We start from the raw sequence: 115,343 nt of genomic DNA, 5'->3' as shown, positions 1-115,343 counted from the left end.
GGGAAATCCGCTGTTCATCGCGCAGCTCGCGGGCACGCTCCACCAGGAAGGGCTGATCCGCTTCTCGACCACCGCCCGAGCGTTCCGGTGGGATCTCGAGAAGATCCGGGCGAAGAGGTGCTCGGACGACGTCGCCGAGATCATCGCCGCGAACCTCCGCAGCCTCGACGCGGGCACGCAGGACGCCTTGCGGCGGTTCGCCCTGTTCGGCGACGCCGCGGATCTGACGACGCTGGCGCTCCTCCTCGGCTGCCCGGAAGACGCCGTCATCAAGCGCCTGCAGGCGGCCTTCGCCCTGCGGCTCATCGTCCGGATCGACCGCGAGATCCGCTTCCTGCACGACCGCATCCATCAGGTCGCCTACGAGCTCACCCCCGCCGAGCAGCGGCCCGAGGCGCACCTCGCCGCCGCGCGCGCCCTGCTCGACGGCTTCCCGCCCGACCGCGTCGAGGCCCAGCTCTTCGAGATCGTGCGCCAGATCACGCGCGGCGCGCCGCGGATCACGTCCCCGGAGGAGCGGACGCGGGCCGCCGAGCTCAACTTGCGCGCGGGCCGGAAGGCCCAGGCCGCGACCCACCACGCCGCGGCCATCGGGTTCTTCCTGCTGGGCGCCGAGCTGCTCGCGGGCGCGCGCGGGGAGGCGGCGCGCGCCGGGCTCGCGTTCGAGCTCGACTTCGCGCTGGCCCAGTGCCGGTTCGCGACCGGCGAGCTCGCGGCCGCGGAGCGCATCTGCGCGTCGCTGTGCGAGCGCGCCTCCGGGCGGTGCGTGGCCGCGACCGTGTACGCCCTGCTCGCCGAGATCCAGGTCGCGCAAGGCGCGATGGACGCCGCCGTCGAGAGCTGCGTCGCGGGCTTCGGCAACTGCGGGCTCCCCCTGCCGCGCCACCCGGAGGCCGCCGCGGTGGACGCCGCCGTCGCGGCGGTCCTGGGTCGCCTCGAGGGCGGCGCCCTCGCCATCGCCGCCCTCCCGGACCTGCCGCCCATGACCGACCCGCGCGCCCGGGCCGTCTGCGATCTCGCCGCCACGCTGTACCAGCCCGCTTACCACGCGAGCTGGGACGTCATGGCGGCCGCCGCCAGCGCCGCGGTGGAGCTCTCGCTGACGCACGGGAACACGAGCAGCTCCGCGGCGGCCTACGCGACCTTCGGGCTCGTCCTTGCCGAGCGGCGCGGGCGCCCCGCGGACGCGTTCGCCTTCGGCGAGGCGGGCTATCGGCTCGCCCAGCGCGAGGAGCACTCGCCCTACAGGCCCAGGGCGAGCTTCACGTTCATCGTCTTGCTCGGCTACCTGAAGATGCCTGTCCGACGCTGTCTGGAGCTCGCGCGGCGCGAGCTGGACGCGGCGCTCTCCGCCGGCAACTACCCCTTCTCGTGCTACTTCGGCCACCAGCTCATCGCGTTTCAGCTGTTCGTCGGCGACTCCCTCGACGACGTCGCCGAGGAGGCTTCGCGGCGCCTCGCGCTCGCCGAGCGCACCTGCGGCCCGGTGGACCAGGACATCTTCCGCGATCAGCTGCGGCTGCTCGCGCGGCTGCGCGACCCATCCGCGCCCGGCCGCCCTCCGGAGCGCTCCGCGGACGAGCTCGCGCGGAGGGCGCCGATCAGGGCCTTCTATGGCCATCTCCTCGACCTGCAGACGCGCGTGCTCCTCGGCGATCTGGGCGAGGCCGCCGGAGCGGCGGAGCGCGCGGGCGCCTTGCTGCACGCCGCGCGCCGCTTCCTCGGGGCCGCCCAGCATCACTTCTACGCGGCGCTCGCGCGCTCCGCCAGCCACGCTCGCGCGCCCCCGCCAGCCTGCCTCGAGGCCGTGCGCGCGCACCTCGCCCACCTGGCGGCGCTGGCGGACGCGTCCCCGGAGAACTTCGCACACCAGGTGGCCCTGGTCTCGGCCGAGCTCGCGCGCCTCTCGGGCGATGAGCTCGCCGCGGAGCGCGCGTACGAGCAGGCCCTCAAGGCCGCCCGCGCGGGCGGGTTCGTCGAGGTCGAGGCGCTCGCCAGCGAGCTCTGCGCGCGCTTCTACGAGCAGCGCGGGCTCGACACGGCGGCGAGCGCCTACCTCGCGCGCGCCCGCGACAGCTACGAGGCCTGGGGCGCGCGGGCAAAGGTCTGCGCCCTGCTCCAGCGGCACCCCGAGCTCGCGCGGCGGCCCGCGTCCGGGGGTGGCGACGTCAAATACCTGGATATGCTCGGTATTTTGAAGGCCTCGCAGGAGATCTCGAGCGCGCTGGTCCTGCCCCAGCTGCACGCCCGGCTCCTGCTCGTGGCCATGGAGCACGTGGGCGCGCAGCGCGGCTGCCTGCTCCTCTCGTCGCCGGAGGGCCTCGTCCTGGCGGAGGCGAGCGGCGATGGCGAGCGGGCCTTCGGCCCCGCCGGCCACCTCGCGGCGCCGTCGCAGGTGCCCCTGTCGCTCTGCGCAGCCGTCCTCCGCACCCGCAAGCCCATCGCGATCGCCGACGCGGCCGCGCCGCACCGGTTCGCGATGGATCCCTATTTCGGCGACGCGGTGCGCCGCCGGCGCTCGGTCCTCGGCGTGCCCATCGTGCGCCAGGACGAGGCGGTGGGCCTGCTCTACCTCGAGAACAACCTGGTCCCGGGCGCCTTCTCCACCGCGGAGCTGGGCGTCCTCGATGTCCTCGCGTCGCAGGCGGCCATCTCGCTCGAGAACGCGCGGCTCTACGGCGAGCTCCAGCAGGAGAACACGCAGCGCCGGCGCGCGGAAGCGTCCTTGCACGACAGCAGCTCGCTCCTGCACGCCATCCTCGAGAACACGCCCGCCGTCGTGTTCGTCAAGGCCCCGGACGGGCGGTACCTGCTCATCAACCGCCGTTACGAGGACGTCGTGCACGTGAGCCGCGAGGACATCCTCGGCAAGACCGACCACGAGCTGTTCCCGACCGAGATCGCCGACGCGGTGCGCGCCAACGATCTCGCCGCGCTGCGGGAGGATCACCCCATCGAGAGGGACGAGTTCGTTCCGGCGCCCGACGGCTTGCACGCGTACCTCTCCCTCAAGTTCCCGCTGCGCCATCCGGACGGGACGTCGTATGCGGTGTGCGGGATCGCGACGGACGTCACCGAGCGCAAGCGCGCCGAGGAGATGCTGCGCCACTCGCACGCGCTGCTCGAGGCCACGCTCGACTCGACGGCGGACGGCATCCTGGTCGTCGACGACGCGGGCCGCCCCGTGCGGCACAACCGCAGGTTCAGGGAGATGTGGGGGATCCCCGAGCAGGTGCTCCTCTCGCAGGACGACCGCCTGGCGCTCTGCCTCGATCAGCTCGCGGACTCCGAGCAGCTCCTCCAGGAAGCGAGGATGACGAGGAGCGTCGACGACCCCCGCGAGGCGAGCGGCATCGACACCCTGACGTTCGACGACGGGAGGGTCTTCGAGCGCTACTCCCAGCCTCAGCGCGTGAGCGGGCGCATCGTCGGGCGGGTCTGGAGCTTCCGCGACGTCACGACGCGCGTGCAGGCCGAGCAGCAGCGGGACCGCCTGCTCGCGGACGAGCAGCGGGCGCGCGCCCGCGCGGAGGAGGCCGTCCGCGCGCGGGACGAGTTCCTCTCCGTCGCCTCGCACGAGCTCCGGACGCCGCTGACCAGCTTGCAGCTCGCCGTCCACTCGATGGAGAAGAAGCTCTCGCGCGGCGCGGAGGGCATCGAGCGGGCGCGCGCGTCGGTCGATCTCTCGCAGCGGCAGATCAAGCGCCTCGTCGCCCTCGTCGACATGCTCCTCGACGTCTCCCGCATCCACGCGGGGCGCCTGGAGCTCGATCCGATCGAGATCGATCTCCGCGCGATCGTGGGAGAGGTCACGACGTACCTGGACGACCAGCTCGCGCGGGCGGGCTGCGCGCTCGACGTGCGCGCCGCCGGGCCGGTCGTCGGCCGCTGGGACGCGCAGCGCATCGAGCAGGTCGTGACCAACCTGCTGAGCAACGCGATCAAGTTCGGCGGGGGCAAGCCGCTCGAGCTCACCATCGCGTCGGACGGAGAGACCGCCCGGCTCTCGGTCACCGATCATGGCATCGGCATCCCCGCCGACGTGCGAGAGCAGGTCTTCGAGCGGTATCGCCGGGGCGTCTCGTCGCGTCATTACGGCGGGCTCGGGCTGGGCCTCTACATCACGCGCACCATCGTCGAGGCGCACGGAGGGCGGGTGAGCGTATCGAGCGAGATCGGCAAAGGCTCGACCTTCTCCGTCGAGCTGCCGCTCTCGCGCGACGTCAACCCGCCCGCGAGCGGCCGGGAGCCGCGGCGGCGGCAGCGGCGGCAGCGGATCGAGTAGCGACGAGCGCGTTGACAGCGGGCGCGCTGGCGCTACCCTGGGCACACCGGTCAGGAACAGGATCCGTCATTCCACCGACCGACGAGTCATGACGGGCCGCGCTCGCGCCTGGCGACGATGGACCTGAGAGTGTCCCTGATCCCACATGGGGTCTCGGGTGATGAGGTCGCGCCATGCGAAAGGCGGAGATTGAGGCCCTGGTGCGCGCGCACCGGGGCCGTGCCCGTCCCGTCGCGTTCTTTCATGTGCTCCGTCAGCCGTCGCTGGAGCCAGACGATCATGCCTTCCTGTCCGAGCACATCGACGAGCTCGGGACATCCGATCTCCTGCGCTGGAGGGCGCGCTGCGAGAGCGGCTTCAGCGGGCCGGTGATCCGGCAGCTCGCGCGGCTCGCGATCCAGGATCCCGCGCACTTCCAGCACGAGGTGCTGGGCGTGCCGCGCCTCGTGCTCGACGAGGAGGAGTGGATCGAGCTGTCGGATCTCGTGCGCGGCAAGGTCCCGGCGGGGATCTACGAGCGCGTGCTCGAGCGTTGCCGGCGCGAGCCTGTCCAGTGGCCCTCGGGGTTCATCCTCGCGCCCAAGGTCCACAAGGGGCTGCCGCCGCTGCTCGACGGGGACGAGCTCGACGGCCTGAACGGGGAGCGCCCCGCGCTGCGCGATCTGCCGGTCCCGAAGATCCTCGCGGCGAGGCGGGCCGGGGCGATTTCGCTCGACGACGACGCGCTGGCCGCGCTGGCGATGGAGCGCGCGCGCGGCTCGGACGAGGACTGGAGCGTCGATATCCTCCATTTTCCCCCGGCGCTCCGGGACGCGATCCTCGAGAAGGCGCGCCGGACGCCGCGGGGCGCGGAGCGGGCGAACCTGCTCGGCTGGCTCGAGGCGCACGGCGTGGCGCGGGCCGCGCTGATGGACATCGCGCTCGGCGCGATCCGGGCGGGGGACGACGCGTATGCCGTGCTCTCCTGGCTCGCGCGCCAGCTGACGACGCGGGCGGCGTGGGACAAACACGGCCTGGAGACGCTCTCCACGCTGATGTCGAGGCGCGCCTTCTCGGAGATAGGCGAGCTCGTGACGCTCGCGTGGAGCGAGGCCAGCCAGGGCGGCAAGGAGGTCTCCCGCGGCTTCCTGGAGGCGATCCAGGTCGCCTTCGCGCTGGTGCTGCTCGGGATGGCGCGGGAGGCCCTCGCGGCGGGCCGCGAGGCGGGCGCGACGGCGGCGCTGTCGGCGCTCGCGTGCCTCGACCCGCCGTCGCGGGTGAGCCGCGCTGTGCACGAGCTCCGGCGGGTCCCGGGCGCGAGCCCGGACGTGGTGGAGCTCATCGCCGTGAACGAGCGGCTGGTGAAGCACAGCGACGCGCGCGACGCCTCCCTGGAGGGCTTCGTGGCGGCCCTCCACGCGATCGCCGACGCGTCTTCGTGATCGCCGCCGGCGCGGCGCCGCTCGCGGCGGCAGCAGCGGCGCGTCCGCTCGCCGCCGGCCGCGCGTGACGTAGCGCCGGGGAGCAAGCAGCGCGGCGCGCCGCGCGACGTGCTGGGAGCGCGCCTCGCGGCGCGCGGGGCGCCCCCGGCGCGGCGCAGGACGCCGGGACGCGGGGGGGCGGCCAGCGCCTCGCCTCCCAGCGCGGGATCGACCACGGACGCCGCTTCCAGCGCGGGCACCGGTGGCCGCCTTCGTTTTCATTGCGCTGGACGACCGCAACCATCGCTTCCAATGCGGTGGCCTCCGGTCGCTTTCAATTTCAATGCGGGGACCGGCCTTGCCTCCCCCTCGAACGTCGACTCTGGAGGAGCACGCCGATGGCGTTCATCAACTATGCGAGCCGGGAGATCTACTGCAAGATCGTCTATTACGGGCCCGGCCTCTGCGGCAAGACGACGAACCTTCACTACGTGTACGATCGGACGGTGCCGAGCGCCAAGGGGCGGCTCATCTCGCTCAAGACCGAGAGCGATCGCACGCTGTTCTTCGACTTCCTTCCGCTCGATCTCGGGGGCCTGTCGGGCTTCCGGACGCGCCTTCAGCTCTACACGGTGCCGGGCCAGATCTTCTACAGGGCGAGCCGGAAGCTCATCCTGAAGGGGCTGGATGGCGTCGTGTTCGTGGCGGACTCTCAGCGCGCCCGGCTCGACGCGAACGTCGAGTCGATGGCCGATCTGTGGGACAACCTCGCCGAGGAGGGCCGCTCGCCCGGGCGGCTGCCGTTCGTCGTCCAGTACAACAAGCGGGATCTCGACGGGATCGCCGATATCGACGAGCTCCGGGAGCTCCTCAACCCGGGCGGAGCGCCCGAGTTCGAGGCCGCGGCGGCGAGCGGGCGCGGCGTGTTCGACACCCTGAGGGCGATCTCGAAGCTCGCGCTCAAGGAGGTGCAGCGCCGCCAGCGGTAGGGCCCTCGCGAGCGCCGATCTCTTGCGGCTCGCGCGCGCCGGGCTCACCCTCCCGGAGGGAGGACACGCCATGACACAGAGATTCGCCTACCACGTCATGCCGGACCCCGACGGCTGGGGCTGGGTGGTCGCGGCCGAGGGATACGTCACCCGCTCGCTCCCGTATGGCACCGTGCAGGAAGCGATCGAGTCCACGGAGGACCTCGTCCGCCAGCACCCGGGGAGCACGCTCGTCGTCGACGAGCAGCCGCCGCAGCTCACGCCGATCGAGATAGAGCATCGGCTCGCGGCGTGACCGCGGCCAGATGGGTCGCCTCATCGAGGCGATGAGCCGGGCCGTCGAGCTGCTCGCCGCCACGGGGCTCTGGCCGAGCCCGATCCGTTGAGCGAGCCCCCGCCCAGCTTGAGCGAACCTTCGCGCAACGCGCCGGCGGACGCCCGCAGGCCGCGCGGCGCGGGCCTCGATCTCCCGCCTTTTTCGCCGGTGCGCCGCGCCCGAGGGGCCGGGCACATCGATTGCGATGAGCCCGGCACGCTCGCCCGAACGCCCCGCTCCGGGGATGGCTCGGGCAGGGCCGCTCGAGGGAACGACCATGAACAGGGTAGAGACGAAGTCGCTTTTTCTTGGTATCGCCGCCGTGCTGGCCGGGTGCGGGGCCGACGCGATCGAGGAGCCCGCGGGCCCGGAGATCTCCGAGGCGCAAGAGGCGCTGTACGGAGACCTGAACACGAGCTCGTGCACGCTCGCGCAGCGCGACGTTCTCGAGGAGGCCCACCAGGCCGGCCGGCAGATCGCGATGACCAAGGAGTTCGACGCCTGCCTGCGGTACCGGATGATGGAGTGGTACAAGCCCTGTTACCAGGGCGGCGACGACCCGTTCGCGAACGAGCCGAGGAGCACCCAGTACACCAAGGTCCGCAACGTCATGCGCAGCGGCAACGTGGCCGACGTGACCGCCACCTGCGCCGACCTGACCGACGCCATCGGCCACGCGCTGTACGACGGGTACGGCGACTCCCACGAGCGGATGGACATCGACAGGGGCTACCTCGACGGCGTCGCCGCCGCCGGGATGAGCGACTTCGAGCGCGCCGGCGTCGCGGGCGTCATCTGGCACGAGGCGATGCACCAGCAGGACTATCGCCATGACAGCTGCGGTTATCCTGAAGGCGAGTACGACCAAGGGCTCCACAGCGTCCCCCACATGGCCGATCGCTGCATGCGCTCGGCCGGCATCCTCGGCCGGGCGATCGTCTCCGCGGAGGACGGCCGCGCCCAGGAGCTCGGGATCGGCCGCCATCGAGCGAGCTTCGGTCACCTCGGCGGCGTGGGCGACAACAGCATCACGCGCGTGCGCCTGCCGCCCGCGAGCCGGATGCGCTATTGCATCGACGAGGGCGTGAGCGGGACAGGCGGGAGCTGCGCGACGATCGAGAACCCGACCATCGAGTACGGGGGCGCGCACAACGTGCCTGCCGCCTACAGGAACGCGATCTCGTTCGTCGAGATCGAGCCGATGGTGCTGCTCTTCAGCCAGCAGGATTACCGGGGCAGCGTGTCGGCCTTCGGCTACGGGGAGCACCGCGCCAACACCGGGGGTTTTTCCGGGGTCGGCAACGACCAAACGCGCTCCATCTACGTCCCGCCGGGCGCGCGCGTGCGCGTGTGCACGGACGAGGGCGGGACGAGCGGGCACGGCGTCGGGACCTGCCGGTTCTACGATGAGCCGACGCCCACGACCGTGCTCGCGGGCACCTCGTACGCGGAGGTCGTGCGCGTGGTGACGGCCTTCACCGAGAAGGACCTCTATGGCACCCGCGTGAGCTTCGGGGCCGGCCGCTGGGCAGGCGCGGCGCTCAACGCGATCGGCGACAACCGGATCGTATCGCTCGTCGTGCCTCCGTCCCTCACGGCGCGCGTGTGCAGCGACGCCGGCAGCGGCAACACCGGCGCGGGCGCGTGCCAGAGCCACACGCGCACCACGTTCGACCTCGGGGCCGGCCTGGCGAGCGCGGTGTCGTTCCTGGAGGTCACCCCTCCGCAGCTGGGCACATCGACGCTCAGCGTGGTCCGCGCGGCGGGCAGCGGCGCGGGCCGCGTGGTGAGCACGCCGCTGAACCTCGATTGCACCTCGAGCTGCTCTGCCGCGTTCCCGACGCGCAGCGAGGTGATGCTCCTGGCCTCGTCGGCGGGACACGACGTGGTGTTCACCGGGTGCGACAGCGTCCTGGGCAACGGCTGCTTCGTGACGATGTCGGCGGCGAGGACCGTGACCGTGAACTTCGTGCCGAACAACTCGGATGCGTGTTACGACTCGTGCATGGATCTGTGCCGCGAGGACGGCCGGCTCACGCTGAGCCAGTGCGCACAGTCGTGCGAGGCCGAGTGCCTTTAGCCGCGCCCGCCCTCGTCGCGTGAGCGAGGCGTCGCACCGCGCGACCGAGCCCACGTGAGCTGGAGCTCGGCACGTCCTCCGCCGAGCTGCGCGAGCCGCGCGCAGCAGGCGCGAGCCGCGAGGGATGGCCGAGCCACGGCAGCGGAGCTCGTCCGCTCTCACCCAGCTCGATCAGCGGACGCCTGGCCCCGCGCTGGGCGTCCGCGCCACGCCTGACGCGACATTTCTCGCCGGGACGCGAGAGAACGCCTGCTCGCGCACAGGAAGTACAGTACACCCGACAGATGGCAGAGACGTGCGGGATTTGCGGAGGCGACGGTCGGATCGCCAACTCGTTTGGAAACACGACCACGTGCCCGAGCTGCCACGGCTCCGGGCGGCGGTCCGACGACGGGGGCTTCCGGGACGTCACCAAGACGAAGGCCTCGCACCACCGGCCGACGAACGTGGCGGCCGTCGTCGAGAAGCAGACGTGGCCCGGGACCCTCGAAGGGGGCCACCTGGCGAACGAGGTGCGGGCCAGCGCGACGGTCTCGAACGAGACGAAGGCGAAGCTGACGCGAGAGATCATCGAGCACGAGGGCAGCCACGGCAAATGCACGCAGACCTTCATCAAGAAGATCCGCAAGCAGATCCGCCCGCCGGCGCCCTGATCCCTGGCGCGGCTCGCGGGCGCGGCGGCAGGTCCGGCTTCCGCTGACGTCAGGCGCCGAGCAGGCGCGCCAGCAGCCAGGCCCACCGGCAGCACCCGGCCACACAGACGCCTGAACATTTGTCCACATCGTGTGGATTATTTGTGGACAGTGTCGAGCTAGCACGCCGCCGCGGGCTCACACACGCCGCCCTTTCCCGGTGTCCGACGAGAATCGGCGGCTCCGGCGCTGCCGCGGTGGCGGCGGCGATCGTCGTGGACGAGCACGGTCACTCGTCTGCACGAGATCGGCACGGGATGTCGAGAAGATGTCGAGAAATCGCGGGCAAGGGAACCTCGGTGGGCGCCCGCCATCATCAGGCTTCGCGGGACGATCACGCATTCTCGTACGCCGCAAAAACTCCCATCTGCCGAAAAACGCGGAGGACGAGTGGCTTTCGTGATTGGGTCCGAGCTGCTCGAGCAACCATGGAGGTCATTCATTGATCCTCGGTCTCCGAGCGCCGCCGGCCCCAGGGCCACCGGCGCTGGAAGCCGAGGACCTTTCGCGGATCGCCTCGCGCTCCGCGTGCTCTGAAAGGAACTTTCCATGCGAACTTGCTTGTCGGCAGCGACCGCCGCTGCCCTCGTGCTCCTCGGAGCGTGCGTCGTGGAGGACGCCTACGGGCCCGAAGGGGGGCTCGAGCAACAGGAAGCCTGGGATCAACCGCTGACGGGCGACGGGCTGACCGCCACACTGACGGTCGCGTCGGACTGGGGGACCGGGTACTGCGCCGACGTCGCCATCCGGAACACGGGAACCACGACGACAACGAGCTGGCGGATCACCACGAACCTGAACGGCTCCACGCTCACGAACGCGTGGAGCGCCACCACGAGCGTGAGCGGGTCGCAGCTGGTCGCCACGCCCGCAGCGCACAACGCGACCCTGGCGGTGGGGGCATCGACGAGCTTCGGGTTCTGCGCCAACGCGAGCGGCCCCTCGCAGCGCCCAGCGCTCGCCAGCGTGACGGCGGGCGGGTCCGGCAGCAGCAGCAGCGCCAGCGCCAGCACCAGCGCCAGCAGCAGTAGCAGCGCCAGCAGCACCAGCGCCAGCAGCACCAGTGCCAGCACCGGCAGCGGCGGCGCGGGCGGCTCCGGCGGCGCGGGCGGCTCCGGCGGCGCGGGCGGCTCCGGCGGCGCGGGCGGCTCCGGCGGCGCGGGCGGCTCCGGCGGCGCGGGCGGCTCCGGCGGCGCGGGCGGCTCCGGCGGCGCGGGCGGCGCCGCCCCGACCGGGCATTACCAGATGGAGGACCTCGATCGCGGCGTGGTCGCCGTCAAGGTCTCGAACGGCGTCTACGTCGGATGGCGGATGTTCGGTTACGAGTACGACGCAGCGAACCCAAGCGCGATCTCGTACGATGTGTACCGCAACGGCACGCGCATCGCGAACGTCACGAACAGCACCAACACCCTCGATACCGCCGGCACCAGCTCGTCGACTTATACGGTCCGGGCAGTCGTCGGCGGTGTCGCTCAGGCCGCCTCCCCCGCCGCCGCGACCTGGGGCCAGAACTACCTCCGCATCCCCCTCACGGCCCCCGCGGGCGGGACGACTCCATCGAAGTGCGATAACGCCGGCGAGAGCTACTCGTACTCCGCGAACGACGTGAGCGTCGGAGACGTCGACGGCGACGGGCAGTACGAGATCATCCTCAAGTGGGATCCCTCGAACGCCAAGGACAACTCCCAGGCTGGCTGCACGGGGCCTGTTTACCTCGACGCCTACAAGCTCGACGGGAAGCGCCTCTTCCGCATCGACCTCGGGAGGAACATCCGGGCGGGCGCGCACTACACGCAGTTCGTCGTGTACGACTTCGACGGCGACGGCAACGCGGAGATCGCGGTGAAGACCGCTCCCGGCACGCGCGACGGCGCGGGCGCCTACCTCAGCCGAGGTCCCGCGGCCTCCGACGACGACGCGGCGGACTACCGGAACGCCGCGGGCTACGTGCTCACCGGCCCCGAGTACCTGACGGTGTTCAGCGGCGCGAGCGGCGCGGAGCTCGCGACCGTCGCCTTCGATGTGGCCCGGGGGACGGTCTCCTCGTGGGGGGACTCGTACGGCAACCGGGTCGATCGGTTCCTCGCGAGCGCGGCGTTCGTGAGCGATCTAGGGACAGGCCAGGACGCGAGCGGCAAGCCGGCGATCCTGATGGCCCGCGGCTACTACACGCGAGCCACCGTGACCGCCTGGAGCTTCCGCGGCGGCAAGCTCACCCAGATCTGGAAGGCCGACAGCAACGCGAACACCGCCTACACGGGCCAGGGCGCCCACTCGATGGTCGTGGCCGACGTCGACGCCGACGGGGCGCAGGAGGTCATCTACGGGGCCTCGACGATCGACAGCAACGGCACCCGGAAGTGCTCGACGGCGCTCGGGCACGGCGACGCGCTGCACGTCAGCGACTTCGTCCTCTCACGCCCGGGGCTCGAGGTGTTCATGCCGCACGAGGACGGCACCAAGCCGACCTACGACATTCACGACGCGAACTCCTGCGCGATCCTCAAGCAGGGCCCCGTCACGGGGGCCGACACCGGGCGCGGCGTGGCGGGCGACGTGCTCGCGAGCAACGCCGGCGCGGAGATGTGGACCAACTCCACGGGAGGGCTCCTGTCCGCGACCAGCGGGTCGAACGTCGGGAGCCAGCCCGCGTCGGCCAACTTCCTGATCTGGTGGGACGCGGACGAGCTGCGCGAGCTGCAGAACAACACGTCGATCACCAAGTACGGCGGCGGCTCGCTCCTCAGCTGCAGCCAGTGCGCCTCGAACAACGGCACGAAGTCGACGCCGGCGCTCACGGCCGACCTGCTCGGCGACTGGCGCGAGGAGATCGTGTGGCGCGAGTCCGACAATTCGGCGCTGCGGCTGTACACCACGACGAACGTGACGACGCGCCGGCTCTACACGCTGATGCACGACCCCCAGTACCGCATGCAGGTCAGCTCGGAGCAGACCGCCTACAACCAGCCGCCCCACCCGAGCTTCCACATCGGCGGCGGAATGGCGGCGCCCCCCAGGCCGGACATCCACGTGAAGTGACGTCGACGCCCTGACCAATTGCCTCATTCTGTTGGTATTTTATCAAAAGAAAAGATTGAACAGGGAGGCGGGGAGGTTCATGGGATTTCACTCCCAATCTCCCCGCCTCCCTGTGAATTTTTCCGAAATTAGAGAGGATGCTTCAGGTCGATGCCGCGAGCTCGACAGGCGCGTCGGTCCCGTCACTTCCGGTACTGCGCGAGCGTCAGGCCGGCGTCCTCGGTGCCGTCGGCCACCAGGCCCGCCATGACCCGGGCGCCGGTCTCGTTGAAATGGGTTCCGTCGACCGAGCCGTCCGCCCGGACGAGGAAGAAGTCCTCGCCCGCCGCCACACACCCGATCGAGTTCAGGTGGGCGAGCGTCTTCGCGTTGAGATCGATGACGGCCACGTCCAGCTCGTCTCCGAGCTCCCGCATCGCCTGCGCATAGGCGCTCAGGCCGTTGCCGAATTCGTGGCTGTCCCCGGAGCACGATCGCCGCGGGGGCGGGGTGACAAGCACCGGCGTCGCGGCGCGCTCCTGCGCGCCCGTGATGTACTGCTCGAGGTACGATTTGAAGTCCGTCGCGGGGTCCAGGTAATAGGGAATGGTCTCGCCGTCGTGCTCGTACGTCGCGGTCTTGTTGCTGTCGTTCGTGCCGAACTGCACAAGGAAGTAATCTCCGCTCTGGATGTCCTCGAGGACGTCGTCGAGGCGGCCCTCGTCGATGTACCGGCGCGCGGTCCGGCCGCCGATGGCCCGGTTCTCGACGCGCACCCGCTCGTCGAAGAACTCTCCCAGCATCTGGCCCCAGCCCGCCTGGTGAAGGGCGCTGTTCACGTAGGTCTGAACGGTCGAGTCGCCGGCGATGTACACCGTGACATCCGGCAGCTCGGCGCTCCCGCCGCCGCCTTCCGAGCCGCCTGAAGCGCTCGTCGCCCCTCCGGCCGCACCGCCGCCGCCCTCTCCCGCGCCGCCCACACCCGCGGCGCTGGGGCCGGAAGCGCTGCTCGCACCGCCCGCACCGCTGCCGGCGCTTGTGCTTGCGCTGGCGCTGGCGCTGGTGCCGCCACCGCCGCTGCCTGTGGTCTGCGCGGCGGGGTGATCGTCGGGGTCTCCCGAGCTGCAACCCCCCGACGCGAAGCCGATGCCGGCGACGAAAGAATGAAGCACGACGGTCATGAAGATGGGCCGAATTCGCATGACGAGCTCCTGCAGGAAGACAGTGCACGACGAGCACGCGTCGGGTGCGTGCCCGGAGGGACGTGCGTGGCCAACGTGGGTGATGAGAGCGCGAAGCGTCCACAAAGCACCGCTCTGTCCTCCCCACGTGCGCCGAGGCGGCTGCGATCAATCACGCATCGTTCGACTTTCTCGCGGGCGCCTGGCCGTCGCGTCAAAGCGCAAATTTTCATAAGAACGACCATCCCACGGCTCGACGCCAGGCCGACGCGACGCCGTCAGAGCTCGACGCCGAGCAGCACGCCAGGCCGGAAACGGTACCGCGCAAGGACGGTCTCGGTCCCTTGCTCGAGCGCGAGATCGTAGCGGACGCGCGCGGGATCGAGCTCGACGAAGAGCTCCGTGAACAGCCGGACATCGCGGCTCAGCGGCAGCTTGGCGACGGCGCCGGCCACGAGCACGAGCGCGTTCGAGGCGCTCGCCCCGGCGGGGACGAACGACGGCGCGCCAGCGCTGCCTGGCCGCGGCGCCGCCTCGACATGATCGAGGCCCGCGCCGAGCCGCGCGCCGAGCTCCAGCGGCGCCGCGCCGGGCGTGAGGGCGTAGAGCCAGGAGGCGCCCGCGCGGAGCGCGATCGTGCGGAGATCGAGGCCGATGCGCGGCTCCTCGTAGCGGCGCTCGAACTGGTACTGGATGCGCGCGTCGAGGGCGAGCCGCTGCCGCCCCGAGCTCCCGCCGAGCGCGACGCGAACGCCGGGGCCGTGCGTCCAGCCGAGCTCCGTCGAGTGCACCGTGACGCCGTAGAACGCCCCGAGCTCCAGCGCGCCGCGCAGCGCCGGCGCAACCTGGCCCGGCGCGCTGCCCGGCGGCGCCGCCTGGCCCGGCGCGCCGCCCGGTGGCGGTGGCGCTGCCTGGCCCGCCGGCGCCGCCTGGCCCGCCGGCGCCGCCTGGCGGAGGACGAGCGCGCGCGCCTGATCCCGATCGAGCGACGCGCGCGCGCCCCCGCGCAGCGACCGCAGCGAGAGCTCCACGACCTGGGCCACGGACTCGCGATCGAGCTCGTCGAAGCCGCCCGAGAGCTCGATCGAGCGCACCAGGAAGCGATCGGCCACGGGATCGGTGAAGTAGAGCGCGGCGCGGCGCGGATCGCTCACGTCGATCCAGCAGGAGAGGGCCACCCCGGAGGAGGCCCGCGCCTCGAAGAGCGCCGCCGCGTCGAACGTCGGCGCGACCCGGAACCGGAGCGTGAACGCGGAGAGCGCCTGAGATTCGAGCGCCGCCCGGATCGCGCCGAGGTTCGGCGCGGGGCCCGTCAGCACGATCTCCACCACCGGCGCGCCGGGCGACGCGGACGCCGCCGAAGGCCCCTCCTCGATGGCCGTGGCGCGCGCCGCGGAGAGCGCGATCGCCGCGGCGACCCCGAGCCAGATCGGCGCTCGCTCCGTGATCACCCTCCGAGCTCGGCGAGGCGGCGGCGGGCGTGCTCGACGTAGGGCGAACCCGGGTGCTCCCGGAGCAGGCGCCGCCAGGTCTGCGCCTCGTCGCCGGCGCGCCCGAGCGCCCGCAGGGCGCGCCCGCGGCCATAGAGCGCCTCGACCGCGAGCGGGCGCGACCCGGCGACGCCGAGGTACCGGTCGAACTGCGCCAGCGCCGCGGCAGGCGAGCCGTCCTGGAGGAGCAGGCCGCCCAGCGACACGAGGGAGAGCGTGGCCTCGGGCGACGACGCGAACCCCTTCTGGAGCGCGCGGTAGAGCTCGATGGCGCGCCGGGAGCGGCCGGCGCGCCGCGCGTCGTTGGCCTCCCGGAACAGCTGCTCCGCCGTCGAGGCGGTCGGAGAAGCGCTCGGCGAGGACGCCGCCGCGCTCGGCCCGCGCTCGGCCTCGCGCGGCTTCGGAGCGGCCGGCGCGAGCTCCGGCGGCGCCGCTCCGGTGGGCGCCGGCGCGGCCTCGCCCTCGGACGGACCGGCCCCGAAAATCTCGGCGGCGCGCGCACGGGACACCGCCGCGCGCAGCGAGGGCTCGAGCAGGCGGGCGCTCCGCCCCATCTCCGCCGCCGGGCGCGGCTGGACGAGCGCCGAGGTCGCGAGCGACACCCCGGCGACGAGGACGGCCGCCGCGGCGCAGAGCCAGGCGCTCCGCGTCCATCCGGCCCAGCGCCGCCCCGCGAGGAGGGTCCCCGGCCGAGCGCCGCCGTCTCCGCGCCGGACGTCGTTGTCGGGCCGCACGGGCGCGCTCGCGAGCCGCACGGGCGCTCCTTCGCGCCGCCGCCGCGCCGGCGCTCCCTCGCACGGCAGGTCGATCACGGCCCCGCCGATCGCGGCGTTCGCGATGCGCGCGAGGAGCTCTGCGTCCCCGGGCTCCGCCGCGCCCGCGGCGTCGAAGTCCAGCGCGAGCACCCAGCTCATCCGGCACGACGCGCAGGTGCCGAGGTGGGCGTCGAGGGCGAGCCGGTCCGGCTCGGTCGCGACGCCGCGGCGCACCCGCGTGAGGAGCTCGCTCCGACAGTCGGCGGTCATGTCTCCCTGCCCCGGAAGAGCTCGGCCAGCTTCGCGTTGTTGGCGAGCGCGCGCCGCAGCGCCTCCTTGCCGAGCCGGAGCCGACTCCAGACCGTGTTCGGAGAGACGCGGGCGAGCGCCGCGATCTCGTCGACCGTGTAGCCAAGCACGAAATGGAGGGCCAGCGCCTCCGCGGTCGCCTCGGGCATCCTGTCGAGCACCTCGAGCACCATCTTACGCCGCCGGCTCGAGACCGCCTCGGCGAACGGCGACGCGCCGCTCTCGTCCGGGGCCACGTCGATCGGCGCGCCCGGCTCGTCGAAGCGCGCGCGCACGCTGAGGCGCCGGCGCGCGCCGAGCGCGGTCATCACGGCGATCCGGTTGGCGAAGTGGAGCACGGTGCACTCCGCGCGAAAGGACGGCAGCGCCTGGAGCAGCGCGAGCACGGCCTCCTGGGTCACGTCCTCGACGTCGGGGTGATGCGGGCCGAGCACCTTCCGCACGCTCCGCAACATGGCGCCGCCGAGCTCGGTGATGAGCGTGCGGATGGCCGCCGGATCGCGCCCCGCGGCGGCGCGCGCGAGCCCGAGCAGCTCGTCCGCCCGCGGAGGCGCTCCCTCCGGCGGCGCGTGGAGGTCAGTCACGGGCTTTCGCATTCTGGCGACGACGGTGGAGTCCATGAGTCCCGATCAGCAGGGCGCGCAGCGCGGAGCCCGGCGGCGGTGGCGCGACTAGGGCCCTCCGGAGCGCGGAAAGCCGTCGGTGTCCCACGCCAGATCGGAGATCCGCAGCGTGGGGGCGCCGTTCGATTGCGCGTCGTAGGCGTGATAGATGTTGTAAGCGCGATCGCCGGAGAACAGCACGGCGTTGTGCCCGGGCCCTCGCCAGCGGGAGTTTCCTTCCACGACGATGCTGCCGCCGCCGGACATCATCGGTGTCCCCTCCTTGTCGACGTACGGGCCTGTGATGCTCTTCGAACGACCGACGGCGATCTTGTACGTGCTGTCCGTCCCACGGCAGCAGGCGTCGAACGAGACGAACAGGTAATAGAAGCCGCAGCGCCGGACGATGAAGGGCGCCTCGAGCGCCCCGCGGGCGTCGGGGCGGGCGGCGAGGGCGTGGAGCTCCTTGTCGGCCCGCTCCCCCGACGGGGCGAGCTTCACCATCTTGATACCGCCCCAGAAGCTCCCGAACACGAGCCACGGCGTCCCCTCCTCATCCATCGCGACGTTGGGATCGATCGCGTTCCAGTCGTCCCGCGCCGCGCCGTCGTTGGAGCAGATGGCGGCGCCGCGGTCCGTCCAGGGACCTGCCGAGTCGAGCGATGCCTTCGTCGCGTGCCCGATGCACGACCGGTTGCTGCCGAACGTGGAGGCGGAGTAGTAGAGATGGTAGGTGTCGCCGAAGCGCGAGATATCGGGCGCCCACAGGTCGCTCACGCCCGGGACCTTCTGTTCCAGCCAGGCGGGCTTCGCGTCGAACACCCGACCGGCGGCCTGCCACGCGGTGAGGTTCGACGAGCTCTTCATCGGGAGCCTGTCCCCCGTCTGGAACAGGTAGTAGCGGTCGCCGGCCTGGATGATGGCCGGGTCGTGGGTCCCCAGGTTCCCGGACAGGGGCAGCGCCTCTGGCGGGCTCGCCGGGTCGTAGAGGGCATCGGCGCACCTGTCCGCGGCCCCTCCCGCGCCGCCGCTGCCGCCCGCGCCGCCGCTGCCGCCCGCGCCGCCGCTGCCGCCAGCGCCGCCGCTGCCTCCGGCGCCGCCGCTCCCGCCCGCGCCCCCGGCGCCACCCACCCCGGACGTCGCGCTCGGATGGCCTCCCGCGCCGCTGCTCGCCGTGGTGGAGGAAGCGGTGGTCGTGCCGGTGGCGCCGCTGTCCTGGCCGCCTGACCCGGAGCCCTGCGCCGAGGGCTCCGTGCTGCAGCCCGCGAGCGTTGCGACGACGCCGATCAGGAGGCTCAACGTGGGCGAGGACACCCGTCGCCGCCGTGATCGGCAAAGCGTGAGACGCATCGTGAACTCCTGAGGATCCATGGGCGGATCATCCGTCGAGGTGCTGGCCATGAGGTCGGCTCGATGTCCTCCGGGACGAGTCGTCCCGCTCTCCCACGTGGGCCGGAGCGCCCACGATCCATCATGGGTTGCTCGAGCTTCTCGTGGAGCGTCAAAAACCGTCTTCGCAGAAATTTTACACCGAGACGGCGATGCCACGACTCATCGTGCGACGCGCCGAGCTTCGTAGATGTCGGCCACCCCGCTCCGCGTCGACGCGAAGAACAGGACGGCCCCGTCGGGCGAGAGGTGAGGATCGGTGTCGCGCTCTGCGGGAAGGTTCAGCGGCTCACCGAGCGACTCCGCCTCTTCGAAGGCCGCCTCGGTCGACGGCCGTCGCGCCCAGAACAGGTCTCCTCCGCCCTCACGGCTCGATCGGAGCAGGATCTGGCGGCCCTCGTCGAACAGGAACGGAGCGTGCTCGTCGCCCGCGCCGTCCAGCCCGGCGAGCGGGGCGAGCGCGCCCCAGGGGTCCTCCGGGCGTTCGCGCGACGCGATCGCGATGTACGTCTCGGCGCCCGGGGGCTCGACGCCGACCACGACGCGGAGCTCGGAGGGATCGACGTGGGGGGACATCGCCTCGCCGTCGCCGGCGACGAGCGCGTCCACGCGGGCCGGCGCGCCCCACGGGTCGTCTCGGCCGGCGCGCTCGGCGCGCCAGATGCCCTTCGGAGCGCGCTCGCTGAAGAACCAGATCCGGAGCCCGTCCTCGGAGACGCAGGGGGTGTCCTCGACGCTATCCGCGCTGTTGAGCGCCTCCACGGCGCGCGGCGCCTCCCAGGGCGAGCCTGGCGCCGCCCGCCGCGACGCCCAGATATCGCGGCTGCCGCTGCGATCGGACATGAAGTAGATCTCGAGGAGATCGCCTGTCAGCGTCGGGTCCTCTTCCCTGGCGTCGCTGTTCAGCTCCGTCACCGCCGCCGGCGCATCGAACGTCGGCCGCTCCGGCGCGCCCGCCGCCCCCCCTCCCCCGCCCTGCCCCGGCGCGAACACGCCGATCACGAAGCGCTGGTCCTCGCACCCCGCCCCGCCGAGCGCGAGCCCGAGCCCGCACGCCACCGTGATCCCCCGGGACCGCCACCTCATCCACCCCCGTTCATACGCGCCCATGTGCGCTGGATCGAGCCCCGTCCCTGGCGACGCGGGCGGGTCGCCTCACCCGACGCCGGCCTCGCTCGGCGGCGCGACGGCCGCGTCTCCCCCGGCGGCCTGGAGCGGCACGCGGGGGAACCACAGCGCCGCGATGAAGCCGGTGACCCCCATGGCCGCGATGATCCAGAACACGGTGGTGAGGCCGGACGTGAGCGCCTCCCCGAGGTGCTGGAGGATCGACGGATCGAGGCCGCGCGCCCCCTCTGCCGTCAAAAGCCGGCTCGCGGCGTCCGCGGGGATCGACGGGTCCTTCGCAAGCTGGGCCGTCAGGACGCCGCCCATGATGCCCACCGCCACGACGCCGCCGAGCAGCCGGGAGAACATCGTGCTCGCGGTGGCGATCCCCCGCTGATCCCACGCGACGCTGCTCTGCACCGCGATGAGCAGCGCGACGTTCGACAGCCCCATGCCCACGCCGAAGACCAGCGTCGTCGCGCGGAGCATCAGCGGCGTGTCGTGCGCCCCGCCGAGCGCGAGCGCGAGCCCCGCCGTCGCCGTGACGCCGAGGCCGATCCAGATGAGCGGGCGGAACCCGACCCGGGGGATGAGCCGCCCGCCGATCGCGCTCGCGACCGGCCAGCCGATGAGCATCGGCGCGATGGCGCTGCCGGCGTCGGTGGGGGTGCCGCGGAGCACGCCCTGCACGAAGAGCGGCACGAACGTGATCGTGCCCATCATCGCGCCGCCGAGGATCGCGCCGGCCACGTTGGAGATGAGCATCACCGGGCGCCGGAAGAGCGGCAGCGGGATCATCGGCTCGGGGGCCCGGCGCTCGACCGCGAAGAACGCGGCGAACAGCGCCGCCGACGCGACCGCCGCGAGCAGCGTCGTCTCCCCGCCCAGCCTCCCCGTGGCGAGCAGCAGCGCGACCACGCCGGCGGACAGGAGCGCCGCGCCGAGGAAATCGAGCTCGTGAGGCCGCCTGTCGATGCGCTCGTGGAACGAGGTCGCCACGAGCGCGACGGACGCAACGCCGAACGGGATGTTGATGTAGAAGACCCAGCGCCAGGAGAAGTAGTGCACGATGAGCCCGCCCACCATCGGGCCGATGATGCCGAACAGCCCCCAGGCGGCCCCGAAGACGCCCTGGATCCGCGCGCGCTCCTTGAGATCGAAGATGTCGCCCGAGATGGTCATCGCCATCGGCTGCATCGCCCCGGCGCCGGCCCCCTGGAGGGCGCGGAAGGCGATGAGCTGCGGCATCGTTTGCGCCGCGCCGCTCGCGATCGAGCCGAGCAGGAAGACGGCGATGCCGAAGAGCATGATCGGCTTGCGGCCGTAGATGTCCGACAGCTTGCCGCAGATGGGCACCAGCACCGACGAGGTGAGCAAGTAGGCGGTGGTGACCCAGGCGTACTGGTGAATCCCGCCGAGATCGCCGATCACGGTGGGCATGGCGGTGGCGACGACGGTCGATTCGAGGGCGGCCATGGCGAGGGCCAGGATCAGCCCGGCGACGGTGAGGGCGCGGTGCGTCTTGCGTTCTGGAGCCATGCAGGTGGTGGATGTGGTGTGGATGAGCCGGCGCGGCAAGCGGGACGCCGCGCCGCGCCGCGCGTCGGGGCGGAAGGCGCGGCGAGCGCGCCGTGAGGCCACCCGCCGCTCGCGCGGTCGGCGACCGCTGTCGGGGCAAGATGTGCGTCAACGTCTTGTGCAGAGAGCTCGTCGCATGACGAGCGCCCGGGGTGGGTCCCGTAGAGGGGGCGGTGCGACGGGCGAGGCTTAACCGCGCTGCTTCACGCGGCGAGCACCGACGACCGGGTCATCACCTGGCTCACGCCGTCCGTCTCGGGGTCGGCCACGGGGGCGCTCACGGGGTGCGCGAGGGCATAGCGCAAGAGCTCGTGTGTCCACGGCTCGAATATCGTGAACACCTCGTCCGCGAGCGCGATGTACCGCGCGCGCGTCTCGGCGTCGAGCGGGATGCGCGCGAGCTCGGCGTGGTCGGCGTTCACCGCGTGGCCCGACTCGCGCTCGAAATGGAACGAGCCGCAGTAGCGCAGCTGCGTGTCGAGGCGCTTCTCCAGGGCCTCCGCCAGGGGAAGCATCGCCCCGAAGAGCACGTTGCCGGTCTCTTCGATCGCTTCGATGATGACGAGCCGCTCGAGGCCCGTCGTGCCCTTGATGAGCGCGGTGAGCCGCGCGGTGAGGATCCGATTCTGTATCGTCTCCTCACCCCAGAGGAAGTGCAGCAGGTCCGTGCTCCGGCCCTCGACGTCGTAGCCGAGCTTGGACAGATCCTCCAGGTACCACGGCCAGTGATGGTCGTCCTCGCGTGTGTGGGCGTTGACCATCTCTTGGTATTTGTCCGCGGCGTGCTCCTCCCGTAATACGAATTTGTTCAGATCACCGAAGCTCAGGATGAAGTACGCCATGCATGGATAGAACGCGAGCCGCTCGCTCGGATCGAGCAGTTCGTTACGCATGTGCTCGAACAGGGGTAGACGAGCGTATGCCTGCTTCTTCTCGAAAATGTGCCGCAAGACCTGCCGCATGAGCGATCTCCTTTTCGGCTGTGGGGTGTCAGTTGGTTGAACAATCCCTCTGTTTGCGTGAACCAAGCGCCGTGAGCGCCTCGAGAAGCCTCAAGGCAAGATCACGACGCACCGAGCATGGACGCTGCTGCTGGACCTCACCTCGGTTGAAATCCTGCGCTCTCCCCTCGCGCTGCATTCCGAGCTCGATTACTGCTCGATTACTGGAATTTTCCACCAACCACCTCAGACGTTTCTGCAACGCTGCGGGGTGCGTCCAGCCGGTGCATCTACTGTAGCGCAAGCCCAACGTAAGTTGCACCCACAATCTTGGGATCACCATTCAAATTTGAAACGGCGGCCGGTGGGCGAACCGGCGCTGAGGTGCGATACGGCTTGCGACGTTCGCGATTGGCTGACGAGTGATCCTGCGGGACGCCCGAGAGCACGTGGCGACTCAATGGACCGAATGTGGAAGCGGGCCGCGGTCATTGCCTCGTCCCATGTCTCCCCCGCCTTCCCATGGGGCGCATGTCGCGGCTCCCAGTGTTCTGGTGGGGTGCTGGCTGGTCCCACACGCGCGTACCTGAACGATGGCGAGCCGGTCACGATGGCGCGCCGGTATCGACGGCGCCGACCGAGGACGGCCGCCGCGAAGGTGCAGCCAAACAGCTTGAATGCCGGCGGTCGAGGCATGTAACTTGCCAGTTGTCCGTGAAAGACCAACACGACTCAGCTCTGATGGTGGAACCCGAGAGCCGCGCGCTCCCGAAGAGCGGACCCATGCGGGCGGAGATCGTGCGGCTGGTCCGTGAGAAGCGCTACGAGGAGGCGCTGGCGGTGCTGTACCGGGCGCGCTCGGAGTCGCCCGGCGATCGCGAGCTGCAGGCGAGCATCGAGCGGATCAAAGAGTTCCTCGCCGGCGCCTACGCCAAGCGGCTCGGCGGCCTCGATCAGGTGGCGGGACCCATCCCGGTGTCGGCGGGTCGCTCGCCCGACGCGCTCCTGGTGGCGCGGTACATCGACGGCGCCTCGACGTTCGACGACATCATTCAAATGTGCCCGCTCGGGCGGCTCCGCACGCTGCAGGTGCTGGTCGGCCTCTACACGGGGAGGGAGGTGGCGTCGCCGTTCAGCGACCGGCCGTCGGTCTCCTTCAGGCCGCAGCTGGACACGCTGCCGTCCGAGGCCGGCGCCGATCCGGGGCCGCCGACCATGCCGGAGCGCGGTCTGGATCGGCGACCGCCGGGAGCTCCCCCCGCGAGCGCGCCAGCTCCCCCCGCGAGCGCGCCAGCTCCCCCCGCGAGCGCGCCGTTCACGCCACGGGTGTACGAGACCGAGGAGGATCGGCTCTACCGCGAGGCGTTCGCCCGCGGCACCGCCGCGTTCGTGCAGCGCCGCTACGACGCTGCGATCGAGGCGTTCGAGGCGTGCGCGCGCATGCGCCCGGGTGATACGGCGTCGTCGGTCATGCTGCGCCGAGTGCGGCGCGACACGGGAGGCTGATGGCCATCGTCGTGGTCGCCGTTCCCGATCTGCGCGAGCGCATGCGGTGCATCCGCGTCATCGCCGGGCAGGCGCCGGTGAGCGCCCTCGGCGCCGCGACCTGGGAGGAGCTCGATCAAGCCCTCGATGGCGTGCAGAGCGCGGAGCTCATCATCTATGCGCCGTCGCTCCCGGGTGGGCCGGAGGACGCCGTCGCGCAGCTCCTCCGCCGCACGGCGCGGCTGGTGCTCGCCGTCAACGATGGCGTGGAGGTCCCGGGAGCGGCGAGCACCACGCGGGTGACGTGGCCCATCGCCGAGGAGACGCTCATCCTCATGGCGCACGCCGCGGGCGCGCAGTCGGCGCCGATCGGGATGAACTTCGTGCCCGTCGACTTCTTGCAGATGATCTGCATGTCCGGCGAGTCGCACGTCCTCGTGGTCAGCAACGCGAGCGCCGACGTGGGTCTGATCGAGGTGCGGCGCGGCCAGGTGTGGACGGCGTTCGACGGTCTCGGCGTGGGTGAGGAGGCGTTCGCGCGGCTCATCCGCCCTGAGATGCGTGTGCGCGTCACCCCGGCCGTCGGCTCGACGAAGGAGCGCACCATTTTCAAGGATCTGGCGGAGCTGGTGCTCGACTCGCTGCGCCGGATCGACGAAGGCAGCGTGGAGGCGCCGCCGCCGATCTCGTCGAGGCGGATCGAGATCGCGCTCATCTCGCCGGAGCAGCGCGCGGCCCGCATCAAGCAGCTCAATTCCGACGCGCGGCGCCTCTTGATGGAACGCAGCTACAGCGAGGCGGCCTGCGTCCTCATCGACCTCTCGACGCTCGACCCCGCATCCAGCCTCGTGCGCGCTAACCTGGAACAGCTACGCAAGCTCGGATACCCCAAATGACCCGATCCATCGCATTCGCCAGCCTCAAGGGCGGAGTCGGAAAGACCACCGTGGCGCTCAACTGCGCCTTCGCCTTCGCGCGCCGAGGCGCGCGGACCCTGCTCGTCGACACGGATCTGCAGGGCGCCATCGGCATGTCGCTCGACGGCGTCAGCGACCGGCCCGGCCTGGCCGCGAACCTCGCGCGAGGCGGCCCCCCGCTCGAGGGTCTGGTGAAGACCCGGCTCCCGGAGCTCTGCCTCTTGCCCATGGGCCCCGTCGACGCGCTCGATGAGGATCGCTTCGCCATCAACGCGCGCGAGGCCAACATCGTGGGGCGCATCCTGGAGCACAGCCAGCGCGACTTCGACCTCGTCCTCTTCGACACGCCGGCCGGCCTCGGCGGGATGTCGCGCATCGCGCTGGAAGAGGTGGACAGCGTCATCGCCGTCGCGCAGTGCGAGCCGCTCGCGCTGCGGGCCATGCCCCGGCTGCTCGAGCTCCTGGCGCGGCTCCGCGACATCGGCTCCGCCTGCTCCCTGCTCGGCGTGGTCGGCACCATGAGCTCGTTCCGCGATCCGGTGCTGCTGGCCTCGCTGGAGGAGCTGTGGTCCCTCTACCGCGATCAGGTCTTCGACACCGCGGTCCCGCGCGACAGCACGTTCCTCCAGGCGAGCCGCGCGGGCGTGCCGCTCGGTCTGCTCAGCCGCCGCCCTCCGGCGGTCTCCGCGGTGTTCGACAAGCTGGTGGCCGAGATCGAGGAGCGCCTGGGCTCCAATGCAGGAGGCGAGGATGACGGTCCGATCCGTCTCGTGGACTGACGCGCAGCGGGTGACCTCGCTCCTCGCGCGGGTGACCGCGACGCGGTCGCGGGAGCCCGCGACGCTCGTGACCGCCATGGGGGCAGCGCGCGCCGGCGCGCCGGGGAAGGCCGCGCCCGTGCCGGCGAAGGCCGCGCCCAAGGAGGTGAAGGAGGTGAAGGAGGTGAAGGAGGTGCCGCGCCTCGTTCAGACCTCCGACAACCCGGCCGATCGGCTCGACGTGCTCGTCGCCTGGACGCTCGATCACCACCCGTGCGTGGGCGCCTTCGTGGCCGACGACAACGGCCTCACGCTGGCGGCGCACGGCATCTCCGAGGCGCACGTGTCCCTCGTGGGCCCGCTGCTCTCGGCGCTGGTCGGCGTCCGCTCCATCCCCGGCGTCGACGCCACGGCGGGCGCGCTCTGGCTGGGCGCGCAGATGATGTCCTGGGTCGAGGCGCGCACGGCGCGCGGCGGCTTCTGCCTCGGCACCGTGGGCAACGAGGCTCTCTCCACGCGGTCGTTCGAGCAGCTGAAGGAGGCGCTCGAGACGACCTTGCGCGGGCTGTAGTACATCCGGGTTTTCAATGCGGGCGCGCGCGCCCAGGAGCGACGGAAGCACGATGATCGATACCAAAGTCCTCGACGCCGCAGTCCATGATCTCCGCAACATCCTCCGCGACGGGCTGCTGGCCACCGACATCTGGGAACGTTCGGCGGGCCTGTCGCTCGCCGGCTTCAACCAGCAACCGGTGGCGGTGGCCCTCTTCACGCGCATCACCGAGGAGCTGGACAGCTCGCTGCGCGACTCGAACTTCCCTCCGCTAGGGCGGTATTACCTGCTCGACATGGCGGGCAACCACACCGTGGTGGTGGTCAACCACGGGAAGCTGCTCCAGGGCATGCTGGTGGACAACAAGCGGGCGAACCTGGGGATCCTCATCTCCGTGGCCATCCCGCGCATGATCGAGACCATTGCGCACGCGAGCGAGCACTGAGCAGCTCGGCACCCCTCACCCGCCTCGGCGCCGCTGCCCGGAAGAGCGACGCTAGTTCAACGACTTATTCAAAGGGACCTCCTTCACGCCACAGCGAGCTGCATCGCGCGCCGTGGACGTGGTGTGGATGAGCCTACGCGGCAAGCGTGATGCCGCGCTGCACCGCGCGCGCCTCTCGCCGCCAGAGACCCCCACGCGGTGGTGCGGCGGCGTTGTGGTGTCATGACCGCGTGACAGCCGGCCGTCATGGCCGCGTGACAGCGCCCCTCGGAGCCCCGCGATCCCGGCCTTGAGCGGAGTGGCCTCTCGGTTGCAACGCCCCGAGCGGCCGCGCTGTCGCGCTCGCTTCGGCAGGAGCGCCATGGAAGCGCATCCTCCGCCCTGCCCAGAACGAAGGAAGAACCCATGAAGCTCAATCGATGGATCGCAGCGTGCTTTGGCGTCGCCCCCTCGCTCGTGGGGTGCGCAACCCCCCAGCCGGAGATCGAGCAAACGGCCTTGAAGGAGCAAGTCCAGGCGTCCTCGGACCGCCTCGATTTCATCGCCGCGACCCCGCCGCCTCTCGTGAACGCCGCGCACGACGACCTCGCCTGGAAGCTCGATGACTACACGGGCTACCCGGCCCCGGGCGCGCTCACGCCGGGCATGATCGCCGCGGTCGTCAAGGGCAAGCACATCGTCGCGCTCGGGGCAGCCGGCTTCGCGAAGCTCCCGGAGCAGACCCCGATGACCGAAGACATGATCTTCAACATCGGCTCCAACACCAAGAGCATGACCGCCACGCTCGAGCTACAACTACGGATGGAGCTCCGGCCCGCGCTGGACCAGCGGCGGCATCCAGTATACCGGCCTGTGCCACTCAGGCTCGATCACGGGCATGCGGTCCAAGATCTGCGTCTACCCCGAGCTCGACATCGCCTATCTATCGTTCGCGAACGGCGGCCCGGACGCGGGGACGGCGAACGAGAACGTCGTCACCTGGATGGCGAGCCAGCCCGCCTACGCGCGGACCACGGGCGGGTGCAAGGACGACCCGGACCTCGTCGCGGGGGTGCAGCGCTTCTGGGACAACGAGATGTTCGGCTGCGCCGGCAGCGTGACCTACCCCGACCGCGCGGACCTTTGCAAGACCGGCTATCACGTGTGCAGCGCCGCGGAGTTCGTCGACAAGAACGGCTACGGCTCCACGAACGCCGAGGCGCCGAAGCACCACTACTGGACCGACGACAACCTCAAGTACACCGGCGTGGGCTCGGGGAGCTGCTCCGCGGCGCCGACCGGCATGAGCTGCGGCGCCAATACCCCCATGCGCGTGTGCTCCCCCGACGGCGTCGATCCCGAGGGGAATCAATGCAACTGGGTCAACTGCGGCCACGGCGACAGCACCCAGAACCGCTATTTCGGCGGCTGCGCGGGCAACACCACGGCCGGCACGCTCTGCTGCAAGAGCTGACCGACCGCGGGGCCTGTCGCCGCTCTTCCAGCCCGGCGGGCCTCCGTGCGGCGCGCGCGTCGTGCCACCACGAATAGGTCGAAGGGAAGGGCGACGCGCCGCTCGCTGCAGGCGACAGACATTCTTCGATCTCGTGAGGGCCGTCCTGGTCTACACTCGGACGCGCGAGCGGCCCCTGCACACCGTTCACACCGCCGAAGGCATCGTCTGCGTGAGCCGTCTCCGGGCCAGGTCGCCGACCGGTTGAATCGCGTCACGCCGGCCGCAAGCGGTCGCCCCACAAAGCGAAAGAAATGCCGCGTAACCATGCCCTCGCCAGGGATCGTCTCGACGTTCTGGGCGCGCTCTGCGCGATCTCGCTCCTCGGAGCGGCCTGCGGGAGCGCCGCCGGCAACCAGCGGCTGAGACGATGCTGGACGTGGTGTGTCAGGGCGCGGGCTCGTCGAGCAATGCGCGGACGCGCCCCTCGACCGCCGCGAACTCGGGGGTAGCGGGCTCCAGCTTGCCCCCGAGGTGCACGTGCCGCACGAGCCCCGCTCGATCGAGGAGGAAGCTGACGCTCGTGTATTGTCGCTTGGGATGGCCATCCATCCACCAGCGCTTCAGCGTGCGCCAGTCCGGGTCGATCGCGACCGGGAAGGTGTATTTGAAGTGCGCCAGGTAGCCTCTGACCGCCTCGGGATCGAGGGGCTCGGGATCCTTGTGGTGGTACATCCCGACGACGACGAGCCCTCGTTCACGATAACGCTCGTCCAGCGCCTTGAGCGCCGGGGCGGTGGCGCTGCAGAACGGGCAGCTCGGCGACATGAACCACCGGACCAGCACGACCTTGCCCCGAAGGGCCGCCGGCGTGAGCGGCGGCGAGTTGTACCAAGGCCCCACGTCCCACGCAGGCGGCGGCGCCCCGACGACGCCCGACACATCGTGGTCGAAGCCCGGGTCACCGCTCGACAGGAGAGCGGCGCTTTCCGGAGGCGGCGCAGGCGCAGCGGGCCCCGCGGGCGAGGCCGCGGGCGCAGGCTCCGGGGAGGCACAGGCGAGGGCGAGCGCGGCGAGGGGCAGCGAAAGCAAGCGAGTGAGCATGGCGACGTCCCCGGGCGAGACGATCGCAGGCCCGTACGTGCGAGTCAATCGTGGCCGGCCGGCGTCCCGCCTCCGCGCTTGCACGCCGTGTCCGTGAGAACCGCGGGGGCCACGGCGCCGGCGAGCTCACGGCGCGCGCGCATGGAACCGCGCGCGTCATTCTGTCCGAGATGCCGCGCGCGTCGGCCCGAGCTCGTCCGTGTCGCCGGTCGCTCGCCTGGACCCGCGCCGGAGCGGCAGCCAGCGCCGCGCACATCTACCGTTCGGGCGTCAGCGTCGTCATAACGACCCAGTCCACCCGTTACGGCCGGCTCGCGCTTCCGCCGCCGAGCGCACGGCGTCGAGCGAATCACGGAGCGAGAAAGCAGCATGTACGGAAAGGAAGCCACCTCGAAGGAAGGTAGGCTGATATCGACACTCGAGCGCTTGCTCGAGCTGCCGGCGGCCGACCTGAGGCAGTCGCTCAACCAGGCGAGTGAGCTCCTCATCGATGCTCTCGGCGCCGACAAGATCGACATCTTCCTCTTCGACCCCAGCAGGAAGACGCTGCACGCCCTGGGGACGAGCAACACGCCCATGGGGCGGCTCCAGCGGTCGCTCGGGCTCGACATCCACCCGGTCGCCAACGGCGGCTCGATCGCCCGCGTCTTCACGACCGGCGATCCCCACATCACCGGGCATGCGGAGCAGGAGCCCGGCGAGCTGCCCGGCCTGGTCCACGAGCTCGGCGTGCGGTCGCACATCGCGGTCCGGCTCGTCGTCGAGGGCGAGCGGCGCGGGGTCGTCTCTGCTCACTCCGCCGCGCCGGAGTTCTTCTCCGACGAGGATCTCCGCTTCCTCAGCGCGGTCACGCACTGGATCGGCGCCCTGACGCACCGGGCGGAGCTCGTCGAGCAGGTCACCTCCGCCGCGCTCGCGCAAGGCCGGCGCGAGGCCGCGGAGGAGCTCATCACCGTGCTGGCGCACGATCTGCGGAACTACCTGAGCCCGCTCATGGGCCGCCTTGGTATGCTCCAGCGGCGCGCGGAGCTCGACGGCCGGGCCGACGACGTGCGCGACGCCGACCGGGCGATCGGCTCGGTCGCCCGGCTCGGCCAGCTCATCTCGGATCTGCTGGACGTGGGGCGCATCGAGCAGGGCCTCTTCGAGATCGCGCCTGCGCCCATGGACCTGGTCTCGGTGGCGCGGGACATCGTCGCTGCGCTCGGGACACCCAGCGTCGAGATCCGCGTCGAGGGCCCGCCCGAGCTCGTCGTCGTGGCCGACAGGGATCGCCTTCGCCAGGCCCTGGAGAACCTCGTCAGCAACGCGATCAAGCACTCGCCCCCGGGCAAGGGGGTCCTCATCAAGCTCACCAGCGAGCTGATACAGGGGATGGAGTACGTCCACGTCGACGTCGTCGACCGCGGATCCGGCGTGCCGCCGGAGCTCCTTCCCCGCATCTTCGACCGCTTCGTCACGAACGGCCATGCATCGGGGATCGGCCTCGGGCTGTACCTGGCAAGCAGGATCGCCGCCGCCCACGGGGCCACGTTGGCCGTGAGCTCCCCTCCTGGAAACGGCGCGACGTTCCGACTGAGCTTGCCGATGAGCGGACCGCCCGCTCGTCGGGACGAGCCGTGATCCCGCTGCGGCACCGGCGCAAACGCCCCTCGCGCCGGCAAGCGCGGCGGTCCGCGCGGTGGCGGGCGCCGCCGGCTCGGCTACACCGCGCGGATGCTCCGCCGGCTCCGCGAATGGCTCGACCGCGCGCTCTCGCCCCGCGCGCCCGCGCCGCCCGACCTCGCCGAGATCGAGGCGCCCGGGGCCGGGCCACCCAAGGAAGCGCACGAGCCGCCCGGCGACGACGGCGTCGTGGTCATGCCGATCGAGGACGCGATCGACCTGCACACGTTCGCCCCGCGCGACGTCGCCTCCGTGGTCGAGGAGTACCTCCACGAGGCGCAGCTGCGCGGGTTCCGCGAGGTGCGCATCATCCACGGCCGCGGCAAGGGCGTGCAGCGCCGCGTCGTCCGGGCCGTCCTCTCCCGCCACCCGGCCGTGGACGGCTTCCGCGACGCCCCGGCCTCCCGCGGCGGGTGGGGGGCCACCGTCGTGTGGCTCAAGGCGGCGGGCGGCGACCTCTCGCCCTGAGCCGCCGGCAGGGCCACCTCTGGACGAGCACAGGCTCGCGCGTAAGATGGCGCGCATGCCGCGCCCCCCCGCCACGCCCGACGACCCCGGCCCGCCGAGCCTCGCGGCCTCCACGGAGCCCCGCATGGCGAAGGGCGAGGTGCTCGCGGTGCCCCGGATCGAGCTGTGCGTCGAGCGCGAGGGGGGCAAGCCCGCGAGCCGGGCCATGGTGCTCGACGGCGATTTCATCCGCATCGGCTCCCACCAGAGCAACGACCTGGTGCTCGCCGACCGCGCCGTGTCCCGCTTCCACTGCATCCTCGAGCGCGTGAAGTCCACGTTCCGGCTGACGGACGTCGGCTCGCTCAACGGGACGACCATCGCCGGCGTCCGCGTGCGCGACGCCGACGCCATCCTGCCGGAGTGCCGCATCGAGCTCGGCGAGTCGGTCGTGCGCATCCGCGACGCCGACGCCGTCGCCGAGACCGAGCTCGCGCGCGCGGTCAGCTTCGGGGCGCTCCAGGGCGTGTCGGTGCCCATGCGGCGCCTCTTCCCCGTCCTCGATCGCGTGGCGAAGAGCGCGCCCGACGTGCTGATCGAGGGCGAGAACGGCACGGGCAAGGAGGTCATCGCCACCGAGCTCGTCCAGCGCGGCGCCCGCGCCGACAAGCCGCTCGTCATCGTCGACTGCGGCGCCATCTCGCCGAGCCTCATCGAGAGCGAGCTGTTCGGCCACGTGCGCGGCTCCTTCACGGGCGCCACGCGCGACCGCGCCGGCGCCTTCGAGGAGGCCGACGGCGGCACCGTCTTCCTCGACGAGATCGGCGAGCTGCCGCTGGAGATGCAGCCGAAGCTCCTCCGCGCCCTCGCCTCGCGCGAGGTGCGCAGGCTCGGCGAGAGCCGGGTGCGCAAGGTCGATATCCGGGTGATCGCCGCCACGAACCGGCGCCTGGAGCGCGAGGTGAACAGCGGCAGGTTCCGCGAGGACCTCTATTACCGCCTCTCGGTGCTCACCGTGCGCGTCCCGCCGCTGCGGGAGCGCAAGGAGGACATCGGCCTCCTCGTCCACTGCTTCCTGAACGAGCTCGGCGCCATCGACAAGGTGCACCTCTTCCCCCCCGAGGTCATCGAGGACATGAAGCGTTACGACTGGCCCGGCAACGTGCGAGAGCTGAGGAACTACGTCGAGCGCCGCGTCGTGCTCGGCGAGGGCGCCTCCATGGGGGCGGCGGCGCCGCCCGAGCGCAGCTCCGCGCCGCCGGGCGCCGCGCCGCAGGGCGCCGCGCCCGAGGAGCCCGCCGCGAACATCGAGATGCCCTTCAAGGAGGCGAAGGACGCGATCATCGACCAGTTCGAGCGGCGCTACCTCGCCGCCCTGCTGGAGTGGTCGAACGGCAACGTGAGCCGCGCCGCGCGTAAAGCAGGGCTCGACCGGATGTACCTCCACCGCCTCCTCCAGCGCCACGGGCTGCGCCGCGCCGCCGCCCTCGACTGAGCCGGGCATGCCGGGCCACATCGGGGCCAGCCCGAGGCCACCACCCCTGCGATAGAAAAGGGCGCAGCGGTGCTGCACATGTCACAGTCGCGTCGCAATGGCGCGATCCGTCCGTGTGCGCAACCTCGCAAAATCTCTGAATATTTCAGAAACCGATCTGCTCCTCTGGCTCGCGGAGCATGCGCCAGCGACGGAGCTCCGCCACCCCGCGGACTTCCTCCCGGCGGAGCTCGCGGGCCAGGCGCAGCAGGCGCTCGGTCGCCCCCCGCCGTCGGCGCCGGCGGAGGAGCGGGTCGAGCGCCGCTGCGCCGAGTGCGCGAAGCTGCCGCCGAAGGCCGGGCTCCGCGTGGTCGAGGTCGGCGCCGACGCCGTCTGCGACCTGTGCGGCAGCTCGGCGAACAAGCGGGCAGCGCTCGCGATGATCGGCGCGTTCCACGCGCGCGGGCTGCGGAGGCTGCTCGTGGTCGGCGGCGGACCAGGCACGTCCGAGGACCTGCGGCAGCTGCTCGCGGGCGAGGTCGAGATCCGCATCGTGGACGGAGAGGGTCACCGCAATGCGGCGAAGGCCGACGCCGATCTCCGCTGGGCGGACGTGGTCGCGGTCTGGAGCTCGACGATCCTCTCGCACAAGGTGTCGAAGCTGTACACCGATCAGCGCGCCAGCTTCCGCGACAAGCTCGTCACCGTCCCGAGGCGCGGCGTGGCCGCGCTGTGCATGGCCGTCACCGAGAAGGTGAGCGCGCCCGCGGGATGACCGGCGCCCGGCCGCCTTCCGCCGGGCGGCGCTTCACCCTTGCTCGGGGCGGTTGTTCGGCGAGCGCAAGCGCGAGCGCTCACGCGGGGCGGCTGCTCAGCCGCACCCGGCGGAAGGTGCGCCGCGCGTGGGGCACCCAGCCCTGGAAGTGCCAGCGCGCGGCCATGACCAGCCCGCGGACCCACTCGTCGGCGGCGTAGGCGACCCAGACGCCGGCGAGCCCCCAGCCGAGGTGGACGCCGAGCAGCCAGGACAGCCCGACGGCCACGGCGAACATCGAGAAGACGCCGAACCCGACCGGGAAGCGGGCGTCGCCGGTGGCGCGGAGCCCGTTGATGACGACCAGGTTGAGCGTGCGGCCCGGCTCGACGAGGAGGGTCAGCCAGAGCAGCCGGGAGCCGGTGGCGATCACCTCGGGATCCCGCGAGAAGAGGCCGAGCAGGTGGGGGCCGAGCAGCGCGGTGGCGATCACCAGGCTCACGCACACGCAGAACCCGATCGCCAGGCCGCCGCGCACCAGGCGATCGGCGCCCTGCAGATCGCCGGCGCCGATGTGGTGCCCGACCACGATCTCGGTCCCGAAGCCGATCGCCATGCCGAACAGGAGCAGGAAATGCATGATCTGCATCGTGTACGTATGGGTGGTGAGCGCCGTCGGCCCCATGTTGGCGACCATCGCGAGGATGATCATGAAGCTGATGCGATAGACCACGTTCTCGCCCGCCCCCGGCAGGCCGATGTGCAGCATCTCGCGGAGGCGATCGGGGCGAATGCGCCAGAAATCCTCGAAGGTCGGGCGGATGCCGAGGCGCGAGATCCAGAGCTGCCGGTGCATCCAGAACGAGAGCGCGCGCCCGACCACCGCGGCCAGCGCGAGCCCCATCATGCCGAGCCCCGGAGCCCCGGCGACACCGAACATGAGCGGCAGGCTGAGCGCGAGCTGCACGATGTACATGATGACGATGAGGCGCAGCGTGTCGCGGGTGTGGGTGTGCGCGCGCAGCACCGAGCCCATCGAGAAATTCACCGCGTCGAACGCCAGCATCACGCCGACGGCGATCAGATAAGGCTCCGCGATCGGGAACAGGGAAGGCGGCAGGCGCATCAGCTCGAGCAGCGGCCTCGCGCCGATCGCGATGACGGCGAAGCTGAAGACGCCGAGCCAGAGATTGGCCGCGAGCGACGCCCGCGCGACCTGCTCCGCCCCGGCGCGGTCCCGCGCGCCGAGATACTGGGTGACCACCACGCTCGCGCCGACGCTGACGAAGCGAAAGGTGATCATGAAGGTCAACATGATCTGGTTGGACAGCCCGTACGCGGCGGCGGCCTCGTCCGAGAGGCGGCTGACCAGCCATACGCCGAACACGCCGACGAGCATGTGCAGCAGGTTCTCGCTGAAGATGGGCCAGGTGATCTCCAGCAAACGCGGGCGAGGGAGAGCGGGGGCAGGTAGGACCGATTGCAAAGCGCCGCATCCTACTCTGCCGAGGGGCATCTCGCCATGACGGAACACGGCCGCGCGGGCGCCGTCGCGCGGTCTCGGGAAGTCCCGCGATGTCCGGCGATGTCCTGCGCTGTTCGCAGCCGTTTCCCGCTGTTCCCCGCTGTTCCCGCTGTTCCCCGCTGTTCCGCGCGGTGTGGTCGCGCGTCGCGCGGCCGCGGGGCGCGGTGGTACGCGGGCCGCGGGGCGCGGTGGTACGCGGAACGAAGGTTGGTGCCGCTGTCGCCTATCTCCTCACGGTCCGCGCGATCGCACGGAAACCTAGCGAGGCAGAGCGAAACCGAGCAAGACCGAGCAAGACCGAGCAAGACCGAGCAAGACCGAGCAAAAGACACCCGACTGCCCCGCGCCGCCCCCGGTGGCGCAGATGGAGAGGAGGGCTTCCGTCAACGCACGCAAGAGCGTGTTCTCGCTCGCATCCTTGCATGGTTGTCCCTTCCCGTGTCCCCGCGTATCGATTACTCTGGGAAGGGGCGGAACAGGGCACACTCGTCCTTCTGCGCCTGGAGGATCAAATGGGGATATTGCACGGCAGCGCCCGATGGCTCCTGGTCGCGGCGGCCATGGCGCCGGCTGTCGCTGGCGGATGCTCCTGCGGCGATTCCGGCGGGACGATCGGCGCCACGTCCGGCGGCGGAGCCGACCAGAGCGCGGGGGGTGGCGGCTCCGGGGGAATCCCCTTCCCTGCGGGGGGCGGCTCCGGGGGAATCCCCTTCCTGGCGGGGAGCGGCGGGTCAGGGGTCACGAGCGGCGGGTGCGAAGGGCTCGAGTGCCAGCAGATCGCCTGTCCAGGCGGCGGCACGACCACCGTGAGCGGCACCGTGTACGAGCCCGCGGGCAAACTCCCGCTGTACAACGTCACGGTGTACGTCCCGAACAGGGACCTTGAGCCCATCACCGACGGGGCGAGCTGCGATCGGTGCGATGTGACGCTCTCCGGCGATCCGATCGCGACCGCGCTGACGGACACGAACGGGCGCTTCGTGCTGGAGAACGTGCCCGTCGGGGTGGATATCCCGCTGGTCGTCCAGCTCGGCAAATGGCGGCGCCAGATCACGCTGCCGAAGGTCGAGGGGTGCGTCGACAACCCGACGGTGGACAGGACGGTCCGCCTGCCGCGCAGCAAGGCGGAGGGCCACCTCCCGAAGATCGCGCTGACGACCGGCGGCTCGGACGTGCTGGAGTGCCTGCTGTACAAGATGGGAATCGACGCGTCGGAGTTCACGCCGGAGGCGGGCGACGGGCGGGTGAACCTGTTCGCCGGGCGCGCCATCGAGGGCGACAGCGCGACGAGCAGGTACCGAGACGGCCTGAACGACGGCGCCCCCTTCTCCCTCGCGCGGGAGTTCTGGGGCTCGCTCGACGACCTGCGTCGATACGACATGGTGATCCTGTCGTGCGAAGGATCCGAGTTCGGGGAAGACAAGCCGGAGGCCGCGCTGCGAGCGATGTTCGACTACGCCTCCGCGGGAGGCCGCGTGTTCGCGTCGCACTGGCACAACACCTGGCTCCGGCTCGGGCCGGAGCGGTTCCCGGAGACGGCGGAATGGGACGAGGAGAGCGATCCCGACGACGGGCTCCCCGTGCTCGTCGACACCACGTTCCCGAAGGGCCTGGCGCTCCGGGACTGGCTCGCCAACGTGGGAGCGTCGACCGTGCCCGGGCAGATCGAGATCGACGATCCGCAGCACTGGGTCGACTCGGTGAACGAGGAGATCGCGACGCGGTGGCTCTACAACGAGGCCAACACCGATTTCGACGCGCCCGCGGGGGTCAAATACTTCACGTTCAACACGCCCATCGGCGCGCCGGAAGAAGAGCAGTGCGGCAGGTTCGTGTACACGGACATCCACGTGGCGGCGAGCGACGTCGCCGGGGCGCCTTTCCCGAGCGGCTGTGAAGACCGCGACGGGGCGACGCATGAGCTGACCGCCCAGGAGAAGGCGCTGCTCTTCATGCTGTTCGACCTGTCCGCCTGCATCGCGCCGGACGACGAGCCGCCCCCAGTGCCGGTGCCGACGTGACGAGCGCCTCGACGGGCGCGGCGCTCGCGGCTTGACATTCCGGAGGCGCTCGCTCGCAATTTCCTGAGCGATATTGACGCCCTGCGCATGGATAGGCGGTTGCCCAGGGTGGTCACCCGACCACCAAGGGGAACACCGTAGCCTGCGTGGACCCGCGCGGCACAGCCCCCGCGCGCAGACCAGAGACGCAGCGCAGCAGCGTCCGCATCACGGGCTCCGCCAACTGGCATATTTTTTGCGAACTTTCTGTTGCCTGCACACCACAGCTCCCTCAGATCGGCGCCCGTGAAGGCTTCGCCTCACGCTCTCGCTGGAGACCACCGGCCGCGGTTGTAACCTGCACGCACCAATACTGTATTCTGCCATACAAACAGCGTGGATTTTATCCCTTGATCAGAGGCACGCAGAGGGCTTGCCATGGCGCTGAACTGCCCTTTTAATGCCGCGCCATCCGGATACTTCTCTTGGAGGACATGATGAAAAGTGTTTTGCTTCGCGGTGTGCTTGGCAGGTCGAAGTGGTCATTCGGCCTTGCGGTGGTTGCGTTGCAAGCCACCGTGCTGATCGGCTGCGGTGACGCGGGGACGGACGACGGCGCGGGCGGCGCGGGCGGCGCGGGCGGCGGCGGGGCGACCTCCGCGAGCGCGACGACCTCGAGCGCCTCGACGACCTCCGCGGGCGCGACGACCTCGAGCGCCTCGACGACCTCCGCGAGCGCGACGACCTCGAGCGCCTCGACGACCTCGGCGACGACATCGGCCTCGTCCACGACGAGCGCGAGCACCGGGGGGGTGCCCACGGACGGCACGCCGGTCGAGCGTCATGGCCGGCTCCGGGTCATGAACGGCAACATCGTCGGTGAGCACGGGTCCCCGGTCCAGCTCAAGGGCATGAGCCTGTTCTGGAGCCAGTGGAGCAACTACTACAACGGCAATGTCGTCAACTCGATCGCGGACAACTGGGAGTCGACCGTCGTCCGCGCCGCCATGGGCATCGAGGGCGAAGACGGGTACCTCCAGGACGCGGGCGCCCAGAAGGCCAAGGCGAAGACCATCGCCGACGCGGCGATCGCGAAGGGCATCTACGTCATCCTCGACTGGCACGATCACAACGCGCACCAGCACCTGGACCTGGCGAAGAGCTACTTCCGCGAGGTGGCGCAGGCCTACAAGAACACGCCCAACGTCATCTTCGAGGTCTTCAACGAGCCCCTCAACACGAACACCTGGCCCGCGGTGAAGTCCTACGCCGAGGCGGTGATCTCGGAGATCCGGGGCCAGGGCGCGAACAACCTGGTCATCGTCGGCTCGCCGAACTGGTCGCAGGACGTCGACATCGCCGCGGACAATCCCCTCAGCGATCAGAACGTGGCGTACACCCTCCACTTCTACGCCAACACGCACAAGGGGTCGCTGCGCGAGAAGGCCCAGAAAGCCATCAACAAGAAGCTGGCGCTGTTCGTGACCGAGTGGGGGACCTGCTCCGCCGACGGCAACGGCCAGCTCAACCTCGGCGAGTCGCAGACCTGGCTCGACTTCCTGGACGCGCACAACATCAGCTGGGCCAACTGGTCGCTGGGCGACAAGGCCGAGGCGTGCTCCGCGCTCAGGCCCAACGCAAACCAGATGGGCAACTGGACCGACAACGACCTCACCGAGTCGGGCAAGTGGGTGAAGGGGAAGATCGCAGAGTGATCCCCGCGCGGGTCACCGGCCGCTCGCGCCGGTGACCCGGCCCCGACCGAGGGCGCCGCTCACCCGTGCGCTCGTTTGCTCTCCACGGACAGGGGCCGCCCGGCACAGAAGGGGCATTGATCGTCCGAGCACCAGTCGTCGTCCTCCAGGCCGAGCGCCCGGAGCTGCTCCAGCTCCCACGCGCGCGCCTCGGGCGAAAGCGGAGCGGGACAGGTGGACTCGTGGTCTCGCAGGCTGCTCAACATGGACGGTCCCGTTCGGTTGTGCTCCGGAGAGCGATTCCGGGATCTATCGCGCACAGCCCTGCAGCGCCCGCGAAATCGGCCGAGCCGCGCCGCGTCTGTCCATGGTTGAGACGAACGGAAAAGACCTCTGGACGACGGTCCCCTGGCAGATCGTTAACCAAGCTTCCCGCCGCGTCCTCCTACATCCGAACGTTTACGTGGTCGTAGTCGTTTACGTGGTCGTGGTCGTTTACGTGGTCGTCAACGATAGGCCGTGAACGACCACGACCACGTTCACGTTCACGTTCACGTTGGTGACGGATGGTGCGGTGGCGGGGCCGGCGCGCTCTTCAGCGAAGCGCCCCCGCGCGCAGCCGCTCGGCGACCTCCCGGCGTCGCAGCTTGCCGCTCGTCGTCTTGGGCAGCTCGCCCGGCGGAACCAGGACGACCTGGTCCACCGTGACGCCGTTCGCCCGCAGCGCCTCTCGCACGCGCTCCGCGAGGCCGGCTTGCTCGGACGCCTCGGCGCGCGTCTCGGCCACCACGTAGACCGACTCGGTCTGGCGCTCCTCGACGAACAGCCCGACCGCGACCACGCACCCGGCCCGGATCCCGTCGACCCGGGAGGCGATCTCCTCGATCACGGCGGGGATCATCGTGTGACCGCCCTTGATGATCACCTCCTTCTTCCGGCCGGTGACGAACAGCGTCCCGCGATCGATGAACCCGAGATCGCCCGTGCGCAGCCACCCGCCCACGAGCGCCTCGGCGGTCGCCTCGGGCTCGTTGAAATAGCCCTCCATCACCGTCTCCGAGCGCACCTCGATCTCCCCCACCGTGCGCTCCGGGACGGGGCCGCGCTGGGCGTCCACGATCCGGATCTCCGTGTGCGGGATCGGCCTGCCGACGCCGGCGAGCTCCAGCGAGAGGGGGCCAGGCGCGGCCTCCTCGACGCGGCCCTCGCGCTCCAGCAGGCCGCGATCCACCGTGAGGGCGCGCGGCTCGGCGTAGAGGTCGGGGAAGGTCACGGCGACCGTCGCCTCGGCCAGCCCGTAGACGGGGAAGAACGCCTCGACGCGGAAGCCGCAGGGCGCGAACGCCTCCGCGAAGCGGCGGAGCAAGGCAGGGGAGATCGGCTCGGCGCCGATCATCGCGCACCGCCACGCGCCGAGATCGAGGCCCGCCTCGACGGCGCGACGGGCGAGGCCGATGCAGATGGAATAGGCGCTCGGCGGCCCGAGCGAGATGACGCCCCGGATGCTCGACATCTCCGCGAGCCACGAGAACGGCCGCGTCCGGAACTCGAGCGGCGAGAGCATGTGAACGGGGAAATCGTTGAAGAGCGGGAAGAGCAGCCCGCCGACGAGGCCCATGTCGTGGTGGAGCGGCAGCCACGAGACGCCCCCCGCGCCCTCGCCGCGCACCGTGAGCCGCTGGCTCATCGCGTCGAGGTGCAGCATCAGCCGCTCGTGCGGGATCACCACGCCGCGCGGGTGCCCGGTGCTGCCGCTCGTGAGCTGGATGAGCGCGGGCCCGGGCGCGCGCTCCGGATCGGGCAGCGAGCCCGCGAGGGGCGCGTCGAGCAGCGGCTCGGCGGCGAGCTGGAGGAGGCCGTCCGCCCCCTCCTCGCCCTGCGCGAAGCCGAGCAGCGCGGACGAGACCACGAGCGCGCGCGCGCCGACGCGGGCGGCCGTCCTCCGGAGCTCGCCGAGGAACGCCGCCACGTCCGTGAGCCGATAGGGCACCCCGACCTGGATCGGCACCGCGCCGAGCACCCAGACGCCGAAGAGGCACGGCACCGCCACCTCCACGTCCGTCACGAGCAGGAGCACCCGATCGCCCGGGCGCACCCCCGCCGCGAGCAGGCCCGACGCCGCCGCGCACGCGCGGCGCCAGTACTCCGCCCACGACCACCCGACGAACTCGCCCTGCTGCTTGTGATAGAACCCGAATCGATCCGGCGTCGCCTCGGCCCGCGCCCTGAGCAGGCCCGCGACCGTCCGCGCGGAGAGCCCGCGGCTCACGGCGCGCGCCCCGGCTCGGGCGAGGGCGCGACGCCGAGGCGCTCGCGGCCGCCGCCCTTCGTCGCCACGATCATGTACTCGAGCGCGGTGCGGCGCGCGAAGGAGAGCCGGCCCACGGTCATGTACGTCTGGAGCAGCCGCGAGAAGCCGGGCGCGCGGGCGTCGATCCGGGCGCGGTTCGTGCGCACGTTGTCGATCCACCGGGCGACCGTGTGCACGTACGAGCTCGTGAGATCCTCGACGCGCCGGACATCGAGGCCGGCCTGCTCGATCATCCCGAGCTCCTCGGCCAGCGAGATCAGGCGGCAATAGCCGAGCGCCTCGACGAAGATGTACTGCGTCGCAGAGCTCTCCCGGTCCCCGCGGGCGCGCGCCGGGAAATAGCAGTCGGAGATGAGCAGCCTGCCGCCCGGGCGCAGCGCGGCGGCGATCTTCTGGTGGATCCGCTCGCGGTTGTGCATGTGCACGATGCTGCCCACGAAGAGCACGGCGTCGAGCGACTCGGGCGCGAGGTCGATGTCCTCGATATGAGCGAGGTCGATGCGGACCCGCGAGGCGACGCCCGCCCGGTCGGCGCGGCGGAGCGCCTCCTGCCGCTGCTTGTCGCTCAGCGTGACGCCCTGAAAGCTCCCGCCGGTGTGCTCGGCGAGATAGATGAGGTTCGAGCCCCAGCCGCACCCCACGTCGAGGACGCGCTCTCCGGGGTGGATGTCGAGCTCGCGGCGGACCCAGTCGTACTTCCGCTCTTGCGCCGTCTCGAGGCTCTCGGCGGGATCGAGGAAGATGCCCGTCGCGTAGGCCAGGCGGCTGTCGAGGACCATGGAGAATATCTCCGGGTCGTTCTGGTAATGAGCGGCGACCTCGCGCCGCTCGTGCTCCCGCTGCTCCTCGGGCGTCCGGACGGCGGCCTCGCGCTCGGCGCGCGTGCGCGGGGCGATCAAGGCGCCCCTCCCCGGCCGCCCCGCGCCGCGATCTGCGCCTCGACGAAGGCGATGACGTCACCGACCGTGCTGATCTGCGCCTGATCGGGCGCCGCGAAATCGGGCGCCACGATCTGGAATCGCTCCTCGAGCGCGACATTGACCTCGATGAGCGCCAGTGAATCCACGCCGAGGCCGCTCTCGAGCGACAGGTCCGGAGTCACGGCATCGACGCTCATCCCACATCGCTCTGCAATGATGGTACGGACCTCTCTGGCGATCTCCGGATCTCCCCCGCCCGCCACCTGCGGCTGCTTCCGAAGCGCCGCCTCGCTCTTGTTCATCGCGCTCTCCAGTCCAGGGTTCGGCGCGCGCGACCATCAACACGCCAGCGCGATAGATGCTCATGCCAGCGCCGGTCACGGCCGTAGCGCGGCGTACCATGATCGCCAGTCGTCGTCCATGGCCGGACGAGCCCGCTCGACCGCGAGGTCAGCGCGTCGCGGGCTGCGCGCCGGAACCTACGCGCGACAGACGCGCGAGGCCCTGCCGCGGCGCCTCGCCGCGGCCCGGCGCGCCGGCGCGAGCGGCTCAATCGCCGAAATCGCCGTCGAACCCGCCGCCGTCATCGACCCCACCGCCGTCATCGACCCCGCCGCCGTCATCACCCCACGGATCGCCGTCATCCGCCCCGTCCCCCTCGTCGCCCGCCGAGAGGTCGTCGCCGCCGCGATCCGCGCCGTTCAAGAGGTCAGGATTCTCGGCGGCCTCCTGCGCTGTGCCGAGCATCGTGCCCGCGGGGTTCACGAAGAGGACGTGTGGAGGCGTGAGCATGTGCATGAAGGAGGTGATGAGCATCACGTCCAGCATCATCCCCAGCGGGCTGGGCGGGTAATAGACGACGAACGGGTCATAACCCGGGTGCGTGGGGCCCACGGGAGGCCGCTCGGCGCCCGCGCCGTCGCCCGCGCCGTCGCCCGCCGGCGCGTGCACGACGCGCGCGTCGGCGTGGTGATGCTCCACGCGCGCCTCCGGCATCGTGGCCTTGAGGGCGCCCTCGACCCGCCCGACGAAGGACTCGAACTGCAGCCGCGCCGCCTCGAACAGCGCCGGATCCTTCGCCAGGGGCTCGACGCGGCGGCGGTAGTCCTCCGCGGACTCGCCGGCTCGCGGCTCGAGATCCCGCAGGCGCCCGCCGATGGAGACGAGCCCCGCCGGCTCGTCGTCGGCGTGCTCGGTGCGCGCCCGTGTCTCGATGACCAGGTGCAGCCCTGCTTCCTCGTGCTCGGCGGCGAACCTGAGCTCGCTGAACCCGCGCCCGAACACGGCGGAATGCTCGGACAGCGCGAGCACGAGATCGGGAAGATCGTCCGGCTTCCCGTCGGTGTCCTGGAAGATGACCGTGTCGTCGATCACGAGCGAGAGGGCGTTCGTGACCCCGAGCTGGACGAGCGCCCCCCGCACCTGATCGACCACGGCGGTGGCCTCGAGCTCGACGCGCACGCGATCGGTGTCGAGATCCACCGTGGCGCCGAAGCTGCGCTTCAGCTTCTCCCAGACGGTGGGGTTGCGCTGGATGATGCTGCCCTTGAGCGAAACGTGGATCTGTCCGATGAGCCGCATACGCGCTACTTAGCACCGCGGCGGGGCGCCATCGTCGACGACGTTCGCGAGCGTGGAGGGCAGCAGGGGCGCGGGGCCGGGTGAACGGCGCGGGGGTCGGGTGAGCGATCCGCCGCGCGGCGGAGCAGGCCCGGCCGCCCCTGGCCGACGGAGCTAGCCGAACGTGAACCGCTGCGCCACGCGCTTGTACGCCTGCTCGACGACGCGGCGGGCGTGGTGGATCGCGTTGGAGTGGGGGAACTGCAGCGAGGGCGGCGCGCCCTCGTCGACACCGCGCGCGCCGTGCGTAGAAGACGCCGCGTCCGAGAGCCGGCCCGCGAGGGCGCCCACGGTGTCGACCTCGAAGTCCTTCGAGTTCTCGTCGAGGAAGCGGCAGAGCCCGCGGAGCCGCTCGACGTTGAGCCGGTTCGGGAAGCCGCGGCGCGCCTCCGCCGAGTCGAGGAAATAGAACTCGAACGAGTGGGTCACCAGCGTGACCTCCTTCACCCCGAGGGCGCGGTAGCGGAGGAGACAGTGCTTGATCTCGTCGAGCGTCACCGCCGTGATCTGAAGGTGCCTGAAGCGCTTCGTGGGCTCGATGAAGTTCGTGACCGGCAGCTCGTACACCCCCGGCTCGGGCGTCTCGAAGAGGCCGAGCCGCGCGCCCGGATACTGCATCTTGCAGTTCTTGCTGAAGTAGCAGGGGTTGTAGTTGCTGCTCAGCACGAGCCCCGCCCGCTTCATCGCCCGCCAGGTGTCGTTGCTCGCGCCGAAATTGCCGGCGCGGTAGCCGAGCAGCTCGCTCGCCGGGACGCCCGCGCGCACGAGCAGGTCGCGCCCCTCGAGGAGGAGCCGCGTCTGCTCCTCGACCGGGTAGTCGGCGATGTCGTCGGAGACGCGGGGCTCGCCCCGGGTGTGCCAGTCCGCGCGCCGCTGCACGGGGTGCACGTGCAGCTGCACGTCGTGGCCGCGGCTGTGGAGCGCCTGGCACACGCTCGTCAGCCCGTCCATCCCGAAGCTGTATGAGCCGATGGCCTCGACGAAGAACGTCCCGCGCTGGCCGTACGCCTCGAGCTCGCGCATGATGAGCTCGATGCCGAGGGGCTCGCGCTGGTTGACGAAGCGGCCCCAGATCCGGAGGTCGTAGCCCATCGCGGGAGACTTGGTATCGCCCAGGATGCGCTCCTCGGCGCACTCGACGTCCACGGTGATGTATACCCGCGTCCTCCCGTCAGCCATCGCCAGCTCCTCCCTCACCGCGCTTCTGAAGAACCATCGTGATCGTCGGGGACACGAAGCCCACGTGCATCCCGAGCGGGCCGAGCAGCCGGTTCGCCGCCGAGAAGGCCATGAGCCGCGGCCCGGACAGCCCCATCTTGGCCTTCAGGTCGACGATCAGCCGGCCCCGATCCTGCTGCGAGATGTCGACATAGTCGCCGAACCCGCGCCGGAGCTCCCAGGGGAATACGCTGTAGATCGACCTGCCCGGGAACAGCGGGCGCAGCAGCCGAGGCACGTAGTTCATCAGGATACGGCGGCTGTGGCACTCGACCGGCCAGAGGCGGTTGCTCGTGCCCAGGATGACGATGAACCCCCACGGCCCGAGCACCCGATCGATCTCGCGCTGGACGGCCGGCAGGCGCTCGGGCGGGACGTACTCGAGCACGCTGTTGCAGGAGACGAGCTCGAACTCCCGGTCGGCGAACGGCATCGCGGTCGTGTCGGGGACGTGATGAACGCGGATCCGGTCCGACAGCCCGTGGCGCTCGGCGTTCAGCTGCGCCAGCTCGACGTACATGGGGTCGACGTCGAGCGCGGTCACCTCGGCGCCCAGGGTCGCGAGCACGACCGCCGTCCCGCCGAAGTGGCAGCCGAACTCGAGCACCTTCTTGCCGCGGACCGACGTGAAGAGGTCGTCGTAGGCGTGGCGGCTGCGGCGCCACTCCCACGTGGCATACCCCCCGACCCACGGATCGTCGGGATCCCAGCCGTAACGCCGCGCGCTCTCGCGGAAGCGGTGATCGGCGTCTGCGTCGCGGACAGCCGGCGGGGTGGCGGCGCTCTGGCTCGGCTCGCTCATCGGGGAAAGGCTCAAGCGTCGGCTGTCCCTGCGGGCAGCAGGGGCGCACGGTAGATGGCGAACAGGAAGGGCGAGAACCAGGGGTTCGTCTCGCCGGGGACCACCCGGCGCGCGATCGCCTTGAGGGGCGGGACGACCTTCCAGACGACACGCCGCGCCAGGAGCGGCGCCTCGTCGTCCAGCCAGAAATCGAAATGGCCGCCCGTGTAGCGGGCCTGGACGATCTCGGCGCCGTTGCGGCGGGCAGCGGCCTCCAGGAACGGCAGGTTCATGATGCGGGTGTTGTGGCCTTTCAGGTTCTTGCGATCGAGCAGCCAGTGGAGCGCCTTCTGCCCGCCGGCGAAGTTCGGCATGCCCACGACCACGGTGCCCCCCGGCTTCACCAGCTCGAAGTGCCGATCCATCACCGCCCCGGCGTCATCGAAGTGCTCGATGAACCCGAAGGAAGCAACGATATCGAACTTCTGCTGGGGCTTCCAGTTGAAGAAATCCCCCTTCTCGATCTTGCCGACCTTGATGCCGCGCTTCCGGATCTCCTGCTCGACGACCTCCGGGTCGCAGGCGTAATCCAGGCCGTACGCCGTGAACCCCAGGCGCCCACAGAAGTCGACAAGGATACGGCCTGGTGCGCAGCCGATCTCGAAGAACGACAACCCCTCCCCGCGCGGCAGGAACGGAGCGACGTCGTCGTAGATCTCGCAGCCGCCACCCAGATCGTCGGTGCCGACGTAGCCCTTCCAGTGGTTCTCCCAGTACTCCTGTGACGTGAGCTTCAACGTCGCCTCCTCGATGCCATCGCGAAAAGGGCGGCTCCATGAGGAGCCTCCCGGAGAACCGCAGTCGACCACGCGCAGCGCGGGCGATCGAATGCTGCCCGAAATTCGTCCAGTTTGACGAATCCTAGAGGACGGGGAGGCTCACATGCAAGCCGGCCCTCCGCCTTCTTCCCGCGCCTCCGTTCCTCAACGCAGGCGCACGCAGGCGCACCTACGCGGCGCGGGGTCGCCGCGTAGGTGCGGCGCGCGGGCCCGCTCCCCGGAGCTCCGCTGCGCGCGCGTCGCGGTCGCGCGTCGCGCGTCGCCAGCGCTAGGAGGCGGCCCCCTGCTGGAGGCGCTCGCGGAGCAGGACCTCGAGCGAGGCGAGCGCCTTCGCGAAGCCGTCGATGCCCTCGCTCAGCTTGTCGCTGGCCATCCGGTCGGCGGCGTGCATCGCGCGGAACGCCGCCTCATCCATCGGGATCTTCGCGATCTGCAGGGCGCGCGCCGCGTCGGGGTCGAGCTTCCTCGGCAGGTCGCCGCGCGCGGAGGCGAGCTCCGAGAGCAGCTTCGGCGAGATCGTCAGGAGGTCGCAGCCGGCGAGCTCCTTGATCTCGTCGATGTTGCGGAAGCTCGCGCCCATCACCTCGGTCTTGTAGCCGTGCTTCTTGTAGTAGTTGTAGATCTTCGTGACCGAGACGACGCCGGGGTCCTCGGCCGGCGCGTAGCTCGTGCGGCCGGTGTCCTTCAGGTACCAGTCGAGGATGCGCCCGACGAACGGCGAGATGAGCGTCACGCCTGCCTCGGCGCACGCGATCGCCTGGTGCAGCCCGAAGAGCAGCGTGAGGTTGCAGTGGATGCCCTCCTTCTCGAGGACCTCCGCCGCGCGGATGCCCTCCCACGTCGAGGCGATCTTGATGAGGACGCGCTTGCGCGAGACGCCGGCCTCCTCGTAGAGGCGCACGATGCTCCGGCCCTTCTCGATGGTCGCCTGGGTGTCGAAGGAGAGGCGCGCGTCGACCTCGGTCGAGACGCGGCCAGGGATGATCTTCAGGATGCGCAGGCCGAAGTCGACGGCGAGCCGGTCGAACGCGAGGCTCACGACGTCGCCCGGCTCCTTGCCCCGGCCCGCCTCCTTCTGGCCCCAGGCGAGCGCGCCGCTCACGATGTCGGCGTACTCGGGCATCTGGGCCGCCGCCGTGATGAGCGACGGGTTCGTCGTCGCGTCCTGGGGGCGGAATTTCTCGATCGAGTTGATGTCGCCGGTGTCCGCGACGACGACGGTGTACGCCTTGAGGCGCTCCAGCAGGTTCTGGTCCATGGGCGGCATTGTACGAGCAGCCAGCCAGGACGCTTCAAAGCTTTCGTGTCCTTCGTGTGAGGACCCCCCTCCGGCTGGATGCACGGCCGGCGGTGGCCTATGGAGAGGGCCCCGTGGAGCCGCCCCCCAACGCCGTCGCGCAGCGCGTCCTGTCCGCCTACGATGATCGCCTCTCGGTCCTGCGCGCCGAGGCCGGCGCGCTCGATCGCCGCTCGAAGACGTTCTCGCTGCTGCGCGGGGTCTCGTTCCTGGCGGCGGCCGTGGCCGGAGGGTACGCGCTCTTCGGCGACGTGCCGCGGTGGGTCACGTACGCCGCCGGGGCGGTGACCGCGGTGTTCCTCGGGTTGCTCGTCGCGCACGCGCGCCTCGTCACCCGGATGACGGAGCTCGAGCAGCGCATCGGCCTCTACGTGCGCGGCAAGCGGCGGGTCGCCGGCGATTTCGCCGATTTCCCGGAGCGTGGCGACCGGTTCGCCGCGCCGGACCACGATTACGCGGGCGATCTCGACGTGTTCGGGCAGGCGTCGCTGTTCCAGCTGCTCAACGTGGCGCAGACGGGCGAGGGCGAGGCCACGCTCGCGGCCTTCCTCGCGGAGCCCGCCCCGGCGACCGCCGTGGCGGCGCGGCAGGAGGCGGTGCGCGAGCTCGCCGGCCTCGGGGCGTTCCGGGAGGATCTCGCGGTGGTGGGCATGCAGGCGGGGGCGCGCGGGCGCGAGGCCGGCCCGCTCATCGCGTGGGCCGAGGCGCCCCCGGCGCTGCTCGGCCCGGAGGCCCGCGCCGGCGGCCTGCCGGTGAGCGCGCTCCTGACCGCGGCGAAGGTGCTCGTGCCGCTGACGCTGGCGCTGCTCGCGGCGCCGCGGTTCATCCCCGCGGAGCAGCTCGGGCTGCTCCGCCACGCCTACCTCCTGCCGCTGGCCGCCCAGATCCTCGTGCTGGTCCTGCTGCGGCCCGCTGTCGAGCCGATCGTCGCCGCGGCCTCGTCGCGCGAGGCGCCGTTCGCCCGGTACCGGCCGATCCTCGCCCGCGTCGAGGAGCAGGCGTTCTCGTCGGCGCTGCTCCGCGAGCTCAAGGCCGAGCTCGCGGGGCCCTCGGGCGTGCTCGCCTCGCGGGAGATGACGGCGCTCGAGAGCCGGGTCGGCTACTCGGACCTGCGCCACAGCGGGCTCGTCCACATCGTCGCCAACCTCTTCCTGCTCTGGGACGTGTGGTGCGCGCTCGCGCTGGAGCGGTGGAAGCTGCGCGCGGGCCGGCACGTGAAGGCGTGGATGCGGACGCTCGGGCACATGGAGGCGCTCGCGAGCCTCGCGACGTTCGCGCACGAGAACCCCGACTACGCGTACCCCGACGTGAAGGACGGCGAGCCGCGCTTCACGGCGGCGGGGCTCGGCCACCCGCTCCTCCCGCGCGACCGGCGGGTGACGAACGACGTCTCGCTGGAGGGCGCGGGCGCCGCGCTGCTCGTGACGGGGTCCAACATGTCGGGCAAGAGCACGCTGCTGCGCGCCGTCGGGGTGAACGCCGCCCTCGCCCTCGCGGGCGCGCCGGTCTGCGCGTCGTCGCTGTCGCTCTCGCCGGTCCGCGTGCGGACGAGCATGCGGATCAAGGACTCGCTCGAGCACGGCGTCTCGCACTTCTACGCCGAGCTGACCCGCCTGAAGCGCGTCGTCGACGGCGCGAACGGCGGCGAGCGGGTGCTGTTCCTGCTCGACGAGATCCTCCACGGCACGAACGCGCGGGAGCGCCAGATCGGGGCGAGGGCGGTCGTGCGGCACCTCGTCGCGCGGGGGGCCATCGGCGCGGTCTCGTCGCACGACATGGGGCTCGCCGTGCTGGAGCAGGAGACCGCGGGACGGGTGCGCAACATGCACTTCGAGGAGCTCGTGGTCGAGGACAGGATGACCTTCGACTACAAGCTGAAGCCCGGCGTGGTGACGAGCGCGAACGCGCTGCGGCTCATGAAGATCATCGGGATCGACGTCGACTTCTCGGAGGGCGAGCGGACGGCGACGGCGGCGACCGCGGCGACCGCGGCGGCGATGGCAGCGACGACCGCGGCGGCGGCGCGGGAATGAGCGGGGCGACGGCGGTGACGACCGCGGCGATGGCTCGGGAATGCGCGCGGCCCCCGGCCGCGTTGAGGGCGCCATGCTTTCTCCGCTCCCCGGGTGCCTCTCGCGCCGCGCCCTAGCCTCGGCGCGTCCCTTGCTCTCCTGCGCGCTCCTCGCGATCGTCACGACAGCGAGCGCCTGCGCCACGGCGCCGCCGCCGCCGTTAGCTCCCCCGGCGGCGAGCGGCGGGGCGGCCCCGCCGGCCGCGGCGCCGGGCGCGAGCGCGCCGGCCGCGGCGCGGACCGAGATCGACGAGGGCGGGGCGGCGCTCCTCCGCGCGGAGGGCGTGGACGGCGCGTTCGTCCTGTTCGACGCCGCGCGAGGCGTCACCCGCGTCGTGAACCCCGACCGCGCGGCGGCGCGGTACGTGCCCGCCTCGACCTTCAAGATCCCGAACACGATCATCGGCCTGGAGACCGGGGTCATCCCGGACGAGCGCTTCACGCTGCGGTGGGACGGGGTGCAGCGCCGCGTGCCCGACTGGAACCGCGATCACGATCTCGCGTCGGCGATGAAGCACTCGGTCGTCTGGTTCTACCAGGAGGTCGCGCGCCGGATCGGGCCCGAGCGCATGCAGGCGCACCTCGACGGGCTCGGCTACGGCAACCGCGACATCTCGGGGGGCATCGACCAGTTCTGGCTGACCGGGGGGCTCCGCATCTCCCCGCACGAGCAGATCGATTTCCTGCGGCGGCTCCGCGCCGGCGCGCTGCCCTGCTCCGCGCGGAGCATGGACATCGTGAAGCGGATCCTCGTGCTGGAGCAGACGCCGGCCTACACGCTGCGCGGCAAGACGGGGATGGAGATGGACGAGCGATCGAGCACCGGCTGGCTGGTCGGCTACGTCGAGCGCGGGGCAGACACCTACTTCTTCGCGACCGTGCTCCTCGGCGCAGGCAGCGACGGCGAGCGCATCATGCCGCTGCGCCGCAGCCTGACCCGCGCCCTGCTCAAGCGGCATGGCGCGCTCCCCGAGGACGCCTGACGCCGGCGCCTCTCCCGGCGCCGGCGCCGCCCCCTACGCCGCCGGCGCCGCGCTCGAGGGCGACGGCGCCGCGCTCGAGGGCGACGGCGCCGCGCCCGGCGACGCCGTCGAGCGCGCCGCCCACGCGAACGCGGCGATCCGCTCGGCGAAGCGGCGCGGGTCGTCGACCTGCGGGCAGTGCCCGATGCCCTCGGGCTCCTCGATCTCCGCGTGCGGAGGGAGGTGCCGCCGGTAGTACTCGAGGTTGGCGCTCGGCATCAGGCGGTCCGAGCGGCCCCAGATCAGCAGGATCGGCATCGAGAGCGCGCCCAGCTGCTCGGGCGTGAACGCGTGGTCGCACCGGGCCGAGCGCCTGAAGGAGAGGATGGTCTCGCGCGAGAACGTCCGCACGACGTCGCCGGCGATGAGCGGGGTGAACCACGGGACGCGGTGGTAGAGGCGCGCGAAGAACGCGTGGGCGTCGGCCCGCGACCGCAGGTTGAACGCCGCGAGCAGCTCGGCGAGCTCGGCCTGCTCCATGCCGGCGCCGGCCGGCGACGCGAGCACCAGCGCGCGCACGCGGTCCGGCGAGCTCAGCGCGTAGCTCACCGCGACCGCGCCGCCGAGGGAGTTGCCGACGACGATCGCCGGCTCGTCGAGCTCGCGGTCGAGCAGCTCGTGCATGGCGGCGGCGAGGCACTCCGGCGTGAACGACGACGCCGGCGCCGCGCTCCACCCGTGCCCCGGCGACTCCGCGGCGATGACGCGGCGGGCGCGCCGCCGGAGTCGCTGCAGCACCGGCGCGTACGGGAGCGCCGAGGAGCCGATGCCGTGGAGCAGGACCACCGTCGGGAGCGGCCCCGTGCCCGGAGCATCGTAGAGGTGCAGCCTGCAGACCGACGTGTCGACCCAGCGGCTCTGCACCCCGGACCTGTTCAGCGCCTTCTTGGCGAGGCGTTCGGCGAGCGGGAGGATGCCCATGCGCCGGGCATAGCAGATCGACAGGGTTCCCGCGGGGGCGGAAGCGCAGGCGCGAGCGCGGGGGCTGTCGAGCGATCGGCGGGACGCGGACGAGGCCCGGTGGCGCGCCCGATTTCCGTTGAGCTCCATGGAGATCCGCGCCACATCTCCCGCCGTGCGATCGCCTCTCCTCGCCGCCGCCGTCACCCTGGTCGCGTGCTCGCGCCCCGAGCCGCCGACGCTCAAGCCCGAGCTCGCGACGGTGACCGCCGTCACCGTCCAGGGCATCGATCTGCGGGTCCAGATTCAGGCGTACAACCCGAACAGCATCGATCTCTCGACGCGCTCGATGAAGGCGAGCGTGCTGCTCGACGGCAAGTACGACGTCGGCACGGTCACCGCGCTCACGCCGCTCGAGCTGCCCGCGAAGAAGTGGACCCGGATCGAGGCGCCGATCTCGGTGAAGTGGCAGGACCTCACGAGCATCGCGGCGCTGGCGGCGCAGAGCCGCGGTATCCCGTACCAGGTGAGCGGCACCGTCGCGATCGGCGGAGAGACGCTCAACGTGGATGTGCCGTTCCGCCTCGCGGGGACGATCACGCACGAGCAGCTCGTCACGGCGATCGGCAACTCGCTCCCGGCCCTGCCCCTCCCCGGCCTGCGCTGAGGAGGGCTGCCGCGGCCTGCCCTGAGCGAGGCCCCGCGTGAGCCCCGAAGCCGCCCGATCGGACCGACCTCGCGTGAGTGGACCTCACGTGAGCGGTCCGAAGCGCTTCTCGTAAGCTGCAAGCTTCTCCGCGAGCGCCTGGGACCGCTCCTCCGCCGCTCGGACCTGCTCCTCCGCCGCTCGGACCTGCTCCTCCGCCGCTCGGGCCTGCTCCTCCGCCGTCGGAAGCACGCGTCCCTCGGCGTCGAGCCAGCGGAGCCATCTCCCTTTGCTGCCCAGGTACAAGCCATCCCGCACACCGAGGCGCAGGCCGAGCTGCTGGCTTGCCAGCTCGCCCTCCGCGTTCAAGGCCATCGGCTCGTAGGCACGAGAGGCCATGTCGAGCAGATATCCTTCCAGGGTGTTCTTCATCGGATCGAACAGAAAGTACTCCGGCACGCGCAGCACCTTCGCATAGATGCGCATCTTCTCGCCGCGGTCGATCGACTCCGTGCTCTCCGAGAGGAGCTCGATCACCACATCCGGCGTCCTGCCGTTCTCTTGCCACACGACCCAGGACTTCCTGTCTCGGCGTACCGTGTCGAGCACCACGAAGACGTCCGGCCCGCGGAAGTCGTTCTTCATGGTCTGGAGCTCGCTGAAATAGATCGCCATGTTGCCGCTGACGTAAACGTCGTCGCGATCCTTCCAGAAGAGGTCCAGCGACTCGATCAGCAGCAGCATTTGTTTGCGGTGGCGATCGCTCTCCATGGGCTCACCGTCGTCGTGGGGGAGTTCGTCCTCTCCGGGCGGCGGGATCGGGACGAGCGAGGTCTCGCTGGCGTACGGCATGGGCTTCCTCGGCGCAATCTTACCAGGTTCCTGGGAGGCCGCAGCCGTGAAGGCGGACAGCGCGCTCGCGCGCGGCGGGCCGCAGCAGAGGGGCGCGCTCGGCTTGCGCGGCTCGCTCCTCGCTCGGTTTACGCGGCTCGCTCCTCGCTCGGTTTACGCGGCTCGCTCCTCGCTCGGTTTACGCGGGACGACGCGCCGCCGTGCCGGGATCGTGACGAGGGCCCGGCCCGCCCTGCGGTCTCCAGCGTTGTCTCGAGCCCACAAAGCTTGCAGAATCGCGGCGGAGAAGACGTCCGTGCCCGTCCACGAGGAGCCCCCCGTTCGCGCGCGCCCGCGGTCATCGACGCGCTCGTCTCCGCCGCCGGAGGGCGCAGCCCCATGTCCGGCGGCCTGATCTTCCACGACGGCGGCGGCGGGGCCGTCGCGCGCTGCACGCGCTGCGGCGCCGAGGCGGCGGGGCCGTGCGCGCGCTGCGGCGCGCCCGTGTGCGGCGACTGCTGCGTGCTCACGGAGGGCGGCGCGCGCGTCTGGGCGATCTGCCTCGCGTGCGAGGATCGCGGCGGCCGCTCCCTCCGCCGCGGCTGGGCGACGGTCCTCGGGTGGATCGCGCTGCCCATCGCGGCGCTCGCGCTGATCGTCGGGCTGCTCGCGTGGCTGCAAAGCAACTGAAGAGACCGGAGGAGTCATGTTCAGCGTGAAGGAAGTCGAAGGCGCGATTCCCACCATCGAGCTCGCCGACAGCGACGCCGCGAGCCGCGCGGTGCTGGCCCCGGCCCGCGGCGGCATCCTGACCGAGCTGACCGTCGGCGGCCGCGCGCTGCTCTACCTCGATCGCGGCACGTTCGACGATCGCACCGCCAACGTGCGCGGCGGCAACCCGGTGCTCTTCCCCTCGCCCGGCAAGCTCGCCGGCGACGCCTGGTCCGCCGCCGGCGCGGCGGGCCAGATGCGCCAGCACGGCTTCGCCCGCACCCTGCCGTGGTCGCTCGACGACCATGGCACCCTCGAGTCGGGCGGCGCGTACGCCCGCCTCGTCCTCCGGTCGAGCGAGGCGACGCGCGCGCAGTACCCCTGGGATTTCCGCGCCGAGTTCACCTACACGCTGCGCGGCAGGGCGCTCCGCATCGATCTGCGCATCACCAACGAGACCGGCGACGGCGCGCCGCCGATGCCGTTCGGGGCCGGGTTTCACCCCTACTTCGCCGTCTCCCAGGCGGACAAGGCCCGCGCCTCGATCGAGACGCGGGCGACGCGCGCGTTCGACAACACAACGAAGCGGGAAGCGCCGTTCTCCGGCTTCGACCTGACCCGGCCCGAGGTCGACCTCCACCTGCTCGACCACGGCTCCACCGAGAGCGCGCTCTCGATCGAGGGCGCCGCGGGGGTGCGCATCGCCGTCCGCGGCTCGCCCGAGTTCACCCACTGGGTCGTGTGGACCTTGCAGGGCAAGGACTTCGTCTGCCTCGAGCCCTGGACCTGCCCCGGCAACGCCCTCAACACCGGAGAGCGCCTCATCCACCTCCGGTCGCGCGAGACTCGGGCGCTCTGGATCGAGCTCTCCGCCTGAAGCGATGACGGCCGCGCGCGCGACGCGCTGGAGGACGCGCTCGAGAGACCGAGGAGCCGCGCCGCGCCGGCGGCGACGCGCGGCTTCTCGGTTGACTGCCGGCCGGAAAACGCGTCGAATCCCGCCATGACTTCTACCGATCTCCTTACCGCACATCGATCCCTGCTCGCCCCCTCCCGAGCGCTCCTCGCGCGGCGACCTCGCCGCTCGCTCTCCACCCTGGCCGCAGCCGCGCTGGCGACGACGCTCACCGCGGGCGCCTCGGCGGCGCCGGTCTGGACCGGAGACTTCGAGACGGGCAATCTGAACCAGTGGAACACGACCCTGAACGGCGAGCACATCTCCGTGGTGACGTCGCCTGTCCTCCAGGGCACGAGGGCCGGGAGGGTCCAGCTCACCAACGACGCGAGGTGGTCGAACGGCATCAAGCGCGTCGAGCTGAACCACAAGCCGGCCGCCGGGCGCACGGCCGAGGGCGCCCAGACCTACTTCGCCTGGAGCTTCTATCTCCCCGAGGCGCTCGCGGCCGACCCGCCGACGCAGATCGGATACTGGGAGTCCGAAAATAGCTACAACCAGATGATGTCGTTCGAGGTCGTTGGACAGCACATCAGCTTCGCCACCCGCAAGCCCGACAACAAGGTGCACTGGGAGGCGGACGGCGCGGTGACGCCCGGCGTGTGGCACCGCATCGCGCTGCACATCCGGTGGTCGACGAACCCGAACCAGGGCTCCGTCGACGTGTGGTTCGACGGCAAGCAGGTCGTCACCGGCGGAAAGGCGCAGACGCTCGCCGACAACAACGCGCACTTCACGCAGATCGGCCTGCTGCGCAACCCGTCCGAGTTCACGGACAGCCCCGTCATCGTCCTCGATGACGCCGTGGAGGGGGACACCCTCGAGGACGTCCGCCCCGCGCTGCCCTCCTCCGGGGAAGGCGGCGCCGGTGGCGCGGGCGGCTCCGGCGGCGCAGGCGGCGCGGGCGGCTCCGGCGGCGCGGACGGCTCGGGCGGGAGCGGGAGCACCGGGACCGCCGGCGGCGGCGCCACAGGCGGCAGCGACGGCGCGGGCGGCGACGTGGCGCCCGGCCCCAGCGCTTCGAGCTCCTCCTCCGCCGCTTCCGGCGCCGGCTCCACCGGCGCGGGGACCGGCGGCACGGACGAGGTGGAGGTGGCCGAGGGCGACGACGGCGGCTGCAGCTTCCGCGCCGCCGGCTCGCCCGCGGCCCCCGCGCCCATGGCCCTCGCCGGCCTCGGCCTCATCGCGGCGCTCGCGTCCGCGCGGCGTCGCGAGCGGCGCTGAGCCGTCGCGAGCCGTCGCGAGCGGCGCGAGCCGTCGCGAGCGGCGCGAGCCGTCGCGAGCGGCGCGCGCCGCAGCGCCCCGGGCGGGCCGAAGCCGCGCCGAACACATGACGAGGGCGGTTCTTAAACAAAATTGATTTTCGGATCAATTTTCATCACATCGACATTGACAATATTGACCTCGGTGAGGACAATCCACTCATCCCGTGGCAAGATTTGTCGTCCGATGTCCTAGCTGTGATGGGGAGCTGCGCGCGACGCGGCTCGGCTGCCAGAGCTGCGGAACCAACCTGGATGGTCAGTTCGAGATCCCCGCGCTGCTCCAGCTGTCGCCGGACGATCTCGCCTTCGTGACCGCGTTCGTGCGCTCTTCAGGCAGCCTGAAGGCGATGGCTCAGGTCCTTCAGATCAGCTACCCGACGGTGCGAAATCGCCTCGACGAGATCATTGGCCGGCTCGACGCGCTGGAGCAGGGCGTCGCGCGGCGCCGGCACGAGATCCTGGATGCGCTCGAGAAGGGGAGGCTCTCCGCGAAGGAGGCCGAGGAGGCTCTGCGCAAGGTGGGATTATGATGATGACCACGCCCGACGAGAGAGTGCGCGCGCTCGTGCGCGACAACGTCATCAAGCCCGCGGAAGGCGAGCGGCTGCTCGCCACGATGTCGCCGCGGCCTCCCCTGCGCGGATGGCGGCTCGCGCTGAATCCATTCGAGCGCTTCGGCGGGGGGCTCGCCGCCGCGGCCGGGCTCGCCGTCGCCGCGCTGAGCGTCGCCGTCACGAGGCTCGGCGTTCGCTTCGACGGCTTCCTCGACCTGCACGCGGCGCCTGCCGTCATCCCGTACCGGACGGCGCTCCTCGAGCAGGTCGTCGCGTGGCCGTTGCCCGCCCTGCTCTTCTGGACGTATGCGCGGCTCCTGCGGCGCCGCGTGCGGCTCATCGACTTTCTCGGTGTGATCGGGCTGTCGCGCGCGCCGCTCGCGCTCGCCGCCGTCGCGCTCGGCCTGCTCGCCCCGCGGCTGCCGGCGGGCGCGCCCGCGTTCACCCCCGAGCTGGCGGTCATCGCCGTCCTCGGAACGGTGTGTCTCGTGTGGTCCTTGACGCTCCTCGTTCGGGGCTTCAGGAACGCCTCTGGCCTGCGCGGCGCGCCTCTGATCGCGGGGCTCATCGGCCTCGTGCTCCTGTCGGAGATCCTCTCGAAGGTCGCGCTCGCGCACCTCGGCTGAGTCATCGATCTCCCCGGCGCGCCGCCCGGCTCGCGCGGCGCGCTCTGCGGTGCTCGCGCGACCGCGAGGGCGCACCGGTGCGCCCCGGGCGGCGCTGCACCTCTCTCTCATCCTCGGAGGGCTCGTCATGTCATTGCGATCGGTTCTCGTGGTCCCGGCGCGCCGCGCCGCGCTCGCCGTCTCGTGTGCCGCCGCGCTCGCGTCGTCGCCCCTCTGCGCGGGCTGCGGCGCCGGAGAGCGCGCGTCGTCCGCTGGCGAGAGCGGCGCGCTCCCTGACGACACGGACGTTCCTGACACGGAGACGCCGACAACGCCGGACGCGCCGGGGTGTCCGGCGGCGTCCAGCGCCAGGACCACGGTCGAGAACGCGCGAGGCACGCTGGTTGGCAGGCTGGTGGTGCCGGCCGGGTGCGGGCCGTTCCCTGCCGTCGTGATCATCCCCGGGTCGGGGTCGACCGACCGGGACGGCAATCAGGTCGCCGCGGGCATCGAGCCGGACACGTACAAGCTCCTCGCGGAAGGACTCCGGGACAGGGGCGTCGCGTCGATTCGCTACGACAAGGCCGGCATCGGCGCGAGCGTCTCCGCGGCCCCCCGGACGGAGCAGGAGCTGCTCTTCGAGATGGGCGCCGACGACGCCGGCCTGTGGGTGAAGAAGCTCCGGGCGGACGGGCGCTTCGCGACGATCACGGTGGTGGGGCACAGCGAGGGCTCGCTGCTCGGTATGCTGGTCGCCCGGGAGACCGAGATCGACGGGTTCGTCTCGATCGCCGGCGCGGGCCGGCCCATCGGCGATGTCCTGCGCGATCAGCTCGAAGGCCTCCCGGACGAGGATCGCGAGAGGGCAAACGCGATCCTCGACCAGCTCGAGGCCGGGGAGCTCGTCACGGACATCCCGCAAAATCAGGTGTTCATGAGCCTGTTTCGGCCGAGCGTGCAGCCTTTCATCATCTCCTGGATGAAGCACGACCCCGCGGTGGAGCTCGCGGCCGTGACGGCGCCGATCCTCCTCCTGCAAGGGACGACCGATCTCCAGACCAAGGTCGAGGACGCGGAGCGGCTCGCCGGCGCGCGGCCGGACGCGACGCTCGTCATCGTCGAGGGAATGAGCCACACGCTGAAGGAGGCGACGCTGTCGAACGCGTCGCAGGCCGACGCGTACACCGATCCGAGCCTGCCTGTCGTGCCGCGCGTCTTCGAGGCGATCGAGGCGCTGATTCGGGAGGAGTGACGCGGATCCGGAGGACGAAAGCACCAGCTCGTTCACCTCGTCGAGGGCAGAAGGCCTCAAAGGATCGTGGGCGCGCCGGCATCAACGGACGAGCTCGCGCGGCGGAGTGTCGCTCTGCCCACGCGTCGGAGCGCTGCCGGGCGGCAGCGGCACCTCGACGGCGGCCGCCAGCACGTTGCGCTCGATCTTACCGCAGATCTCGTCGAGGGGCAGATGGCTCAGGCTCGTGAGCGCGAACGGGATCTGAAGCTCAGCGCCGATCTGCTCGACCGCCAGGATGGGATACGTGATGAAGAGCGCGGCGATGGGCGTGAACCAGCCGATCGATGACACGAGGGCCAGCGGCAGGGCCAGCAGGTAGACGGCGATGAAGCTGCGGGTCGTGAACGAGTAAACGCTCGGGATCGGCGTCGCGAGGATCCGCTCGCACCCACCGGCGTGCTCGAGCAGCCTGACCCGCTCGCGATCCAGCTGCAGGAACGCGAAGGGGTCCATGTGGTGCTGGTCACGAGCATCGCGCAGCAGCAGTGCGAGGCGGGCGCTTGCGTAGCTGGGCATGTGCTCCGCCCCCGCGACCGCGGCGGCGTCGGGCGCGCCGACCAGCGTCACGACCTCAGGCAGCGTCCGCTCGGCGCGCAGGCTGCGGCGCGTGACATGCGCGAAGACGGCCACCCACCGGGTGATCGCCTGCCGCCACGCAGCGTCGGCCGGCCCGTAGGCGAAGGCGGACACGGTCAGGTTGCGCGCCTGGTTCACGATGCTGCCCCAGAGCGTGCGGGCCTCCCACCATCGCGCGTAGCCCGCATTGGTGCGGAAGACGAGCAGCAGGCCGAGCACCACGGTCGATGCTTCGATCGGCTCCGGCCGAAGGGCGACGGAAGGTGCCCGCTGGTGCACCAGCACGGAGGCGACGGCCGCCAGCGCGAAGACGAGCATCCGCGGCAAGAGCCGCGCTGCGACGGCGCCCTGCAGCGCGAACGCCTCGTACCAGAAGTCCGAGCCGGGCAGGACGCGCCGGGCGCTCATGTCGGGACGTCGTCGAAGAAGTCCACGGCGCCCGTCGCGAGCGAGTACTCGGCGCCGATGACGACGGCGGCGCCGCGCGCGACCATCTCGGCCAGCTGCCCGCTCTGGCTGAGCTCCCGAACCGAGGCGCGCACGTTGGCGCGCGTGGCCGCGGCGAGGATCGCCGCGCGGTCGAGGCCGGGCTGCCTTGCCTCCTCGACCGCCGGCCTGATCCGCGCGAGGATCTCGTGGACAGCCCCGGAGGGCGGGGCGCCGCGCTCCGTCATCCAGTCCAGCGTCGCGGCGAGCGCGCCGCAGTGCGTGTGCCCCATGACGATCACCAGCGCCGTGCCGAACGCAGCGACCGCATACTCGACGCTGCCGACCAGCGTCGGGGCGACGACGTTACCGGCAACGCGCACCACGAACAGGTCCCCGAGCCCCTGATCGAACACGAGCTCGGCCGGGACGCGCGCGTCCGAGCACGACAGGACGATCGCGATCGGCGCCTGGGCTGCGACCAGCGCGTTGCGTGCGGCCTGGCTGAGCATGGTGTCGACGCTCCGCACGTTCTGGGCGAAGCGGCGGTTACCGTCGCGCAGCCTGCGCAGTGCTTCGCCGGCTGGCATCGGCTCACTGCGTGAGAGGCTCGACGGCACGTGAGGACGATCTGAGGGCGTCATGGGGACTGCCTCTAGCATGTCGCAATGGTTGTGCGTGATCGCCTGGTGAAGGTTCGAGGTCCACGCCCGAGCTCATCGTCGAGAAATCCATGAAGCGGGCGCCGGTTTTGCGGATATGCCCGCTGATGCGAGGCTTTCCCGTGAGCTTCTCAGGTATCGCCCGAGGGACGCCGAGAAAGCGCTGCTCCGGAGCGGGCTGCCTATCCGTCGGCCCGCGTGGCGTCGGGCTCAAGGCGGGCGACCTGACGCTTGTCGGGCATCTGGAGGATGCCCATCCAGGCGAACACGCGGATGACCTGATAGGCCGGGTCGATCTCAAACCACCGCACCGCGAAGCTGGGGCTCATCGAGTACTTGTGGTGGTTGTTCTGGAAGAGCTCGCCGAGCGTCACGAGATCGAGCGCCAGCGTGTTGCGCGAGTCGTCGTCGTTGTTGAAGTTGCGGTAGCCGTAGCGGTGGCCGCACCAGTTCACGATCGCCCCGTGCAGCGGGCCCAGGGTCCAGTGCAGCGGGACGAACAGGAACTGCCACCAGTGCGAGGCGAAGGCGATGTAGATGACGGCGTAGCCCGCGCCCCACGAGATGCGGCTGAACCACGAGTTGCCGATGCGGTCGAGCGTGCGCCACTCGGGGTAGCCGCCGCGGAAGCGCGGCTCCACGTCGGCGGCGCCGTCGCAGATGGCGTCGTAGAGCTTCTTGGTTCGCCACATCATCGAGGCGGGCTCGGCAAAGTACCGCGGCGAGTGCGGGTCCTTCGGCGTGTCGCTGTACGCGTGGTGCATGCGGTGCAAGATCGCGTAGGCCCAGGGGACGAGGTACGAGGAGCCCTGCGTCAGATACGTGAGGAGATGGAAGACTCGCTCGGAGCGCTTCGACATCGTGAACATCCGATGCGAGGCGTACCGGTGCAGGAAGAAGGTCTGGAAGAAGACCGCGAACGTGGAGTGCGCGATGAGGAAAATTGCTAGCTCCATGCGCGGGTTGTACACCGGAACCGGCCTGGCGGTAGGTTAGCGCACCGTCATAGTGAAGACGTTCGGATACCATCCGTATTTCGTTCTGCACGTCTCGGAGTTGCGTAGTTCCGTCCGTGACGACGATTCGCGACCGTCGAGACCGTTCGGACAGCAGCGGCGACGGGCGATGAGCCTGGCCATTGTCCTTGACGCTGGCACGCTGCGGTCAGGCTCGGCGCGCAGAGGGATCGAGCGTCCGTTGTAGACGCTAACGACACGGGCGCGCCGGACGTCGTCGGTCGCTCTAAGGGACCTGCGTCGCTGCAGCGATGATCGCCTTGACCTCTCGCAGCATCTCGGTCGTCTCGGCGCGCTGCGCCCCCTCGGCGAAATACGCCGAAAGCTTCTCCGAGCCCGCCCGGATCGCGTCGCTCTCCTCGCGCACCACGACGCGGAAGATCGGCCGCTCGGCGGTGCCCGCGAGGTCGACGCTGCCGTCGGCGGGCAGCGCGTCGCTCCGGTAGATCGCGAGCCGCTCGTCCCGGAACAGCTCTCGAAGAGCCGAGATCTGCTCGGCGCTGAGCTCTCCGCGGAGCGCCGTCGTCCCCTGGTGCCCCTCGAACGTGCCGCTCAGCTCGATCCAGACGACGGTCTCCTCGCCTGCGCCGCGGTTCACCTCGAGCTGCGCCCAGGGCGCCGGCGGGATGTCCGAGCCGGGGTGCCCGGCGCACCCTGCGAGGCACAGCGCGCCCCACAGGAAGCCGCCGAGCACCCCCCTCCTAGCAGGTAATGATCTTGCTACCATTGCTCGTGATGTTGAAGCAGGGATTGACGTCGAACATCGTGTTCAGGATCCGGTTCGCCTCGTCCCTCGCGAAGGCCTTCATCGTCGACGAGCTGTGCTGCGCGTCGGCCTCGAAAGCGTACCACCACAGCCACAGGACCTGATAGCCGTCCGCGCCCCGCCCGCTGGGCGACCCGATCCCGGAGCACCCATCCAGGTACTTCTCGTCGCACGACTCGCTCTTCGCAGGGCACTTGTTGCTGCCGTCGTTGCCGCTGTGGCCGCACCAGTCCGAGTGCCGCGACTCGTGGATCAACGTCCCGGCGCGCTCCACGACGTTCTCGTTGTAGAAGAACGGGATGTAGAGCTCCGTGTAGTCGTCGAACCCGCCCCAGGTCGTGTACGCCCGCTTCGACCCGTCCCCGCACCGCGCGTCGAGCTCGTCGAACTCACGAATCGTGTAGTTGCCGCCCCAGCGCAGGATGTTTCCGTTGAAGTCGTTCGTCTGGTGCGGCTCGTTCGGCGACGCGTAGTTGAGGAGCTGGATCGCCTGGAACGTGCGCGCCAGCGGCCGCCTCCGGTCGCACGCGGCCTCCCAGCCGAAGCCGTTGTCCCAGTCCCCCTTGTCGAAGTCGTACGCGTCCCAGAAGAAGTCGATCCACGGCTGCGTGCACCAGAAGCTCGTCATCACGCCGGGATCGGTCCCCCTCACGGTGTCGCAGGTGTCGGCGCGGGCCTCGGAGGCGACGCCGAGGAGCAAACAAGACGCAAGAATGGCGCTGATCGTGGTATTCATGATCGATCCCTCAACGAGTGATGGCAGGCGTGTCGGTCCGAGGAGCCACCTTGAATACCCGCGATCCGGGCTTCTCCGGCTGCGCCGGCCGACCGTTGTTCGGGTTGTAATCCTTGATGTCGGCGATATCGTCCGCGAGCGCCTTGCGCGCGTCGATCAGCTGGATCCCGCCGACGTCGATCCCGAGGGCGTAGAGGCTCGCCGCCGCCGGGTTGCGCAGGAGGTCGCCGGCGGAGTAGATGGCCTTCAGCTCCCCCGCGGCGCCGAGCGCCTCGAGCCCGGCGATCGCGCGCAGGCGAACGCGGTATTCATCCGCGAAGAGCTGCTCGTCGGCCTCGGGCTCGGGGAGCTTCGTCGTGGCGATCTCGTTCAGCGGCTTGATGCCGTCGCGCGCGCCGAGCAGGCCAAGGAGGTGAGCCGCCCGCCAGCGCATCTCGCCGGGCCTCGCCGATTCGGCCTTGTCCGGCGGGACCGACACCGACCACGCCTTGTAGACCTCGGCGACCACGGGGACGACCGTCGGGCCGATGGCCACGAGCTCCCGGAGCGCCCGCGTGAACTCCTCCTCGTTCCCGAACTCGCCCATCAGCGAGAGCTGCCTGTTCACCATCGCCAGGATGCACTCCTTGCTGCACTCGACGGCCTGCGACTCGACCGCCGTTTCCTCCGGCGCGTCCTTCTCGGCGGGCACGGCGCAGCCCGCGGCCGCGCCGATGAGAATGAAGATCATCGCTTTTTTGATGGAGACCGACGACATGGTTCACCTCGGGTTCGGTTCGTGTTCGGGCGCCCTCGCCCCCTCGACGGCGCGCGCGGCCGCAGCGCCTCCGCGCCGGCAGGCCTGCGCGCTGGTCTCACGCGAGCGCGATGATAGGGATGCCGAGCAGGCGCTCTTCCCGTCCCTCGACGTCATGGTGGGAATCGCCTGACCGACCGTGCGACCGACGGATGAACGTAATAGCAATCGTCAGGCCATGCGCTGAAGGCACGGCTGGGGGCCATGCGCGGCACCGCCGGAGGCCGCGCGCCGGGCGGCATATCCCCACTCTCGCAGCGCTTGGTCGTGGAGCGAGCGCCGGCTCCGCGTGATGCCCGGGTGCCTGTTGGAATGGTCCGGGCCCCGCTCGGAGGCCATGCCCTGGAGGCCGAGGCCTCCATGTGTGGAGGCTGGCCCCTCCAGCGCAACGCGCCAGGGCCGATAATGGCTGGCCCTGGCGCGGCCCCGCCATTTCGGTCCTCCCGCCGCCGGGGCGTGGTAGAAGGCGACGATCATGAGCAGGCTCTCCGAACGTGCGTTTGCCGAGATGGTCGAGGCCGGGTGTCCCGCGTGCGGGGGACAGAAGCTCAACCTGCGCTCGTATGTCGACGGGCTCGTGCCGCTCATGGAGGGCGAGCCCGTCGGGCCGGTCAAGTGGGTCTACAAGGGCGAGATGTTCGTCGACGGGCTGTACGAGATCACGTGCGGCGCGTGCCAGCACCTCGTGTTCAAGGACGACCGCTGCCCGAGGTGCCACGCCGAAGGCGGCCTCGCGCGCGGGCTCACGACGACCAACACGTACGCGGTGCCGGAGCGGTGCTCGCGGTGCGAGCACATCGAGGTGCGTTATATCGCGTTCGTGCCAATGCGCGTGAAATACGAGGGAAAGCGCGCGGACAGGGCACAGACGAGCGTCGAGCTGCACGACCCCGGCTTCCACGGCTATCGCGTCGACTGCAAGGACTGCGGCAAGATCGCCGAGCGCGCGGACGCGTGCCCGATCTGCGAGAGCCCTGCGCCGATCCGGGCGCGCTTCAGCTGATCGTCAGGCGTGGCTCGCGATGAAGCTGGCGGTCGCCTCGGGCGATGAGAGGATCGCCCACTGGCGCTCCGGGTACGAGAAGTTCGTGACGAACGCGTCGGCCACCGGCTGGCTGCGCGCGGCCGCGGCGAGGAGGGCCAGCGCGTGGTCCGGCGGCGGCAGGAGGAAGGCGTTCGTCCACTCCGTGGCCGCCCGGAGCCCGTTCCAGAGGCGATCCTCCAGGTCCGCGCAGAACGCCTCGTCGAACGCGGCGCCGGCGGCCGCCTGCCCGGCGATCTGCTCGGCGGCGAGCGATGCCGCGAGCGTGGCCATGTTCGCGCCCTGGCCCGTGATCGGATCGTGGGTGACGTGGAGATCGCCCAGCGCGAGCGCGAACCTCTCGCCGCCGAGGGGCGCGTACGCGCGGCGCACCACCGGCGTCACGGCGCCCGTCAGGTAGTCGCGCGGGCCGGCCACGCCGAAGCTCGCCCGATCGACGCGCTCGGCCGTGAGCGGCGCGTGCGCGAGCACCGCGTCGAGCAGCGCCGCGTCGAAGCGCGCCGGATCGTCCTCGTAGCGCATCCGCGTGATCGGCTCGAGCGCGCCGCCGGGGATCGCCTCGATGAGCAGCGAGGGCACGATCCCGCCGAGCGTGATGTACTGGTTCTCGAAGATCTCGCCGTGCCCCGGGGAGAGCTGGAACATGAACTCCATCGGCCCGGGCGGCATGCGGAGCCCGCGGACGATGCCCGCGAAGAGCCGCCGCATCGGCGCGGCGTGCGGGCTTCGCTCGGGGACCCTCGGGAAGAGGTCCGTGAGGCCCGCCCGCCCCGTGGCGACGACCACGAGGTCGTGCGCCGCGGCGAGGCCGCGGACGCCGGCCGCGTCGAGCGAGGCCCTCACCACGCGGCCGCCCCGCGCGACGAAGTCCTCGAGCAGCTGGGGCAGATAGACGCGCATGTCGATGAAGAGCGCTTGATCCGCGAGGCGGCCGACGAAGTCGATCGGCGGCGCGGCCGCGACGCGGATCCGGATGGTCCTTGTGGCATGTTCGGGCCCCTCCCAGTGCGCGACGCCGAGCGCCCGCTGGCGCTCCCGGGTCAGCAGGGAGAGCCCGACGGTGCTGGGCAGGCGCCCCGTCCGGATCTCGTCCGGCGTGCGCTCCTCGTAGAGGCTCACGTCGAGGCCCTCCTTCTGGAGGTGCAGCGCGAGATGCAGGCCGGCCACGCCGGCGCCGACGATCGCAATGGTGGGCATCCTTGTCCTCATCTCCTCTCAGCTGTGCGTGCGAGCTTCACGGCATGTGAGGTCCGCCGGGCTCTCGGCGCCCCCGACCACGGCGACATCACGGGAGCGGATCTCGGCGGCGAAGGCCCCTCACGCGGCGGCTCCGTCCGGCGGATCCATTGTCGCTACCGTCACCCCTCCGTGGTTCTGACCAGCGTAGTGGAAGTACGAGAACGAGTCGCGGCTTCCGTAGCGGAGGTACGAGCACGAGTCGCGGCTTCCCTAGCGGAAGTACGGGGAAGTACGAGCACGAGTCGCGGCTTCGAGCGCAGCACCGTGACTGGCTTCAGCGCGCGTCGACAGGCTTCATCCCAGGTCCCCCGCCGCCGGCAGGTACGCAGCGCCGAGCGTCACGCCCTGCGCCGCGCGGATGGCGCGCACCACGGCCAGCGTGCAGACCTCGGCCGCCATGACGCACAGAGTCATCATGCCGAGCGTCGCGCCGGACACGCCCGTGCCCAGCGCGAAGAGGGCATCGCCGTCGGAGAGCGTGTGCAGCGGGTTGATCGCGCGCGCCAGGCCGTCGTGCCCCACGGTGGCGAGGCGGCAGGCCTGGCTCTTGGTGAGCACGGCGTCGGTGGCGATCACGCCGATGGTGGTGTTGCTGCCCGCGAGCATGGGCCTGGGGGTGTCGCCCCGCAGCAGCGCGCGCCGCGTGTCCAGCAGGTGCGTGCCGCGCTCCGTGCGCGCGCCGGCGAGCACCTGGCCCGTCTCCGGGTCGACGACGTCGCCCAGCGCGTTGCAGGCGACGATGGCGCCCACGGTCACGCCGCCGACGCAGACGGAGGCGCCGCCGATGCCGCCCTTCATCGCGCGGTGGAAGCCGAAGATCTTGCCGACCACGGCGCCGGCCCCGGCCCCCACGTTGCCTTCGGCGGGGGGCGTGTTCGACGCGGCCTCGCAGGCGGCGTAGCCAGCGGCGGCGTCGGGACGGATACGCTGGTCGCCCAGCGCCAGGTCGAACAGCACGGCGCCGGGCACGATGGGCACGCGGGCGGGACCGACGGTCATGCCCACGCCGCGCTCGTCCAGCCAGCGCATCACGCCGCAGGCCGCGTCCAGGCCCCAGGCGCTGCCGCCGGCCAGCAGGACGCCGTGCACGCGCTCGACCACGTTGGACGGCGAGAGCACGTCGGTCTCGCGCGTGCCAGGCGCGGCGCCGCGCACGTCCGCGCCGGCGACGGCGCCCTCGCGCGCCAGCACCACGGTGCAGCCCGTGGGGCGGCGGCTGTCGGTGAAATGGCCGACCTGGATGCCGGCGACGTCGGTGATCGCGCCGGGGCGCGGGGAGGCGGACGCGGGAGCGCCGGGAGGCATGCGCTGAGTGTCCATGGCCCCGGGCGGCCGCGCCATGCGGCCGCGGCCGTCGCGTGGCACACGGCCGCGCAGCGCCGGCGGGCCTCGGCGCCTGCACGTGACGGATCGGATGGGTCGAGGCGCGGCGTCGTCCTCAGCAGCTGGACGGATCCGCGAGCATCGCGGCGGCCTCGGCGGAGAGCTCCACGCCGTCGAGGCCCCCGACGAACTCGCTCCACGCCGCGGCGTCGCCCTGGGTCAGCTCGCGGGCGACGCACACCACCAAACCGTCGAGGGGCGTCGTCGACGCCGCGCGCAGCTGCTGGCGCAGCGCGGCCAGGGCCTCCGCGTTCTCCGTCGCGGTGGGCGCCTTCGTGCGACTCAGCCCGTCGAGCGCCTGGTAGAGGAGCTCGAACACCTCCGTGGACGGGACGATCTCGGCGAAGAAGGCGCGGAGGGCGGGGACGTGCTCCGGCCGAGCGCGATCGATGTCGAGGCGGATCCTTGTCATGGCGAGCGAGCGCGCGCGCAGCGAGCTGGACTGCCTGGCGACGTTCCCCCACGCCGATACCACCGTCTCGAGCGGCAGCTCGAAGTTGTACAGGAACAGCAGGTGCGCGTCGGAGAGATCGCCGGCCGGTGGCCCCGCCGCGAGCGCCGACCACTCGTCCGCGTAGAGCGCCAGCGCGTCGACGACCTCGCCGCACGCCCCGTACTCCAGCCACGGCGTGAACTCGGTCCAGCGCGCGAAGGGCGGCCCCGCGAGCAGCGGCGCGAGCGCGCTCGACCACGCCGCGCGCAGCGCTGGATCCAGCGCCGGATCCGCGGCCCTGACGCACGCCGCCGCGACCGCCATGCCCTTGGCGTCCTCGGCGTCGAGACCGTCGAGGAAGGCCGCGAACGCGCCCGGGGCCAGGGTCTCCGGCAAGCCGACATGGAGGGCGGCCGTCTGGTGGACGCCGCCGGCCTCGAGGAGGTTCGCGACCTGCGAGGGGCTCGTGGGAAGGCGAAACGAGGAGAAGCGCGCCGCGTGGTCCTCCGGATCCAGGCTGGAGTCGTCGACCAGGTAGAACCAGGGGATGTGGCGGTCGAGCGGATCGAAGATCAGCAGCTCGCCCTCCTGCTGCGGGGCGACGTCCGCGCCCTGATCGAGCTCGAGCACCTGCGAGCGCGTCGTTCCGTCGTCCGCGATCCAGAGCAGCTCGAGCGGCGCGACGAGCGCGCCGTCCGGATCGCGCAGCGTCACGAGCACGCCGCCGGAGGGCGACCGCCCGAGATCGAGGTGCGGGAGCGCGCTGGCCCGGAGCGCCCGCCGCGCGCGGGCGGTCGCGTCGGGGCCGAGGTGCCGCGCGAAGGCGCCGAGGAACTCGTCCGTACCGATGGCGCCGAAGCGGTGGTCGTTGAGGACGTCGCGCAGCGTGCCCCAGAAAGACTCCTCCCCGATGAGGCTCCGGATCTGGGTGAGCAGCCACGCGGCGCGGTCGTAAGGTCCGCTCGTGTACTTGTCGTCGGGATCGCGGTCCGGATCCACGATGAGGGAGTCCACGACGGCCGCGAAGGAGTCGCCGTTCAGCGTCCCCTCGCCGCTCTCATCCAGGTAGAGGCGCGCGCCCTCCTCTGCGAGCAACGTCGCCATGCCCTCCTTGATCCACAGATCGTCCCAGGTCTTGACGGTCACGAGGTCTCCAAACCACTGGTGGCCGAGCTCGTGGATCGTGAGCCTCAGGTCGCCGGAGCTGGTCGGAGCGGTGCTCCGGGACTCCCCCTGGAAGGTGATGCCGAGGTTCTCGAGGCCGCCGCCGTACTCCGGTACGAGCACCAGCGCGTACTTCTCGAAGGGATACGGCACGAGCAGCTCCTCGAAGAGGCCGATCGAGCGGACCACCTCGTCGAGCAGACGGTCGTAATCGCCCGGGACGCCGCGCCGGTGCCAGACAGAGACGGGGAGGCTCCCCTTCATCGTGCCCTCGACCTCGAAGTCGCCGATCGCGAAGGCCATGAGGTAGATGGGCACCGTGTAGTCCGTCGCGTACTTCATGCGGCGGCCGGACGCGCCCTGCTCGTCGGAGACGAGCGTGCCGTTCGCGATCATCGTCTCCTGTGCGCCCATCCCGAGGTCGATAGAGAAGACGGCGCGGTCCTCGGGCGTGTTGTGGCACGGCATCCAGAGCGCGGCGTTGAGCGGCTCCGAGAGCGTGTAGACAGCGCGCGACGCGGCGGGGTCCCCCCGGCGGGCGGGGATCGCGTGGAGGGCGTCGCTCTCGGCGGCCTCGTAGTCGATCTCCAGCGTGATCGCCTGGTCCGCCGCGATGTCAGGCACGCGCGAGACGTCGATGAGGAGCGCCCGGAGCTCGGCGTCGACCGTATAAGGCAGGTCCGTGCCCCCGGCCAGCCGGACCGCCTTGACCTCGGCGACCGCGCTGTCGAGGCGCAGCGAGCGCAGGCCGTCGTCGCCTGGCAGGAACGTCACCGCGACCGTCGCGACCAGCCGCCCCCGGCTCCAGTCGAACTCTCCCGTCACCTCGTAGCGCTGGACGTCGATCGGCGCGCCTGGCGGCGGCTCGGGCGGAGGCTCGGGCTGCAGCTCCGTGTCGTCGGGCGGCGATTGCCCTGGAGCGGCGGGATCGGCGCCCGAGCACGCGGCCACGCACGACGCCAGGAAGACGGCTGCGAGCCACGTTCCCGGGCGGACAAGGGATCTGGCAAGGTCCATTCGAACACCTCGATGGAGCAAGGGACGCCGTGGACCTCCGTTGATTGGCTCCGCTTCCCGCCGGTTTTGTGCTCCTGGCACGGAGGGACCGGATCGAGGACACGGCGCACCTCGCGCTGTCGGGGCCTGAGCACGGCCGCGAGACGAACCGCTCGTCAGTCGTCGTTCGTGGGCGAGAAAGGCATGACGGGCGCGGATTCCTCGATTTCTCGCCTGGGCGGGTTCTTGACGGAGAGCTGGCTGTCGATGAGGACGGCTCGACGCGGGCGCGGCGCGCTGACCTGCGCTTTGCAAAGCTCCTCGACGACGCGGCCGCGCAGCGCATCGTTCACTTCCTTGTTCTTGCCGGGCGGCACGCGCGCGCTGATACGCAGGACGATCGAACCCTCGTTGAGCTCCTCCACGCCGACGTCCACCTGCCCCGGAGCGCCCGTCTGCAGCTCGACCTCCTTTTCGGCGACCCTCGCGAGGAGCTCACGCACCCGCTGCACGTCCTCCTCGTAAGGCACGTGCACGTCGACCACCGCGTTCACGTAGGATCGCGAATGGTTCGCGACCTTGCGCACCTCGCCATTCGGGATCGAATGGAGCACGCCGATCTCGTCGCGGATCTTCGTGATACGAACGCCGATCTCCTCGACGCGCCCCTGGATGCCGCCGATCTCCACGAGATCCCCGACGAGGAGCAGGTTCTCGAAGAGGATGAAGAAGCCGGCCACGATGTCCCCCACGAACGTCTGCGCGCCGAAGCCGATGGCCACGCCGATGACGCCGGCGCCGGCGAGCAGCGGCGTGGGATCGATGGAAGCCTCGCGCAGGCCCATCACGAGAGCCGAGAAGTAGATCGCGTACCGCACGAAGCCCATGGCCACGGGGACCAGGGTCTTTCGTTGCTGGAGCGTCTGGGGGTTCTCCTCCGCCACCTTCCCGAGGAAGAGGTCGTTGATGAGGAGCACGCAGATCTCGACGAGGACCCGGCTCGCATAGACGATCGCGATGATCCGGAGCCCGACCCGCCCCGCCTGCGAGAGCCACGTGTCGGGCGTGAGCGCGTCGGCGACCCACGTCGCCGCCGTGATGTACACGCAATAATCGACGACGCGCTTCGTGATCCCGAGCAGGTGCGACAGGTTCCCGAGGTACCTGAGAGGGCTCTCGAGACGGGCGAGCCTCGTGGAGTTGTCGAAGAGGACATCGAGGAGGAGGTATCCGATCCCCGTCGCGAGGCGGCTCACGTAAAACGCGCCCAGCGTGTAGCTGGCGAGCAATACGGCGCGCTGGGTCCCCGTCGCGAGCGCGAGCTTCTCGGTGAGGAGGACCGCGGCGGCGCCGAGGACGACCACGCGGAGCGCCTTGCGCAGGCGTATCGTGACCTCTGCGACCGGCTCGCGCCGCTTCTCCAGCCAGTCCGAGCGCGCGACCGCCTTTCCCAGCGCGTCGGCGAGCCCCCGGGCGAGGGCGTCGATGAAGAGCGCGCCGACGGCGATCCCGAGCGCGGTGAGCAACCGCATCCTGGCGATCGCGGGATCGTCTCCCGCGAGCCCGACGAGCGCGCTCTTCACCACGTCGAGGGCGCGAATTCCGCGAACCACGGCGAACGCCGCGCCGCCCATGAGCACGGCGCCGACGAGCGCGACCCAGACGAGCGCGCGGCGACGGACGCGACGTCGGAACGACTTGCGCTCGTCGGCCGTGACGTGCTCCAGCGTCGGCGAGCGCAAGGCGAAGGCGTAGCCCCGATGGATGAGCCTGACCACGAGCTCCGAGAGGAGGAGGAGCACCACGATCGCGATGCACAGCGCGACGAGGTTGTGGAGGAGCAGGTCGAGATGCAGAGTCATCGGTGCCGTGGAGACTACCGCCCGATCTGGACGTTCTCAAGGACGCCGAGCGCGTCGGGCACCAGCACCGCGGCGGAGTAATAGGTGCTCACGAGGTACGAGGTAATGGCCTTTCCGTCGGTCTCCATCCTGCGGGCCGAGACACCGGGCTCGATCTCCTCGGGGAGGCCCGTGCGGTGGAGGCCGATGACGCCCTGATGCTCCTGCCCCGTGCGCATGACGAGGATGGAGCTCGTCTTGTCCTCGTTGATCGGGATCTTGTCGCAAGGCAGGATCGGGACGCCGCGCCACGCCGCGACCTGCGTGCCGGAGAGCTCGACGGTGGTCGGGTAGATGCCGCGGCGACTGCACTCCCGGTGGAAGGCGGCGATCGTGCGCGGATGCGCCAGGAAGAACTGCGACTTGCGGCGCCGGCAGAGGATCTCGTCCATGTCGTCGGGCGTCGGGGGGCCGCTCCGGGGATGGAGGCGCTGCTTCAGGTCGGCGTTGTGCAGGAGGCCGAAGTCACGGTTGTTGATGAGCTCGTGCTCCTGCCGCTCGCGCAGGGCCTGGACGGTCAGGCGGAGCTGCTCCTGGAGCTGATCCATCGGATCATTGAAGAGATCCGAGACGCGCGTGTGGAGCCGGAGGATCGCCTGCGCGACGCTGAGCTCGTATTCACGCGGCGCGGTCTCGTAATCGACGAACGTCCCCGGGAGCGCGCGCTCGCCCTTGTGACCGGCGGTGAGGGCGATCGCCGCCTGTCCGAGCTTGTCCTGCGGCTTCTTCAGCCGCTCCTTGAGCGACTCGACGTGCGCGTGGAGCGCCGGGGATCGCGAGATCAGCTCCTCGAAGACGCGCTGCGGGAGCTCGAGCACGATGCACGGCGTGACGGCCCTGACCGAATAGGTCCATACGTCGTTCGATTCGATGACGGACTGATCCCCGAAATGGTCCCCGTCCGCGAGGACGTCGAGGATCGTGTCGGCGCCGTACTTGCCTACGCCGAGCTTCTGGGCCTTTCCGTGCGCGAGCAGGAAGATCGTCTCCGCGGGTCTCCCGCGCTCGGCGATCAGCGCGCCGGGCTTGTACTCTCGCTGGATGAACCGGCTCGCCAGGGTATCGAGCACGGCGTCGTCCGAGAAACCTTGCAAGAGCGGCAATTCGCAGAGCTCCTGCGGGACCACCTGCACCTTCGCCCCGACGTTGCCGAAGCTCAGCCGCCCGTCGCCGACGGCATAACTCAGGCGGCGGTTCACGCGATACGTGCCGCCCGTGACCTCGATCCAGGGCAAGACATGCAAGAGCCACCGGGGCGTGATCCCCTGCATCTGCGGGTGCGATTTGGTCGTCGTCGCGAGCCTTCGCGCCCCCGGCGTCCCGAGGCTCGAACGCTCTACCTCGTCCCCGATCCCAAGTATTTCGGCGTTTGCCATGACGTACCTTTCCTTCTGCGCGCTTCGGAGAGCAGAGCGCTCCGCGTGTGCCCCGCGCCTGCACGGGGCACACGCGGGGCGGCTACCGCTCGAGGTTCATTCGTGGGCGCGTCCGATCTCGACGCTCTCCAGGACGCCGAGCGCGTCGGGGACCAGCACGGCCGTCGAGTAATAGAGGCTGACGAGGTACGACATGATGGCCTTATCGTTGATCCCCATGAAGCGCACGTTGAGGCTCGGCTCGACCTCGTCCGGAATGCCGGCGTGGTGCAGGCCGATGACGCCCTGGTTCTTCTCGCCCGCGCGCACGAGCAGGATCGAGGTCGTCCGCGTCTCCGAGACCGGGATCTTGTTGCACGGGAAGATCGGCACGCCGCGCCACGCCGGGACGCGGTGGCCGTTCACCTCGATGCTCTGCGGATAGACGCCGACGCGGCTGCACTCCTGGCCGAACGCCGCGATGGCCCGCGGGGGCGCGAGGAAGAACGACGGCTCCCTCCAGACCGTGGCGAGGAGCTCGTCCATGTCGTCCGGCGTCGGAGGGCCGCTGTGGGTGTGGATGCGCTGCTTCAGGTCGGCGTTGTGCAGGAGGCCGAACTCGCGGTTGTTGATGAGCTCGTGCTCCTGGGTCTCCTTCAGGGCCTCGATGGTCAGGCGCAGCTGCTGCTCCGTCTGGTTCATCGGCTCGTTGAACAGATCCGCGACGCGCGTGTGGATGTGGAGCACGGTCTGCGCCACGCTGAGCTCGTACTCGCGGGGCGAGGTCTCGTAATCGACGAACGTGCCGGGGAGGACGGGCTCGCCGGAGTGGCCCGCCGCGATCTCGATCGCCGCCTCGCCCGTGTTGTCCTGCTTCTTCGCGGCGAGCGCCTTGAAGTTGTCGAGGTGCTTCTTCAGCGACGGGTGCTGGGCGACGAGCTCCTCGAAGGCGTTCTGCTGGAGCGTCAGCACCGTGACCGTCGTGACGGCCTTGGCCGTGAACGTCCAGTAATCCTGCGCCTCCAGGAGCGCCTGATAGCTGTAATGGTCGCCGTCCGCGAGGACCGCGAGGACCGTCTCATCGCCGTACTTGCCCGCGCCGATCTTGTTGACCTTGCCGTGCGCGATGAGGCAGATGTGATCGGCCTCCTTGCCGCGCTCGGTGATGACGTCGCCGGGCTTGTATTCACGCTGCACGAAGCGGTTCGCCAGCGCGGTGAGGACCTCGACGTCATCGTAACCGCGGAGGAGCGGCAGCTCGCAGAGCTCCTGCGGGATGACCTGGATCTTCGCGCCGGTGTTCGTGAACGTCACCCGCCCGTCGCCCACCGCATAGCTCAGGCGGCGGTTCACGCGGTACACGCCGTTGACGTGAACCCACGGCAGGAGCTTGAGCAGCCACCGCGACGAGATGCCCTGCATCTGCGGCGCCGACTTGGTCGTCGTCGCGAGCTGCCTCGCGGCCGCCGTCGCGAGGCTGGTCTGGTGCTGATCGATCGAACCCAGATTACCTGTGATAGACATGAGTCCCTCTTTCCCGGACGGCTAGGGCCGCCCCTGCTTCACCGGCACGGACCGCGCCGTACCCATTGAAAGATCCGCCTTCGCAGCAGGAGCCGCGGCGCCGGCTCTTCCGGCGCCGAAGAAGCTGCTGATACGCGCCGCAGAGGCGCCAAACCCACGCACGCCATCGATCGCCCGTTCGATCGGCTGGCGCTCGAGCTCCGCGTCCACGTACCGGCTCGTCACGACGTGCCAGTTGAGGACGCCAGCCATGTACAATCGCTGCTTCTCGACGTATCCGAGCACGGCCTCGCGGCCCGCCTTGTCGAGGTCGAATTCGTCGAGGATGCGGGGCAGCTCGGTCGCGACGATGTGCTCGAACTCCAGCACGCGCGCCGTGATCAGGTCATTGACGACCTCCTTGGCCCGCTGCGCGTCGCATTCGAGGAACCGCTCGGCGACCAGCACGAGGTTGCTGAGCTCGCCCTCGAACTCGATCTCCTTGCGGTACGAGTAGAGATCGTTGATCCACCCGCCCACGTCGGCCGTTGTGTTGTCGAGCCCTCGCATCGTCCGCGTGCGGAAGACCGCCGCCGGGACCACATCGCCCAGCGTCAGCTTGGACAGGCTCATCGTGAGATCGGCGCCGAACGTCTTGCGGCGCATCTCGACGTAATCGACCGGATCCGGGATCCGGTTCTGGGTCTGATTCAGGAGTTCCCAGAGCCAGCTCCCGGTCATGGTCTCGACGCTGCGGCGGAGCGATTGCCGCGATTTCATCGACATGGGGGAAGCTGTACGGATCCAGAGATCCAGCAGGCCGCTCTCCACCGGGTTCTCGGGCACCGGGGCGCCCGCGCAGTCGAGGGGCATGAACATCGAGAGCCGGGCGTTGAACCGCTTCGCGCCCGCCATGTCCCGCGCCGCGCCGAACACGAGCGGGAAATAATCGTCGCCGTACGTCCCCCACGTCAGCCAAGCCGAGGTCAGGTCGAGCTCGTGCGGGGACGCGTCCGGGTGAATGCTCGCGGCGCAGATGGCGAAATCGAAGCCGATGAGCCTACGCTCGTCCCAGATCCCGGACCCGAAGACGCCCGGCACCACGTCGAGCATCGCGAACTTTCGGGCCCACTCGACGGTGCTCCGGCGCGCTGCGGCCAGATGCGGGCTCAAGCGGAGCTTGAACGGCATGTAGATCTTCGGGAGCGGCGTCCTGCCCACAGGCCGGAACGGGGCGTGGGTGAGGGTCTTGATCCGCTGCAAACCCAGGGCGGCGGGCGTGAGCCTGATCCGGAACGCCGAGGTGCCGAGCCCCGTCGGCGTCCCGGGGAAATCGGGGACGCCCGCGGATTTGTCCGCGTTTTCGTTCATGTAGCGGCTCGACCGCATGTGCCATTCGTGGCCGCCAGACTGCCAATCCTGCAGCCCCTTCACGTACCTGGCGACGTCGACGGCTTGCGCCGGCGTCAGCCCGTACTCCACGCAGAGCGCCGGCACCTCGACGAGCGCCGTGTTCTCGAATTGCTGGAGCCGCGACGTCAGGATCTCGTTCGTCAGATCGGCCGCCTTTTGCGTGGGCACGCCGAGGAAACGCTCGAGGACGAGCACGCAGTTGGCGTTTTCCCCTTCGTCCTCGACCTCCCGCTGGTACGAGAACAGGTCGTTGCGCAGGTGGACGCCGTCCGCGAACGTGTCGCGCAGGACCTCGAGGGGGCGCGTCGCGGCAACGGCGGCCGGGACCTCGGCGCCCACGGCGATCTCGACGAGGCCCGCGGACCAGGGCGCGCCGCCGACCTTGCGGCGCATCTCGATGTATTCGACCGGGTTCGCGACGCGGTTCTCCTGGATATTGGCGAGCTCCCACATACATTCGAGCATCAGGTTCTTCGTCGCCTCGAGGAAGCGCTCGCGCCAGTGCACCGAGGTGAGCGGGACGGTCCGCGCCCAGAGGTCCGCGAGCGCGCGCTCGACCACGTTCGTCGGCTCCGGCGGCGTCCCCGTGGGCACGACGGGCATGAAGAGCGGCAGGCGGTCGAGGTACGCCTTGGCGCCGCGCATGTCCTTGGTGCGCTTGTAAATCTCGAGGAAATGGTCGTCGAAGAAGAACACCCAGACATACCAATCCGTGATCAGATTGAGCTCGGGCGCGGGCGCGTCGGGGTGGGTGTACGCGCAGAGCAGCGCGTAGTCGTGCGCGTCGAGGTCGCGCTCGGTCCAGATGGGTTTTCCCTGCGGGTTCTCCTCCAGGATACCCATCTCGTAGGACCAGGCCTTGGTATGCGCGCGAGCACCTTCGAGGTGCGGATTGAGGCGCGCCGGATGCGGCATGTAGAAGTCGGGCAGCGTGAAAGGTTGCATATTCGCTGACTTCTCGCGCGCGACGTCGATATGGGCGACGTGGCGACCTGAATGTCTTGGCGGTCTGCATTCCGGACGCACCTCGGCCGCTCGCACGCAGACGTGCGACGACGCGTTGATAGGGCTCTTCCGTACAGACCGCTCGGGATCGTTCGGACGGGGCGGATCTAGACCAGCCCAGCGCTCCCACCAAATTAATTGATGACGAGCTCCAGACCGCAGGAACTCGACACCTGTTGCTTGGTGCGGAACCGCTCGGGCGCCGCGGCGACCGCTTGAGCCTCGCGGGCGGGCTCAGTCATGTCACGCTCACCAGCCGGGTCGGCTCGGCAGCCTGTGAGCCTCCGACAGCAACCACATTTCAGCCCGCTCGTTTGCGCTCACCGCCCGGTGGTGTGGTGCTTACCCCAGCCTACCAGGATGCTGGAGACCGCCAAGACGCCACAAGACGCCAAGATTTTTGTGGTCTTCTCGACGTCTTGTAGCGTGTCGGCAATCCTTGGCCGGATTTCTGACACACGAAGCTGGGCTATACCCGCGCCGTCTCCTCGAGCTCCTTGCCGCGCGTCTCCGGGAGGAGCCACAGGATGAGCGCGAGCGCGACCAGCGGGAAGAGCGCCGTCGCGGACACCGCCGGTCCCCAACCGATCTCCTCCGCGGCGAAGCCGACGGCGATCGGAGAGAGCATGTAGCCGATCCGGCCGAGCAGGTTGTTCGACCAGGCGATCGCGTCGCTCCGGAGGTGCGTGGGGAAGAGCTCGGTCATGTAGGCGTTCAGCACGGGGAGCACCCCGCTCGCGCCGAAGATGGCGAAGACCAGCGCGGCCGTGAGCCCGCCCCGCGAGCCCAGCGAGTAGGCGCCGATCACGCCGGCCGCCGCCAGCACATAGATGATCACCGCGCCCTTGCGGCGGCCCACCACGTCGAGCAGCTTGCCCGAGGCGAAGATGAGCGGCATCGAGACGAGCGCGGCGAACGTGATGCTGCCGCCCACCTCGCCGTCGCTGAGCCCGCGCTCCCGGAGCGCGAACGTCTTCCAGAACGTCACCGCGTTCTGGGTGCAAACGTACGTGAGCCCCCAGATCAAGGCGAGCTGCAGCATCCGCCCGCGGTGCGGCGTGCGCAGGATGCGCGTGAGCGGCGGCGTCCCCTCCCCCGCCCGCTCGGCCGCCACCTGCTCGAACCGGGCCGTCTCGCGCAGGCCGCGCCGCGCGACCGCGATGAGCACGAGCGGGATGCCGCCGACGAGGTACACGCTGCGCCACCCGTACGGCGTCGCGAGGAGCAGCGGCACGACGCCCGCGCACACGATGGATCCGAGGCTCGAGAAGGCCTGGATGACGCCGATCACCATCCCGCGCCGATCGCTCGGGTACTCCTCGGCCGCATACACCATGCTGACCGCCCACTCCCCGAGGAGGAAGATGCGCGCGAGGAGCTGCAAGACGGCAAAGACATAGACGTTCGGCGAGAACGCCGTCAGCACGGAGAAGATCGTGTACCCCGCGATGGTGACCGAGAGCACCCGCCGCCGCCCCCACTGGTCGGCCTTGCGCACGAGCAGATACGCGATCATCGTGCCCGAGTTGATGACCCCGACGAGGAGCCCCTCGTGGCGGGGCAAGAGGCCCATCTGCGCGCCGAAGTTGGGCAATATCTGCGTGAGCGCCAGGAAGTCGTAGCCCTCGAAGAACGAGGCCACGCTCAGGAACCAGAACAGCCGCCGCTGGTACGGCGTGAACGGCGTCTTCTGGTGCGGGGCAGCTGTCGTCATATCACCTGTTCCTTCCGAGCGGGCGCTCGTCGACGCGATAACGCCGTTCGAGGCGCTCAGTACCCTGCGAGCCGCTTCAGCCGGAAATAGAGGGGCGTGGGGCTGCCCTCGTGCTTCTCTTTGAGCGGTCCGCTCATGAGCGGCAGGTACATCACGCGCCGCTGGCTGGCGTCGCCCGTGGCCGTGGCCTGCGCGACGCGGTGCCAGATGCGGCCGTCGTGGATCGTGAGGTCCCCCGCCGCGGCATCGAGCGCGAACTCGTCCGGATCGGGCCGGTGGTCGAGGAAATAGGCCTTGCGGGTCATCATCTCGAAGAGGCCTTGTCGGTGAGAGGACGGGATCAGCCGCACGCCGCCCTTCGAGAGGGGCGAGTCGTCGAGATAGAAGCCGACGTTCAGGTAACGGCGCGGCTTCTCGAGATAGAAGAGGTCGCGCAGGCTGTCGGTGTGCCAGCCGAGGCGCCGGTGCGTCGACCCCTCCTCGTTGCGGTAATGGTTGATCACGAGCCCGTCGCGCTCCCGCGCGCCGATCCGGTACCCCGGCCCGGCCACATCGAGGATGGCGCCGAAGCGAGGGTCGCGCAGGAAGGCGCGGAGGCGCTCGCCGAAGAGCGACGCGAACACCATGCGCTGGATGTAACGGGAGCCGTCCTTCCGCGTGCCGAAGAGGAGCGGGACGCCGTTGATGTGCGCCCTGCCCTCCCCGACGAGCCGCCGGTCCACGGCCTCGACCTCCTCGACGAGCGAGCGCACCGCGCCGCGACCTTCGAACCCGCGGAAGCGGATGAACCCGTGCTCGTCGAGGAAGCCCCGCTGCTCGGCCGTGAGCGCGCCGCCGAGCTCGAAATCCGGCAGCCGGATACGGTGGTTCGCCGGAGGCAGGCCGGCGCTCGCGGGCGTGGCGGCGGCTGGCTGCGTGTCGCGCGGGGCGGTCACGTGACGTCTCCTGGCCAGCTCCCTAGCGCAGACGGGCCGCGGCGGGAACAGCGGCCGCAGGGAGCGCGCCCGCCAGCGCGGAATCTGCACCGCTGCGCACGCCTTGCGGCCGCGTGGGCCGGGCCGCAAGGCGTCCCGCGGTCGCCCTTCGCGCCGAGTGGGCTCGTCCCCGCCGCCGGGCCGTCGATCGTCGCTCCGGCCGAGACGTAGCGGCACCTGCTTTGCAAAGCGGCGGGTCGAGGATCGAGAGTCGATGAACCGGTCCGGCGATAGATGACCCACGAGCAAGATCCCATGACGGAAGGGCAACGGCGAGATGAACCGCCGGAGCCGCCGGCGCGCGAGCGAGCGCGCGGCGGGCGCGGCTCCACGGGGGCCTTGCTCCTCGCGCTCTGCGTCGCGCTCGGCGTGGCCGCCGGGCTCGGCGGGTACACCTTCGTTTATGCGAAGGGGGCCTCGTACCTGGGGAGCGATCCGTCGGCGTGCGCCAACTGCCACATCATGAACGAGCAGTTCGCCGGGTGGCAGCGCTCCAGCCACCGGGCCGTGGCAGGGTGCAACGACTGTCACGCGCCGCACACGTTCCTGGGGAAATATGCCACGAAGGCGTCGAACGGGTTCTGGCACTCGTTCGCCTTCACCTCGGGCCGCTTCCCGGACCCGATCCGGATCAAGCCCAGCAATCTACGCATCACGGAGGAGGCCTGTCGCGGGTGCCACGGCGACGTCGTGGATGCGATCGACAGCGAGCACCACGGCGCCGCGAGGCTCTCGTGCGTGCGCTGCCATGAATCGGTGGGCCACCTGCACTGAGGCGCGCCCGCTGCACGAGGGATGGAATCGATGACGGAGCCGAAGGACGAAGGATCCACGCAGAAGAGCGAGCGCACCGGCAAGCGGCCGGCGCGCTGGCGCTACCTGCCGCTCGCGGCGCTCGCCGCGGCGGCGGCGACCGCCGGGATCGCCGCGCTGCTGGTGAACATCTTCGAGCACAAGCAGGAGGCGAAGAGCCCGTTCTATCGCGTCGTCGAGCTTGACGACACGATAGACGACCCGGCCGTCTGGGGGAAGAACTTCCCCCTCCAGTACGACGGCTACCGGCGCACGGTCGACCAGAAGCGCACGCGCTTCGGCGGGAGCGAGGCGGTGCCGCGCACGCCGACGGACGCCGATCCGCGCAGCGTGGTCGCGCAATCGAAGCTCGAGGAGGACGGGCGGCTGAAGACGATGTGGGCCGGCTACGCCTTCGCGCGCGACTTCCGGGAGGAGCGCGGGCACGCCCACATGCTCGAGGATCAGGTGTACACCGAGCGGCAGATCGCGGCGAAGCAGCCGGGCACATGCATTCACTGCCATGCGTCCGTGTACGTGCCGTACAAGAAGCTCGGCGGCGGCGACCTGATGCGGGGGTGGGAGGCGATGAACCAGATGCCCTTCCCCGAGGCGCGCAAGCTGGTGACGCACCCGGTCTCGTGCATCGATTGCCATGACCCGGAGTCGATGCAGCTCCGGGTGACGCGGCCGGGGTTCATCGAGGGGATCCGCGCGCTCAAGGCGTCGATGGGTGAGGCCGATTACGACGTCAACACGATGGCCACGCGCCAGGAGATGCGCTCGTACGTCTGCGGCCAGTGCCACGTGGAGTATTACTTCAAGGGCCCGGAGAAGCGGCTCGTGTACCCGTGGGCGAAGGGCCTCAAGGTCGACGAGATCTACGCCTACTACGAGGAGAGCGGCCACTCGGACTGGACGCACGCGGAGTCGGGCGCGAAGGTGCTGAAGGCGCAGCACCCGGAGTTCGAGATGTGGAATCAGGGCGTCCACGCGCGCTCCGGCGTGGCCTGCGCCGACTGCCACATGCCGTACCAGCGGGTCGGCGCGACGAAGATCAGCGATCACCACGTGCAGAGCCCGCTCCTCAACGTGAACCGCGCGTGCCAGACGTGCCACAAGTGGCCCGAGGACGAGCTCCGGCAGCGCGTGGAGACGATCCAGTCGCGCCATTTCGAGGCGCGCAACCGGGCGATGGACGCGGTGACGGCGCTCATCAGCGACATCCGCCGGGCGAAGGAGGCCGGAATGGCCGAAGAGGCGCTCGCGGGGCCGCGCGCGGCGCAGCGGAAATGTCAGTTCTTCGTCGACTTCGCCGAGGCGGAGAACTCGTCCGGCTTCCACGCGCCGCAGGAGGCGATGCGCATCCTCGCGTCCGCCATCGATACCTGCCGGCGAGGGCAGCTCTCGCTGCGAGACGGAACCCCGCCCGAAGAGTAACCCGAACCAATGTGAACGTGAACGTGAACGTGAACGTGAACGTAAACGTGGTCGTGGTCGTGGTCGTTCACGGCTTATCGTTGACGACCACGACCACGACCACGACCACGTAAACGTCCACGACCACGTAAACGTTGGGATATAGGAGAACGCGGCGCGAAGATTGGAGCGCCGGACAGCGGGACGCCCGTCTGCGCGAACAGGCCGAGCGGCCTCGTCATCGCTCACGGACTGACGAGCTGGACCATGACTCCAGAGCCCCGGTGGAGCGCTCATGTGTCCCTCATTGCATTTGACGCGGCTCGATCCAAAGCTCGACTCATCGCGAGATAGTGCTTGGATAATTCGTTTGAGATCCGTACGGTGTCGCCGAAAGGGGAAGACGCCATGACAACCTGCCGCAATCGTTCGAGCGCCGTCGCCGCGCTGTGTGCCGCCTTTGCGCTCGTCTCGACGTCGTGCGCGTCCGGAGATCCGGGCGCGCCGGCGGCCGGAGAGATCCACGTTTCGCACGTGGGCAAGGATACGGTCAGCACGTTCCTGAACCGGCTCGCGACAGAGACTGGCCAGGTCGTCGTGACCCGCGCCAGCGTCGATGACGCCTGGCAGAGCGTCACTCTGAGAGAAGAGCGCGGGGCCTCGCTCTACCTCGTGGAGGGGCCGCTGCCCAGCGCGACGCTCCCGGGCGAGCGCGCGCGCGTCGGCGGGATCGCCGCCGTCGCCGTCCCGACGGGCCGCGACCCCCATGACTGGCTCGGCTCGCACCGCCTTCACGCGGAGCCGATCGGGGCGCACGAGGTGGCCCTGCCGCGCGCTCCGGGAGCACAGGGGACCCGCGCTCCGGCCGGGACGCGCGCGCGGCTCGACGGTGACGCCGCCGAGCTCCCCGAGCTCCACATCGACGCCGCGTTCCTCGAGGCGCGGCTCAAGGAGCTCTCCGGCGCCGCGCCCGTGACCGTCGGCGGCCGCTCGACGGTCATCCGCGAGCGCGGCTCCGAGGACGGACGCGCGCTCGCCCGCGCCTGGATGCGCCAGCAATACGAGGCGATCGGGTTCACCGTCGAGGAGCACGCCTATCAGAGCGGCTGGAGCCGGGGCGTCAACCTGACGGCGGACAGGCCCGGCGCCGATCCGTCGCGCGTCCTCATCCTCTCGGCGCACTACGACTCCATGAGCAACGCCGGCGCCGACGACGACGGCTCAGGCATCGTGTCGTCGCTCGCCATCGCCCGCGCGCTGAAGGACGCGAAGCTGAGCATCGGGCTCCGCGTCGTCGCCTTCGATCAAGAGGAGGACGGCCTCCTCGGCTCACGGGCCTACGCGAGCAAGCTCTACCGGAACGGGCAGATGGATCAGGTGGTCGGCGTCCTGGATCTGGAGATGACAGGCTACGACTCCAACGACGACGGGCACTATCACGTCATCCACTGCAACGAGAACACGTCGTCCGATCTGGCCGCGCTGGTCGAGGAGGCCGCGTCGCACGGCGAGCTCGGGCTGACCCGGGTGGACGCCTGCACGAACCGCAGCGATCACTCGGCGTTCTGGCGCTACGGGGCGCCGGCCGTGGCCATATCGCAGGACTTCTTCGGCGACGACGGCAACCCCTGTTACCACCAGCGCTGCGACCGCGTCGATCAGCTCAACTGGGACTACATGCGGCGGCTGACCGAGGCCGCCGGGCGCGCGGCGATGAAGCTCCTGATGAAGTGATTCGAGCGATCTCGGCGCGCCCTGCGGCGCTACTCTGCCCGCCTCGCCTTCGTCTTCTTCTCTGGCCTGGTCAGCTCGCTGATGGCGGCGGCCAGCGACTGGAAGATCGAGATGTCGTGCAGCTCGATCCCGAGGCCGACCATGCCCTGCGCCATCCTGGGCCCGACGCCGACGAGGCTCACGCGCGCGCCGAGCAGCCGGGTCGCCTGCGCCGTCTGCACCAGCGCCGCCGCGATCGCCTCGTCGACATACGGCACGCCGGTGACGTCGAGCAGCACCCACCGCGCCCCCTCGCGCGCGACGCCAGAGAGCGCGGCCTCCATGATCTGCTGCGCCCTCGTGGCGTCGATCGCGCCTATCAGCGAGACGAGCAGCACCCCGGGCAGCAGCGGGATGACGGGACAGCCGAGCTCCCGCACCGTGCTCGCCAGCGCGCGCTCGCGCTCGTAGGCGGCCGCCAGCATGTCGCGCTCCGCGTGCAGCGTGGCCTCCATGTCATGGTGCTCGAACGCGGCGATCAGGAGCGACACCCACATGGCCAGCGGATGGAGGTTGTCCACGAAGCTCTCCAGGTGCAGCCCTCCCAGCACCAGAGTCCCCCAGTCGCGCGTCGCGCTCACGAGCGGGATCAGCAGGAGATAGCCGCCCGGCTCGTCCGGCAAGGCAGCCGCGCGCAGGGCGGGCGGCGGAAAGTGGGGGGCCGGATAACGGTGCCCCACGAGCGCGGTCAAGGCCGTATCGCTCGGGTACACGGAGTGGACGAGGAACTCCGGCTCGGCCGAGCCCGACGCATCCGCCCAGAGCGCGACGCACCCGACGCCGACGGAGGTCTGCGCCAGCCACTCCAGGCGCTCCTCGGTCCAGGCGTGCTTCGAGGCGAGGAGCCTGCTCATGTGCACCTTGGCGCGGACCAGCCGCTCGAGGCTCTTCACGTTCCGCCGCTCCCACGCAGCGAGGGCCCGCTGCTGCGCGAGCCGCACGCGGTCGAGGAACGTCTCCAGCCGGCGCGCGGCCTCAGGCTCCGGCGCGCCGGCGAGCCGCCGCGCGGCGGTCTGCTCGACGAGCTTCACCACCGCGAGCAGGACCTCGATCTTGTCGTTTTGCGCGACCCCGGCGGCGAAAGCGCGCTGGAGCGTCCCCACGTCCAGCGGCTCCTCCCCGGCGAGCGCCGCGCCGAGGCCCTGCGCGATCACCTCCGCCTCGGGCCAGCCGAGGGGAGCGTCGCCGGACGGCGGGCGCCCCGACCCATCCAGGAGGAGGCTCATCTGCCGGGAAAGCGCGTGCTGCCAGCCGCCCTCCGGCGCCTCGATCGCTGGCGCGACCGGCGCGGCGTTCCACGCGGCGTGGCCGCTTCCGCACGAGCGACGCACCACCAGCTCGGCCGGGCCGCGGGTCACGGGCTCACGAGGGGGGAGGCCGTCGAGCAAGTCGATGAGCCGCTCGACGGCCGTGCTCCCGAGGAGCGCCGGGTCCTGCCGAACCGTGGTGAGCGGCGGATCGCAGTGCTGGGCGGCGTTGATGTCGTCGAACCCCACCACGGCGATGTCCTCGGGCACGCGGTAGCCGTTTGCCCGGATCGCGTTGATGGCGCCAATCGCCATCTCGTCGTTGCCCGCCACGAGCGCGGTACAGAACTTGCCATTGCGCGCGAGCAGCTCGTGGAAGCGCTGCTCGGTATACAAGATCGCACACTCGTGAAACTCGGAGAGCAGGTTGAGGTCGGCCTCGAGCCCGCGCGCGCGCATCGCCTGATCGAATGCCCTGCCCCGCTCGTGGAAATCGTCCGACCCCGTCATGCCGATGAAAGCGATCCGACGATGTCCGAGCCGGATGAGGTGATCGACGAGCACGTGAATCGAATCGTGGTTCTCCGCACGGACGACCGGGCAGCGCGTCCCGAGCGGGGGCGCGCAGAAAATGACGCCCGGCTTCCCATCGGAGAGCAGCTCCTCCAGGCCGTCGATGTTGTACATCGCGATCCAGCCGGCCACCTGGCGAAGCGCCACGCCGCGCTCGAAGACGCGCCGAGGCGTCGCGTAGATGAGGAGGAGCTCGTAGCCCCGGGCTCGCGCGGCGCGGTGCATGCCTCGAAAGGCCGTGGCGTTGAAGGAATTGTCGAGGAAGACCGACGCGACGCCGATCACCTTCGATGTGCGCTGATCGACAGGCCCAGTCTTCATCCCGGTCGCGTTCGCCCCCTCATCCCCCGGGCGAGCCTATCACCGTCCTCGATGAAACGACTCAAGAACTTCGCGCGTGGGCCAGCCGCCGCTCGAGCCTGTGTGATGCGATGGGTGCGCGCATGTAAACAATCCTGAGCGGCTGCTTCCGCCGAGGTTCACGCGCGGCGCCGGCCGCGCAGGACGGCCGGGCGAGCACCTCTCTCAGGGCGGCAGACCGCGGGCGCGGTCAGTTGCCTTGAGCGCGCCCGACGGGGAGCGCCGGGCCGACGCAGCCGCAGCCGCACGCGTCGGAGAATTGCTCCTCTCCCGGCGCGCAGATGAAGTCGACGAGGTGGCAGTACTCCGGATCGTGAGAGACGTAGCGGACGTCCGGATCCGCGGCGTCAGGGCAGGTCTCGGGCGCGGGGCCGACGCAGCCACAGCCGCACTCGCTGGAGAAGAGCTTCTCGGGCGGTGAGCAATCGAAGTCGATGAGGGCGCACTCGTTCGGATCGTGAGAGACGTAACGGACGCCTGGATCGCCCTCGTTCGGGCACGTGGGCTCCCCGTCGATGCAGCCGCAGCCGCACCCTGGTTGGGTCATCAGCCGCTGTCCCTCCGCGCAGACGAAGTCGATGAGCGCGCACTCGTCCGGATCTTGAGAGACGTAGTGGACGCCCGGATCGCTCGGATCCGGGCACGCGGGGGGCGGCTCCTCGTCGATGCAGCCGCAGCCGCACCCGGGCTCGGTCATCAGCCGCTGTCCCTCCGCGCAGACGAAGTCGATGAGCGCGCACTCGTCCGGATCTTGAGAGACGTAGTGGACGCCCGGATCGCTCGGATCCGGGCACGCCCCGCCGCCGCCGCCCGTGGGAGGGTCGCAGCCGAGCAGTCCGACGATCGAAGAGGCCGCAAGAAGCAACAAGGCACAGACTCGCATGTTGGTCTCCGTATCTTTCTCGTGTGGGTTGGGAGATGCACCTCCCCCTCGAGGCCCGTCTCGAGCCTCCCGGAGGAGCAGAGAGCTGGAATCGACTCAGGGAGCGCCGGGCACGAAGAGCGTCACCGCCCGCCGGAAGACCTCCGGTGAAGACACCTCGATCAGCGCCACTTCCTCGCGCGCGGCGGCGCCGGTCGGCCGGTACACCACGCGGAGCTCTCCAGCGCTCCCCGCCTCGAGGACGACGGGCGCCGCCGTTCCCTCGAGGCTGTACTCGGGCGCCGGGGCGCGCAGCGCGATCCTGTCGATCGCGAGCGGCGCGCCGCAGGCGTGCGCGAGCGCGACGGCGCTGCTGGACGTCGCGCCGGCGGCCGCCTCGGGCAGGGCGAGCTCGCGCTCGACCTCGAAGCAGTCCGCGAGCGGGCGAGGCGACGGCTCGAGGGCGCCGGCGGCGGCGATGAGGTCCACCGGCTCGGAGCGCAGCGCGCCGCGCCGCGCCTGGAGGCGCAGCTCGTTCCCGCGGAGGCCGTCGATGTCGAGCGCGAAGCTGCCGTCGCCCGCGACAGGCGCGACGACCGGGGGCGCGGTCCCGTCGAGGTTCACCGCCCAGACCACGTCGGCGTCGGTCACGCTCCCGGGCGCGCCGGTGAGCTTTAGCGGGGCGCCGTCGCACTCGTCGCACACCGCGCCGACGACGTCGCCGGCGAGCGCCGGCGGTCGCTCGAAGGGCGGCTCCGGGATGGGGTTCACCCCGCACCCGGCGGCGCAAGCGACGAGAAGGACCGCAAGCCAGCGCATCACGCCGCCCCTCTGTTCAAGAGTCGCGCCAATGCGATCCGCTGCTTTCCGCGGAGATCGCGGCCCCCTTTTGTACCATTCTGTACCATATTGTACCGATGGTACACCACGGCATTGCGCCAGGGGCCGTGGTCGATGGCCGCTACGAGGTCGTGCGCGCGCTCGGGCGCGGCGGGCTCGCCTCGGTCTACGAGGCGCGCGACCGGCTCTTCGATCGCGACGTCGCGATGAAATCGCTGAGCTTCGGCTCCGCGGGCGCGCTCGAGGCGTTCCGGCGGGAGTTCTCGCTGCTCTCGGCCTGCGCTCACCCGCGCCTCCCGCGGGCGTACGACTTCGCCCGGACGACGTCCGGCGGCGCGCCGGGCCGGCCGCTCACGTATGCCACGACGGAGCTCATCCGCGGCCGGACGCTGGCCGAGCACGCGCGGGGGCGCGCCTTCCGCGCGGCCCTGCCCGTCCTGCTCGACGCGCTCGACGCGCTCGGGTGGCTCCACGGCGCCGGCATCGTCCACGGCGACTTCAAGCCCGAGAACGTCCTCGTGCGGGACGACGGCGCGGGCGTGCTCATCGACCTCAGCGCGGCGCGGAGGATGCGCGCGGACGCGGGGGACCTCTCGGGGACGGCGCGGTTCTTCGCGCCAGAGCTCCTCCGGGGGGCCCCGCCGAGCGCGCGCTCCGATCTCTTCGCGGTGGGGCGGACGCTCGAGGCCCTGTTCCCGCTCCTCTCCGGGGCGCCGCCCGCCGCCGTTCGCCGCCTCGCGGAGCGGCTCACCGCCGAGGATCCGGCGAGCCGCCCCTCCGGGGTCGAGGAGGTCCTCGAGGCCCTCTCCGCCGGCGGCCTGCCGCGGCGCGCGCCCGCCGTCGTGAGCGAGCCGGGCGAGATCGTCGGCCGGGAGCGCGAGGTCGAGGCGTTCGGCGCGGCGCTCGAGGCGCTGCTCCGCGGCGAGCGCGGGCCGCGCGCGGTGATCGTCACGGGCGAGGAAGGCGCGGGCAAATCGCGGCTGTTCCGCGAGCTCAAGTGGCGCGCGCAGCTCCGCGCGCAGGTCGTCGAGGGCGCGCCCCGCGGCGACGATCCGCTGCGCGCGCTGCTGGTCCGGGCGCTCGGCGGCGCGAAGCTCCCGGCCGGCGTCGACGCGCTGCTCGGGGCCCGCGGCGAGCTCGCGGGGGCGCGCGGGCGCGAGGGCGAGGCGGCGCGCGGCCCGGGGGATTCGCGCGATGTGCGTGATCCGTACGGATTGCCCGCGCCGCGCCGGCCGCGCGTGCTCGCGATCGACGACGCCCACAGGCTGGGCGCGCACGACCGGGCGCTGCTCGAGGCGCTCGTGCGATCGACCGAGCCGACCGACGCCGTCCTCTGGCTGATCGCCTCCGCGGAGCGGCTCGACGTGGGCGGCGGCGCGGTCGTCGAGCTGCCGCTGGGCCCGCTCGGCGAGGACGCGGTCCGGGTCTGGACCGCGCCCCTCGCCACGGCGGCGCGCACGTCGGACCTCCTGCGCGCGAGCGGCGGCCGGCCGCGCGCGCTCAAGGAGCTCTGCGCCGCGCTGGCGCAGCGCAGCCTGAGCGAGGCGGAGCTCGACAGGTTCGTCCACACGACGGGCACCCCGGAGCTCTGGCGACGGCGCGTGGCGGCGCTCGACCGCGGCGAGGCGCGCGCCCTCGCGGCGCTCGCGGTCGCGGACCCGCTCGGGCCCGAGGCCGCCGCCGCGCTCGGCGTGGGGCGCGCGGCGCTCGACGCGCTCGAGGCCGCGGGGCTCGCGCGGCTCGACGGCGAGGGGTTCCGCCTCGGCCAGCCGGGGCAAGCCAGGGCGCTCCTGCCCTGGCTCGACGCGGGCGTCGTGCGCGAGATCGCGGCCGCGATGGCGGCCCAGCTCGCCGGCGCCGACGAGGCGGCACTCGGCCCGGCGCTCCGCAGCCAGCGCGCGGCGGACCGGGCGAGGGCGCTCGTGCTCGCGGGCGACCACGAGGCGGCGCGGCGGGCGCTCGCCGCGTCCGGGCCGATGCTCGAGTGGGCGCCGCGCGCCTGGGTGCGCGCGGCGGACGCCGCCTGCGAGGTCCTGCCGGCGCCGCGGACGCTCGTGGCCGCGGCGTCCGCGATCGAGGCGGCCGGCGACCCGCGGCGCGCGCTCTCGCTGCTCGCGCGGGCGAGGCGCGCGGGGCCGCCCGCCGACGTCGGCGCGGAGCTCTCGTACCGGGCGGCGCGCTGCTACGAGAAGCTCGGCAAGGTCGAGCGGGCGCTCTGGCAGCTCGGGCGCGCGCGGGCCCTCTCGCCCGGGCCCTGGGGCGGGCGGCTCGCGAGCCTCTCCGCGCGCTGCCTGCTGCGCCTCGGCCGCTACGACGAGGCCCGGCGCGAGGCGGAGGGGGCGCTCGCGGCGGTCGGATCACGCGAGGTCGAGGGCGCGCCCGCGAGCGGCGAGGCGCGCGAGGCCGACGGCGCCCTCGCGAGCGGCGAGGCGCGCGAGGCCGCCGCGGAGCTGGCCGAGACGCTGGGCCTCGCGCTCGGGTACCTGAGCGACCAGGCCGGGGCGCTCCAGAGCCTGGCGCGCGCCGTCGCGCTGCGGCCGGCGTCGGGCTCGCCCCGCGCCCGCGCCCGCACGCTCAGCTACCACGCGCTCCACGCCTACCGCGCCGGCGACGCGGCCCTGGCGGCGCGCGGGTTCCAGGAGGCGCTCGACCTGGCCGAGGCCGAGGGCCTCGGCGACCTGCTCGCGACGGCCGCGCTCAACCTGGGGACGGCGAGGCACCAGCTCGGCGACTGGGGCGCGGCGCTGCGCTGCTACGAGCGCGGGCTCCGGGCGGCGATCGCCTTCGCCAAGGAGCGGACCGAGGCGACCCTGCGCTTCAACCTCGCCAAGATCCACGCGGACGTCGGCCTGCTCGAGCGCGCCGAGCTCGCCGTCGCGCGGATGCGAGCGCCCGAGGGCCCGAGGGCCCCCGAGGAGATCGCCGTGGCGGCGCTCGGGCTCGCGGCGGAGATCGCCGCCGCGCGCGGCGCGCTCGGCGAGGCGGCGCGGCTGCTCGAGGAGGCCCGCGCCGGCCACGCGGCGCGCGGCTCGAAGCGCGAGGCGTGCGAGGCGGTGATCCACGCAGCGGAGGTCGCGCTCGCGGCGCGGGACAGGGCCGCGGCGGGCGCGCGGCTGGCCGAGGCCGCGGCGCTGCTCCGGGAGGCCGACGCGGCGGACCTCGCGCTGCGCCACGCGACGGCGGGCGCGGAGCTCGCGCTGGCCCGCGGCGACACGGGCGCGGCCCTCGCGGAGGTGCAGCGGGGCGCGGGCCTCGTGGCGAGGGTCTCGCAGCTCGAGCTCCACGCGAAGCACGAGGAGGTGTCCGCCGAGGTGCTCCGCCTCCGGTCGGCGACGGCGCTGGCGGAGCGGCACCGCACGGCCGCGCTCGAGTGCTGGGAGCGCATCGGGAGCACGCTCCCCGCCGAGCTCGCCGAGGTCTTCTGGCGGCACCCCCGGCGGGCCGCGCTCCGCGGCGGGCCCGCGCCGCCGGCGGCCCGCATGGAGCTCGTGCTGAAGCTGCTCGAGGTGAACCGGCGCCTGAGCTCGACGCTCGACGCGGAGGAGGTGCTCCGCCTCGCCATGGACGCGGCCATCGAGCTGACCGGCGCCGAGCGGGGGTTCGTGATCCTCGCGTCGCCGTCGCCGTCGCCGGAACCGGGAGGCCACGCGAAGGGCAGGCTCGAGGTCGCTGTCGCGCGGAACCTCGATCGCGAGCGCGTCGGCAAGAGCCAGCTCAAGTTCAGCCACGGGATCGCGAAGCGGGTGGTCGAGCGCGGGGAGGCGGTGCTCACGGTCGACGCGCTGGCCGACGAGCGGTTCCACGGGAACGCGTCCGTGCACGGCCTGCGGCTCCGGTCGATCGTGTGCGTGCCGATCCGCGCGCACGGCGCGGTGCTCGGCGCCGTCTACCTCGACAACCGGTTCCAGCGCGGCAAGTTCGCGGAGGGCGACGCGGATCTGCTCGGCGCGTTCGCGGACCAGATCGCGGTCGCGCTGCACAACGGCAGGTTGATGGCCGAGCTCCGGGACCGCACGCGGGCCCTGGAGGAGGAGCAGCGGCGGGTCGCGGAGCTCATGCGCTCGCAGGCCGACGAGATCGAGCGGCTCTCGCACGAGCTCGAGCGGACCCGGGCGGACGCGCGCCGCGACTTCCCGGAGATCGCCGGGAGGAGCGCGCCGATGCGCGCGGTGCTCGCGCTCTGCGAGCGCGTCGCGGAGAGCGACGTGACCGTGACGGTGACCGGCGAGAGCGGCACGGGCAAGGAGCTCGTCGCGCGCGCGATCCACGCGGGCGGGCCCCGGCGGGACGGGCCGTTCGTGGCGGTCAACTGCGCCGCGCTGCCGGAGGCGCTGCTCGAGTCGGAGCTCTTCGGCCACGTGAAGGGCGCGTTCACCGGCGCGGTCCGCGATCACGGCGGGCTGTTCGTCTCGGCGCGGGGCGGGACGCTGTTCCTCGACGAGCTCGGGGAGGTGCCGCTCGGCGTGCAGGCGAAGCTGCTCCGCGCGCTCCAGGAGCGATCGATCCGCCCGGTGGGGTCGGACCGGAGCCTCTCGGTGGCCGACGTGCGGGTCGTCTGCGCGACGAACCGGGATCTGCGGGAGGAGGTCGCCCGGGGGCGCTTTCGCGAGGATCTCTATTACCGGGTCAGCGTCATCGAGATCCGCTTGCCGCCGCTGCGCGACCGGCCGGACGACATCCCGGCGATCGCGCAGGCGATCGTCGAGAAGCTCGCGGCGCGCCAGGGCCGCCCGGCGTTCCGGCTGTCCCGGGGCGCGCTCCGGCGGCTCTCGTCGTACGGCTGGCCCGGCAACGTGAGGCAGCTCGAGAACGTGCTCTCGCGCGCGTGCGTGCTCTCGCCGGGCCCGGAGATCGGCGCCGCCGACATCCAGCTGCCGGCGGCGGCGCCCGCGCCGCGTGGCCGGTCGCGCGCCGAGCACCAGGGCGCCGAGGAGGAGCGGATCCGCGCCGCGCTCGAGCTCTCCCGCTGGAACGTGAGCGAGGTGTCGAGGAGCCTCGGGATCCCGAGGATGACGCTGTACCGGAAGCTCGCCCGCTACGGGCTCTTGCGGAAGGAGTGAGGGGCAGGCCAGCGTGAGCAGGGCGCCCGCGACCAGCCGCCCCACGCCGAGCGAGGGGGCTAATCCCAGATGCGCACGACGATGAGCCCCAGGTTCGACCGCTTCCCCGCGGCCACGATGCGGCCGTCGCGCTGGACGGTGACGGCGTAGAGGTAGTTCTGGTCCGGATGGTCGTCGAGCACGACGGCGCCCGAGGCGCCGAACCCGGCGTCCCTGGAGCCGTCCGGCAGGAGCCGCAGGATCGAGGCCGTGATGCCCGAGTTCACGGTACCGCCCGCGACCGCGCCGAGGATCTTGCCGTCGGCCTGGAGGGCGACACCGTAGCCCCGCACATAGGGCTTCTCTTCGCCGCTCGCGTTCACCATGCCAGTCCCGCCGAACGTCGTGTCCGCCGAGCCGTCCGCGTTGAAGCGCGCGAAGGCATAGTGGTTCACGCCGTCGAGCGCGTATCCCACGAGGACCGGCTTGCCGTCGCTTCCGAGGGCGAGGTCGGAATCGTTGTAGGGCGTCTGCGAGAGGTAGGCGATGCCGCCCGTTCCGAAGCCAGGATCGAGAACCCCGTCGCGATCGAGCCGCGCCGCAAGGAAGGTGGGGCCCGCGTCCCGCTCGGTCCCTCCGGCGACGATGTGATCGTCCTCCCCGAGCGCGACAGAGTGCAGCGGCCGCTCATCCATCGAGAAGAGGCCCGAACCGCCGAAGTCGCGATCGAGGTCGCCCGTCGAGGAGAACCGCGCGACGATGCCGCGGCTGCCGGGGCCGACACCGACGGCGATGATCGCGCCATCGCTCTGGACGGCGACGTCGAAGCCCTCCGAATCACTGATCGTGGCCGGATCGAGCTTCGCGATCCCGCTGGCGCCAAAGGCCTGATCGATCCCGCCGTTCCCGTGGAACCGGACGACCGCGAGCTGGTGATCGCGCGTCCCCACCGCCAGGATGCGCCCGTCGGGCTGCAGGGCCAGCGACTCGACTGTCCCCTTCTGGCCGACGACGAGGCCGCCTGTGCCGAACTCCGGATCGAGCACGCCGCTCGGCAGGAAGCGCGCGAGCCCCCAGGTGTCCCCGTCGACCCCTGCGACGAGGATCCTGTCGTCCTCCTGGACGACGATGGCGCGCGCCTCGTGGGGCGTGCCGCTGGTGGCGATGCCCTCGCCGTCGAACGATGCATCGAGCGTCCCCGGCGGATCGGCGACGAGCAGCGAGACCGTCAGCTCCCGATCCTCCAGCCCGGGCGCGCTGGCCACGAGCGAGGGCGCGGCACCGCCGACCGCCGCGAGCGGCTCCGCGGTCAGCGTGAGCACGCCGGTAACCTCGCCGCCCGGGACCACGACCGGGCTCGCCGTGACGCCGCTCGGCAGGCCCGACAGCGAGAGCGCGACGTCGCCCACGAAGTCGTCCGAGCGGGTGACGGCGACGGTGAGCGACGTCGAGCCGCCGCGCACCACGCGCGCCGCCGCCGGGTCGAGCGCGATCGAGAAGCCCGCCTGCGGCGCCCCGCCGCCGCTGCCGTGCGCGGACAGGTCGCCGCCGCCGCCTCCGCCCGACGCGGCGGCGCCACCGGCGCCAGCGCCGCCGTCACCGCCGGCCCCGTCGCGCGAGACGTCGTGAATGCCGAGGATGCCCTGGCAGCCGAGCGCGAGGGAGGCCGCGGCCGCCCCGGCGAGGAAGGCCGCGCGCGCGAGCCGGACACCCCGGGCTGGCCGGGGCAGCGCGCTCCTCTGCGCGAGCGGCGCGAGCGGGAGGATCATGCCGGCAGGCTACCACGTCGGCCCCCCCGCCGGACGCAGCGCCCCGACGGCGCCGGGGGTCACGCGCTCGGAGACGACGCGCTCTCCACCTGCTGGGCGAGCTCATTCCACTGGGAGTACGCAAACCGGTACGGCTCGACAGACAGGCGCTTCAGGAACCGGAGGACCGACCGCGCCATTACGTCCACGTCGTGGCGCGGCGCCATCGGGTGAGAGCGCCATGCATGGAACCGCTCGACCACCTCCCGAGGTTCGAACGGAAGACAGCGCGAGTTCGGGCTTGGATCGGGATCCGGATAGGAGGTCAGCACCTCGATCTCCTGCCGCAGGAGGTCGAGCGCCCCGCAAGGATCGGCCTGCTGCAGGAGGCGCGCGTACTCCCGGTACGGAGTGTGGTGCGACGGGCTCAGCCGCAGGGCCTCCTCGTAGTAGAACCGCGCCCGATCCGGATTGCCCAGCCGATCGCGGTACAGGTTCCCGAGCCTGCCGTACGCCTCGACCGTCCCCGGATAGAACCGCTTCACGTCGTAGTAATCCGGGTGGGAGGAGTACGAGTTCCTCGGGGAGAAATCGGGCTCGAGCTCGGCGAAGCGCGCGTAGTGCCGCGCGGCCTGCTCATGAGCGCCCCGACGCTCGTAGAGCTCTCCGAGGTAGAAATGATTGATCGTGTAGAGGCGCGGGTCATGGTAGCAACGCGACACGCTGTCCTGATACCGCTCCTTCAGGGGCGCGCGAGGCATGACCGGAGCCGCTCCGCCCTGCGCCCTCGTCACGAGCGTCTCCGCCAGGTGGAAGGAGCGGAGGAGATGGCGCTCCGCCTGATCCGATTCGTGATAATGCCACAGGAACTGGCTGCTGATGATATAGGCCCCCAGCGGGTGGATGCCGTCCTCGTCCATGAACGGATCCGCGTGTCGATAGGGAGACTCGGACTGGAACGAAGGCGCGATCTCGTCCCACCAGCGCTCGAGCTGGCGGAGCGACGCGAGCGCGCGCTCCAGCGACATGTTCAGGCTCCGCTCGGAGTACCAATGGTAGATATCGTACGGCATGCGCAGGAAGTCGACGGCCTGCTTGAGCGCCGCGCGCTCCTCGTCGGACAGCGCTCGCCGCCTGGTCACGTCGTACTCGACGCGAGCGAGCCCCCGGTGCGCCCACCGGATCTGCTCCTCTTCCTCCTCCCGGAGCTCGGTCTGCAGAAGGTCGATCACGACGTCGATGTTCTCCCGGTTCGGCTCGTCGTCTTCGGCCTCGCGGGCGGCCTGCAGGACGGGGATGAACCGGGCCCAGCAAGCTCTGGTGTCGTATACGCACCAGGCCGCATGGAACCTGACCAGCGGAGACGGAGACCGCAGCGCGCGCTCGTAGAGCGACGCGATCCGGTCGTCGAGCGCGTCTTCACGGCGCGACGCCTCCGCGAGGAACACGAGCGGTTCCGCCGTGCGGGCCAGCTCGCGGTCAGCCAGGTCGATCAGCTCATCACGGGTGTACTGCGAGAGCGCCTCCCTGCCGAGCTGCGTGACCGCATCCTGAGCCATGAACCTGGGATTCAATCACAATGGACACGGCAGACACAGGCGTTTCCTTGGTCCGCCATGCCAGGACGTCCGCCACTCCCGGACGGTCCGCCGCGCCGCGAGAACCAGGCACACCTATACATCCGTTCAATGATCTGCTAGCCGATCGACATGCGCCACCGCAAGGCCGCCGCCGCCGCCGCCGTCGTCGTCGTCGAGGAGCTGCCGCCCGCCGAGGAACCCATCGACGCATTCCCGCCCGACGACACCGCGGCGGACGAGCCGACCTCCGCCATCCGGGAGCCGCTCGCGCTCGAGCGGATCTGCATCGACTGCGGCAGCAGCGGCGGCGCCCACGACAGCTGCGCGCACCGCGAGCGCGCCCGCTTCCACGCGCCGCCGCGGGCAGCGCTCGAGCTCGTCGCGCGCCTGCGCCGGGCCGCCGCCGAGCACCGCGCCGCCGCCCGCGCCCTCCGCGCCCTGGTCACCGCCGAGCACGCGCGCGGTCGCGCCGAGATCGAGCGGGCGGATCCGGTCGAACCCCAGCAGCCCGAGGCGGCGCCGGACCCCCCCTTGCCACCCCGGCTCGAGATCGCGGCGCCGGAGCCGCCCGCGCCGCCCGCCGTCTGCCCGCGCTGCGCCGAGCAGACCGAGGGCGAGCCGACGGAGTCCGGGGCGCCGCCGCGCCGGCCAAAGCGCAAGGGGCGGGTGGCCCTCGAGCAGCAGGCGTTTCTCTTTTCGAGCGATTCCGAGCAACGCTCGCCGCACGGGACCTGAGCCGCGACCAAGGCGCTGCCGAAGGAATCGGAAACCCGGGATCGGCGTTAGGCTGCGCCGATGTCCCCGAGCCCACCCCGAGCTCCTCGCTTGCGCGCCGGAGGCGGCGTTCTGGCCGCCGCGCTGCTCTGGCAACTCGCCTGCACGGGAGGAGCTCCACCCGGAGCTCTGCCCGTGAGCGGAGCGCGCCGGTCACCCGCGCCGCCTCGGCGGGAAGACTCAACACCACCGCGCCCGCTGCCCGCGGAGCGCCAGAGGACGCCTGCGCCGCCGCCAGGGCCAGCCCCGGGCGAAGCGCCGCTTCCACCCGATGTCGTGGCCACGATGCAGGCGCTCGCCGCGCTCGACACCAGCGCGGACGGCATCGGGCTGAGCGCGCCCCCCGCGGGAGCTCCCGCGCTGCTCCGCGCCTTGAAGGCCGAGCTCCGAGGCGTCGTCGGGCGCGCGCTCGACGCGGCCGAGGGCGCGCCGGCCGCCGCACGCACGCGCGCGATGGCGGAGCTCGGGCGGCTCGGCGTCCGCCCCGCCGGCGAGGAACGGCGGTGGGGCAGCCTCCTCGACCTCCGCATCGAGCAGCCCGCGGCGCACCCCGAGCTCCGGGTCGCGCTCCTCACGCTCGCGGTCCCGTGCGGCGAGGACTCGTCTCTCTACGTCTTCGAGCGGGGCCGGGCGGGCTTTCGCCTCGCGCTCGCTCACGAGAGCGATCTATCGGCGTGGACGTCGGAGGGAAACCGGCTGTCTTACGGCTTCCTTGCGGGCCGACCGAAGGAGCGCTGGGCGCTGGCCGTCTCGAGCGCGGAGTCGTCCTGTGTCTCGCTCTGGAGGACGCTGACCACGAGGGTGCTGCTGGAGGGAACTGACCCGCTGCACCCGCGCGCGGCCTTCGCGAACAGCCTCCGATTCCACATGCCGGCAGGCTATACCCTCGCGGTGTCCGCCGGGGGCTTCACGCTGCGCTGGACAGGCGACCCGACCTTCCTCCCATGGTACCCGCGCTGGGACGCCCTCGCCGCGCGCTACACGGTGGAAGGCGACAGCGTGCGTCGAGCGCCGCCCCTCGCCCCTGACGCGGAGTCGTTCGTGTACGCCTGGCTCGGGCTCGAGTGGGCAGAGGCCGAGCGCTGGCTCTGTCCAGCGGCGTCGCCGTCCGCGGGCGAGCGCTGGCACCGGGAGCTGCGCGCAGCGCTGCCAGGGCTCGCGTCGACACCGCAGCTCGGCGCGTGCGGGGGCCCCGACGGGGAGGATCCCACGAAGTGCGAGGACGTGGAGCTGTGGCTGACGCGCCCGGGCCTCGCCCGGTCGACCGCGACTACCCACGTCCTCCTGGCGAAGCAGGGCGCGGACCGCTGCGTCGAGCGCGTGTTCTCGAGGGTGAAGCCATGAGAGGTCCGGGCAGCGGCTCGGTCGAAAGCAGGAGGCTCGCGGCGGCGATCGCGCGGCCGGCGTGGCGGCGCCTGCGCGGACTGGCCCTCTCCTGCGCGGCCTGCCTGTCGCTCGCGCTCACGGCGTGCGCGGCACCCGCGCCCGAGGCGAGAGGACCTCTGGTACCTCGGCCGGCAGCGCGGCCCGTGACACACGGCGCTCCCACAGCCCCCGGCACAGCCCTCCCAACGGCCCCCCCAGCGGTCCCCCCAGCGGACGACGCCACGGACCTCGTGAGAGCGGCGCTCGCCCCGTTCTTCGCCGCCCCGAGAACGAGCGCGGCCGACGATCAGGACATGTGGCTGACGCCGCGGGTGAGCGTGGAGAAGCTGCCGGCCGAGTGCTGGGAGCTGGCGCCGGAGCAGGACGCAGCCGGGCTGGCGATGGTCGCGCTGCATCGGCGCGAGCGCGGCCCCGTCCAGTGCGCTCCGTTCAGCGCGCGCCTCGCGCCGTTCGCCACGTTCGCCGTCGACAGGCGCGCTGGCACCGTGCGCTGGTGGGACGAGGCGGCGCCCCGGCCGATGCGCGAGTTCTTCGCCGCGCGCGAGGAGTCCCTGAGAGCAGCCGTCTCGGCGCTGGAGAAGCGCTTCATCGACGACGCCATCACCTGGGGAGGTGCCGTCGAGCTGCGCGTCGACGGCGAGACGGCCACGCACCTCCACGTGTCCGTGCTCTCGCCCGACGGCCGCAAGCGGCTCGCGCGCTTCCGCATCGACAGGCGCACGCGCGAGCTCTCCTGGGACGACAACGGCGAGCTCCGCGGCTACGCGGCGTTCAAGGCGAGCTGGTACCGGGACCATCACCCGGCGGTCAGCGCGCTCGGCCAGCTGCTCGAATGGAAGTGGTCCGGCGTCGATTCGCTCACGCTGGAGGCATCCCACGGCCACGTCTTCGATCTCGTCGCCCGGGCCGGGGAGACGTGCTCCCCGGCGAGCCGCATCTGCGCCACGGAGCGATTCCGCGTCGATATGCGGCGCGGCGCGGCGATGTGGCACGACGGCAAGGCCTACGTGCCCATCGAGCGATTTCTTCAGGACCTGGAGCGGAAGGGGCAAAGGGCCGTCCTCCTGGCCAGGGCCTGGGCGCTGAAGCAACGAGGGCCCGCCGGCGCCTCCTGCATCGCCTTCCGGCCCGAGAGCGTCGACAGGGCGAGCGCGCACGTCCGGATGCACCTCGCCCCGCCGTGCAACACCTCCCCGATGCTGATGACGCTCGCGTGGTACTTCGTGGACCTGCGCACAGGCAAGGTGTGCTCGTCCGAGGACGACACGTGCGGTTCGGAGTCCGGGCAGGGGAGACCATGACATGGGCCAGCGGGGCGCGAGCCCCATGAGGCCGCCCGCCGCGGCGCCCCTTCCGGCGCGCGACAATCGGAGCTGACAAGCATCGCCGTCCATCCGATACTCGCGCCGCTTGCCGCACACCACGGCCATCAGCAGGCGACCGGGAGCCGGACGTGGGGACGCGGGAACGCTGGAGCTCGAGACGACGAGCGCCCGCTCCCGCCGCGAGCGCGCCGCAGAGCGGCATGGCCACACGGGTGTCGCGTGCTACCAGGTTGCGTTTGTGATCGCGTCACGACGGAACGCGGGCGCTGAGGACCACCGAGGATGCTGCCACCATGTCGCTCGATAGAGCCATCGGCATCATGTGCCCCGACATCTGGGGCAGCTATGTTTGCGAGCTTCTCGGCGGTATCCAGTCGGCCGCCGCGCGCGCCGGATATCGGGTGCTCGCCATCAGGGCATCCCCGCGAGACGTCCACAGGCTGCGGCTCGCGCGAGACCAGGTCGACGGGTGGATCGCGCTCATCGACGCGGCGGAACTCGAGCCCTTCCTCGACGACGGCCGGCCCGTCGTGACCCTCAGCGCGCGCGCAAACGAGGACGCGCGCTGTCCCTACGTCCTGCCCGACAACCACGGTGGCGCCCTCTCGGCCGTACGCCACCTGCTCGACCACGGCCACGAGCGGATCGTCTTCGCGGGCCACATGGCGCACGAGGACATCCGGCAGCGCTTCCAGGCCTACCGGGACGCGCTCGAGGAGCGCGGCATCTCGTTCGACCCCGACCTCGTCTTCGATCTTCCGAACAACGAGCGGGCGAGCGGGCGGCTCGCCGTGCGGCGCCTGCTGGAAGAGGGCGTCACCTGCACCGCGATGTTCATGTCGGCCGACAAGGAGGCGCTCGGGGTCCTCGACGCGTTCGCCGAGGCAGGCATCCGCGTCCCCGAGGACATCGCGCTCGTCGGGTTCGACGACATCGAGGCGGCCCGGTACGCCTCGCCGCCGCTGACGACGGTCCGCCAGCGGTTCGACCGGCTCGGCGGGACGGCCGCCGAGCTGCTCATCGACCTCCTCGCCGGACGGGAGCTCCCCTGCGCGGGGCACATCGCGCCGACGACCCTGGTCCTGCGCCGCTCCTGCGGCTGCTCGCCCGCCCCGGCGCTGCGCGACGCGCCCCCGTCGTCCCGCAGCGCCGCGGCGCCGGCCAGCGCGCCCGCGTCGGCCCGCAGCGCCGCTGCGCGGGCCGGCGCGCTCGCGCGGGAGCTCGCCGCGCTCGCGAGCGCCTCGACGGCGCTCGATCCGAGCTCGCCGCCGGAAGAGGCCTGGCCCGGGGCCACAGAGGTGGTCCTCGGGCTCGAGGCGGCCGTCTGGGGCAGGCCCGGCCCCGCTGCCGCGGCGCTGGAGAGGGCCTGGCGAGAGGCCGCGGAGCAGATGCCCGACATCGACCAGCTCCTCGAGATGGTCGACCGGCTGGAGCGGGCCGGCCAGGCGATGCTCCGCGGCGCGGGGGACGCCGCCGCCGAGCGGCGCGTCGCGGCGTACATCCGGGCGGCCCGGCGCGCCATGATGGAGGGCCGGGTCGCGATCGAGGCGGCCCGCGCCGACTACCTGAACGGCCTGCTCGACATCAACCTCGTCATCCGGGAGACGCTCCTGGCGGACGCCGGCGGCAGCGGGAGCAAGCTGAGCTGGCTCTCCGCGGTGCAGATGAGCTGGGGCTGCCTCGCCGTGTGGGAGGCGCCCGAGGACACGGGTCCCCTGCTGCGGGTCGTCGAGAGCTGCTCCCCCGGAGCGGCGGCCGCCACGCCGGAAGCGGGCGCGCGCGTCGCGGCCGAGGCGTTCCCGCGCGGCGACTGGCTGCCTGCCGCCGCCCGGCGGAGCGACCACGTCCTCCGGCTCATCCCGCTCCGCAGCGAGGGTGAGGATCGCGGCATCCTCGCCGTCTGCGCCCCGGTGAGCAGCCCGCTCGGGCTGGATCACCGGGACATGGAGATGTGGGTGGCAATGCTCACCGCGGCGTTCGAGCGCGCGTCGCTGATCGAGTCGCTGGTCGCGCAGGAGCAGCAGGCGCGCGCCGCCTACGAGCGCGAGCGCGCCCTCGCGGACGACGTGCGCCGGCTCGGGTGCCCGGTCATCCCGCTCGACCAGGGCGTGCTGCTCGTGCCGCTCGTCGGCGCCATCGATCTGGAGCGCGCGCGCCACGTGCTCGAGGTGGTGCTCGCGGAGCTCAGCCGCCAGGAAGCCGAGGTGCTGCTGATGGACATCACCGGCGTGCCCTTCGCCGACATGCAGGTCGCGGCGTCGCTGATGAAGACGACCCGCGCCGCCCTCCTGCTCGGCGCCGAGGTCATCGTCGTGGGGATGCGGCCCCAGGTCGCGCAGGGGTTCATCCGCCTCGGCATCGACCTCCAGGGGATGACGCTCCACCAGACCCTCGGCAGCGCGCTCTCGGCGCTGCGCCGCAAGCGGCAGCCGCTCGACGCGCCGCGGGTCCCCCGGGCCTGAGCCGTCGGCGCGCGCCGCGCCTCGGCTCCGCTATTCCGCTGCGTCTGGCCTCGCCGCGGCGGCCCCGCGGGCACGGCGGCCGCGCTTGCCTTCCCCCGGTTCCCCCGGCGCGCCGCGCGCCGCGCGCGGCTTGCCCTTGCTGACGCCGACCCGCCGCACGAACGACAGGAACTGGCGGAGCGTGGGAGACGCGTCGTCGGCGCGCCATGCGACGAGCAGATCGGTCGACGGCGCGCCCACGATCGGGCGCAGCGCGAGCCCCTTGCGACCGACATTCTTGATGGATTCCGGCAAGATAGAGACGCCAAAGCCCGCCGCCACCAGGCTCAGGATGTCGAGGTGCAGCGCCTCCTGCGCGATGCGCGGGGAGAAGCCCGCCGCGCGGCAGAGCCCCATCACCAGGTCGAAGAAGGCCGACCCGCGCTGGCGCGGGAACACGACGAACGGCTCGCGCGACAGGAGCTCGAGCGGGATGCGCTTCCGCGCGGCGAGCGGGTGATCGGCCGGCAGGGCGACCAGGAGCGGCTCGCGCCGGACGCACTCGGACGCGAGCCGGGCGTCGTGGAGCGGCGCCCTCACGAAGCCCACGTCGATGCGCCCGTCCTTGAGCGCCTCGATCTGCTCCTGCGGCGGCATCTCGCGGAGCGCGAGCTCCACCGCGGGGAGCTCCCCGCGAAAGGTGCGGACCAGCTCGGTGATGCCGCTGTAGGCGAGCGACGACAGGTACCCGACCACGAGGCGCCCCGTCTCGCCAACGCTCGCGCGCCGGGCCTCGTGCACCGCGAGCTCGAGCGCGTCGAAGACCCGCCGGACATGGGCGAGGAACGCCGCGCCCGCGGGCGTCAGCTCGACGCGCCGCCGCGAGCGATCGAAGAGCGAGAACCCGAGCTCGGACTCGAGATCCTGGATCTGCCGGCTCAGCGGCGGCTGGGCGATGCCGAGCCGCTGCGCCGCGCGGCCGAAGTGCCGCTCCTCGGCGACGGCCGTGAAGTACCGGAGGTGGCGTAGATCCATACCTTGAAGGTATCGTGTGATACGAAAGAATAGATTGGACGAACGTCAAGGGCACCCTAAATGCGGAGCCTGCCCTCAGGCGCCACCCCCGGCCGGGGCGCTCCGGAGGGGGACGGGAATTGGCCCATGTGGCTCGTCCGGATCGCGCTTCAACGCACGTACACGTTCATCGTGATGTCGATGCTGATCGTCATCCTGGGCGTGTTCACCGTCGCCCGGATGCCGACGGACATCTTCCCGGACATCGACATCCCGGTCCTGTCGGTAATTTTCAACTACGGCGGTCTCCCCCCCGAGGAGATGGAGAAGCGCATCGTCAACAACTACGAGCGCTTCCTCACCACGACCGTCAACGACATCGATCATATCGAGAGCCAGTCGCTCACCGGCATCTCGATCATCAAGATCTTCCTCCAGCCCGGCGCCAGCATCGAGGCCGCGACGGCGCAGGTCACGGCGATCTCGCAGACGGCGATCCGCCAGATGCCGCCCGGGATCAGCCCGCCGCTCATCATCCGTTACAGCGCCTCGAACGTGCCAATCCTCCAGGCCGCGCTGGAGAGCGAGTCGCTGAGCGAGCAGCAGCTCTTCGATTACGCGGTCAACTTCATCCGCGCCGACATCGCCACGATCCGGGGCACGCAGATCCCGTTCCCTTACGGCGGCAAGCAGCGCCAGATCATGGTCGACATCGACCCGCAGCGCCTCTTCGCCTGGGGGCTGTCGCCGCGCGACGTGAACGCGGCGCTCGGGCTGCAGAACGTCACCCTGCCCTCCGGCACGGCGAAGATGGGGGAGAACGAGTACCCCGTCATCATGAACAGCAGCCCCGCGGCCTTCGAGGAGCTCGGGAAGCTGCCGCTCAAGACGGTGAACGGCAGGACCATCACCCTCCGCGACGTCGCGAGCGTGCGCGACGGGAGCGCGCCGCAGACGAACATGGTGCACGTGGAGGGCAAGCGCAGCGTGCTCCTGAGCATCCTCAAGAACGGGAGCGCGAGCACGCTCGACGTCGCCTCGCGCATCCACGCGATGCTGCCGGCCACGCTGGAGAAGCTCCCGAAGGAGCTCAAGGTCTCGCTGCTCTTCGATCAGTCGGTGTTCGTCCGCGCCGCGGTCTCCGGGGTCGTGCACGAGGCGCTGATCGCCGCGGGGCTCACGGCGCTCATGATCGTGCTGTTCCTCGGGAGCTGGCGCAGCACGCTCATCGTCGTCATCAGCATCCCGCTCTCGATCCTCGTCTCGATCATCGCGCTGAACGCCCTCGGCCACACGCTCAACGTGATGACGCTCGGCGGGATGGCGCTCGCCGTCGGCATCCTTGTCGACGACGCGACCGTGGCCATCGAGAACATCCACAGGAACCTCGGGCAGCGGAAGCCGTTCCTGCGCGCCATCGTCGACGGGGCGCAGGAGATCGCCGTCCCGGCGCTCGTCTCCACGCTCTGCATCTGCATCGTCTTCGTGCCGGTCGCCTTCATCACCGGCGCCGCGCGGTCGCTCTTCGTGCCGATGGCCATGGCGGTCGTCTTCGCCATGCTCACGTCGTACTTCCTGTCGCGGACGCTCGTCCCGACGCTCGTGCGCCTCCTGCTCGAGCGCGAGGCGGCGGAGCACGCGCACGGCCACGCCGCTCCCCGAGGCCTCTTCGGGCGCGTCTTCGCCGCGTTCAACCGCGCGTTCGACCGGCTGCGGGCGGCGTACGGCGGGTGGCTCGCCTGGGCGCTCGCCCACCGCGCCCTGTTCGTCGGGGCGTTCCTTGCGCTCGTCGCCGCCTCGGTCGCGCTGATCCCGCTCCTCGGCCGCGACTTCTTCCCGACCGTCGACGCGGGGCTCATCAAGCTCCACGTGCGCGGCCCGCCGGGCACCCGCCTCGAGGAGAGCGAGCGGCGCTTCGCCCGCATCCAGGAGACCATCCGCGGGGCGCTCCCGCCGGGCGAGATCCGCACGATGCTCGACAGCATCGGGATCCCGGCGAGCGGCATCAACCTGTCGCTCAGCGAGGGCGCGCAGATCTCGTCGGCCGACGGGCAGATCTTCATCGCGCTCGCGGAGCACCACCGGCCCACCGCGGACCACGTCCGGACGCTCCGCGCGAGGCTCAACGCGGCGTACCCCGACACGACGTTCTTCTTCCTCGCCCCCGACATCTCGACGCAGGTGCTGAACTTCGGCCTCGCGGCGCCCATCAACGTCCAGGTGGTCGGCCCGATCGGCAAGGAGGACGAGACGTACGCCGTCGCGCTGAAGATCGCCGATCGCATGGAGAGGATCCCCGGCGCCGTCGACGTCCACCTCGCGCAGGTGCCGGCGAGGCCGCAGCTCCGCATCGACGTCGATCGCACGATGGCCGACCAGCTGGGGCTCAGCCAGCGCGACGTGGCGAGCGACGTGCTGGTCTCGCTCTCGTCGAGCGGGCAGACGTCGCCGACCTACTGGCTGGACAAGCGCGGCGTGCAGTACCTCGTCGCCGTGCAGACGCCCCAGTACGCGATGGGGTCCATCGACGACGTGAACGCCACGCCGCTGTCGACCGGCGACGGCCGCCCCCAGCTCCTGTCCAACGTCGCGTCGATGTCGCGCGCGACCGGACCGGCGAACATCACCCATTACAACGTCGCGAGGACGTTCGACGTCCAGGCGAACGTCGACGGCACCGACCTCGGCTCGGTCGCGGGCGCCGTCTCGCGCGTTGTCGACGAGCTCAGGCCCGAGCTGCCGCGCGGGACGAAGGTGACCATCAAGGGGCAGGCGGAGAGCATGGACACCTCGTTCACGGGGCTCGGCTACGGGCTCCTCTTCGCGGTCGTGCTCGTCTACCTGCTGATGGTCGTGAACTTCCAGTCGTGGCTCGACCCGCTCATCATCCTGATGGCGCTCCCGGGCGCGGTGGCGGGCATCGCGTGGGTGCTGTTCGTGACGCACACGACGCTGAGCGTGCCCGCGCTCATGGGCTCGATCATGTGCGTCGGCGTCGCCACGGCGAACAGCATCCTCGTCGTGACGTTCGCGAACGACCAGCGCAAGCTGGGCCGCGACGCGGGCACAGCGGCCCTCGCCGCGGGCATGACGCGCCTCAGGCCGGTGCTCATGACGGCGCTCGCGATGATCTTCGGCATGCTGCCCATGTCGCTCGGCCTGGGCGAGGGCGGCGAGCAGAACGCCCCGCTGGGGCGCGCGGTCATCGGCGGTCTCCTCGTCGCGACGCTGAGCACGCTCTTCTTCGTGCCCGTGATGTACAGCCTCCTCCGGAACAAGGCCCCGGCCAGAGACCTGCTCGCAGAGGACCTATGAGCTCCCCCGCCCGCCGATCCGCTGCCCCCCCGACCTCTGCTCCCCCGTCGCCGGGCAGCCCCGCCGACGACCTCGGGTTCGATCTGCCGCCGCCCGCCGTGCTGACGAGGACCCGCGGCCTCGCCCTCGGCGTGGGCCTCGTCGTCGTGCTCGGGGCGGCGTTCGCCGCGGCCTACCTGCCCCGCCGGAACGCCCGCGCCACGCTCGAGCAGGGCGCCCGGGCCGCCGAGGGCGCGGCCCCGCGCGTGGGGGTCGTCGCGCCGCAGCCGGTGTCGAGCGACCGGGCGCTCGTCCTGCCCGGCAGCATCCAGCCCCTCGCGGAGACGGTCGTCTACCCGCGCGTGAGCGGCTACGTGCGGAGGTGGACCGCGGACATCGGCGACAGGGTCGAGGAGGGGCAGATCCTCGCCGAGATCGACACGCCCGAGCTGGATCAGGAGCTCGCGCAGGCCCGCGCGCAGCTGGTGCAGGCGAGCGCCGGCCTCGTGCAGGCCGAGGCCAACCGCGACCTGTCGAGGTCGAGCGTGAAGCGCTACGAGCAGCTCGTCCCCGCGGGCGTGGCGCCGCAGGAGGAGCTCGAGCAGCGGCAGGGGCAGGCGCACGTCGCCGAGGCGAGCGTCACCGTGGCGCGCGCGGCGATCACCGCGCAGCAGGCGAACGTCCAGCGCATCCTGGATCAGAAGAAGTTCGCGAAGGTCGCCGCGCCGTTCGCGGGGACGGTCACCTCGCGCACGACCGAGCGCGGGGCGCTGGTCACGGCGGGCAACGGGACGCCGCTCTTCACCGTCGCGGCGACCGACCCCGTGCGCGTCTTCGTGGGCGTCCCGCAGGACGTGGCGCCCAGCGTGCGGGTCGACGCGCCGGCGAAGGTCACGGTGCGCGAGTTCGCGGGGCAGCCGTTCCAGGGCACGATCGCGCGCACGGCCGGCGCGCTCGACGCGGCGACCCGGACGATGAACACGGAGGTGCGGGTGCCGAACCCCGACGGCCGCCTCCTCGCGGGCATGTACACGGAGGTCGCGCTGACCTTGCCCACGCCGCACCGCGTGCTCGAGATCCCGGCGACGGCGCTCTACAACGACGCCAAGGGGCTCCGCGTGGCCGTCATCGACCCCGGGAGCAGGATCCGCTTCGCGCCGATCGTCGTCGAGCGCGACACGGGCGCGACGATCCAGGTGTCGACCGGGCTCGACGGGAGCGAGCGGGTCGTGAAGCTCGCGAGCGCGGAGCTGAGCGAGGGGATGGCGGTCGAGATCCTCCCTGAAGGGCCGCCGCCCCCGCCTCCGGGCGGGCCTAACCGCTGAAGCCAGCCTCGCTCGCGTCGAGCTCCTGGGCAAGCAGCGTCCTGAAGAACGCCGGGTGGTGGGGGACTTACCCCACCTTGCCGGAATGATGGGGTCACCAAGACGCAATAAGACGCCATACGACGCCAAGATTTGGATGTCACGCCGTGACAATGTCACGATGTCACGCCGTGACAACGTCACGATGTCACGCTCCGCGAGCGTGCCTTCGTGCGGCGCAGCAGCGCGCCGAACCTCTCCCCTCCCCCTCGCGACCGGCGCGGCGCCAGGCGGAGGCGGCGCCCGGCGCGGCGCTACCGAAGGCGTCATGCGCCTCGCAAGTGGCTGATATGCAACGCATTTTCGCGAGCTCCAGGCGGCGTCACGGCCGCCGCTGAGGGGCGCCCGGCCGTCGTCGCGGCCACCACGGCGCGCGCACCGCGCGGGGTGCGCTGCTCGCCGGAGCGCCGTGCGGCCCGCTGGCACGAAGGGTGGATAAGCCCCTGACGGGGCGCGGGCCAAGAGGCGCTCCGAGACCGCAGCCGATGACCCCGATAGCCCTTCGCCCCGCCCCGCGCTGAGGCTGCAGCACCCTTCAAGGAAGGAATCGCGAACATGAGAGCCAGTAGCTTGATCTTCTGTGGAGCCGCGGCCGCCGCCATCGTCGGCATGGCGCCGTCGGCGCACGCCCAGGACACGTACCCTCTGGAGCCGGCGATCAGGTACTCCGTCCGCCCGGGCACACCGGAATCGGTGGGTCTGTCCAGCGCCCTCCTCGACCAGGCGGTCAACGAGCTGGAGGATGCGGTGGACGACGGGGATATCAATGGCGCGGTCCTCCTGGTCGCCCGCCGGGGCCGGGTCGTGCTCCACACCGCCGTGGGGACGAGAGACGGCCTGAACGAGGACGATCCGAGCATGCCCTCGGTGCCGATGCCGCTCGATGGGATCTTCGATCTCCAGTCCATGACCAAGCCGTTCACCGTCTTTCTCGCGATGAGAATGCAAGAGTCCGGGGATTACCCGGGGTTCAACATCAACAACACGGTCGCGACGTATTTCTCGGAGTTCGCCGTCTCCTCGGTCAACAACAAAAGCTCTGTCACGATCAAGGATCTGATGAGCTACGTATCGGGGGAGGATATCGACTACTTCGACGACACCAACCCGAACGGCCTCTTCGACGACGCCGACCCCTGGCACTCGATGCTCGACGCGCCGCTGGCCCACCCGCGGGGGACGAAGGTCGTCTACAGCGATCTCGGCTTTCGGATCCTGGGCCACGTGCTGGAGACGGTCGGCGGCGACTCGCTCCAGAACCTGATGAAGACCTACATCTTCGACCCGCTGCAAATGAATGACACGGGCTTTCAGCCGTGGCTCAACATGCCGGAGAAGGAGGATCGCTTCGTCGGCACGGCGTGGTCCGCGGCGCGCGAGCGCTATCTCCGGGGCGAGGTGCAGGACGAGACCGACTACTTCCTCGAAGGGGACGGCCCGGACCCGGCCGAGCACCTCACCGGGTGCGACGGCCTGTTCTCGACCGCGAGCGATCTGGCGAAGTTCGCCCAGATGTTGTTGAACCGGGGCAAGCACGCCTACAGCTGCAACCAGTGGCCTCTCAACCTCTGCATAGCCACCCTGCTCCCTGCCCAGGCCGTGCTCGACATGACCACGACCCAGACAGGCTCGCTCCACCTCAACAGGTCGGCCTGGACGTACTCCGAGAACCTGATCTACTCGCGCAAGGGGTACGGCTGGGAGATGTGGGACGCAGGCATGTGGCCCGGCGGGGAGTCGACATCGACCGTCGCCTACAGCAAGACAGGCGCCGCAGGGACGCTCATCGTGGTCGATCCCGAGCCGAGCCGCGAGATGTTCACGATCCTGCTCACGAACCACGGGCTGCCGAAGTACGACCATTTCACCGTCGACCCGGCGACGGGCAAGATCTCCTGGGAGGAGTTCGACTGGATGCTCGGTGACATCCGGGCCAACGAGGTCATGACCAAGGTCCACGGGTCCCTCACCTGGTGACCCGGCCCGCGGAGACGAGGCGCGAGCCGGACCATTGCCAGGTGGGGCAAGAACGTTTGCCCTTATCGCGTCTCTGACCGTGCGGTACCACCTCCATACCAGATCACGGTGCTCGTACGAGCTCCGCAACGCGACGGCCACCCCGCTGGAGCGACGGACACCGAAGGCATGAATGGAGGCAGAGCATGACACACGACATCAAGAGCGCACAAGGCACACTCCTCGAAGGCCAGGACGGCTGCACCATGGCCCGATCCGAAGATGACCGACGAGCTCGGTCGAGCGGAAAGGGCCGAGGCATGAGGTTTCTCACGAAGCTCAGCGGGATGATCGCCGTCCTCGCCTCCATGGCGCTCGCGGGCTGCATCGCGCAGGAGGGCGATGAGGCCCTGAGCGAGGAGGACCTGAGCGAGGAGACCGTGGAAGAGGCGGAGCAGGCGCTCCAGATCGGCCTCACGTCGGTGACCTGCAACAGCGGCTGGCCTGGTACGCGGGGCTGCTTCAAGAAGATCACGAGCGCGACGGACATCGTCGCCGGCACGATCACCGTGCAGATCGATGGCCACAACGGCGCTGTCGGGTTCAGCGCGTCCCAGACCGGGCCCCGGACCATCGAGTTCTCGGCGAGCATCCGCGAGGGCGACGCGTTCAACCCGGGGGCGAACACGACCAAGTTCCTCGTGGCGTGGATGCGCCAGTAACAGCGGGACGAAGACCCGACCCAGGTCGGCGGCGCGGCGCAGCTTTGCCGCGCAGGGCCAACCCGGGTCGGGTCCCACAACCCCGGGACGGACGTGCGCGGATCAGGGGACGGAGCGGCCGACCGTCTCGGCCTTCGCCCACATCTGCGCGAAGCCTTCGGCTCCGCCGTAGAGCCGGTCGATGAGCTGCTCTCCGCCCGGAAGCGCCTCGACGTGCTTGAGGAAATCCGGGAAGAGCCCGATGTGAACGACCCCCTCCTCGTTGTAATCCCACGAGCGGCTCCCCATCCGGGCCCTGGGGAAGCTCGAGTAATCGACGCACGCCTCGGCCGCCGGATCGACGCACCGGTACACGATCTCCATGGCCTGCGTACAGAACGCGCGCGTCGCGGCCTGGACGCCGGCGCGGCTGTATTCGTCCGGAGTCGGCGCCTTGTAAGAGCAGGACGTCTTGTCATTGCAGGCGCGGCCGACGAGGCCCGTCAGGTTTCCGCTGGTCTGGATGTCGAGACAGCCGATGCGCGCGGAGCGCACGTCGATCTCGGCCCCTGTGCACCGGAGCTGCGCGGGCGGGTGGTTCCAGGCGTCGCCTGGCACCGTCACCACCTGGTCCCGGGGCGCCTGGCACTCGGGAGAGCGCGGCATGACGACCATCCCGTTGATGTCCGAGCCGAGGGTGATCTGAAGCGGCTTGCCGCCTGACGTGATCGCCGCCACGGCGGCCGCGTTCCGCAGGAAGGTCCGTGCATCGGAGTCGCCGAAGCCGACGCCCGCGAGCCCGCCGCGCGCGGCGAGCTCCGTGTACTGGGCGTTGGTCCGGCCGTTCTCGTTGCCGCTCGAGCCGCGGAGCCCGTTGTGCCCCGAGACGAGCGGATACGCGCCGCCGGGCGTCGTTCGGGTGAATGCGAGCACGTCGCTCACCATCCGCTGCGACATGTGATCGATGTCGATGACCATCCCGAGCCTCATCATCTCGTTGAGGGCGACGCGGCCCATGGGCAGGAGCCCCAGCCGGTTCTTGTGGCCTTCCCCCGGCTGGCAGCTCGGGAGCGGGATGTGACCGCCGGCGTCGCCGAGCTTCATCAGCTTGAAGAGGTCGTTCCCCGACTGGATCTGCTTCGTGATGCCCTCTCCGCGGGAGCACTCGAGGTCCCACCATTTCCCCGTCTGGAAGCGGTTGGCGCGCGCCACCTCGTCCTCGTAGGCGGCGGTCCCGCCGAACAGGTTGTCGGTGAGGTGGACCGGGAACACGTAGCGCACGCCGAGGACGTGGAGGCGCTTGATCTCCGCGCGGATCTGGGCCTCCGTGGGCGACGCTTTGTTCCACACGAAGTTGCCGATGTCGTCCAGCTCGACACCGACGATCACCGCGAGCTTGTTCTTCTCCACGATGCGCCGGAGATCGGCGTATGAACGCGCGATCTCCATCCACGCGTCGTGCTTGCCGACGAAGCGGACGAGCTCTTCGATCTGGAGATTGCCCGACGCCCTGTCGTCGACGGGCGGGTTTGCCTCGATGCCGTGGGCGAGCGTGCGGCTGTTGACGGCCAGCGCGACCATCACCCGGAGGCCACCCTCCTTCGCGCGGCGGATCCAGTCGACCCACATCTGCTGGTGCAGGATATCGTTATGCGCCGGGAAGTGCGCGAACGTCGGATAGCCCACGGGGCGCTCGACCTCGAACGAGCGGATGCCGTGGGATTTCGCCATTTCCCCGAGCACGATCTGGCGGACATGATTCCCGCACTTGTTCGTTAGAAAATCGTGACCCCGGTGGGTGCTGTAGCTGGTTCCCAGCGCCTCCGCGATGCTGGCGGCGCGCCGCGCCGACGCATTGCACGTGGCGCCTGACACGCCTTGACCGCTGGGGTCGTAGATGGTCCCCGGCGCCATGAGCACGTCGACGTCGGGAGCGCCGTGGAGCACGTGCCCCCCGAAGCCGAGGTGCGCCATCGGGTGGGTGTGGAGATCGGCGAACCCGCGCAGCGGTCGGCCGGGAGCGTTCAGCGCGGAATCGAAGATCGGCGAACGCCGCGCCTGCGCGCTCACGGGGCCGGGGGCCGCGAACGTCACCGCGGCCGCGGCGATCGCAATCCAGGTTGGAGCCAACGCAGGACCTGTCATTGGGCTTGTTTTCTTCATGCCAAGTTATCCTTCCGAGGTTTGCGAGCGACGGAGTCCATGCGAGTACCCACTTCGCCACCGAGTGGTACCGCATGGCCAGTGGCGCGATGAGGGCAAATTTTCTTGCCACCCTGTCCGCGCGCCGCGCGCTCCGTCGTCACACAGGCGCTTCGAGCAGCTCGATCGTGACCTTGGCGCCGCCTTCCGGGAGGTTGGCGCGCAGGACGAGCCCACCGCTCGATTCCACCATGGCGGCCACGAAGCCGAGCCCCTGTCCGGACCCGCCCGGCTTCAGGCTGGGCGCGTCGTGGAACCCGGGGCCGTCGTCCTTCACCTCGATGGCCACCCGTCCGCCGCCCAGCGGGCGCGCGTCCAGCGTCACGCTGGACGCCCCGCGCTCGCCCGTCCCCTCGCACGCGTTGACGAGGAGGTTGAGGAGCACTCGCTCCAGCACGTCGTGCCCCCCCGCGAACAGGACCGCGGTGCGCTCCGCGCGATCCGTGACGTCGACCTTCACCGCCTGGTAGCGCCGCCGGACGACCCGGAGCGCGCCGCGGGTCGCCTCGCCGATCTCGGCGGGGGCCGTCGCGCGCAGCGCGTCGAGCTCGCGTATCGTCCGATCGCGGATGTGCCCCATGGTCGATGCGACATCCTCGACGCTCTCGCGGAGCTGCTCCAGCTTCCGCAACATGCGCTCGGCGCTCGCGGACTCGACCCGAAGGAGCTCGCGCCGGAGCAGATCGGTGTCGATGAGGGCGGCCGAGAGCGAGGTCTTCACGTCGTGGTGTTCGTGCAGCATGACGCTCAGGTTCCGCTGCGCGCGCTCGGCGCGCAGCGTGGAGCGCGCCCCGAGCTCGACGACGCGGACCGTGCGCATCGTGGCGAGGAGCGCCGCGCTGGCGGCCGTCAGGAGCAGGAGGAAGAACAGCGACGCCGGCGCCCAGAAGTCGTCGTGTTGGCCGCCGTTCAGCGCGCGGTCGAGCACGATGAGCACGAGCGCGGAGAGCGCGTTCGCCGCCGTCGCGAGGAGCACCGCCCGGCGGACGAGCCGGAACGCGCTCACGGACACCGGGATCAGGAGCGCGGCCATATCGGGCAGGTGCAAGATTCCCGGGTAACCGTCCCAGGGCCAGAGCACGTTCGGCAGCAGCGCCAGAAAGCACAGGAGCGCGTCGAGGCCGACCGAGACGAGGATCAGGTGAGGAGGGGCATCGGTCCTCCGGCTCCGCCACCACACGTACAGCGAGGCGGCAACCGCGCCGAGGAGCAGCGGAACCTCGATGAGCGAGCGCGCGTGAGAGCCTGACGGCGTCAAACCCCCGACGGCGAGGAACCGCGCGAGGAGGGCCGCGCAGAAGACGCTCCGCGCGATCGAGGCGGTGCGCTCACCCCGCAGCGCCTCGCGCGTGATGAGGGCGTCGAGCTGCGCGCCAGTCGACGGCGCCGACGGCGCCGACAGCGCCGGGAGGCTGGCCAGCTCCGCCCGCTTGAGACTATGCGCCCCCATGAACCGGGGGCATGCTACCACACGATGCTACGCTGGCTGATCGTGGAGGATGACGCGAGGCTCAGGCGCGCGCTGCGCGAGGCGCTCGAGGCGCGCGGCGCCGAGGTCGTCGCGTGCGCGTCGGTGGCCGAGGCGCACAGCGCGCTCGCAGGCGGGGCGTTTCAAGGGATCATCGCCGACGTGATGCTCCCGGACGGGAACGCCGTCGACGTCGTGGAGCGGGCCATGACCTGCGCTGTCGCGCCGACGATCGTGGCCATCAGCGGCTCGGCGAGCCCGGCCGTCTCGTTCCGGCTCGCCCAGATGGGCGTGCGCTCGTTCCTGGCGAAGCCGCTGCGCCTCGAGGAGCTGGAGCGCACGATCGACGACGCGCTGAGCCGGCCGCCCGATCTCCGGCCGCAGGTGCGCGCGGCGGTGGGGCGGGCGTCGATCCAGGACGTCGAGGAGCAGGTGCGCACCGTCATGGTCGACGAGGCGCTCGCGCGCGCCGGAGGAAACCGCCGGAAGGCGGCAAAGCTCCTGAACGTCTCGCGCCAGCTGCTCCAGCACATCCTCCGGCGGCGATCGTAGGAGAGGCCAGCGCCACCGCGCACGGGCCGTGAACCACGGCAAATTCCTCCTCTACCGCAAGCGGTGGCGAGCGGGACGCGCCGGGGCCGGCGCCGTCACTTCCCCTGTGTCGCCGCGAACGGGTTGAGCTCGTTCGTGAACAGGTCCTCGGCCTTGATCTGCCCGGCCTTGAGGTCGCCGTCCTTCACCAGCCAGTCGATCCAGATCTGGTATTCCCCGGCCGACAGGAGCCCGCCTTTGCCGGCGACGCCCAGGCTGGTCCAGTACTTCACCAGCGACGCGTCCTCGTTGCGGCCCCGCCGCTCGATGATGCGCTGCAAGCGGGCCACCACCTCCTCGCGCGGCGTGCTCCGGGCCCACTCGATGGCGCGCGCCGCAGCCTCCACGAACTTGCGGGCGCTGTTCGGGCTCTCCTTCAAGAATCGCTTGCTCAGCACGTAGCTGCCGGCGGTGAGCTCGCCGAACAGCTCGTGATCCGAGAACAGCGCCCGGACGCCGCCGCGCTCCAGCGCCTTGTCGCGCAGGATGTCGCCGAGGACGGCGACGTCCACCTGCTTCTGCCGGAGCGCCTGCTCCGCGCTCACCGGCGGCAGCACCACCAGCGTGACCTGCGCGATCTCGGCGCTCGTGAGCCCCTGCCGCGACAGGTACTCTTTCAGCATCAGCTCGTGGTGCGCGCCCAGCGTGTTCATCGCGACCTTCTTGCCGATCAGGTCCCGCGCCGCCTGGATGGGGCTGTCCTCGGTCACGTAGAAGCCGCTCCACCGCTTCGCGTCGATCCCGTAGCCGCCCACCACCGCCCGGAGCGGCGCGCCGGCGGCGATCAGCTTGATCACCGCGCCGTTGAACGCCTGCCCGAGATCGGTGTCTCCGGTGACCACGGTCTGGATGTCCTGCGGCCCGCTGATCGTGTTGCCGACGTAGCTCAGCTTGATCGGGGCGAGGTACCCCAGATCCTCCGCCAGCTCGGGCACCGAGACCATGCCCGAGAACCCCTGATAGCGCAGCTCCTGCACCTCATAGTCGCCGGCGGCGCCGTTGCCGGGGCCTCCCTTCGAGCAGGCCGCGAGCGCGAGCGCGGCGCAGAGGGCCGCCGCGAGCCTGCGGCGTGTCGTGGCGATCGAAGATTGCGTGTCGAGCTCTCGCATGGTGGTTGTCTCTCCTCGGCCGTTACTCGGCGGCGGCGGGCTCGGCGGGCGCGGGGCTCGCCGCCGCCGCCGCGCTGGACGTCCTGCGCGCCACGGCGAGGAGCAGGCCGAAGAACACGGACAGGAGCAGGAACATCGTTTGGAGCCCCAGGCTCCG

89 protein-coding genes and 1 pseudogene (2 of these 90 running past the window's edge) are annotated in these 115,343 nt (G+C 71.1%); 43 read left to right on the top strand and 47 right to left on the bottom strand.

Features of this window, described 5'->3' with window-relative positions; translation table 11 throughout:
- From WMF12_RS07790 to WMF12_RS07760, 7 genes are all read left to right on the top strand, one after another.
- A protein-coding gene (locus WMF12_RS07790) for a PAS domain-containing protein (RefSeq protein ID WP_437869776.1) crosses the window boundary here: on the top strand, positions 1–4,285 show its 3' portion. The gene continues 1,652 nt to the left of window position 1, outside the view; the window shows 4,285 of its 5,937 coding nt (coding positions 1,653–5,937); its start codon lies off the left edge, out of view; it ends in the stop codon at positions 4,283–4,285.
- Positions 4,286–4,458: 173 nt separating this feature from the next.
- Positions 4,459–5,706, top strand: a complete 1,248-nt coding sequence (locus WMF12_RS07785; protein ID WP_437869775.1) for a hypothetical protein — start codon at positions 4,459–4,461, stop codon at positions 5,704–5,706.
- A gap of 377 nt (positions 5,707–6,083) precedes the next feature.
- Entirely contained in the window at positions 6,084–6,674 is a 591-nt protein-coding gene (locus WMF12_RS07780; protein ID WP_437744976.1) for a GTP-binding protein, read from the top strand.
- Positions 6,675–6,744: 70 nt separating this feature from the next.
- Positions 6,745–6,969, top strand: coding sequence for a DUF2188 domain-containing protein (locus WMF12_RS07775; protein WP_437744975.1), 225 nt, complete (start codon positions 6,745–6,747; stop codon positions 6,967–6,969).
- Positions 6,970–7,267: 298 nt separating this feature from the next.
- The gene (locus tag WMF12_RS07770; RefSeq protein ID WP_437869774.1) at positions 7,268–9,070 is read left to right on the top strand and encodes a hypothetical protein; all 1,803 of its coding nucleotides are present in this window, start codon (positions 7,268–7,270) and stop codon (positions 9,068–9,070) included.
- Positions 9,071–9,354: 284 nt separating this feature from the next.
- Entirely contained in the window at positions 9,355–9,723 is a 369-nt protein-coding gene (locus WMF12_RS07765; RefSeq protein ID WP_437869773.1) for a molecular chaperone DnaJ, read from the top strand.
- A 588-nt stretch (positions 9,724–10,311) separates the two neighbouring features.
- Complete coding sequence (locus tag WMF12_RS07760; protein WP_437869772.1) at positions 10,312–12,804, top strand: cellulose binding domain-containing protein; 2,493 nt, start codon at positions 10,312–10,314, stop codon at positions 12,802–12,804.
- A 182-nt stretch (positions 12,805–12,986) separates the two neighbouring features.
- On the opposite strand, the gene WMF12_RS07755 is transcribed toward WMF12_RS07760, so the two are convergent.
- The 8 genes from WMF12_RS07755 to WMF12_RS07720 form a co-directional block, all read right to left on the bottom strand.
- Positions 12,987–13,985, bottom strand: coding sequence for a rhamnogalacturonan acetylesterase (locus WMF12_RS07755; RefSeq protein WP_437869771.1), 999 nt, complete (start codon positions 13,983–13,985; stop codon positions 12,987–12,989).
- Between the two features lie 257 nt (positions 13,986–14,242).
- Positions 14,243–15,415 carry a hypothetical protein gene (locus WMF12_RS07750; protein WP_437869770.1) on the bottom strand — a complete coding sequence of 391 codons (1,173 nt, stop codon included), beginning with the start codon at positions 15,413–15,415 and terminating at the stop codon, positions 14,243–14,245.
- Positions 15,412–16,479, bottom strand: a complete 1,068-nt coding sequence (locus WMF12_RS07745) for a tetratricopeptide repeat protein (protein WP_437869769.1) — start codon at positions 16,477–16,479, stop codon at positions 15,412–15,414. The genes WMF12_RS07750 and WMF12_RS07745 overlap by 4 nt, the downstream gene beginning before the upstream one ends.
- Positions 16,476–17,102, bottom strand: a complete 627-nt coding sequence (locus tag WMF12_RS07740) for an RNA polymerase sigma factor (protein WP_437550779.1) — start codon at positions 17,100–17,102, stop codon at positions 16,476–16,478. The genes WMF12_RS07745 and WMF12_RS07740 overlap by 4 nt, the downstream gene beginning before the upstream one ends.
- Before the next feature lie 87 nt (positions 17,103–17,189).
- The gene (locus tag WMF12_RS07735; protein WP_437869768.1) at positions 17,190–18,419 is read right to left on the bottom strand and encodes an arabinan endo-1,5-alpha-L-arabinosidase; all 1,230 of its coding nucleotides are present in this window, start codon (positions 18,417–18,419) and stop codon (positions 17,190–17,192) included.
- Positions 18,420–18,671: 252 nt separating this feature from the next.
- Positions 18,672–19,595 (bottom strand): TolB family protein, encoded by a 924-nt coding sequence (locus WMF12_RS07730; protein WP_437869767.1) that lies wholly within the window; start codon positions 19,593–19,595, stop codon positions 18,672–18,674.
- A 69-nt stretch (positions 19,596–19,664) separates the two neighbouring features.
- A complete protein-coding gene (locus WMF12_RS07725) occupies positions 19,665–21,155 on the bottom strand; it encodes an MDR family MFS transporter (RefSeq protein WP_437869766.1) in 1,491 nt (496 codons plus the stop codon).
- A gap of 242 nt (positions 21,156–21,397) precedes the next feature.
- Positions 21,398–22,156 carry a hypothetical protein gene (locus WMF12_RS07720; RefSeq protein WP_437869765.1) on the bottom strand — a complete coding sequence of 253 codons (759 nt, stop codon included), beginning with the start codon at positions 22,154–22,156 and terminating at the stop codon, positions 21,398–21,400.
- Between the two features lie 762 nt (positions 22,157–22,918).
- On the opposite strand from WMF12_RS07720, the gene WMF12_RS07715 reads away from it, so the two are divergent.
- The 7 genes and pseudogenes from WMF12_RS07715 to WMF12_RS07685 all read left to right on the top strand — a co-directional run bounded on the left by WMF12_RS07715 (position 22,919) and on the right by WMF12_RS07685 (position 27,746).
- Positions 22,919–23,641 carry a TRP-like protein gene (locus WMF12_RS07715; RefSeq protein ID WP_437744965.1) on the top strand — a complete coding sequence of 241 codons (723 nt, stop codon included), beginning with the start codon at positions 22,919–22,921 and terminating at the stop codon, positions 23,639–23,641.
- Positions 23,641–24,516 carry a DUF4388 domain-containing protein gene (locus WMF12_RS07710; RefSeq protein ID WP_437744964.1) on the top strand — a complete coding sequence of 292 codons (876 nt, stop codon included), beginning with the start codon at positions 23,641–23,643 and terminating at the stop codon, positions 24,514–24,516. Before WMF12_RS07715 ends, WMF12_RS07710 begins: the two co-directional genes overlap by 1 nt.
- The gene (locus WMF12_RS07705; RefSeq protein WP_437550767.1) at positions 24,513–25,316 is read left to right on the top strand and encodes a ParA family protein; all 804 of its coding nucleotides are present in this window, start codon (positions 24,513–24,515) and stop codon (positions 25,314–25,316) included. Before WMF12_RS07710 ends, WMF12_RS07705 begins: the two co-directional genes overlap by 4 nt.
- Complete coding sequence (locus WMF12_RS07700; RefSeq protein ID WP_437869764.1) at positions 25,288–25,866, top strand: hypothetical protein; 579 nt, start codon at positions 25,288–25,290, stop codon at positions 25,864–25,866. Before WMF12_RS07705 ends, WMF12_RS07700 begins: the two co-directional genes overlap by 29 nt.
- 52 nt (positions 25,867–25,918) lie before the next feature.
- Positions 25,919–26,293, top strand: a complete 375-nt coding sequence (locus tag WMF12_RS07695; protein ID WP_437869763.1) for a hypothetical protein — start codon at positions 25,919–25,921, stop codon at positions 26,291–26,293.
- A 405-nt stretch (positions 26,294–26,698) separates the two neighbouring features.
- Positions 26,699–27,037: pseudogene (locus WMF12_RS07690) on the top strand (hypothetical protein); the annotation flags it as partial.
- A 133-nt stretch (positions 27,038–27,170) separates the two neighbouring features.
- Positions 27,171–27,746, top strand: a complete 576-nt coding sequence (locus WMF12_RS07685; RefSeq protein ID WP_437873984.1) for a hypothetical protein — start codon at positions 27,171–27,173, stop codon at positions 27,744–27,746.
- A gap of 426 nt (positions 27,747–28,172) precedes the next feature.
- On the opposite strand, the gene WMF12_RS07680 is transcribed toward WMF12_RS07685, so the two are convergent.
- Entirely contained in the window at positions 28,173–28,829 is a 657-nt protein-coding gene (locus WMF12_RS07680) for a TlpA disulfide reductase family protein (RefSeq protein WP_437869762.1), read from the bottom strand.
- Positions 28,830–29,198: 369 nt separating this feature from the next.
- On the opposite strand from WMF12_RS07680, the gene WMF12_RS07675 reads away from it, so the two are divergent.
- The 4 genes from WMF12_RS07675 to WMF12_RS07660 all read left to right on the top strand — a co-directional run bounded on the left by WMF12_RS07675 (position 29,199) and on the right by WMF12_RS07660 (position 33,190).
- Entirely contained in the window at positions 29,199–30,452 is a 1,254-nt protein-coding gene (locus tag WMF12_RS07675) for a GAF domain-containing sensor histidine kinase (RefSeq protein ID WP_437869761.1), read from the top strand.
- A 93-nt stretch (positions 30,453–30,545) separates the two neighbouring features.
- Positions 30,546–30,962 carry a Smr/MutS family protein gene (locus WMF12_RS07670; protein WP_437869760.1) on the top strand — a complete coding sequence of 139 codons (417 nt, stop codon included), beginning with the start codon at positions 30,546–30,548 and terminating at the stop codon, positions 30,960–30,962.
- A gap of 55 nt (positions 30,963–31,017) precedes the next feature.
- Complete coding sequence (locus tag WMF12_RS07665; RefSeq protein WP_437869759.1) at positions 31,018–32,436, top strand: sigma 54-interacting transcriptional regulator; 1,419 nt, start codon at positions 31,018–31,020, stop codon at positions 32,434–32,436.
- A 115-nt stretch (positions 32,437–32,551) separates the two neighbouring features.
- Positions 32,552–33,190: a hypothetical protein gene (locus WMF12_RS07660; protein ID WP_437869758.1), complete on the top strand. Its 639-nt coding sequence runs from the start codon at positions 32,552–32,554 to the stop codon at positions 33,188–33,190.
- Between the two features lie 79 nt (positions 33,191–33,269).
- Here the strand turns inward: WMF12_RS07660 and WMF12_RS07655 are convergent, their stop codons facing one another.
- Positions 33,270–34,613, bottom strand: coding sequence for an MATE family efflux transporter (locus WMF12_RS07655; RefSeq protein ID WP_437744956.1), 1,344 nt, complete (start codon positions 34,611–34,613; stop codon positions 33,270–33,272).
- A 593-nt stretch (positions 34,614–35,206) separates the two neighbouring features.
- Between WMF12_RS07655 and WMF12_RS07650 the strand changes: the two genes are divergently transcribed.
- On the top strand, positions 35,207–36,715 hold the full coding sequence (locus tag WMF12_RS07650; RefSeq protein ID WP_437869757.1) for a carboxypeptidase regulatory-like domain-containing protein: 1,509 nt from the start codon (positions 35,207–35,209) through the stop codon (positions 36,713–36,715).
- A gap of 436 nt (positions 36,716–37,151) precedes the next feature.
- Here the strand turns inward: WMF12_RS07650 and WMF12_RS07645 are convergent, their stop codons facing one another.
- Entirely contained in the window at positions 37,152–37,514 is a 363-nt protein-coding gene (locus WMF12_RS07645) for a hypothetical protein (RefSeq protein ID WP_437869756.1), read from the bottom strand.
- On the opposite strand from WMF12_RS07645, the gene WMF12_RS07640 reads away from it, so the two are divergent.
- Positions 37,507–38,409: a glycoside hydrolase family 5 protein gene (locus tag WMF12_RS07640; protein ID WP_437744953.1), complete on the top strand. Its 903-nt coding sequence runs from the start codon at positions 37,507–37,509 to the stop codon at positions 38,407–38,409. The two genes, WMF12_RS07645 and WMF12_RS07640, sit on opposite strands and share 8 nt — an antisense overlap.
- A 59-nt stretch (positions 38,410–38,468) precedes the next feature.
- Here WMF12_RS07640 and WMF12_RS07635 read toward each other — a convergent pair whose 3' ends face one another.
- From WMF12_RS07635 to WMF12_RS07595, 9 genes are all read right to left on the bottom strand, one after another.
- A complete protein-coding gene (locus tag WMF12_RS07635) occupies positions 38,469–38,654 on the bottom strand; it encodes a hypothetical protein (protein ID WP_437744952.1) in 186 nt (61 codons plus the stop codon).
- A 329-nt stretch (positions 38,655–38,983) separates the two neighbouring features.
- A complete protein-coding gene (locus tag WMF12_RS07630; RefSeq protein WP_437744951.1) occupies positions 38,984–40,657 on the bottom strand; it encodes an AMP-binding protein in 1,674 nt (557 codons plus the stop codon).
- Positions 40,654–41,598: an SAM-dependent methyltransferase gene (locus tag WMF12_RS07625; protein ID WP_437869755.1), complete on the bottom strand. Its 945-nt coding sequence runs from the start codon at positions 41,596–41,598 to the stop codon at positions 40,654–40,656. Before WMF12_RS07625 ends, WMF12_RS07630 begins: the two co-directional genes overlap by 4 nt.
- Positions 41,595–41,921 carry an acyl carrier protein gene (locus WMF12_RS07620; RefSeq protein ID WP_049876196.1) on the bottom strand — a complete coding sequence of 109 codons (327 nt, stop codon included), beginning with the start codon at positions 41,919–41,921 and terminating at the stop codon, positions 41,595–41,597. The genes WMF12_RS07625 and WMF12_RS07620 overlap by 4 nt, the downstream gene beginning before the upstream one ends.
- 247 nt (positions 41,922–42,168) lie before the next feature.
- Complete coding sequence (locus WMF12_RS07615) at positions 42,169–43,200, bottom strand: hypothetical protein (RefSeq protein WP_437869754.1); 1,032 nt, start codon at positions 43,198–43,200, stop codon at positions 42,169–42,171.
- Between the two features lie 153 nt (positions 43,201–43,353).
- Positions 43,354–44,418, bottom strand: a complete 1,065-nt coding sequence (locus WMF12_RS07610; protein WP_437869753.1) for a polysaccharide deacetylase family protein — start codon at positions 44,416–44,418, stop codon at positions 43,354–43,356.
- Complete coding sequence (locus WMF12_RS07605; RefSeq protein WP_437869752.1) at positions 44,411–45,259, bottom strand: methyltransferase domain-containing protein; 849 nt, start codon at positions 45,257–45,259, stop codon at positions 44,411–44,413. The genes WMF12_RS07610 and WMF12_RS07605 overlap by 8 nt, the downstream gene beginning before the upstream one ends.
- An 11-nt stretch (positions 45,260–45,270) precedes the next feature.
- The gene (locus WMF12_RS07600; protein ID WP_437744946.1) at positions 45,271–46,035 is read right to left on the bottom strand and encodes a class I SAM-dependent methyltransferase; all 765 of its coding nucleotides are present in this window, start codon (positions 46,033–46,035) and stop codon (positions 45,271–45,273) included.
- Between the two features lie 310 nt (positions 46,036–46,345).
- Complete coding sequence (locus WMF12_RS07595; RefSeq protein ID WP_437869751.1) at positions 46,346–47,335, bottom strand: transaldolase; 990 nt, start codon at positions 47,333–47,335, stop codon at positions 46,346–46,348.
- A 113-nt stretch (positions 47,336–47,448) separates the two neighbouring features.
- Between WMF12_RS07595 and WMF12_RS07590 the strand changes: the two genes are divergently transcribed.
- Entirely contained in the window at positions 47,449–49,407 is a 1,959-nt protein-coding gene (locus WMF12_RS07590) for a MutS family DNA mismatch repair protein (protein WP_437869750.1), read from the top strand.
- A 73-nt stretch (positions 49,408–49,480) separates the two neighbouring features.
- On the top strand, positions 49,481–50,428 hold the full coding sequence (blaOXA, locus tag WMF12_RS07585; RefSeq protein ID WP_437869749.1) for a class D beta-lactamase: 948 nt from the start codon (positions 49,481–49,483) through the stop codon (positions 50,426–50,428).
- 33 nt (positions 50,429–50,461) lie between these two features.
- On the opposite strand, the gene WMF12_RS07580 is transcribed toward blaOXA, so the two are convergent.
- Positions 50,462–51,388: an alpha/beta fold hydrolase gene (locus WMF12_RS07580; RefSeq protein ID WP_437869748.1), complete on the bottom strand. Its 927-nt coding sequence runs from the start codon at positions 51,386–51,388 to the stop codon at positions 50,462–50,464.
- Positions 51,389–51,542: 154 nt separating this feature from the next.
- Here WMF12_RS07580 and WMF12_RS07575 point away from each other — a divergent pair, with 154 nt between their 5' ends.
- Positions 51,543–52,034 carry an LEA type 2 family protein gene (locus WMF12_RS07575; protein WP_437744941.1) on the top strand — a complete coding sequence of 164 codons (492 nt, stop codon included), beginning with the start codon at positions 51,543–51,545 and terminating at the stop codon, positions 52,032–52,034.
- Between the two features lie 84 nt (positions 52,035–52,118).
- Here WMF12_RS07575 and WMF12_RS07570 read toward each other — a convergent pair whose 3' ends face one another.
- Positions 52,119–52,865 (bottom strand): Uma2 family endonuclease, encoded by a 747-nt coding sequence (locus WMF12_RS07570; protein WP_437869747.1) that lies wholly within the window; start codon positions 52,863–52,865, stop codon positions 52,119–52,121.
- 378 nt (positions 52,866–53,243) lie between these two features.
- On the opposite strand from WMF12_RS07570, the gene WMF12_RS07565 reads away from it, so the two are divergent.
- The 6 genes from WMF12_RS07565 (at position 53,244) to WMF12_RS07540 (ending at position 58,186) form a co-directional block, all read left to right on the top strand.
- Entirely contained in the window at positions 53,244–53,534 is a 291-nt protein-coding gene (locus WMF12_RS07565) for a hypothetical protein (RefSeq protein WP_437869746.1), read from the top strand.
- A gap of 16 nt (positions 53,535–53,550) precedes the next feature.
- Positions 53,551–54,432, top strand: coding sequence for a galactose mutarotase (locus WMF12_RS07560; protein ID WP_437869745.1), 882 nt, complete (start codon positions 53,551–53,553; stop codon positions 54,430–54,432).
- A 126-nt stretch (positions 54,433–54,558) separates the two neighbouring features.
- Entirely contained in the window at positions 54,559–55,734 is a 1,176-nt protein-coding gene (locus WMF12_RS07555; protein ID WP_437869744.1) for a polysaccharide lyase, read from the top strand.
- A 205-nt stretch (positions 55,735–55,939) separates the two neighbouring features.
- The gene (locus WMF12_RS07550; RefSeq protein ID WP_272101125.1) at positions 55,940–56,305 is read left to right on the top strand and encodes a DUF2089 domain-containing protein; all 366 of its coding nucleotides are present in this window, start codon (positions 55,940–55,942) and stop codon (positions 56,303–56,305) included.
- Positions 56,306–56,307: 2 nt separating this feature from the next.
- On the top strand, positions 56,308–56,955 hold the full coding sequence (locus WMF12_RS07545) for a YIP1 family protein (protein WP_437744936.1): 648 nt from the start codon (positions 56,308–56,310) through the stop codon (positions 56,953–56,955).
- A gap of 127 nt (positions 56,956–57,082) precedes the next feature.
- Positions 57,083–58,186, top strand: a complete 1,104-nt coding sequence (locus WMF12_RS07540) for an alpha/beta hydrolase (protein ID WP_437869743.1) — start codon at positions 57,083–57,085, stop codon at positions 58,184–58,186.
- Between the two features lie 81 nt (positions 58,187–58,267).
- On the opposite strand, the gene WMF12_RS07535 is transcribed toward WMF12_RS07540, so the two are convergent.
- The 6 genes from WMF12_RS07535 to WMF12_RS07510 all read right to left on the bottom strand — a co-directional run bounded on the left by WMF12_RS07535 (position 58,268) and on the right by WMF12_RS07510 (position 63,167).
- On the bottom strand, positions 58,268–59,212 hold the full coding sequence (locus tag WMF12_RS07535) for a bestrophin family protein (RefSeq protein WP_437869742.1): 945 nt from the start codon (positions 59,210–59,212) through the stop codon (positions 58,268–58,270).
- Complete coding sequence (locus WMF12_RS07530; RefSeq protein WP_437869741.1) at positions 59,209–59,874, bottom strand: carbonic anhydrase; 666 nt, start codon at positions 59,872–59,874, stop codon at positions 59,209–59,211. The genes WMF12_RS07535 and WMF12_RS07530 overlap by 4 nt, the downstream gene beginning before the upstream one ends.
- A gap of 200 nt (positions 59,875–60,074) precedes the next feature.
- Complete coding sequence (locus WMF12_RS07525) at positions 60,075–60,848, bottom strand: acyl-CoA desaturase (RefSeq protein WP_437869740.1); 774 nt, start codon at positions 60,846–60,848, stop codon at positions 60,075–60,077.
- Positions 60,849–61,134: 286 nt separating this feature from the next.
- Positions 61,135–61,602 carry a hypothetical protein gene (locus WMF12_RS07520; protein WP_437869739.1) on the bottom strand — a complete coding sequence of 156 codons (468 nt, stop codon included), beginning with the start codon at positions 61,600–61,602 and terminating at the stop codon, positions 61,135–61,137.
- A 7-nt stretch (positions 61,603–61,609) separates the two neighbouring features.
- Positions 61,610–62,410, bottom strand: a complete 801-nt coding sequence (locus tag WMF12_RS07515; protein WP_437869738.1) for a hypothetical protein — start codon at positions 62,408–62,410, stop codon at positions 61,610–61,612.
- A gap of 10 nt (positions 62,411–62,420) precedes the next feature.
- Positions 62,421–63,167, bottom strand: a complete 747-nt coding sequence (locus WMF12_RS07510) for a hypothetical protein (RefSeq protein ID WP_437869737.1) — start codon at positions 63,165–63,167, stop codon at positions 62,421–62,423.
- Positions 63,168–63,681: 514 nt separating this feature from the next.
- Between WMF12_RS07510 and WMF12_RS07505 the strand changes: the two genes are divergently transcribed.
- Positions 63,682–64,209 (top strand): hypothetical protein, encoded by a 528-nt coding sequence (locus WMF12_RS07505; protein WP_437869736.1) that lies wholly within the window; start codon positions 63,682–63,684, stop codon positions 64,207–64,209.
- Positions 64,210–64,212: 3 nt separating this feature from the next.
- Here the strand turns inward: WMF12_RS07505 and WMF12_RS07500 are convergent, their stop codons facing one another.
- The 9 genes from WMF12_RS07500 to WMF12_RS07460 all read right to left on the bottom strand — a co-directional run bounded on the left by WMF12_RS07500 (position 64,213) and on the right by WMF12_RS07460 (position 79,289).
- A complete protein-coding gene (locus WMF12_RS07500; protein WP_437869735.1) occupies positions 64,213–65,445 on the bottom strand; it encodes a styrene monooxygenase/indole monooxygenase family protein in 1,233 nt (410 codons plus the stop codon).
- 336 nt (positions 65,446–65,781) lie between these two features.
- Positions 65,782–66,792, bottom strand: a complete 1,011-nt coding sequence (locus tag WMF12_RS07495) for a P1 family peptidase (protein ID WP_437869734.1) — start codon at positions 66,790–66,792, stop codon at positions 65,782–65,784.
- Between the two features lie 133 nt (positions 66,793–66,925).
- The gene (locus WMF12_RS07490) at positions 66,926–69,484 is read right to left on the bottom strand and encodes a M1 family aminopeptidase (RefSeq protein WP_437869733.1); all 2,559 of its coding nucleotides are present in this window, start codon (positions 69,482–69,484) and stop codon (positions 66,926–66,928) included.
- A 155-nt stretch (positions 69,485–69,639) separates the two neighbouring features.
- Positions 69,640–71,325 carry a mechanosensitive ion channel family protein gene (locus WMF12_RS07485; RefSeq protein ID WP_437869732.1) on the bottom strand — a complete coding sequence of 562 codons (1,686 nt, stop codon included), beginning with the start codon at positions 71,323–71,325 and terminating at the stop codon, positions 69,640–69,642.
- Positions 71,326–71,339: 14 nt separating this feature from the next.
- The gene (locus WMF12_RS07480) at positions 71,340–72,740 is read right to left on the bottom strand and encodes a family 2B encapsulin nanocompartment shell protein (RefSeq protein ID WP_437869731.1); all 1,401 of its coding nucleotides are present in this window, start codon (positions 72,738–72,740) and stop codon (positions 71,340–71,342) included.
- 96 nt (positions 72,741–72,836) lie between these two features.
- Positions 72,837–74,243: a family 2B encapsulin nanocompartment shell protein gene (locus WMF12_RS07475; protein WP_437869730.1), complete on the bottom strand. Its 1,407-nt coding sequence runs from the start codon at positions 74,241–74,243 to the stop codon at positions 72,837–72,839.
- A gap of 21 nt (positions 74,244–74,264) precedes the next feature.
- Positions 74,265–76,580: a family 2 encapsulin nanocompartment cargo protein terpene cyclase gene (locus tag WMF12_RS07470; protein WP_437869729.1), complete on the bottom strand. Its 2,316-nt coding sequence runs from the start codon at positions 76,578–76,580 to the stop codon at positions 74,265–74,267.
- A 529-nt stretch (positions 76,581–77,109) separates the two neighbouring features.
- On the bottom strand, positions 77,110–78,354 hold the full coding sequence (locus WMF12_RS07465) for an MFS transporter (protein WP_437869728.1): 1,245 nt from the start codon (positions 78,352–78,354) through the stop codon (positions 77,110–77,112).
- Positions 78,355–78,410: 56 nt separating this feature from the next.
- Positions 78,411–79,289, bottom strand: a complete 879-nt coding sequence (locus WMF12_RS07460) for a phytanoyl-CoA dioxygenase family protein (RefSeq protein ID WP_437869727.1) — start codon at positions 79,287–79,289, stop codon at positions 78,411–78,413.
- A 294-nt stretch (positions 79,290–79,583) separates the two neighbouring features.
- Between WMF12_RS07460 and nrfH the strand changes: the two genes are divergently transcribed.
- The 3 genes from nrfH to WMF12_RS07445 all read left to right on the top strand — a co-directional run bounded on the left by nrfH (position 79,584) and on the right by WMF12_RS07445 (position 83,273).
- Entirely contained in the window at positions 79,584–80,102 is a 519-nt protein-coding gene (gene nrfH, locus WMF12_RS07455; RefSeq protein ID WP_437869726.1) for a cytochrome c nitrite reductase small subunit, read from the top strand.
- Between the two features lie 30 nt (positions 80,103–80,132).
- Complete coding sequence (locus tag WMF12_RS07450) at positions 80,133–81,560, top strand: ammonia-forming cytochrome c nitrite reductase subunit c552 (RefSeq protein WP_437744919.1); 1,428 nt, start codon at positions 80,133–80,135, stop codon at positions 81,558–81,560.
- 387 nt (positions 81,561–81,947) lie between these two features.
- Positions 81,948–83,273: a M28 family metallopeptidase gene (locus WMF12_RS07445; protein ID WP_437869725.1), complete on the top strand. Its 1,326-nt coding sequence runs from the start codon at positions 81,948–81,950 to the stop codon at positions 83,271–83,273.
- A gap of 29 nt (positions 83,274–83,302) precedes the next feature.
- Here the strand turns inward: WMF12_RS07445 and WMF12_RS07440 are convergent, their stop codons facing one another.
- From WMF12_RS07440 to WMF12_RS07430, 3 genes are all read right to left on the bottom strand, one after another.
- Positions 83,303–85,453 carry a substrate-binding domain-containing protein gene (locus WMF12_RS07440; protein WP_437869724.1) on the bottom strand — a complete coding sequence of 717 codons (2,151 nt, stop codon included), beginning with the start codon at positions 85,451–85,453 and terminating at the stop codon, positions 83,303–83,305.
- Positions 85,454–85,682: 229 nt separating this feature from the next.
- The gene (locus WMF12_RS07435; protein ID WP_437869723.1) at positions 85,683–86,375 is read right to left on the bottom strand and encodes a hypothetical protein; all 693 of its coding nucleotides are present in this window, start codon (positions 86,373–86,375) and stop codon (positions 85,683–85,685) included.
- A 96-nt stretch (positions 86,376–86,471) separates the two neighbouring features.
- Positions 86,472–87,173, bottom strand: coding sequence for a hypothetical protein (locus WMF12_RS07430; protein WP_437869722.1), 702 nt, complete (start codon positions 87,171–87,173; stop codon positions 86,472–86,474).
- 98 nt (positions 87,174–87,271) lie between these two features.
- Here WMF12_RS07430 and WMF12_RS07425 point away from each other — a divergent pair, with 98 nt between their 5' ends.
- Positions 87,272–92,254, top strand: a complete 4,983-nt coding sequence (locus tag WMF12_RS07425; RefSeq protein ID WP_437869721.1) for a sigma 54-interacting transcriptional regulator — start codon at positions 87,272–87,274, stop codon at positions 92,252–92,254.
- A gap of 59 nt (positions 92,255–92,313) precedes the next feature.
- On the opposite strand, the gene WMF12_RS07420 is transcribed toward WMF12_RS07425, so the two are convergent.
- A complete protein-coding gene (locus tag WMF12_RS07420; RefSeq protein ID WP_437869720.1) occupies positions 92,314–94,002 on the bottom strand; it encodes a hypothetical protein in 1,689 nt (562 codons plus the stop codon).
- Between the two features lie 59 nt (positions 94,003–94,061).
- Complete coding sequence (locus tag WMF12_RS07415) at positions 94,062–95,540, bottom strand: hypothetical protein (protein WP_437869719.1); 1,479 nt, start codon at positions 95,538–95,540, stop codon at positions 94,062–94,064.
- Positions 95,541–95,690: 150 nt separating this feature from the next.
- On the opposite strand from WMF12_RS07415, the gene WMF12_RS07410 reads away from it, so the two are divergent.
- The 4 genes from WMF12_RS07410 (at position 95,691) to WMF12_RS07395 (ending at position 101,508) form a co-directional block, all read left to right on the top strand.
- On the top strand, positions 95,691–96,296 hold the full coding sequence (locus WMF12_RS07410; RefSeq protein ID WP_437869718.1) for a hypothetical protein: 606 nt from the start codon (positions 95,691–95,693) through the stop codon (positions 96,294–96,296).
- A gap of 315 nt (positions 96,297–96,611) precedes the next feature.
- The gene (locus WMF12_RS07405) at positions 96,612–97,679 is read left to right on the top strand and encodes a hypothetical protein (protein ID WP_437869717.1); all 1,068 of its coding nucleotides are present in this window, start codon (positions 96,612–96,614) and stop codon (positions 97,677–97,679) included.
- Between the two features lie 272 nt (positions 97,680–97,951).
- Entirely contained in the window at positions 97,952–99,022 is a 1,071-nt protein-coding gene (locus tag WMF12_RS07400; RefSeq protein ID WP_437869716.1) for a hypothetical protein, read from the top strand.
- A 317-nt stretch (positions 99,023–99,339) separates the two neighbouring features.
- Positions 99,340–101,508, top strand: a complete 2,169-nt coding sequence (locus WMF12_RS07395) for a substrate-binding domain-containing protein (protein WP_437869715.1) — start codon at positions 99,340–99,342, stop codon at positions 101,506–101,508.
- Between the two features lie 30 nt (positions 101,509–101,538).
- On the opposite strand, the gene WMF12_RS07390 is transcribed toward WMF12_RS07395, so the two are convergent.
- Complete coding sequence (locus WMF12_RS07390; protein ID WP_437869714.1) at positions 101,539–102,522, bottom strand: LysR substrate-binding domain-containing protein; 984 nt, start codon at positions 102,520–102,522, stop codon at positions 101,539–101,541.
- Between the two features lie 126 nt (positions 102,523–102,648).
- Between WMF12_RS07390 and WMF12_RS07385 the strand changes: the two genes are divergently transcribed.
- The 4 genes from WMF12_RS07385 (at position 102,649) to WMF12_RS07370 (ending at position 109,837) form a co-directional block, all read left to right on the top strand.
- Positions 102,649–105,816, top strand: a complete 3,168-nt coding sequence (locus WMF12_RS07385) for an efflux RND transporter permease subunit (protein ID WP_437869713.1) — start codon at positions 102,649–102,651, stop codon at positions 105,814–105,816.
- A complete protein-coding gene (locus WMF12_RS07380; protein ID WP_437869712.1) occupies positions 105,813–107,120 on the top strand; it encodes an efflux RND transporter periplasmic adaptor subunit in 1,308 nt (435 codons plus the stop codon). Before WMF12_RS07385 ends, WMF12_RS07380 begins: the two co-directional genes overlap by 4 nt.
- A gap of 594 nt (positions 107,121–107,714) precedes the next feature.
- On the top strand, positions 107,715–109,136 hold the full coding sequence (locus tag WMF12_RS07375; RefSeq protein ID WP_437869711.1) for a serine hydrolase domain-containing protein: 1,422 nt from the start codon (positions 107,715–107,717) through the stop codon (positions 109,134–109,136).
- 299 nt (positions 109,137–109,435) lie between these two features.
- Positions 109,436–109,837 (top strand): hypothetical protein, encoded by a 402-nt coding sequence (locus WMF12_RS07370; RefSeq protein WP_437744905.1) that lies wholly within the window; start codon positions 109,436–109,438, stop codon positions 109,835–109,837.
- Between the two features lie 102 nt (positions 109,838–109,939).
- Here WMF12_RS07370 and WMF12_RS07365 read toward each other — a convergent pair whose 3' ends face one another.
- Positions 109,940–111,946 carry a membrane dipeptidase gene (locus WMF12_RS07365; protein WP_437869710.1) on the bottom strand — a complete coding sequence of 669 codons (2,007 nt, stop codon included), beginning with the start codon at positions 111,944–111,946 and terminating at the stop codon, positions 109,940–109,942.
- 172 nt (positions 111,947–112,118) lie between these two features.
- Complete coding sequence (locus tag WMF12_RS07360; protein WP_437869709.1) at positions 112,119–113,468, bottom strand: ATP-binding protein; 1,350 nt, start codon at positions 113,466–113,468, stop codon at positions 112,119–112,121.
- Between the two features lie 24 nt (positions 113,469–113,492).
- Between WMF12_RS07360 and WMF12_RS07355 the strand changes: the two genes are divergently transcribed.
- The gene (locus WMF12_RS07355; RefSeq protein WP_437869708.1) at positions 113,493–114,038 is read left to right on the top strand and encodes a response regulator; all 546 of its coding nucleotides are present in this window, start codon (positions 113,493–113,495) and stop codon (positions 114,036–114,038) included.
- Positions 114,039–114,133: 95 nt separating this feature from the next.
- On the opposite strand, the gene WMF12_RS07350 is transcribed toward WMF12_RS07355, so the two are convergent.
- Entirely contained in the window at positions 114,134–115,186 is a 1,053-nt protein-coding gene (locus WMF12_RS07350; RefSeq protein WP_437869707.1) for an ABC transporter substrate-binding protein, read from the bottom strand.
- Positions 115,187–115,208: 22 nt separating this feature from the next.
- Positions 115,209–115,343 carry the end of an MFS transporter gene (locus WMF12_RS07345; protein WP_437873841.1) on the bottom strand. 1,038 nt of this gene lie beyond the right edge of the window, so 135 of the gene's 1,173 nt are visible here — the last part of the coding sequence; the start codon falls outside the window, past its right edge; its stop codon occupies positions 115,209–115,211.

This window comes from Sorangium sp. So ce363 (assembly GCF_051520435.1).
Classification (GTDB): Bacteria; Myxococcota_A; Polyangia; order Polyangiales; family Polyangiaceae; genus Sorangium; species Sorangium cellulosum_B.
Note: the sequence above shows the minus strand (reverse complement) of the source record. Positions and strands in the feature narration are given on the sequence as shown.

Coding starts and splice junctions, on each gene's coding strand:
- WMF12_RS07545 (WP_437744936.1), top strand. CDS start 56,308: ATGACCACGCCCGACGAGAGAGTGCGCGCGCTCGTGCGCGACAACGTC.
- WMF12_RS07705 (WP_437550767.1), top strand. CDS start 24,513: ATGACCCGATCCATCGCATTCGCCAGCCTCAAGGGCGGAGTCGGAAAG.
- WMF12_RS07725 (WP_437869766.1), bottom strand. CDS start 21,155: ATGGCTCCAGAACGCAAGACGCACCGCGCCCTCACCGTCGCCGGGCTG.
- WMF12_RS07560 (WP_437869745.1), top strand. CDS start 53,551: ATGTTCAGCGTGAAGGAAGTCGAAGGCGCGATTCCCACCATCGAGCTC.
- WMF12_RS07385 (WP_437869713.1), top strand. CDS start 102,649: ATGTGGCTCGTCCGGATCGCGCTTCAACGCACGTACACGTTCATCGTG.
- WMF12_RS07355 (WP_437869708.1), top strand. CDS start 113,493: ATGCTACGCTGGCTGATCGTGGAGGATGACGCGAGGCTCAGGCGCGCG.
- WMF12_RS07350 (WP_437869707.1), bottom strand. CDS start 115,186: ATGCGAGAGCTCGACACGCAATCTTCGATCGCCACGACACGCCGCAGG.
- WMF12_RS07380 (WP_437869712.1), top strand. CDS start 105,813: ATGAGCTCCCCCGCCCGCCGATCCGCTGCCCCCCCGACCTCTGCTCCC.
- WMF12_RS07420 (WP_437869720.1), bottom strand. CDS start 94,002: ATGATCCTCCCGCTCGCGCCGCTCGCGCAGAGGAGCGCGCTGCCCCGG.
- WMF12_RS07375 (WP_437869711.1), top strand. CDS start 107,715: ATGAGAGCCAGTAGCTTGATCTTCTGTGGAGCCGCGGCCGCCGCCATC.
- WMF12_RS07535 (WP_437869742.1), bottom strand. CDS start 59,212: ATGAGCGCCCGGCGCGTCCTGCCCGGCTCGGACTTCTGGTACGAGGCG.
- WMF12_RS07770 (WP_437869774.1), top strand. CDS start 7,268: ATGAACAGGGTAGAGACGAAGTCGCTTTTTCTTGGTATCGCCGCCGTG.
- WMF12_RS07485 (WP_437869732.1), bottom strand. CDS start 71,325: ATGACTCTGCATCTCGACCTGCTCCTCCACAACCTCGTCGCGCTGTGC.
- WMF12_RS07620 (WP_049876196.1), bottom strand. CDS start 41,921: ATGAACAAGAGCGAGGCGGCGCTTCGGAAGCAGCCGCAGGTGGCGGGC.
- WMF12_RS07510 (WP_437869737.1), bottom strand. CDS start 63,167: ATGTCGTCGGTCTCCATCAAAAAAGCGATGATCTTCATTCTCATCGGC.
- WMF12_RS07605 (WP_437869752.1), bottom strand. CDS start 45,259: ATGAGCGAGCCGAGCCAGAGCGCCGCCACCCCGCCGGCTGTCCGCGAC.
- WMF12_RS07515 (WP_437869738.1), bottom strand. CDS start 62,410: ATGAATACCACGATCAGCGCCATTCTTGCGTCTTGTTTGCTCCTCGGC.
- WMF12_RS07700 (WP_437869764.1), top strand. CDS start 25,288: ATGACGGTCCGATCCGTCTCGTGGACTGACGCGCAGCGGGTGACCTCG.
- WMF12_RS07390 (WP_437869714.1), bottom strand. CDS start 102,522: ATGGATCTACGCCACCTCCGGTACTTCACGGCCGTCGCCGAGGAGCGG.
- WMF12_RS07710 (WP_437744964.1), top strand. CDS start 23,641: ATGGCCATCGTCGTGGTCGCCGTTCCCGATCTGCGCGAGCGCATGCGG.
- WMF12_RS07525 (WP_437869740.1), bottom strand. CDS start 60,848: ATGGAGCTAGCAATTTTCCTCATCGCGCACTCCACGTTCGCGGTCTTC.
- WMF12_RS07410 (WP_437869718.1), top strand. CDS start 95,691: ATGCGCCACCGCAAGGCCGCCGCCGCCGCCGCCGTCGTCGTCGTCGAG.
- WMF12_RS07715 (WP_437744965.1), top strand. CDS start 22,919: ATGCGGGCGGAGATCGTGCGGCTGGTCCGTGAGAAGCGCTACGAGGAG.
- WMF12_RS07765 (WP_437869773.1), top strand. CDS start 9,355: ATGGCAGAGACGTGCGGGATTTGCGGAGGCGACGGTCGGATCGCCAAC.
- WMF12_RS07395 (WP_437869715.1), top strand. CDS start 99,340: ATGTCGCTCGATAGAGCCATCGGCATCATGTGCCCCGACATCTGGGGC.
- WMF12_RS07555 (WP_437869744.1), top strand. CDS start 54,559: ATGACTTCTACCGATCTCCTTACCGCACATCGATCCCTGCTCGCCCCC.
- WMF12_RS07440 (WP_437869724.1), bottom strand. CDS start 85,453: ATGAAGACTGGGCCTGTCGATCAGCGCACATCGAAGGTGATCGGCGTC.
- WMF12_RS07530 (WP_437869741.1), bottom strand. CDS start 59,874: ATGACGCCCTCAGATCGTCCTCACGTGCCGTCGAGCCTCTCACGCAGT.
- WMF12_RS07650 (WP_437869757.1), top strand. CDS start 35,207: ATGGGGATATTGCACGGCAGCGCCCGATGGCTCCTGGTCGCGGCGGCC.
- nrfH (WP_437869726.1), top strand. CDS start 79,584: ATGACGGAAGGGCAACGGCGAGATGAACCGCCGGAGCCGCCGGCGCGC.
- WMF12_RS07445 (WP_437869725.1), top strand. CDS start 81,948: ATGACAACCTGCCGCAATCGTTCGAGCGCCGTCGCCGCGCTGTGTGCC.
- WMF12_RS07775 (WP_437744975.1), top strand. CDS start 6,745: ATGACACAGAGATTCGCCTACCACGTCATGCCGGACCCCGACGGCTGG.
- WMF12_RS07780 (WP_437744976.1), top strand. CDS start 6,084: ATGGCGTTCATCAACTATGCGAGCCGGGAGATCTACTGCAAGATCGTC.
- WMF12_RS07675 (WP_437869761.1), top strand. CDS start 29,199: ATGTACGGAAAGGAAGCCACCTCGAAGGAAGGTAGGCTGATATCGACA.
- WMF12_RS07755 (WP_437869771.1), bottom strand. CDS start 13,985: ATGCGAATTCGGCCCATCTTCATGACCGTCGTGCTTCATTCTTTCGTC.
- WMF12_RS07695 (WP_437869763.1), top strand. CDS start 25,919: ATGATCGATACCAAAGTCCTCGACGCCGCAGTCCATGATCTCCGCAAC.
- WMF12_RS07635 (WP_437744952.1), bottom strand. CDS start 38,654: ATGTTGAGCAGCCTGCGAGACCACGAGTCCACCTGTCCCGCTCCGCTT.
- WMF12_RS07610 (WP_437869753.1), bottom strand. CDS start 44,418: ATGGCTGACGGGAGGACGCGGGTATACATCACCGTGGACGTCGAGTGC.
- WMF12_RS07360 (WP_437869709.1), bottom strand. CDS start 113,468: ATGGGGGCGCATAGTCTCAAGCGGGCGGAGCTGGCCAGCCTCCCGGCG.
- WMF12_RS07730 (WP_437869767.1), bottom strand. CDS start 19,595: ATGAGGTGGCGGTCCCGGGGGATCACGGTGGCGTGCGGGCTCGGGCTC.
- WMF12_RS07665 (WP_437869759.1), top strand. CDS start 31,018: ATGCCGCGCCCCCCCGCCACGCCCGACGACCCCGGCCCGCCGAGCCTC.
- WMF12_RS07435 (WP_437869723.1), bottom strand. CDS start 86,375: ATGCGAGTCTGTGCCTTGTTGCTTCTTGCGGCCTCTTCGATCGTCGGA.
- WMF12_RS07450 (WP_437744919.1), top strand. CDS start 80,133: ATGACGGAGCCGAAGGACGAAGGATCCACGCAGAAGAGCGAGCGCACC.
- WMF12_RS07480 (WP_437869731.1), bottom strand. CDS start 72,740: ATGGCAAACGCCGAAATACTTGGGATCGGGGACGAGGTAGAGCGTTCG.
- WMF12_RS07470 (WP_437869729.1), bottom strand. CDS start 76,580: ATGCAACCTTTCACGCTGCCCGACTTCTACATGCCGCATCCGGCGCGC.
- WMF12_RS07615 (WP_437869754.1), bottom strand. CDS start 43,200: ATGCGGCTCATCGGACAGATCCACGTTTCGCTCAAGGGCAGCATCATC.
- WMF12_RS07565 (WP_437869746.1), top strand. CDS start 53,244: ATGTCCGGCGGCCTGATCTTCCACGACGGCGGCGGCGGGGCCGTCGCG.
- WMF12_RS07540 (WP_437869743.1), top strand. CDS start 57,083: ATGTCATTGCGATCGGTTCTCGTGGTCCCGGCGCGCCGCGCCGCGCTC.
- WMF12_RS07785 (WP_437869775.1), top strand. CDS start 4,459: ATGCGAAAGGCGGAGATTGAGGCCCTGGTGCGCGCGCACCGGGGCCGT.
- WMF12_RS07495 (WP_437869734.1), bottom strand. CDS start 66,792: ATGCCTCCCGGCGCTCCCGCGTCCGCCTCCCCGCGCCCCGGCGCGATC.
- WMF12_RS07570 (WP_437869747.1), bottom strand. CDS start 52,865: ATGCCGTACGCCAGCGAGACCTCGCTCGTCCCGATCCCGCCGCCCGGA.
- WMF12_RS07415 (WP_437869719.1), bottom strand. CDS start 95,540: ATGGCTCAGGATGCGGTCACGCAGCTCGGCAGGGAGGCGCTCTCGCAG.
- WMF12_RS07370 (WP_437744905.1), top strand. CDS start 109,436: ATGAGGTTTCTCACGAAGCTCAGCGGGATGATCGCCGTCCTCGCCTCC.
- WMF12_RS07670 (WP_437869760.1), top strand. CDS start 30,546: ATGCTCCGCCGGCTCCGCGAATGGCTCGACCGCGCGCTCTCGCCCCGC.
- WMF12_RS07685 (WP_437873984.1), top strand. CDS start 27,171: ATGCGGTCCAAGATCTGCGTCTACCCCGAGCTCGACATCGCCTATCTA.
- WMF12_RS07500 (WP_437869735.1), bottom strand. CDS start 65,445: ATGCCCACCATTGCGATCGTCGGCGCCGGCGTGGCCGGCCTGCATCTC.
- WMF12_RS07505 (WP_437869736.1), top strand. CDS start 63,682: ATGAGCAGGCTCTCCGAACGTGCGTTTGCCGAGATGGTCGAGGCCGGG.
- WMF12_RS07680 (WP_437869762.1), bottom strand. CDS start 28,829: ATGCTCACTCGCTTGCTTTCGCTGCCCCTCGCCGCGCTCGCCCTCGCC.
- WMF12_RS07425 (WP_437869721.1), top strand. CDS start 87,272: ATGGTACACCACGGCATTGCGCCAGGGGCCGTGGTCGATGGCCGCTAC.
- WMF12_RS07490 (WP_437869733.1), bottom strand. CDS start 69,484: ATGGACCTTGCCAGATCCCTTGTCCGCCCGGGAACGTGGCTCGCAGCC.
- WMF12_RS07430 (WP_437869722.1), bottom strand. CDS start 87,173: ATGCGCTGGCTTGCGGTCCTTCTCGTCGCTTGCGCCGCCGGGTGCGGG.
- WMF12_RS07720 (WP_437869765.1), bottom strand. CDS start 22,156: ATGCGGCAGGTCTTGCGGCACATTTTCGAGAAGAAGCAGGCATACGCT.
- WMF12_RS07475 (WP_437869730.1), bottom strand. CDS start 74,243: ATGTCTATCACAGGTAATCTGGGTTCGATCGATCAGCACCAGACCAGC.
- WMF12_RS07760 (WP_437869772.1), top strand. CDS start 10,312: ATGCGAACTTGCTTGTCGGCAGCGACCGCCGCTGCCCTCGTGCTCCTC.
- WMF12_RS07595 (WP_437869751.1), bottom strand. CDS start 47,335: ATGGACCAGAACCTGCTGGAGCGCCTCAAGGCGTACACCGTCGTCGTC.
- WMF12_RS07465 (WP_437869728.1), bottom strand. CDS start 78,354: ATGACGACAGCTGCCCCGCACCAGAAGACGCCGTTCACGCCGTACCAG.
- WMF12_RS07745 (WP_437869769.1), bottom strand. CDS start 16,479: ATGACCGCCGACTGTCGGAGCGAGCTCCTCACGCGGGTGCGCCGCGGC.
- blaOXA (WP_437869749.1), top strand. CDS start 49,481: ATGCTTTCTCCGCTCCCCGGGTGCCTCTCGCGCCGCGCCCTAGCCTCG.
- WMF12_RS07580 (WP_437869748.1), bottom strand. CDS start 51,388: ATGGGCATCCTCCCGCTCGCCGAACGCCTCGCCAAGAAGGCGCTGAAC.